This is a genomic window from Sulfitobacter sp. 1A15106 (assembly GCF_043556995.1).
GTDB lineage: Bacteria > Pseudomonadota > Alphaproteobacteria > Rhodobacterales > Rhodobacteraceae > Sulfitobacter > Sulfitobacter faviae.
The window spans coordinates 112883-221537 of record NZ_JBIFFM010000005.1 but is presented as its reverse complement, the minus strand read 5'-3'; the positions used below and the strand labels follow the sequence as shown (position 1 = coordinate 221537).

The following is a 108655-nucleotide window of genomic DNA, read 5'->3' as shown; positions in this document are numbered from 1 at the left end:
TTTATGAGGTCGACGGCATCATGCATTACTGCGTGGCCAATATGCCCGGCGCGGTGGCGCGCACCTCGACCATCGCGCTTGGCAACGCCACCATGCCCTTCATGCTGGCACTGGCCGACAAGGGCTGGAAACAGGCCTGCGCGGATGACCCGCACCTCAAGGCCGGGCTGAACGTCCACGCGGGCAAGCTGACCTATGCCGCCGTGGGCGAAGCGCTTGGGCTCGACAGCATCACCGCGGATCAGGCCATCGCGAGCTAAACGTCAGCGGCCAAACAAAAGGCCCGCCAGATTGGCGGGCCTTTCCATTCCAAAAGCAGCGCTCAGCGCGTCTTCAAAGCGTCCCGAATTTCCAGCAATACATCGAGCTGCGATGGGCCGGTCTTGACCTCTGGCGCCACCTCATCCGGCTTTTCCGCAGCCGCCTTCACCCGGTTCACCATCTTCACCAAGATGAAGACCACGAAGGCGATGATGAAAAAGTTGATCACGGCCATCAGGAACGAGCCATAGGCAAAGACCGACGCCCCCGCCTCCCGCGCCTGCTCTAACGAAGCCGTCGCGGGCACATCGCCCGACAGCACGGCATAGTTATTGGTGAAATCCACCCCGCCGGTGAAAAGCCCGATGATCGGGTTGATCAGGTCCGCCACCAGTGACGACACGATCGCCGTGAAGGCCGCGCCGATGATGATACCAACGGCCATGTCCATGACATTGCCCTTGGCGATGAAATCCTTGAATTCTTGAATCACAGTTCTGTCCCTATTCTAAGGCGCGCCGATAACCCCGCCATCACGGTCGATAGTGCGGACTGGCACATAGAACGGTCAATAAAGTTTTACGATAAATCGCGCGTTTTACGGCCCGCGCCCGTTCAATCCCGAAAACAGACCCGCAAAAGCGCGCCCTCGGGGCTGAAATCGGTCGTCAGACGCCCGTTCAACTGCTCGGCTGCCGTGGCCATCAACATCCGCCCCAGCCCCGTGCTATCGGCCCCCGAGACGGCACCGGCATGGCCGCAGCCATTGTCGCGGCACTCCAAAAGCCAGCCCTCGGCCCCCTCCTGCCGCCGTAGGGAGATTTTGATCTCCCCCGCCCGGTCCCCGGCGAAGGCGTGTTTGATCGAATTGGCCACGAATTCGCTCACGATCATGCCGAGGGCTGAGGCCTGCACGGCCTGCAACTCGCCCGGCTCAGCCGCGCAAAAGATGGTAACGTGGTCCGGCGCGCTGGCAGCGAGGAGCTTATTCAGCTGTTCGAGGTAGGAGGTGGTTTGCACCTTGCTTCGGCCACCCTGCCCCATCAACTCGCTGTGCAGCGATGCCACCGCGCCGAAACGACGCTCGACAAGGGCAAGCACATCCTTGGCGTCGGGGTCTTGCACCTTGCGCGTCGCCATGCGCAGCAATGAGGCGATGGTCTGGAACGAGTTCTTCACCCGGTGGTCCATCTCGGCGCGCAGCGCCGCTTCGATGCGGATCTTCTTGCGCAATTCCAACTGCATCATCACATGGCGCGACAGGGTTTGCAGCGCTTGGCGCTGGAAATCGTTCAAGGTCCGCGGCTTGGTATCTAGCACGCAAAGCGTGCCAATCGGCTGGCCGTTCGGCGCGACAAGATTGGCACCGGCATAGAATTTCACCCGAGGGTCGCCAACATAGAGCGGATTGTCCGAGGTGCGCGGATCCGCCCCCATATCCGCAATCTCGGTATAGCCCTCGTCGAGAATGGCATGAGAGCAGACCGATTGATCAAGGGCCGTCTCATGCGGCTCGAACCCGACGCGCGCCTTGAACCATTGGCGCTTTTCATCCACCAGACTGATCAGAGAGACGGGCGTTTCGCAGATTTTGGACGCAAGCTCGACAATATCGTCGAAATCCGCTTCGGCTTCGGTATCAAGAACATCATAGGAATAGAGCGTCTCTAGACGCTCGTCCTGCTCTGCGGGCGTGTCGGCTAAAATGGACCTTCTCCTTCCAAAGTTAACCCGCCGCGCGACTATGGCACGACAGCGGGGGTCGGATATGGCCTGCCTTTCGGGGGGCAGATCACGGCTGATGAACCTCCAGCTAGTGAAGGTTTAGTCCGCAAAGCAGCGGCGTCCAGCATACTACCGAATCGATTCGCGCTTAAACCCTTGATAGATGTTCAATCTTAACGCGGCTAGCCCCGCTGCCGCGTCACCCCGGCAGCGTACCGGCCAAGACATAGCGCAGAATCTCCACCACCTGCGCAGGCTCGGAGGCCACGGCGAGCGCCGCCGCGTCGACCTCTTTCAGCGCATGGGCGTGGTCGGGGCCGTGCAAGATGATCAGCGATTTACCAAGCGCTGCGGCATAGCCCGCATCGAAGGCCGCGTTCCACTGCTTGTACTGGTCACCGAAACGCACCACGACGACATCCGCCTCGGCAATCGCCTTGCGGGTGCGGATCGCGTTGATCTGTGCGCCCTTACGGTCATGCCAGAACTTGTCGTCCTCCGCGCCGAGGATCGCCACGCCGCAATCGTCGCTGGCGGCGTGGTCGGTGACGGGTGCGGTAAAGGTCACGTCGAGACCCTTGGCCCCTTCGGTGATCTGTTCGCGCCAATCGGTGTGAATTTCACCGGAGAGGTAGACTTTCATCGTTTCCGTCCTTCCTTGGTTCAGCCGCGCAGCACGCCGCCGGTGGCCTTGGTCACCTTTTCGACCACCTTAGCACCCACGGCTTCGATGTCTGCATCCTTCAGCGTCTTGTCGCTGGGTTGCAGGCGCACGGTGATGGCGAGGGATTTCTTGCCTTCGCCAAGGCTGCCGCCGATGAACTCGTCGAAAACGCGGACATCTTCGATCAGGGTCTTGTCGGCGCCCTTAGCGGCATTGACCAGCGCCAGCGCCTCGACATCGGCATCGACGACAAAAGCGAAGTCACGCTCGACCGCCTGCAGGTCGCTGATCTGCAATGCTGGGCGCGTGGCGCCGGATTTGCGCGGCAGCGGGACTTCGGCGGGGTAGAGGGTGAAGGCCATCGCCGGGCCTTTCACGTCCATCGCGGCCAGAACGCGCGGATGCACCTCGCCGAAGACACCGAGCACCTTCTTGGGGCCGAGGCAGATCTTGCCGTGACGGCCCGGGTGCCACCATTCATCAGCCCCGCGCATGATCTGCACCTTGGCGGGCGCGCCGATGGCGGCCAGCACCGCCTCGGCATCGGCCTTCACGTCATAGACATCCACCGCACGCGCGGCGCCATGCACGTCGCGTGGGCCGGTGCGGCCAACCAGAAGGCCGGAAACCATGACCTGCTCTTCACCCGGCTCCCCGCCGGAGAAGGCGGGGCCAACCTCGAACAGCGCCATGTCGGCAAAGCCGCGCGCCTGATTGCGCGCCGCGGCCTGCAAGAGGCCCGGCAGCAGGTCGGGCCGCATGTGGCTCATGTCCGATGAAATCGGGTTCTCCAGCCGCGTCGCATCGGTGCCGCCCCCAAAGAGCGCCGCCGAGGCTTGATCGATGAAGCTGTAGCTCACGCATTCGTTGTAGCCGAGCGCCGCCGCCGTGCGCCGGGCGGTCACCACGCGGCGCTGCATGGGAGAGAGCACCGGGCGCGGCACGCCCGTGGTCAGGCGCGGCAGGGGCTTGCCTTCGAGCTGCGTCAGCGAGGCGATACGCGCGACTTCCTCGACCAGATCGGCCTCGCCCTGCACGTCCGGGCGCCAGCTTGGCACCTGCGCCATGTCGCCGTCGAGCTGGAAGCCGAGCGCGGTCAGCGTCTCACGCTGGTCACTCTCAGGGATCGTCATGCCGACGAGCGACTGCACCCGCGCGGTATCGAGCTTGTAGGCGCGCGACGGGTCCGGCACCTGCCCCGCGACCACGACCTCGGAGGCCTCACCGCCCGCGTGATCGAGGATCATCCGCGTGGCATGCTCAAGCCCCTCGGGGGTGAAGGCCGGGTCGACGCCGCGCTCGAACCGGTAGCGCGCGTCCGAATTGATCTTCAGCGCGCGGCCCGCATAGGCGATCTGAACCGGGTCCCAATAGGCGCTCTCGACAAAGACGTTCACGGTCTCCTCGGTCACGCCGGTCGCCTCGCCGCCCATGATGCCCGCGATGCTTTCCACGCCGCTGTCGTCGGAGATGGCCATCTGGCCCTCTTGCAGGGTGTAGGTCTTCTCGTCGAGCGCCGCGATCTCCTCGCCGCCCTTGGCGCGGTGCACGCGCAGGTTGCCCGCGACCTTGTCGGCGTCGAAGACATGCAGCGGGCGGTTGCGGTCGAAGGTGAAGAAGTTGGTCACGTCGACGAGGAACGAGATCGGGCGCAGCCCGATGGCGCGGAGCCGGTCCTGCAGCCACTGCGGGCTGGGGCCGTTCTTCACGCCTTTAATCAAGCGGCCATAGAACACCGGGCAGCCGTCCAGCGTGTCGTCATCAATGCTGACGCTGATCGGCGAGGCAAAGCTGCCCTCGACCGCATCGCAATCGCGCGGCTTCAGCTTGCCCAGACCCCGCGCGGCGAGGTCGCGTGCGATGCCGCGCACGCCGAGCGCGTCAGGCCGGTTCGGAGTGATGGCAATCTCGATCACCGGGTCGACCTTCGCCGGGTCATTCTCGGCCAGCCAGTCGATGAAACGGTCACCGGGCTTGCCCGAGGGCAATTCGATGATGCCGTCGTGCTCTTCGCTCAACTCCATCTCGCGTTCGGAGGCCATCATGCCGAAGCTCTCGACACCGCGAATTTTGCCGACGCCGATGGTCGTGTCGATCCCCGGCACATAGACGCCCGGCTTGGCCACGACGACGGTGATCCCCGCCCGGGCGTTCGGCGCGCCGCAGATGATCTGCATGACGCCTTCGTCGGTTTCGACCTGACAGACGTTCAGCCGGTCGGCATCGGGGTGTTTTTCCGCCGATTGCACATAGCCGAGGGTAAAGTCAGCAAGCTTCGCCGCCGGGTTCTCGACGCCTTCGACTTCGAGGCCGAGGTCGGTCAGGGCATAGGTGATCTCATCAATCGACGCCGTGGTGTCGAGATGGTCCTTGAGCCAGGAGAGGGTGAATTTCATGCTATGCGTCCTCGCTTTCGAAGCTGACCTCTATCGTCAACAATGGCCGTTTTTCTTTTGATTCCGCTGAAAATGAAAAAATCACCAAAGCAATCACGGCAAAAACGGCGAGGGCAATAGAAAAAATCTTTGCCTGAAACCCGTACTCTTTAGCCACCAAGTCCAACATCAAGCGGTGTTGCATTTTCTGCGCCATATACCATTCTGGTCGAGGTTCTCTCTTGCGGTTTTCCTTCTCGAGTTTGAGGTAGTGTGACTGCCCTAGGTGCCCAACTCCGTCGAGACCCGCAAACAGGGGACCAACTAAGAAACCAATGATTGCGGCAAAGGCGAATGACAACCATGGATCGTAGTCTCTTACGTCTCCCGCAATTGACCACATCCCTCCTAATAAGAGGAATACGACCCCCATGGCTACAGCATTTTTAGCTTCAATCTTTTTCAGCACACCTAACAAGATTTTATGCGAACCCGGGCTAAGAATTGGCCTTGAAGACCGTATGGGCAGCCGACCGTGCATGAAATTATCGCCATGATCAGTCGGGTTCATGTTTTGCATCAGTGCATAATCATCAAGCCGATCCTTAAGTGCGCGAAATCCGTCTTTTTTGGCCTTGTTCTTTCCATAAATTATTCGGCCCTGTACAATTGCAGCTGAACATCCGGCACCTGCCAAGACGGTCAAACCCAACTGAACTGCTGGAGGCCAACCCAAGAAAATTTCGCAGATACTCACCGCGACAACCCACCATGCAAATTCGGCTGATCCAAGCTCGCAAACCCATAATGCCGCAGCCAGCGCAGGTCTGAATCAAAAAACGCCCGCAGATCCGGAATCCCGTATTTCAACATCGCGATCCGGTCGATCCCCATGCCGAAGGCAAAGCCCTGCCACTCATTCGGGTCGATCCCGCCCGCGGCGAGCACCTTGGGGTGCACCATGCCGGAGCCCAGCACCTCCATCCAGCCGTCGCCCTCGCCAATGCGCAACTGGCCGTCGACCCAGGAACACTGGATGTCGACCTCAGCCGAAGGCTCGGTGAAGGGGAAGTGCGAGGCGCGGAAGCGGGTCTTGATGCCGTCGATCTCAAAGAAGGCCGAGAAGAACTCTTCCAGCACCCATTTCAGGTTCGCCATCGACAGATCCTTGTCGATCGCCAGCCCTTCGACCTGATGGAACATCGGCGTGTGGGTCTGGTCGTAGTCCGCACGATACACACCGCCGGGGCAGATGATGCGCAGGGGCGCGCCTTCGGCCTCCATCGTGCGGATCTGCACCGGGGAAGTATGGGTGCGCAGCACATGGGGGGCGCGTTCGTCCCCCTCAGCCCGGTGCATATAGAAGGTGTCCATCTCGGCCCGCGCGGGGTGGTGGCCGGGGATGTTCAGCGCGTCGAAGTTGTACCAATCGGTGTCGATGCGCGGGCCTTCGGCGACCGAGAAACCCATCTCGGCAAAGATCGCGGTCAGCTCCTCGGTGACCTGGCTCACCGGGTGGATGCTGCCTTGACGCTGGTGCCGCACGGGCAGGGTCACGTCGAGCCATTCGCTGCGCAGGCGCTCGTCCAGCGCGGCATCGGCAAGGCCGGCCTTCTTGGCGGCGAGGGCCGAGTTGATCTCATCCTTCAGCGCGTTCAGCGCGGGGCCAGCGACCTGCCGCTCTTCGGGGGTCATCTTGCCAAGCTCGCGCATTTTCAGCGCCACTTCGCCCTTTTTGCCCACGGCGGCCAGCCGGATGTCTTCCAGCGCGGATTCGTCGCCAGCATTGGCGATTTGGCTCAGGTACTTTTGCTTCAGATCGTCCATGACAGGCCCTTGGAATAATACCCCGTCCTGCTAGCCCTCTCGCCCCTCGAATGCAAGCCGTAGGGGTTGTGGCGCCATGGGGGAACCACCACCTCTGCAAAGCGTTAGGCCGCATCCCCTCGGCGCGCCCTGCTTCAGCGGCGCGCCCAACCTCCCCCGAAAGGAGAGACCTATGAAAATTCTGATGGTTCTGACATCGCATGACGAATTGGGCGACACCGGCAACAAGACCGGCTTCTGGCTCGAGGAATTCGCCGCACCCTATTACGTCTTCAAGGACGCGGGCGCCGATGTGACCCTCGCCTCGCCCAAAGGCGGGCAGCCGCCGCTTGACCCCAACAGCGACAGCGAAGACGCGCAGACCGACGCCACCCGCCGGTTCAAAGACGACGCTGCCGCGCAGCAGGCGCTGGCCTCGACCAGAGTGCTGGGCGATGTGGACGCCGATGGTTTCGATGCGATCTTCTACCCCGGCGGCCATGGCCCCCTGTGGGATCTGGCCAATGACGCCGACAGCAAACGCCTGATCGAAACCTTCTGGGCCACGGGCCGCCCCGTTGGCGCTGTCTGCCACGCGCCCGCCGTGTTCAAGGACACCCAAGCCGACGGCAAGCCGCTGGTTTCCGGCAAGCGCGTCACCGGTTTTACCAACACCGAGGAAGAGGGCGTTGGCCTGACCGATGTGGTGCCCTTCTTGGTCGAAGACATGCTGAAGGAAAACGGCGGCGACTACAGCAAGGGCGGCGATTGGGCGTCCTATGTGCTGGTCGACGGCAAGCTGGTCACCGGCCAGAACCCCGCCTCTTCCGAGGAAGCGGCGAAAGAGATGCTGGCGCTTTTGAAGTGACGGCAGGTGGGGGGCGCAAGACCGCGCCCCCTCTCCCCATGGGAGGAACCGCCACAGGCCGCGCCGTGTTTTGCCAGTGAAAGGAACCTCCGACATGGCAGATTATGACCGCAGCACCGGCGCCCCATGGAGCGCCGAAGACCTCAAACAGCTTCGCATTCTTGCGGCAGAGGGCACGGCGACCAGCGTGATCGCGGTGCAACTGAACCGCAGCGAAGAGGCGATTGCGCATCGCGCGGCACAGGACGGGATCAATCTATCCGCCGCCAGCCACAATCCCTATGACCCCGACACCCTAAACCGATAGCAGAGCGCGGCCATTTTTCTTGTGCTTTGCGACCAATCGCTTTTGCACGGGCCCCGCTGGGATCTGATGCGCGGGGGTGCCGAAGCCGTCGCTCTCAACCAAGGCGGGGAAGAGCGTCGCGAACTCCTTGCGCTGCGCCTGACCGAGGGTTTTCACCGTTTCGGCATTCAGCAAGAAACTCTCGCTCGGCGCGCCTTCTGCATAGACGATCTGGTGCTTTTCAAAGACCAAGTGGAAATACTCCACCTGTGAGACGCCCTCATCCACATGCACCCCCGGCAGTTCGGTCAACCGGATCGCGGCGACGAGCACCGCCATCGCGCCGCAGATCCGCTTGACGATGCCTGAACGCGCGACCATGCGATGCTGCCTTGAGACCATGAGGTCACGCTTGGGCAGCCCCGCGCCCAAGGCTCCGGCACTGATCCGAATGGGGTAGAGCTTGGGGTTCTTCGCCAACTCCCCCGCCCCGACCGAACGGCGCAGCGCCGCGACGAGTTCCTGATAGCCGTGGCCTTGGGTCAGCACACGCACGCCGGGGGCCAAAGCCTCGACCGGGAGATCGCCCGCTTCGGTGGTGATCAGCGTGCCGCGCGCGAAACAGGCCACACCGGTCGAGACCAGATCGCCCTCTTCGCGCATCGTGTCGATGTCGGATTTCCACGCCAAATTGCCCAGTAACCCGCCCTCGGGCAGGTCTGAGAAATCGACGGTCATGGTGGTGAAAAGATCCCCCGCAGCCGGGCTGCCCGCCAGATTGACAATGCCGGAATAGGTCACCTCAAGATCACCGGCCAAATCCCGCGAGCCGGACTCCACGCGAAAGGGAAACCCCTCAAGCGAAGTGGGGGTCGAGCCGCCATTGGGATCGTCGTCCGGCGTGGTGGTGGTGTCGAAGACGGAACTGGCGGGCTGGAGGTCAATCTCCATCGTGGCGAGCGGTTTGGTCGTCTCCAGATGGTGCCAGTCATAGCCAAAGGACATCTGCGTATCCTCGCCCACCGCCGCGCCATTCGTATAGGGATCCGTCGCATGCCACGTCAGCGTCTCGACCGAGCCATCGGCATAGGTCAGCGTGATCCGCGCGCCCTCAAGATCGACGCCGCGCGAACTGGTATCGTCGCGAATGCCGTAGACCGTCTCATGCGGGTCTTCGTCCAACCTATTGACTACAATTCCGGGCATAAACGTCCCCACCTTTTACAAATAACTTGCCGACGAACAGCGCCAATTGCTGCGACACCGGTGCAGATAGGCTGCACAGTGACCTGTCGTTGGGGCAGATTGTCCATGGGGGGTGAGGAGCAGGCAAGGCCGTGGCAAGGGATTATCGGGGCAAGATTGTGGCAAGGCCCGCACGACGGCCCGAAACGCAGATCCCCCAAACGCAAAAAGCCCCGCCATCCGGCAGGGCTTTCGCAAATTCAAAGCAATCTTGGCTTAGGCCGCCAGCGCGTCCTGCGCTTGCTTGACGATCGCACCGAAGGCTTCGGGCTCGTGCACGGCCAGATCGGCCAGAACCTTGCGGTCCACTTCGATGCCGGCCAGCGTCAGACCGTTGATGAAGCGGCTGTATGTCAGCGCTTCGTCGTGGCTGCGCACGGCGGCGTTGATCCGCTGGATCCACAGCGCGCGGAAGTTGCGCTTGCGGTTCTTGCGGTCACGCGTTGCATATTGGTTGGCCTTGTCGACCGCCTGCGTGGCGACCTTGAAGACGTTCTTGCGCCGACCATAGTAGCCTTTCGCGGCTTTGATGATCTTCTTGTGACGCGCGTGGGTGACTGTACCACCTTTAACTCGGGACATCTCGGCTCTCCTTAATCAGCGGGCGTAGGGCATGAAGCCCTTGACGATCTTTGCATCGGCTTCCGACAGTGTTGTCGTGCCGCGTGCGTTACGGATGAACTTGTTGGTCCGCTTGATCATGCCGTGCTGTTTGCCGGCTTGGCTGGCGATGACCTTGCCGGTCGCCGAGACCTTGAAGCGTTTCTTGGCGCTCGATTTCGTCTTCATCTTGGGCATTTCCGTCTCCGTCTTTTGAGTTCGGTATAAACACGACTCGGCATGCCACTTGAGGCCGGTCGTGCAGGCTAAGATGCGCCGTATAGGCGCGGTCGGTCAGGGATGCAAGAGGTTTCGCGCAGCCCCTCAGGGCAAGAAGTCCGCCGCGACCGAGACGAAGACCTCCGGCAGGTTCTCAAAGGAATAGCGCCCCGGGTTTTCGCGCAGCGCAAAGACGATCAGCCCGCCCGCGATCAAGATCGTGATGGCCGAGGCGCGCGGCGACCGACGGTCGGTCACCGCGGACAGGATCGAGGGGATCGACAGCACCGCCAGAACGATGCCCACCACCATTGCCAAGTCAGAGTCCACGCAACATCCCCCTATCCAGGGAAAGGCTACTCTGGATCGGAGGCGTAAATCAAACGTTCGTCACAGGGCGCGACGCGCAGAATATTGGTGCTGCCCGGCACGTTGAAGGGCACACCGGCGGTGACGACGATATGATCCTCCGGCCCGGCATACCCCTCTGACAAGGCGGCCCGCGCGGCGCTCAGCACGGCCAGTTTAAACCGGTCATGCCCATCGGTGATGATGCAATTCGTGCCCCAGCTCAGCGCCAGACGGCGCGCGGTGTTGACCAGCGGCGACAGGGCGATGATCGGCACGCGGGGTCGTTCACGGGCGGTCAGCAGGGCGGTGGTGCCCGATTGGGTAAAGCAGCAGATCGCCTTGATGTCCGTCGTCTCGGCAATCTCACGCGCGGCGGCGACGATGCCATCAGCCACGGTGGTGCGATCCGCCGTGCGCGAGGATTCGATGATCTGCGTATAGGTCGCATCGGCTTCGACCTCTTGGGCCACGTTGTCCATCGTCGCCACGGCCTGTAGCGGGTAATCCCCGGCGGCGGATTCGGCGCTCAGCATCACGGCGTCGGCACCCTCATAGATCGCGGTGGCCACGTCCGAGACTTCGGCGCGGGTCGGCATCGGGCTTTCGATCATCGATTCGAGCATCTGTGTCGCCACGATCACCGGCTTGGCCGCCGCGCGGCATTTGCGCACCAGACGTTTCTGGATCGGCGGCACATTCTGCACCGGCAGTTCCACGCCCAGATCACCCCGCGCCACCATGATGCCGTCGCTGACATCCAAGATCGCTTCGAACCGCTCCACCGCCGCAGGCTTCTCGATCTTCGACAGCACCGCCGCCCGGCCTCTGACCAGATCGCGCGCCTCGGTCACATCCTCGGGCCGCTGGACAAAGCTGAGGGCGAGCCAGTCGACCCCCAATTCACAGACGAACTCCAGATCGGCGCGGTCTTTCTCGGAAAGCGCGGCCAGCGGCAGCAGCACATCGGGCACGTTCACGCCCTTGCGGTTTGAGATGACACCGCCCGTCACCACTTCGCAATCGGCGAAATCCGGGCCGCAGTCGCGCACCTTGAGGCGGATTTTGCCATCATTGACCAACAGGCTCGCGCCGGGCTCCAGGGCTGCGAAAATCTCAGGATGGGGCAGGCAGACGCGGGTCGCATCGCCCGGCGTTTCATCAAGGTCGAGCCGGAAAGACGCCCCCTCTTCCAAGGTTGGCCCATCGCCCTCGAACACGCCGACCCGCAGTTTCGGCCCCTGAAGGTCCGCCAGAATGCCGATCGCGCCGCCGGTCTCTTTCTCAATATCGCGGATGATCCGGTGTTTTTCCCGGATCTCTTCGTGGCTTCCGTGGCTCATGTTCAGGCGGAAAACATCCGCCCCGGCGTTGTGCAATGCCGCGATCACCTCTCGGGTTTCGGAGGCTGGCCCAAGCGTGGCCACGATCTTTACATTGCGCAAACGTCTCATATCTGTTCCTTCGTGTCCTATGTCCCCAGAGCGAATGTTAACGATAACATTGCCTATCCAGTGGCCTAGCGCCCCCATGAGTGCCTGTCAAAGGTTTCATCAGAATGACGGTCCATCGCGGTCCCGTCCAGTGATATGAGAAGGAAGCTGTCATGCCCAGCCAACAAGAGATCGAACTGCAAGCCGCCGCCTTTCGCCGGTTGCAGAAACACCTGATGGAAGATCGGACGGATGTGCAGAACATCGACATGATGAACCTCGCCGGTTTTTGCCGCAACTGCCTGTCGCGCTGGTATCAAGAGGCCGCCAACGAACGCGGGATCGAGATGGGCAAGGACGAGGCGCGCGAGTTGTTCTACGGGATGACGATGGACGAATGGAAAGCCAACTATCAGACCGATGCGAACGACAGCCAGAAAGAGGCATTCAAAACGGCCTTTGAAGAGAATGTCGGAAAGGGTTGAGCAACCCGCTTGAATGAAGCCACAAAGCGGGCGCGCATCCCTGAGCACCCGCCTTTGCCTTGGCCAAGCGCGCTGAAAGCGCTTCGCCTAGAACTGATAGAGTACAAGCCAATCCGCCTTGAGCGCAGGCCGCGCGGCCCCTTCGATCTCTACCGTTGCGGCAAAGCGGGTCATCAGGTCACCCCGCCCCCGCCTTTGCGCATCGGCCAGCCTGAACCTTCCCCGAATCCGCTTGCCGGAATGCACAGGTGCCACGAAGCGCACGCTGTCGAACCCGTAGTTGATCGACGCCTTCGCTCCCGCCACCACCGGCAGCGCACCGTAAGCCATGCCCGACATCATCGACAGGGTGAGCATCCCATGGGCCACGGTGCCGCCGAAATCCGTCTTGGCCGCGCGGAGCGGGTCGACATGGATGAACTGGTGGTCCTCGGTCACATCGGCAAAAGCGTCGATCCGCGCCTGATCCATCATGAACCACGGCGAGACGCCCAACTCACGGCCCACGGCGGCTTCCATCTCTGCCCGGTCAATCTCTCTGCGCATCGCGGCCTCCTCTTTGCGCCAGTCTAGCCGCGCGGGCGCTCGCTGCGAAAGCCCTTGCACCCGGCGGGACATCTCTCATGCTGGGGCCAAACAGAGCGGAGCCGCCATGAACACCCCCATCCTCGCCCTTATCACCGTCGCCATCGCCGGGGCCGCCGTGGCCCTGCAAACCCCGATCAATGCCGCCTTGGGGCGCAACATCGGCAGCGGCGTCGCTGCGGCGGCGGTGTCCTTTGGCATCGGCTTTGCGATCCTGTTGGGGGTCTTGCTGCTGCGGGGCGAGTTGAGCGCCCTGCCCCGCGCGGCCTCGGCCTCGCCCGTTTTGCTGCTGGGCGGGGTGTTGGGGGCCTTCTACGTCTGGTCGGTGCTTTGGGCGATCCCGACGCTGGGGGCGCTGACAGTGATCTCGGCGCTGATCCTCGGCCAGTTGAGCGCGGCGCTGGTGATCGATGCCACGGGGCTTTTGGGGTTGTCGGTGCAGGCCATCACCCCCACCCGCATCGCCGCCGCCGCGCTGGTGGCGGCGGGGCTGGTTTTATCGCGGTTCTAAACCTCAGATCGCGGTTTTGCGCATCTCTTCGAGATAGATTTCACGCAAACGGGGTGCGAGCTTGCCCGGCGCGCCGCCGCCGATCTTGGCCCCGTCGATCTCAATGACCGGGGTGACAAAGGCGCTGGCCGAGGTCACGAACGCCTCATCCGCCTGCTGCGCCTCTTCAATGGTGAAATTGCGCTCTTCCACCTGCATCTGCGCTTCGCGGGCCAGTTCCAGCACCGCCTTGCGGGTGATGCCATGCAGAATGTCGTTCGAGGTCTCGCGCGTCACGATCTTACCGTCCTTGACGATATAAGCGTTGTTCGACGTGCCTTCGGTCACGAAACCGTCTTCGACCATCCAAGCGTCTTCGACACCGGCTTTCTTGGCCATCATCTTGCCCATCGACGGGTAGAGCAGCTGCACCGTTTTGATATCGCGGCGGCCCCAACGGATGTCTTCGATGCTGATCACGCGGATGCCGTCACGGGCGGCGGGGTTGTCGGCCAACCCCGGCTTGGATTGGGTGAACAACACCAGCGAGGGCGCGGTGGTCTCGGGGTCGGGGAAGGCGAAATCACGGTCGCCATCCGACCCGCGCGTGACCTGAAGATAGATCAACCCGTCTTTGATATCGTTGAGACGCACCAACTCGCGGTGGATTTCCAGCAGTTCTTCGGTCGTCGCAGGCGCGCGCATGTCAAGCTCGTTCATCGAGCGGGTCAGACGCTCGGCATGGCCGTCAAAGGCGATGAGCTTGCCATCCAGCACGCTGGTCACCTCATAGACCCCATCGGCCATCAGGAAACCCCGGTCAAAGATCGAGATCTTGGCCTGATCCTCGGGCAGGTATTCGCCGTTTACATAGACAGTTCGCATGGTCACCCCCAGAGCGCTGCGGCGGGGGGATGCACGCCCGCGCCGTCGAATTTCAAAGCATTGTCGCGGTCTTCGGCCAGAAGCAGCGGGCCGTCAAGGTCCACCACCTTCGCGCCTTGGGCGACCAGCGTCGCGGGTGCCATCGCCAGCGACGAGCCAACCATGCAGCCCACCATGACCTCGAACCCCTCGGCCCGCGCTGCATCGCGCAGCGCCAGCGCCTCGGTCAGCCCGCCGGTCTTGTCGAGTTTGATATTTACCACATCGTATTTGCCCTTGAGGCCCGGCAGGCTGGCGCGGTCATGGCAGCTTTCATCCGCGCAGACGGGCACGGGGCGGTCCATCCCCAAAAGCGCGTCGTCTTCGCCAGCGGGCAGAGGCTGTTCGACCAGCGCCACCCCAAGACGGAGCAGATGCGGGGCGAGGTCGGCATAGACCTCAGCCGACCAGCCCTCATTGGCGTCGATGATGATCGTGGCATCGGGCGCCCCGGCGCGCACCGCTTCGAGCCGCGGCATGTCATCGGGCGTGCCGAGCTTGATCTTCAGCAGTGGCCGGTAGCTGTGTTTCGCCGCCTGCGCGCGCATTGCCTCGGGTTCGTCCAGCGAAAGGGTATAGGCCGTGATCTCTGGCCCCGGCGCGGTCAGCCCGGCCAACTCCCACACCCGCTTGCCGGCGCGTTTGGCCTCTAGATCCCATAGCGCGCAGTCGACCGCGTTGCGTGCAGCCCCCGCAGGCAGCAGATCATAGAGCGCTTGGCGGGTGATATTACCCGGCAGGCCGTTGATCTCAGCCGTGACCGATTCGAGGGTCTCGTCATAGCGCGCGTAGGGCACGCATTCGCCCCAGCCGGTCACGCCGCCTTCGGTCACGCGGACGGTCAGCACCTTGGCTTCGGTCCGCGAGCCGCGGCTGATGGTAAAGACCTGCGCCAGTTTGAACGTATCTGCGGTAACGTCGATCTGCATGGTCACAGCGCCGCCAGCGCATCGGCCAGTCGCGCCGCCCCTTGGCGGAAAGGATCAACCGCAGGCAGGCCAAGACGCTCCTCAACCTCGGCCAGATAGGCATCCGCCTCGGCCTCGGACATATGGTAGGTGTTGACCGAGATACCGACGACTTTGCAGTCTGGGTTCGGCACCTGCGCCAGCGTCAGCGCCATGTCGCGCACCGCTTCGAGACTGGGCAGGCTGTATTCCGGCAGGCCGCGCATATGGGTCCGGGTCGGCTCATGGCACAGGATCAGCGCGTCGGGCTGGCCGCCGTGGATCAGCGCCATGGTCACCCCGGAATAAGAGACGTGGAACAGGCTGCCCTGCCCTTCGATGATGTCCCAATGGTCATCGTCATTGGCGGGGGTGAGATATTCCACCGACCCGGCCATGAAATCGGCGATCACGGCATCCAGCGGCACGCCTTCGCCGGTGATCAGGATGCCGGTCTGGCCGGTGGCGCGGAAGGTGCTTTTCATGCCCTTTTCGCGCATCGCCTCGTCCAGCGCGAGGGCGGTGTACATTTTCCCGACCGAGCAATCGGTGCCGACGGCCAGAACCCGCTTGCCGCTGCGCTTCTTGCCGTCGGCGATGGGGTATTCGACGCTGGGCACGCGCACGTCATGCAATGTGGTGCCGTTGGCCTCGGCAGCCGCCACCAGATCGGCTTCGTTGCGCAGCAGGTTGTGCAGGCCCGAGGCGATGTCGAAGCCCATGTTCAGCGCCTCAATCAGCACCTCTTTCCATGCCGCGCTGATTTTACCGCCACGGTTGGCGACACCGATGACCAATGTCTCGGCCCCCGCCTCACGCGCTTCGGCCAGCGTCATGTCTTGCAGACCGAGATCGGCCTTGCAGCCCTCCATGCGGAACTGGCCGACCGCGTTGTCGGGCCGCCAATCCTTGATGCCTTGGGCGACCTTGGCGGACAGAGAGTCAGGCGCGTCGCCCAGAAAGAGCAGATAGGGGGTTTTGATCATGGCAAGCCTCCGGCATTGAATTTGTCCGCATATTGCGCGCGAGAATACGCAAGTGCGTGGCGTTGTCGACGCGTCTGCATGCAAATGCGCAGCATTTCCCGCAAATTACCGCTGGCTGCGCAAAATTCGTGCGCGCCTTTCGTCGAAGGGCGGGCCTTTCGAAATGCTGCAACTGCGAAAACCTCCTTGCGATTGGCGACGCAATTTCATACCAGAATGAAGACACGCGATGAAACAATATTACCCATAGGTGCCCCATGAGCTTCCGCATTCAGCCTGCCGCCCCTGCCCGCCCGAACCGCTGCCAATTGTTCGGCCCCGGCTCCCGCCCGGCGATCTTTGAAAAGATGGCAGCGTCGGATGCCGATGTGATCAACCTCGACCTTGAAGACAGCGTGGCACCTTCGGACAAGGACAGCGCGCGCGCCAATATCATCAAGGCGATTTCCGAGATCGACTGGGGCAACAAGTCGCTTTCGGTGCGGATCAACGGGCTGGACACGCCCTATTGGTATCGTGACGTGGTGGAGCTGCTTGAGCAGGCCGGGCCGCGCCTTGATCAGATCATGATTCCGAAGGTCGGCTGTGCGGCGGATGTCTATGCCGTCGATGCGCTGGTGACGGCGGTGGAGACCGCCAAGGGGCGCGAGAAAAAGATCAGCTTTGAAGTCATTATCGAATCCGCTGCCGGCATTGCCCATGTGGAAGAGATCGCGGCCTCCTCCCCGCGCTTGCAGGCCATGTCGCTGGGGGCGGCCGATTTCGCGGCCTCCATGGGCATGCAAACCACCGGGATCGGCGGCACGCAGGAAAACTACTACATGCAGCGCGGCGAGCAGAAGCATTGGTCGGACCCGTGGCACTGGGCGCAGGCCGCCATCGTCGCCGCCTGCCGCACCCATGGCGTGCTCCCCGTCGACGGGCCTTTTGGCGATTTCTCGGACGACGAGGGTTTTCGCGCACAGGCGCGCCGCTCGGCCACGCTGGGCATGGTCGGCAAATGGGCGATCCACCCCAAGCAGGTGGCGCTAAGCAACGAGGTGTTCACCCCGTCGGAAGAGGCTGTGGCCGAGGCGCGCGAAATCCTCGCGGCGATGGAAGAGGCCAAGGCCAAGGGCGAAGGGGCCACCGTTTATAAGGGGCGTTTGGTGGACATCGCCAGCATCAAACAGGCGGAGGTGATCGTGCGCCAGTCCGAGATGATCGCCGGGGGCTGAGCGCTTTTGGCAAGCCGCCGGGGGCCCTGCCCCCGGACCCCCGAGGGTATTTGAAAAAGGATGAAGAGGGAGGGGCGTGGGCTTGCCTGCCTTGCAAACCCGCGTTGCAAACCGGCGCGCGGCGCTCCATATACACAGGCAACAAGCCGGAGCATGCAATGACCCAATATCTGGATTTCGAAAAACCCCTGGCCGAGATTGAAGGCAAGGCGGAAGAGCTGCGGGCGTTGGCCCGGTCCAATGAAGAGATGGACATCACCGATGAGGCCCGCGCGCTGGATAAGAAAGCCGCCGGGATGCTCGAAGACCTTTATGGCTCTCTGACGCCTTGGCGGAAATGTCAGGTGGCGCGCCATCCGGAGCGGCCCCATTGCAAGGATTATATCGAGGCGCTGTTCACCGAGTTCACGCCTTTGGCGGGGGATCGGAACTTTGCCGATGATCTGGCCGTCATGGGCGGGCTGGCGCGATTCAACGATACGCCGGTGGTGGTGATTGGCCATGAGAAGGGCAATGACACCAAGAGCCGGATCGAGCGCAATTTCGGCATGGCGCGGCCTGAGGGCTATCGCAAGGCGGTGCGGTTGATGGAACTGGCGGATAAGTTCAACCTGCCGGTGGTTACCATCGTCGACACGCCCGGCGCCTATCCCGGCAAGGGTGCCGAAGAACGCGGCCAGTCCGAGGCGATTGCCCGTTCGACGGAGAAATGCCTGCAGATCGGCGTGCCTTTGGTCAGCGTGATTGTGGGCGAAGGCGGCTCAGGCGGGGCGGTGGCATTCGCTACGGCGAACCGTGTCGCGATGTTGGAGCATTCGGTTTACTCCGTGATCACGCCCGAAGGCTGTGCGTCGATCCTGTGGAAAGACAGCGAGAAGATGCGCGAGGCCGCCGAGCAGATGCGTCTGACAGCCGATGAGCTCAAGACGCTTGGCGTGATCGACCAGATCATCCCTGAGCCGATGGGGGGTGCGCATCGCCATGCCGAAGAATCGATCACGGCCGTGGGCAAGTCGATTGAAGCGATGTTCAAGGAGCTTGACGGCAAGGACGGCAAGACGCTGGTTCAGGAACGCCGGACCAAGTTCCTTGAGATGGGGCGCAAGGGGCTGGCGGCCTAAGCCAGCCGCCGCCGAAAACGCGGATCAGGCGTGATTTGGTCGAAACCGGCGGCGCGGTAGAACCCCTGCGCGCGCCGGTTTTTTGTATCCGTGCCCACAGTGACATAGCTGCATCCTTGGCTCTGGGCGTGGTCCAGCGCCGCCTTGACCAGCGCGCGGCCAATGCCGCGACCGCGGGCCGTGTCGCAGACGAAGAGATGGTGCAGGTCCATCCCTCTTGCGCCGAATTGCAACTGCATCTGCGGGCAGAGCGCGGCATAGCCATGTAGGCCGGTGGCGCCTTCGGCCACCAGAAGGGTCACCCAGGGTGTGGGGCCGAAGCAGTCACGTTCCAGCGCGGCGCGCGTCACGGTGGCGGTGTCGCCGTGGTAGGCGGCCAGCGCGTGGGCCAGATCGAGCACCATCGGCAGGTCGGATTTCGCGGCGGGTCGAATGGGGGGCATGTCGTCTCTTTCTGTGAGGCCACAGGGAGACAGGATAAGCCGCGCTGTGGCGGCTTGTGCATATGGGAATGAGTGCCGCGCCGATCAGGAGCGGGGGTAATAGACAGATGTGAAGCTGGTCTTTTCCATATGCCTTTGATGCGCTGCTGCTCCCCTACTGTCAAGCCATGGGCGGGATCAGCTGGCCAGCATGCGCAGACCTTGTGTCACATCCGAACGCACCGCCAGCCGCAGCCCCGGCTCATCGCCCGCGCGCAGGGCCGCGATGATCAGACGGTGAAAATGCGGCGGCTCGGTCCGGCGCAGGCGGCCATAGAGCGCGCGCATGGTGGGGCCGAGTTGCAGCCAGACCGTTTCTGCCATGGCGAGCATAGCGGGCGCTTGGGCACGCAGGTAGAGCGTGCGGTGGAATTCGAGATTGGTGCGGATGTAGCTGACCGCATCGCGGTGGGCCACGGCCTCGGCAATATTGGTGTTGATCGTCTGCATCCGCTCGATCAGCGCCATATGGGCGCGTGGCAGGGCGCGAGAGGCAAGCTCGACCTCCAAGAGCGCGCGGAGGGCGGCCAATTCCTCGATCCGCTCATTGCTGAGCTCGGGGGTGGAGATGCGTCCGGAGGTCGACATGGTCAGCGCCCCCTCTGCCGCCAGCCGCCGCACCGCTTCGCGGGCCGGGGTCATCGAGACCTCATATTCCTTGCCGATGCCGCGCAGGGTCAGCGCGTGGCCGGGCGGCAAATCGCCATGCATGATCCGCGCGCGCAGGCGGCGGTAGACACGATCATGGGCCAGCGGCGTGGCCTCGACAGGGCGTGGGGTCAGGTTCATGATGCGGTTGTGATCACAAACCAGCCACCCGTCAAGCGCGGCATTTTGCAGCCAAGACGCGATCACCCGTTGTCGCGAGCCTTGCGGCGATTTATCGGAGGTCAAACTGCCTTAAGGAGACGCGCCGTGACCAAACGAAACTTCATCCGTCATGTGGTCTTTTTCTCGGCCAAGGACCCCAAGGACATTCCGACGATCGTGGCGGGGCTTTGGAAACTGGCCGACATTCCGCATTCGACGACTTTCGAGATCTGCGAGAACACCCGTGTTGATGCGCTGTCGGGGGATGTGGATGTGGTCGTCTATGCCGAATTCCCGGATGCCGAGGCGCTGGCCGCCTATAAGGCGCATCCGCTCTACCAGGAATCCATCGATATCGTGCGGCCACTGCGCGATATGCGCGTGCCTGCGGACTTTTAAGGCGCGCTATGGCTGGCCCGCGCGTTCTTTTCGACACTGGCCCGCTGGGGTACGGCACGGCCTTCACCGCGCCGCGGCAGATCATCAGTGCCGATACCCCGGCTGAGGTGCCTGCGGCCTTTGCAGCACTTGAAGCTGCGCAGGAAAGCGGCGCGTGGTTGGCAGGCTATGCAAGTTATGAGTTGGGCTATCTTGGATCGCACAAGCTGCGTGCGTTGATGCCCGCGGCGCGCGGGCTGCCCCTGCTGCGCTTCGGCGTTTTTGATGCGCCTGAGGCTTATGGTTTTGCCGAAGATGCGGGTGATGCCAGCCTGTCGGCGCTCACGTCGGATTGGGATTTCGCGCAGTATCAGGCCGCCTTTGCTGAAGTGCAGGACTTCATCAGCGCGGGGGACATCTATCAGGCCAATCTGACCTTTGGGATGGAGGGGCGCTTTACCGGGACGCCAGAGGCGCTTTATGCCCGGCTGCGCCAGCGGCAAAGCGTGGCCCATGGGGCTTTCGTCGATCTTGGCGGCCCTGTGCTTTTGTCACGCTCGCCGGAGTTGTTTTTCGCGCTCACCGCCGAGGGGCAGCTCACCGCCCGCCCGATGAAGGGCACGGCGCGGCGGGGGCGGGATGCTGCGGAGGACGCGAAGCTGCGGGATGACCTTGCGGCCTCGGAAAAGAACATGGCCGAGAACCTGATGATCGTGGACCTTTTGCGCAACGACATCAGCCGGATCGCCGAGGTGGGCAGTGTCGAGGTGCCGAAACTGTTCGAGATCGAGACCTATGAGACCCTGCATCAGATGACCTCGCGCATCACGGCGCAGGTCTTGCCGGGAAAGCGGTTGACCGACCTTTTTCACGCGCTCTTTCCCTGCGGCTCGATCACCGGGGCCCCCAAGATCCGCGCGATGCAGATCCTGCGCGCTTTGGAGCCGGCCCCGCGCGATGCCTATTGCGGGGCGGTGGGCTGGATCGCCCCCACGGGTGCGATGCAGTTCAACGTGGCGATCCGCACGGCGACCTGTCACCCAGAGGGGCGGCTACGGCTGAACGTGGGCGGCGGCGTGGTGCATGACAGCACGGCCGAGGATGAATATGCCGAAGCGCTGCTGAAGGCGCGTTTCGCCACGCTGGCCTAGAATCGATAGCGGTGCAGCCCGCCGCCATGGTCGCGCAGCCATTGGCGCGGCGCCTGATAATCGCCGTAGATCCGCGTAACCTCGGCCCAGAAGGCGGGGGAATGGTTCATCTGCGCCAGATGCGCGACTTCATGGGCGGCGACATAGTCCAGCACCTCGGGCGGGGTCATGATCAGCCGCCAAGAGAACATCAGCGCCCCGTCGCTGGAACATGACCCCCAGCGGGAGCGCGTATCGCGCAGGGTGATGCGGGCATAGGGCTTGCCCAGGAGCGCGGCATAATCGTCGCAAGCCCCGGCGAGGCGGTCGCGCGCCACCTCGCGCAGGTGTGCGGCCAGACGTTTGCCCAGGCTCTCCTCTGGGCCGGGCACGAGGATCTCTTCGGGGCCGATCCGCACACCCCTCCCCTGCCCCCCGCGCACCCGCAGCAGCTTGCCGCCCACCGGAAGCTCTGCCCCCGGGGCCACGATCACATCCTCGCCCCGCGCGGCGAGGTGTTGGCGAATCCAGTCTTGCTTGCTTTCGGCAAAGGCCAGCGCCTCACGCTCCGCCAGCCGTTTCGGCATCGTCAGGGTCACCCGCCCGTCCAGTTGCGAGATGCGCAGTGAGATGCGCCGCGCGCGCGCCGAACGGCGAAGGATCAGCGGAATCGGCGGGTTGCCGGGCAGCACAGGGTCTTTCATTACCGGAGCAACGTCCCTAGATAGAGGCCAAAGCCTTTGACAGTGCCCCCCTCATATGGCACTTGGCCGGAATCATCTACACGCAACAGCAATATTATAAAGGGGTGTTTCATGCCCAACGAAGAATGGGGAACCAAGCGCCTGTGCCCCACTACGGGCAAGCGCTTCTATGACCTCAACAAGAATCCGATCATCAGCCCCTACACGGGCGAAGAGGTCGAGTCCGACAATTCCAAGTCGCGCATGATCGCGGCGGATGCCGAGGATGCGGTCACAGCCAAAGCCAAGAAGGGCGACAAGGCCGACGACGAATCGCTGGTCGATGACGATGACGCGGTCGACGTGGATCTGGATGACGATATCCTTGATGACGACGACGATGATGACGATACAGTTCCGCTCGACGATCTGGCCGATGTGGCCTCGGACGACGAGGATTAATTAATCGGCGGCGGGGTCAATTTTCCGCTTGATCCCGCCTCCGCCAGCGCCTAGACAGCGCCACAGAACGACCCGGATCACACGATCACGATCCACGATGGGGCCTTAGCTCAGCTGGGAGAGCGCCTGCATGGCATGCAGGAGGTCAGCGGTTCGATCCCGCTAGGCTCCACCAAGCCTTTTGCAAAGCAAAAGGCGTCGCGCGGCAGTCGCTTCGAAGAAGCGATGAGAGCGCTAGACCAGCCTACTCAAAATCGGACAATGCTAGCGATTAGCCGAAATCGATGCGTCGCGATCGTTTCCTGAGGGTCATCGTCCTCCCGGTCGCACCAAAGGTGCGCCCCAATACGACGGCACGCCTCTGGCGTGACGGGCGTGCAAGCGATGGCCCGGCGCCTGCGACTTGTTTCCGGGCCGGTGGCAATCCCGAAGCCATTAAAAAATCGCCCGCCGGATCAGGTTCAACCCCGCCACCATCAAGACCACCAAAGTCATCTTGCGAAACAGCACCGGATCAACACGGTCCATCACCTTGCTGCCCAGCCAAACGCCCAGCATCACCGGCAGAATCAACAGCGCCGAGAAGGGCCAGGTCTGCGCGTTCAGAACGCCCGACCCGATATGCGCGACGAGAAGCGCCACCGCGCCCAGCCCGTAGATCACCCCTTGGATCCGCATCTGATCATGTTTCGCGGTCCCGAGCGCGGTGAGATAGGCCACCGTGGGCGGCCCCCAGATGCCGGAAATCCCCCCAACGGCCCCGGCAAATCCGCCCACCAGCGCCTCGACCTTCGTCGACCGCTGGGCCAGGTGAAACTGATGTTTCGACAGTTGCAGCAGCGCAAACAGCACCACCGGCACGCCGATCATCAGCAGCATCACCGTTGCCGGCACCAGCCGCACCATCTGGGCGGAGAGCACCAGCATCACGCCGCCGCAGAGCAGAAACACCCAAAACAGCTTGATCGACCGCAGCGCGGCCTGCGGCCCCTGCCGCAACGCTTGAAAGGCATTGGCCAGCACCGTGGGCAGAATCAGCCCCGCCAAGGCCAGATCGGGCGCCATGAATGTCGTGAGGCCGGAAATCAGCACCAGTGGCAGGGCGAAGCCCACCACGCCTTTGACGAAGCCACCGCAAAGACCGATTGCAAGTGCAGCATAAAATTCGAACGGGGTGAGAAAGGGGAAAATACTGTTCATACCGTTACATAGCACCCTCCTCCGGGGCCGCACGCCAAAAATGATCGCGCAATATTAGAACAAAATGCCGCAGCGAAACGTATCTTTGTTGTGCTGCGACTGCGAAAGGTCTATGCCTGTCCCAAGCAAGAAAGGACAGCCCATGGCACATGACGGTCAGGACATGACGATGCATCGCGTAATTCTCGACGATCTGATCGGGCAGACCGGCGCGGCCCTGCCGCCGCTCGACCAACTGCTCGAAACCGCCACCGCCGCGGTCCGCGCGCAGGTGAGCGACGGCGGTCGCGTCTCGGCCAAGCTGATCGAGGCCAATCAGACCGCCGCCCACGGGCTTGCTTGGCTCGCCACCTATGTCCAAGCCCTGCGTCAGATGCAGCTTTGGGCCGAGCGGCTGCAAAGCGAGGGGCGCTTTGGCGAGGTGGAGCAACTGCTGCACCAGATCGCCTTTGGCGAATACCTCTGCCAAATCCGCGGCGGCATCCAGATGAACCAAGGGGAGATGCTGCGCCTGCAAGATCTCGGGCTGAGCGCCGAGGATGAGGCCGCGCTCGACAATCCTGCGATCACCAGCCTGACCCGCGCGGGCAACACCCAAGCAGCGCGCAGCCGTCTGGTCGAACTGATGCAGGAACGCAGCGCCGATGTGACCTTTGGCGTCAGCGGACTGGACGAAGAGCTTGAGATGATCCGCGGTCAGTTCCGCCGCTACGCGGTGGAAAAGGTCGAGCCGCACGCCCATGACTGGCACCTCAAGGATGAGCTGATCCCGATGGAGGTGATCGAGGAACTGGCCGAGATGGGCGTTTTCGGCCTGACCATCCCCGAAGAATACGGCGGTCTGGGCCTGACCAAAGCGTCGATGTGCGTGGTCAGCGAAGAGCTGTCGCGCGGCTACATCGGGGTCGGCTCGCTCGGCACCCGCTCGGAAATTGCCGCCGAACTGATTCTCTGCGGCGGCACCGAGGCGCAGAAAGAGAAATGGCTGCCCCGCATCGCCAGCGCCGAGACCCTGCCGACGGCGGTCTTTACCGAGCCGAACACCGGCTCAGACCTTGGCAGTCTGCGCACCCGCGCGGTCAAGGACGGGGATGATTACAAGGTGACCGGCAACAAGACATGGATCACCCATGCCGCGCGCACCCATGTGATGACCCTGCTGGCGCGCACCGATCCCGAAACCAGCGATCACCGTGGGTTGTCGATGTTCCTCGCCGAGAAAACGCCCGGCGATGATGCCACCCCCTTCCCCACCCCCGGCATGACTGGCGGTGAGATCGAGGTGCTGGGCTATCGTGGGATGAAGGAATATGAGCTTGGCTTCGACGGTTTCGAGGTGAAGGGCGAGAACCTTCTCGGCGGCGAAGAGGGGCGCGGCTTTAAACAGCTGATGGAGACCTTCGAGAGCGCCCGCATCCAGACTGCCGCCCGCGCCATCGGCGTGGCGCAATCGGCGCTCGATATCTCGATGCAATACGCGCAGGACCGTAAGCAATTCGGCAAATCACTGATCAACTTCCCCCGCGTCTCAGGCAAGCTGGCAATGATGGCGGTGGAGCTGATGGTGGCCCGGCAGCTGACTTACTACAGCGCCTTCGAGAAGGACGCCGGGCGCCGCTGCGATGTGGAGGCGGGCATGGCCAAACTGCTGGGCGCACGGGTCGCATGGGCGGCGGCAGACAACGGTTTGCAGATCCACGGCGGCAACGGCTTCGCACTGGAGTATAAGATCAGCCGCGTCCTCTGCGATGCGCGGATTCTCAACATCTTCGAAGGGGCTGCCGAGATTCAGGCGCAGGTTATTGCCCGCCGCCTTCTGGGCTGATCTGCCGGGGTTGCAAGCGCTGCCGATGTCAGGGACATAGGCGGCGCTTCACTCCAAAGGACAGCCCATGCGCAGCTTTCTGATCCTCGCCGCCCTCAGCGCCCTGCCGCAATGCCAAGGCGATGAAACCGTCCGTGCCTATGGCGCGGGCGACAAGACATGGCATCTGGTGGAGTTGGACGGCAAGCCCTTCGACGCCCGCGCGACCCTGACCTTCCCAGAGACCGGCAAGATCGCCGGGCAGGCCCCCTGCAACGCCTATAGCGCCGCGATGACGGTGCCCTACCCGTGGTTCGACACAGGCCATATCGCCGCCACTCGCCGCGCCTGCCCCGACCTTGCGAGCGAGACGGCGTTTCTGGACGCGCTGACCGAGGTGACCATCTCGGACGTGCTGGGCGACACGATGATCCTGTCGGATGACAGCGGCGAACGTCTGGTTTTCAAAGCCGCCGACTAAAGGCATCGACAAAGCGCGCGCGGGCTTCCGGCAGGGGTTTGCCGCCCAAGTCCCGCGCCAGATGCACGGTCAGGAAATGCCCCGTCGTCCGCAGTCCTTGCGCCACCTCAGCATCACTTCCCGCCCCGCCGCGCAGCACGGGCGGCAGGGGCAAAAGCCGATCCGCCCAGTCCCCCGCCCCCTTGGCCGAGACCGCACGCCCAGTCTTGGGGGAGACATAGATCAGCCCCTCGGTCGCCCCCGTCACCGCGCAGGCGTCGAGGTCGAGCGCATAGCCCATTTCCTCCAAAAGGCGCAGTTCCCATTTGAGGTAGGCCAGCGGCCAGACATCGCCCTGCCCCAGCATATCGAGCAGCGCCTCGGTGCGCCGATAAAGCGCTGGATGCGGCTCGCGTTCGGGCAGACAGAAGGCCAGAAGCGCGGTGACCGCATTCAGCCCAGCCAGCGCCAGACGGTCCTGCATGGCCACGGCGGCGCGGCTGCGCAGCGGCTCGACGGTGAAAGCGCCGATATGGTCTTCAAGCCGCGCGCGCCATGCCACGTCAAGCTGCGCACCGGGCTGCAGGCTGGGCGCGATCTTGCGGCTGGTGCCGCCGCGAACGATGCCGGCGTGGCGGCCTTGGGCGGGGGTGAAGACCTCAATGATGGCGGAGGTCTCGCCATGTCGCCGCGCGCTCAACAGGATGCCCTGATCGCGCCATTCCATCAGGCCAGCCCCGGCTCGTCCAGAAGGTGCCGCCCGGCGCGGTCCTCGACCTCGATCACCCAGAGGTCGGGATCGAAGCTGCGCTGGCGCGAGACGGTGGCATCGACCTCCCCCTCGTCGCCCGCGGCCAGTTCGACCCACTTACGCGCGCCGCTCATCAGATCGAAGGAACGCTGGAACAGCACCGCGCGGCCATCGAGGGTGGAGAGTTTCACCAGAACCGCGCCGCCGGTGTCATCGCCATGGGCCACGACGAAGGCCGGGATGTCCTGCAGGCGCAGCCGGGCAAGATAGGCATCGACCCAGAAGCGCGCGGTCAGGCGGGCCATGGCAGGCCTCTGGCGTCAGTCGTTGCCATCTTTGAAATCCAGGCCCATCTCGGAATAGCGCTCGGCCTCTTCCAGCCAGTTGGCGCGGACTTTCACCTGCAAAAACAGATGCACCTTGCGGCCAAGGAACTCTTCGAGTTCCTCGCGCGCGGCCTTGCCCACGGCCTTGATCGTCTCACCGCGGTTGCCCAGCACGATGCCCTTGTGGCCGTCGCGAACGACATAGACCAACTGGTCAATCCGGGCCGAGCCGTCCTTGCGCTCTTCCCAGTTCTCGGTCTCGACGGTGAGCTGGTAGGGCAGTTCCTGATGCAGGCGCAGGGTCAGTTTCTCGCGCGTGATCTCGGCGGCGATGTTGCGCATCGGCAGGTCGGCGATCTGGTCCTCGGGGTAGAGCCACGGGCCCTCCGGCACCTCGCCCGCCAGCCACTCGCGCAATGTGTCGGTGCCGTGGCCGCGCTCGGCGGAGATCATGAAGGTTTCAGAAAAATCAAAGGCCGCGTTCATCTTCTCGGCCAGCCCCAGCAGCACCGGCGCCTCGACGCGGTCGATCTTGTTGATCGCCAGCGCCACGCGGCGGCCCTTGGCGATGTTGCCAAGCTCTTCGAGGATGCGTTCCACACCCTCGGTCACGCCCCGGTGCGCTTCGATCAGCAGCACAATCACATCGGCATCCGCCGCCCCGCCCCAAGCGGCGGCGACCATGGCGCGGTCCAGACGGCGGCGCGGCTGGAACAGGCCGGGGGTATCGACGAAGACCAATTGCGCATCGCCCTCCATCGCCACGCCGCGGATGCGGGCGCGGGTGGTCTGGACCTTATGTGTCACGATCGAGACCTTGGCCCCGACCATGCGGTTCAGCAGGGTGGATTTGCCCGCGTTGGGCTCTCCGATCAGGGCGACGAATCCGGCACGGGTGGTCATGTGTTGCTCTCCAATTGCCGCAGCAGCGTGCTGGCGGCGGCCTGTTCGGCGGCGCGTTTCGACGGCGCGGTGGCGGCGGCCTCGGCCCCGTTGTCCAGCCGCGCGGTAATGGTAAAGACGGGCGCGTGATCCGGGCCGCTGCGCCCGGTCTGCACATAGCGCGGCGGGTTCAGCCCCCGCGCCTGCGCCCATTCCTGCAAAGCGGTCTTGGCGTCGCGGGCGTCTTCCTTGACGGTTTTGAGGCGGTCGCCCCAAAGCCGCAGCACGAGGTCTTTGGCGGCGTCAAAACCACCGTCCAGATAGACCGCGGCGATCACCGCCTCGATCGCATCGCCCAAAAGCGCCTGCTTGCGCCGCCCGCCCGAGATCATCTCGGACCGACCGAGCTTAAGCACCTTGCCCAGATCAATCTCACGCGCCACATCGGCGCAGGTTTCCTTGCGCACCAATGCGTTGAAGCGCGGGGCCAACTGGCCTTCGCTGGCGCCGGGATCAAGCGCCAGCAGCGCTTCGGCCATGACAAGGCCCAGCACCCGGTCGCCCAGAAACTCCAGCCGCTGGTTGTCGTCGCGGTTGGCCGAGGACATGGAGGCATGGGTCACCGCGCGCACCAGCAGCTCCGGCTTGGCAAAGTGATGGCCAATCCGCGTCTCGAAGGCTTTGAGGTCTCCGCTCAGTTTCATCTGACAGCTTCGAAGAAGCGGTCGCCGCGCCATGTCCAAAAGAACAGCATCGAACGGCCGGCAGAGCTGAACATGATGCGATCCGCGCGGCCAATGAGGTTTTCAAAGGGCACGAAACCCACGCCCCCGGCGCGCTGCGCCAAGCGGCTGTCGGCAGAGTTGTCGCGGTTGTCGCCCATGAAGAAGTAATGCCCCTCGGGCACGGTATAGACGCCCGTGTTGTCCGACTGCTGATTGGTGATGTTCAGGGTCGGGTAGGACACGCCATTGGGCAGGGTTTCGATTTGGCGGCTTTTCACGCAGGTCGCCCCTTGGCCAACGGGGCCGTTTTCGCAGCGCGGGCGCAGTTGTTGCGGGCCTTGGGGGGCCATGACCTCTTCAAACGTGCCCGCATCTTCGACCTCGACCGGGGTGCCGTTCAGGCTGATGACACCGTTCTTGATCTGCACCTTGTCACCCGGCAGGCCAATCAGGCGCTTGATATAGTCGCGGCCCGAGACAGGATGACGGAAGACGACCACATCGCCGCGCTCAGGCTCGGAGCCGAAAAGACGCTCGTTATCGCCATCGAAGACACCGCAAACATCCTTGGCGTCAACCTCGATCCCGACACCGGGCAGCATCAGGCTGGGGCAGGACGCATAGGAATAGCCGTAGGCCATCTTGTTCACGAAGAGGAAATCACCGATCAGCAGCGTCTCTTTCATGGAGCCAGAGGGGATCCAGAAGGGCTGGAAGAACAGGGTCCGAAAGACACCGGCGATCAGCAGCGCCCAAAAGATTGTCTTGATGGTTTCGACAAAGGCGTTGCCGGTTTTTTCCTTAGCGGCCATGCGGCGCTCCTGACATATCGGTTTGGGGTTACATGCGGGGCCGTGCGGGCCAAGTCAAGTGACGCGGGGCCGGATCGGCCTGCCCCGCGTGCATATGACGCGAAACGGCGGGCTGCGCCAGTCTAAGAGGCCGGATCGGCAAGAGGGCGCGCTTCAATCACCACGAAAGCCTGCGCCCAAGGGTGATCGTCGGTCAGGGTGACATGGATGATCGCCTCATGCCCCGGCGGGGTCATCGCGGCGAGACGGTCCGCGGCCCAGCCCGTCACCTCCATCACCGGCTGACCGCTGCGCAGATTGCTCACCGCCATGTCGCGCCAAGCGATGCCCATGCGCAGCCCGGTGCCAAGCGCCTTTGAACATGCCTCTTTCGCGGCCCAGCGTTTGGCATAGGTGCCCGCCACGTCATGGCGGCGCTCGGCCTTGCGTTGTTCGACCTCGGTGAACACCCGATTGCGAAACCGGTCGCCGAAACGGTCGAGCGTGCCTTGGATACGCTCGATATTTGCCAGATCAGTGCCGATGCCGAGGATCATTGGGTGCCATTCTTGCCGCGTGACGGGGCCGATGGCCCTTTGCCCTCAATAGATCACGCGGCGGGAGCGAGGAAAAGCGGCAATCCGACCCGAAAACGCCGCCCCGGGGGAACGGGACGGCGTTGAATTTGCTACAAGGCGCGGCGCTTAGGCTGCGGCGTGGCGGGCCTTCTCGGCTTTCGCCTCGTCGATGGCGCGCTGAACGGCGGCGCGCTGTTCGGTCAGGAATTCATAGCCGGGACGGCCAGCAGTGGCTTTGATCGCATCGTCGTAGTTTTCGACCAATGCGGATTCGCCGTTGATGATCTCGTCATAAACAGCTTCGTTGTCGCCGGTCACGGCGTCGCGCAGTTTCACCCAACCGCGGTGTGCCGATGCGGCGGCAGAGCCTTCTTCGGATACATCCACGCCGTCGACCCCAAGCTGGCGGTGCAGTTCTGTGTGGAACTTCTCACGCTCCGCGATGCGCTGGTCGAAGAAGCCGACAAAAGCCGCTTCGTCCGAGACCTGCTTGCGGGATTCACGATAGCCGTCGCGGCTGTCGATCAGGCGGGTGTGCAGTTTCTTCAGCGTGTCGATATGGTCGCTCATTGGTGCCTCCGTAGGTTTGTTAACCAGTCTGGCGGCCCAACGCGGCCAAGGCCGCTTTAGGTCCAGAGGGAGGCACCCTTTGAGAGATTTTCCGCCACCGGCGGGCGGCAGGTTCAGCCCTCGCGGGCCTCATCCATCAGGCGGCGCATCTCGGCAATCGCGGGTTCCAACCCGAGGAAGATCGCCTCTCCAATCAGGAAGTGCCCGATGTTAAGTTCCCGCACCTCAGGGAAAGCGGCGATCGGGGTGACGGTGTCATAGGTCAGCCCGTGGCCCGCGTGCACCTCAAGCCCGAGAGAGTCGGCGAAACGCGACATCTCGCGCAGCTTGTTGAGTTCGACATCCGCCTCATCCCAACGGCCCTCGGCGAAGGCATCGCAATAGGCACCGGTGTGCAATTCGATCACCTCTGCGCCGATGCGGTTGGCGGCTTCGATCTGCGCGCGCTCGGCTGCGATGAAGATCGACACCCGGCTGCCCGCCTCGCGCAGGGGCGCGATAAAATGGGCCAGCTTGTTCTCTTCCCGCGCGACTTCCAGCCCGCCCTCGGTGGTCCGCTCTTCACGCTTTTCGGGCACGATGCAGACCGCGTGGGGCTTGTGGCGCAGGGCGATCTTTTGCATCTCATCCGTCGCGGCCATCTCAAAGTTGAGCGGGACCGACAGCACCTCCATCAACCCTTCGATATCGGCGTCAGAGATATGCCGCCGGTCTTCGCGTAGATGCGCGGTGATGCCATCGGCGCCAGCCTTTTCCGCGATCTTGGCCGCGCGCAGCGGGTCGGGATAGGCGCCGCCCCGCGCGTTGCGCACGGTCGCCACATGGTCAATGTTCACGCCCAATCTCAGCTTTGGTTGATCCACCATCTCGATTCCCCTTGCATCACTTGCCCGACCATAGGTCGGAAATTTCGCCAACCCCATAGGGAGAAGCGGTTTTTCCCGAAAATTGATGGCGCGAAAAGATCAGTCTGCGTGGCGCTTGGCGTCGGCCTTTTGCGCCGCCTTATGTTTGAGCGCCTCGAACTTGGCTTTGATCATGCCGCGCCGCCGCTTTTGATAGGCGCGCAGCACCGGGACCGAGATGTAATAGGCGATAGAGGCGCAGATCATCCCAGGCAGGATGCCCCCGATCAGATAGGGGTAGAAGACCTGATGGAAGAACACCGTCAGCCCGGTCCAATCCATCTGGGTATCGGTAAAGATCGCGACGAAATTCTCTTTCAGATCGCGCCCGGCGTCGAGGAACTTACCCCCGAAAGAGCGGTGCGCCGTCGGTGCCACGGGCGCGCCGAGGATCCAATGCCCAGTTTGCAGAGCCGCGATGCCGATGGGCACATAGGTCAGCGGATTGCCAAAGAACGTCGCCATCAGCGCAGCAAGGATATTGGCCCGCATCACCCGCCCGATCAGCGCGGCGACGATGAAGTGCAGGCCATAGAAGGGCGTAAAGGTGGTAAAGACCCCGGCCCAGATGCCGCGCGCGATACGCTCGGGGCTGTCGGGCAGCCGCCGCATGCGGTGTTTGACATAGTGAAACGCACGCGTCCAACCACCGCGCGGCCACAGAAACTCGGCCAGCGCGCGCAGGGTCGGTTTCGGATCGCGGCGTTTGAAAATCAAGTCTCAGGTCCAGTATCGGCGTTTCGTCTGCGCAGGGTCAGGTGGTCTTTTCGACGGTCTTTCCCATGCTCATATTGCGGTGCCTGCTGACATCGGCGACCTCACTCTCGGCTTCGAGCGTGGACATCAGCGAATGCAGGTGACTCACGTCTCGGAGATCCACATAGACCACCAGCCGGTAAAAGTCAGGCTTGCGCTCCACAAACTCCAGATCCGAAATATTGGCCGAGGCTTCGCCGATCAAGGTGCAGACCCGCCCCAGAACGCCCGCGCCATTGCCGATGGTGATGTCCAGCGCGCAGGTATAGACCGCTGGGTGGCTGCCGTCATGCCAACGCAGATCGAGCCAACGTTCGGGTTGGTCCTCATATTCCGAGAGGCGGTCGCAGTCGATCGCATGGACAGTCACGCCCTTGCCCCGGAAGGTGATGCCAACGATCCGCTCACCGGGCAGCGGGGTGCAGCAAGGCGCGCGGTCAAAGCTCTGCCCCGGCTCTAGCCCCACGACCGCGCGGCGCACGTCGATCTGTTCGCCCTTTTGCGGGGCAAGATCGGGATAGACGCATTCCACCACTTCGCGGCCCGTGAGCTCCGAACTGCCAAGCCGGGCGAGCACCTCATCAGGGCCATTCAGCCGCATGTTCTTGGCCACGGTATGCAGCACCTTGTCGGTGGCCTTCTTACCGACCTGCGCAAAGGCCGAGCGGGCCAATTCGCGGCCCAGTTTGATAAAGCGCTCGCGGTCGACCTCACGCAGGGAGCGCCGGATCGCCGACTTGGCCTTGCCCGTGGTGGCAATGTCGAGCCACGTCACCTGCGGCGTCTGGCCCTGCGCGGTGGTGATCTCAATCGACTGGCCGTTTTTGATCCGGGTCCACAGCGGCACCCGCATCCCGTCGACCTTGGCCCCCACACAGGCGTTGCCGATACGGGTGTGGATCGCATAGGCGAAATCAATCGGCGTGGCGCCGCGCGGCAGTTTTACCACATCGCCTTTGGGCGTGAAGCAGAAGACCTGATCGGCGTACATTTCAAGCTTCACCGCTTCGAGGAAATCCTCGTGATCGGTCTCGGCGTCAAACTGCTCGGTCAGCTGGCTGATCCACTTGGCGGGATCGACGGCAAAGGGGTTCCGGCTGCGCACACCGTCGCGGTAGGACCAATGCGCCGCGACGCCGGTCTCGGCCACGTCATGCATCTGGCGGGTGCGGATCTGCACCTCCACCCGTTTGCCATCACGGCCCGAGACGGTTGTGTGGATCGACCGATAACCGTTGGTCTTGGGCTGGCTGATGTAATCCTTGAACCGCCCCGGCACCGCGCGCCAGCGGCGATGGATCGCCCCGAGGGTGCGGTAGCAGTCTTCCTCAGAAGCGGTAATCACGCGAAAACCGTAGATGTCGGACAGGCGAGAGAAGCTCTGCTCCTTCTCCTCCATCTTGCGCCAGATCGAATAGGGTTTCTTGGCCCGGCCAAAGACCTCGGCTTCGATATCGGCCTTTTCCAACTCTACCCGCATATCGCCGGTGATGCGCTGGATCACATCGCCGGTGTCACGTTGCAGGGTGATAAAGCGGCGAATGATCGAGGCGCGCGCCTCGGGGTTGAGCACCCGAAAGGCGAGGTCTTCAAGCTCTTCGCGCATCCACTGCATGCCCATGCGGCCCGCCAGCGGCGCGTAGATGTCCATCGTCTCCCGCGCCTTTTTGATCTGCTTGTCCGGGCGCATGGATTTGATCGTGCGCATGTTGTGCAGACGGTCGGCGAGCTTGACGAGGATGACGCGCAAGTCCTTGGACATCGCCATGAAAAGCTTGCGGAAATTCTCAGCCTGTTTGGTCTCGGTCGAGTTTAGCTGAAGGTTGGTCAGCTTGGTGACGCCATCGACCAATTCCGCCACCTCGCCGCCAAAGAGGCTTTGCACCTCGGCATAAGACGCTTTGGTGTCTTCGATCGTGTCGTGCAGAAGGGCAGTGATGATCGTCGCATCGTCAAGCTGCTGTTCCGTGAGGATCGCAGCGACAGCGACGGGATGGGTGAAATAGGGCTCACCGGAATGGCGAAACTGCCCCTCATGCATCCGCGCCCCATAGTCGAAAGCGGCGCGGATCAGGGGTTCGTTGGTACGCGGATTATAGCCTTGAACGAGAGCGATCAGGTCGTCGGCAGTGATGTCGGCGCTGTTCATGCCATCTGCCTCATAGCCCCGGCCGGGGCGCGGGGGTTAGCCCTGCCCCTGTGCGGCCATCAACTGGCGCAGCAACATTTCTTCGGACATGCTGTCTTCTTCGGGCTTGTCCTCTTCGGCACCCATCAAAAGCGCCATGGCGTCTTCTTCGGGCTCATCGACTTCGATCTGGCTCTGGTTGCTTTCGATCAGACGCTCGCGCAGATCATCGGCCGACTGTGTCTCTTCGGCGATTTCACGCAAGGACACGACGGGGTTCTTGTCGTTGTCACGGTCAACGGTCAACTGCGATCCGGCAGAGATCTCGCGGGCACGATGTGCGGCCAGCATGACGAGTTCGAAACGGTTCGGAACCTTATCCACACAATCTTCGACGGTGACGCGGGCCATGAAGCCTCCAATATCTCATTTGCTGCCAGAAGTGCCGTATTTAAGCCGCCTCGGGCAGATTTACAAGCCGTTATTGCAGCCGCCGCACCTCGGCACGATCCCGCTCAGGCAGGGCTTCGAGCAGGGCGCGCACGGGCTTTCCAAGCAGCGGGTGCACCCAATTGGGGGCCACATCGGCCAGCGGCACCAAGACGAAGGCGCGGTCCTGTAGCCGGGGATGCGGCAGGATCAATTGATCCGGCGTGCGGCCAATCTGTGCCTCCAAGGGCAACTCGCGCCATATATTGTGGGTCTGGCGGTCTGGTAATACGATATCATCACAGGCCAAAAGATCCAAATCCAAGGTCCGCTGCCCCCAGCGTTGCACCCGCTCACGGTCCATCTGCGCCTCGATCCGATGCAAGACGCCAAGCGCGGTCTGCGGATCCCACGGCGCTTCGAGCCAGGCGGCGGCATTCACATAGTCTGGCCCCGCCCCTGCGGGAAAGGCCGGAGTGTGATAGAATGCACTCGTGGCGCGAATCACCGCGCCGGACGTCTGCAATAGCTTTAAAGCCGATTTTAGCGTTTCCTGAGGTTTACCCACAGAAGATGCAAGGTTACCGCCGAGCGCAACCAGAAGACTATACTTTCGTATAGGGTCTCTACTGCTTAATTCCATACCCTCGGGGTCTTGCGACATCGTTAAAAAGCCTTAGTTATGCACCCTGATGTGGGGGCATCGCCAGAGGTCACGGATTTATTAATCCGCGGCGATTACAGTTCAAACCGGGAATACGGCGAAGCCTGCCGAAAGGATAGTTTAATGTTCTACAAAGATGAGCGGTTGGCGCTTTTTATAGATGGCTCCAACCTCTACGCCGCGGCAAAGACGCTGGGCTTCGACATCGACTACAAGCTGCTGCGGCAAGAGTTCATGCGCCGCGGCAAGCTGCTGCGCGCCTTCTACTATACCGCGCTTTTAGAAAACGATGAATATTCGCCGATCCGCCCGCTTGTCGACTGGTTGAACTACAACGGCTTTTCCATGGTCACCAAACCGGCCAAGGAATACACCGACAGCATGGGCCGCCGCAAAGTCAAAGGCGACATGGACATCGAGCTGGCCGTCGATGCGATGGAACTGGCCCCGCGTGTCGATCATATCGTGATCTTCTCTGGTGATGGTGATTTCCGCCCGCTGGTGGAAAGCCTGCAACGCCAAGGCGTGCGCGTCTCCGTCGTCTCCACGATCCGCAGCCAGCCGCCGATGATCTCGGATGACCTGCGCCGCCAAGCCGACAACTTTATCGAGCTTGACGACCTGCGTGATGTGATCGGCCGCCCGCCGCGCGACCCCGCACCGCAGGACTGAACGACATAGACCCATTTCGCGCAGAACCATGCCGCCCCGTGCGGCAGCGGTCTTATTGTGCGCAGTGTCTGGGTGATGGGCGAACGAATACCAGGCCAGCGACTGTGGCGTCACTGGCCTGTGAAATTTCTAAAATACCCCAGGGAAGATACAATACAGCACATGAACCCATGCGTTCCCCTTGATCCCACACTACCTGCTCCCGTAGAAGTAGACGATCCCCCGAAAAAGGGGGGTAAAAGTGAGGGAAGATGCTGTTCGATGCCGCTGTACGTTTGGAAAAGCTGCAAGATGTTAGCGCGCTTTGGGATGGGATCGTAAAGACATTTCGACAGACCGGCTTTACCCACGCCATCCACATCAGCGTGGGTGCGGATTTCAAAGACGCTCAGTTTCTGTCGACCATACCCGACCTTTACGATGACCTCCCGCCCGAGGATGACCCATTCCTGCACCACTCGTGCAACAGTTATGATGTGCTGACGATCGGCCAAGCCTTCGTACACCTCTACCCCGATGTCACCCCGTCCGAGCATTCGCTGATCGCCCGCGCGGGGCGCGAAGGTCTGCATGCTGCCTTTGCCGTGCCCATGCGGCTGAAGGGCTCCGAACGCTTTGGCGGCTTCATCGTCGGTAACGGGATGGAGGCCGAAGAGTTCGAGCGCGCCTTCAGCGACATTGCCGAGGATCTGCGCCTCTTTTGCCTGCTGATGCACCGCCGGATCGAAGACCTGACCGGCACCGCGCCCCTGCCCCTGCCCGAGAATCCTTCGGCTTTCGACAAACTCAGCCCGCGCGAAGCCGAAGTGGTGAACCTGCTGGCCCATGGCTACACCCGGCAGCAGACCGCGCACCGCTGCAACCTCTCTATCCACACCGTGTCGGACTATGCGAAATCTGGCTACCGCAAGCTCGGCATCCGCAACCGGGCGCAGGCCGCCGCGCTGGTGCACGCCACGGCGGGCGAGCCTGCGCCCAAGTCGGACTGACGGGCTGGACGAAGCGGGCCCAAGCCCTTACCTCTGCGCCAACCGTCCGGAGATTTCGCCATGACCAAACCGCCTCTTACCCTCTACCTCGCCGCGCCGCGCGGATTCTGTGCGGGCGTGGACCGGGCGATCAAGATCGTCGAAATGGCGATCGAGAAATGGGGCGCGCCGGTCTATGTGCGCCATGAGATCGTGCACAATAAATTCGTCGTCGACGGGCTGCGCGACAAGGGCGCGGTCTTTGTCGAGGAACTCAGCGAATGCCCCGACGACCGCCCGGTGATCTTTTCCGCCCATGGCGTGCCGAAATCCGTGCCCTCGGCGGCCCAGGCGCGCAACATGATCTATGTCGACGCGACCTGCCCGCTGGTCTCCAAAGTGCATATCGAGGCGCAGCGTCACGCGGATGCGGGCCTTCAGATCATCATGATCGGCCACGCGGGCCATCCCGAAACAATCGGCACCATGGGCCAACTGCCCGAGGGCGATGTGCTGCTCGTAGAAACGCCCGACGATGTGGCCCAGGTCACCGTGCGCGATGACGCGCGTTTGGCCTATGTCACGCAAACCACGCTCAGCGTTGACGACACCGCCGATATCGTGGCCGCCCTACAGGCGCGTTTCCCCGCCATCATCGGCCCGCATAAAGAAGACATCTGCTATGCCACGACCAACCGTCAGGAAGCGGTCAAAGCCATGGCGCCGAAATGCGACGCGATGCTGGTGGTGGGGGCGCCGAATTCCTCGAACTCCAAACGGTTGGTCGAAGTCGGCGCCCGCGCGGGATGCGCCTATGCGCAACTGGTGCAGCGCGCGGATGACATCGATTGGCGCGCGCTGGAGGGCATCGGCAGCATCGGCATCACGGCGGGCGCATCGGCCCCCGAAGTGCTCATCAATGAGGTGATCGACGCCTTCAAAGCGCGCTACGACGTGACCACCGATCTGGTCGAGACCGCGCAGGAGAACGTGGAATTCAAGGTGCCGCGTGTTCTGCGCCAACCCGCCTGATTGACCGCCGCGCGCCAGCCGCCTAAACCGCGCTGGAAACTGCCGGAGATACCCATGCCTGACCTCTACGCCTATACTGACGGTGCCTGTTCGGGCAACCCCGGCCCCGGCGGCTGGGGCGTGCTGATGCGCGCGATGGAGGGCGACCAGATCGTCAAGGAGCGCGAGTTGAAGGGCGGCGAGGCGCAGACCACCAACAACCGCATGGAGTTGATGGCCGCAATCTCGGCCCTGGAATCGCTCAGCCGCCCGACCGAGATCACGCTGGTGACTGATAGCAACTACGTCAAAAACGGCATCACCGGTTGGATCTTCGGCTGGAAAAAGAACGGTTGGAAGAACGCGGCCAAGAAGCCGGTCAAGAATGCCGAGCTTTGGCAACGGCTGGACGCCGCGAATGCGCGGCACAATGTGACGTGGAAATGGGTCAAGGGCCACGCCGGCCACCCCGAGAACGAGCGCGCCGATGAACTGGCCCGCGCGGGCATGGCCCCCTTCAAACCGGGCAGCAAGAAGTGACTCTGCTCGCCCTGCTGGACTATGCCGCCGTGCTGGTCTTTGCCATCACCGGCGCGCTTGTTGCCAGCCGGGCGCAGCTTGATATCGTGGGCTTTGCCTTTATCGCCTGCCTGACCGCCGTGGGCGGCGGCACGATCCGTGACCTCCTGCTCGACCGCAACCCGATCTTCTGGATCGAGACCCCCAGCATGTTGGGCGTGGCCATCCTGGCCGCTTTGGTGGTGTTTTTCACAGCCCACCTGCTGGAAAGCCGCTTTCGCACTCTGATCTGGCTCGACAGTCTGGCGCTTGCCGTCGCGGTCGCGGCAGGGGTTGGTGTGGCGATGGCGCAAGAGCAATCCGCGCCGATCATCATCGTCATGGGCATGATCACCGGCTGTATGGGCGGGCTGATGCGCGATGTGGTGGTGGGGCAGTTGCCGCTGGTGCTGACCCAAGGCGAGCTTTACGCTACCGCGGCGCTCTCCGGTGCCGCCGTTGCCGTGCTGCTGGCGCCCTATTTCGATGGCACGCTCTACCCGCTGCTGGCCTGCGCTGCGACGACTTGGGTGCTGCGCGCCGGGTCGCTTTATTTTGGCTGGCACCTGCCGGTCTACAAAAGCACCCCGCCCAAAAGCTGAACCTCGGCCTCAGCTAAGACGCGCGCCCACTGCGATCTGCGCACCGCGTTGAAACACATCCGCCTCCTGCACGCCCTTGCCCGCGCGCTGTAGCCGCGTCAGCCGCACCGCCCCCTCGCCACAGGCAATGCGCAGCGCGACCGACAGCACCTCACCCGGCGCGCCGGTGCCCTCGTCCAGCACCGAGCCGAGGACTTTCACGCGCTGGCCGTCAATCTCGAACCATGCCCCCGGAAAGGGCGAAAGCCCGCGGATCAGCCGGTCCACCTCGACCGCCGGGCGGGTCCAGTCGATCCGCGCTTCGGCCTTGTCGATCTTGGCGGCATAGGTGACGCCCTCTTCGGGCTGGGTCTGCGGCGTCAGATCGGTCAGTTGCGACAGCGCCTTGTTGATCGCAACCGCGCCCATGGCGCTCAACCGGTCATGCAACTGTGCCGTGGTCTCATCGCTGCCGATCTTGGTCTCTTCGCACAGCAGCACCGGACCGGTATCCAGCCCCGCTTCCATCTGCATGATGCACACGCCGGTCTTATCGTCGCCCGCCATGATTGCACGGTGAATAGGCGCCGCCCCGCGCCAGCGCGGCAGCAGGCTGGCGTGGATGTTCAAACAGCCCTGTTTCGGCGCGTCGAGAATGGGCTGCGGCAGGATCAGACCGTAGGCCACGACCACCGCCGCATCGGCCTCAAGCGCGGCGAATTCTTCCTGCGGCTCAGGATGTTTGAGCGATACCGGATGGCGCACCAGCAGACCAAGCGCTTCGGCGCGTTGCTGCACCGGGCTGGGGCGGGGCTTCTTGCCGCGCCCGGCGGGGCGGGGCGGCTGGCAATAGACCGCGCAGATCTCATGCCCGCCCTGCACCAGCGCATCAAGGATCGGCACCGAGAAATCGGGCGTGCCCATGAAGATCAGTCGCATCTGTTCACTCCTGCCGGACAGCGCCTTGGAGAGCGCCGTCAGCCGTTCTGTTTGCGTGCCTTGCGCAACAGCATGTCGCGCTTGGTTTTGCTGAGGTTGTCGAAATACATCTTGCCTGCCAGATGGTCGATCTGGTGCTGCACGCTCACCGCTTCCAGCCCGACGAAATCACGTTCCACCTCGGCTCCCGTCTCGTCAAGGAACCGTACCTTCACCCCACGCGGGCGGCGGATCACGGCGCTGAAACCGGGCAGATTGGGGCTGGCTTCCTCGTAAGGATGCAACACGGCAGAGGCATCGACGATCACCGGGTTCGCCAGCCGGATGCGTTTGTTGCGCGCTTCCGAGGCATCGACCACCGCCACCTGCAACATCACCCCGATCTGCGGCGCGGCAAGGCCGACGCCGGGCATGGCATCCATCGTCTCGATCATGTCATCCCAAAGCGTGCGGATTTCATCCGTCACCGCATCGATGGGTTCGGCGGGGCTGCGCAGGCGTTTGTCGGGCCATGGAACATAGCGGCGTAGGGTCATTGTACGTTGAACTCCGCAATCTTGGCCGCGCGGGTCTCCGCGTCGAGGTGGTCGAAGGTCACCACACCGTCAAGGTGGTCCATCTCATGCTGCGCGATCAGCGCAGCGGCGCCTTCCATGCTCTGCACATAGCGGCCCCCGTTCAGACCGGTCCAGACCATCTGCACCTGCGCAGGGCGCGAAATGTCGGTGCTGATGCCGGGGATGCTGAGGCAGCCTTCCGTATTGGTCACCCGTTCTTCGCCGATCTCTTGAAACATCGGGTTGATGCAGACCAGCGGGTCGGACTTATTCTCTTTCCAGCCCGCATCCATCACGAAGATGCGCAGCATCGCGCCCACCTGTGGCCCGGCAAGGCCACGCCCCGGTGCGGCATACATCGTTTCCAGCATATCGTCGGCAAGGCGTTCGATCTCGGGCGTGATCTCTTCGACCGGGGCGCAGATCTCGGCCAGTCGCGGGTCGGGCCAGCGGAGAACCTCCAGCACGCTCATCCGCGCGCCAGCTCGCGCTTGAGCTTGACCATCTTGCGGGTGATCATCTGGCGCTTCAACGGCTTGAGGTAGTCGATGAAAAGCTTGCCGTCGAGGTGGTCGATCTCATGCTGAACGCAGGTCGCCCAAAGCCCGTCAAAGGCCTCCTGCTGCTCGTTTCCGTCGCGGTCGAGCCAGCGCACCTCAACCTCCGCCGGGCGGGTCACCTCGGCATATTGGTCGGGGATGCTGAGACACCCTTCTTCATAGGTGTTGAGCCCATCCGAAGAAGCCACGATCTCAGGATTGAACATCAGCAAGGGCCGGGGCGCTTCGCCCTCTTCCTTGACGCAATCCAGCACGATCACCCGGCTCAACACGCCGATCTGCGGCGCGGCAAGGCCGATGCCCGGCGCATCATACATGGTGGTCAACATATCATCGCCCAGCACGCGCAGCTCGTCGCTGAGATCGGCGACGGGGGCTGCGGCTTTCTTGAGCCGTGGATCGGGGTGCAAAAGGATCGGGCGTTTCATCCCGCTCATTTAGGCCATGCCCGTGCATCGCGCAACCGGGGGCTTGCAGCGCCTGCGGCAGCCGTTAGCTTGGCCGCAATATCAGGAGAGACCAGCATGAGCTTTGACGACATCATCGACCGGCGCGGCACCCATTGTGCGAAATGGGACAAGATGGAAGCGATCTATGGCGTGCCTGCGGATACCGGCATCGCCATGTGGGTGGCCGACATGGATTTCCGGCCCCCGCAGGTGGTGCAGGACGCGCTTCAGGCCCAAATTGATCACGGGGTGCACGGGTATTTCGGCGATGACAGCAAATACCTTGCCGCGATCCAATGGTGGATGGAAAACCGCCACGGCTGGAAAATCGACGCCGAGGCGATCTTTACCACGCATGGTTTGGTGAACGGCACCGCTATGTGTGTCGATGCCTTCACCCAGCCCGGCGATGGGGTGGTGCTGTTCACCCCGGTCTATCACGCCTTTGCCCGCGTGATTAACGCCGCCGAGCGTCGGGTGGTGGAATGCCCGCTGACCAATGCCTCGGGGCGCTACGAGATGGATTTCGACGCCTATGACGCCCTGATGACCGGGAATGAGAAGATGGTGATCCTCTGCTCGCCGCATAACCCCGGCGGGCGGGTCTGGAGCCGTGAGGAACTGCAGAGCGTGGCCGACTTCGCCAAGCGGCACGATCTGGTGCTGGTCTCGGATGAGATCCACCATGATCTGGTGATGCCGGGGCACAAGCATATCCCCATGGCACATATCGACGGGATTGAAGACCGTCTGGTGATGATGACCGCCACGACCAAGACGTTCAACATCGCGGGCGGCCATACCGGGAACGTCATCATTCACGACCCCAAACTGCGCGAGCGCTTTGCCCGGCGCATGGCGGCCTTGGGCGTTTCGGCCAACTCCTTCGGACTGATCATGGCGACCGCCGCCTATTCGCCCGAAGGGGCCGCTTGGGTGGATGAGTTGACCGCCTATCTCGACGGGAACCGAAAGCTTTTCGACGAGGCGGTGAACGCGATCCCGGGGCTAAGCTCGATGCCACTGGAATCGACCTATCTGGCTTGGGTGGACTTTTCGGGCACCGGCATGGAGCCTGCAGAGTTTCAGGACCGTGTCGAGAAGAGCGCCGCTATCGCCGCCAACCACGGCGCCACCTTTGGCACGGGGGGCGAAAGCTTCATGCGCTTCAACCTCGCCACCCCGCGCGCACGGGTCGAGGAAGCCTGCGAGCGGCTCACCAAAGCCTTCAGTGATTTGCAGTAACGAAACGGCGCGGCGGGGCAGCCCCGCCGTGCCGCCCTTTCAAGCGCGGCCGTCTTCGATCAGACCCAGCGGCGCATCGGCGGGGCGTTCGAAGTCAAGCGGCGGACGGTCCGCCACGGCGGTGGCGCGTTTGAACTCATAGCGCATCTCGCCCGCTTCTTCCTCGCTCGCCACGATCAGACATTGGAACAGATGCAGGCTGCCGTCATAGAGATCGACCAGCCCGCGCAGCTTCGGCGCATCCTCCGCATCGACGGAGAAACCGGTCTTCCACATGCGCAGTACGCGGTAGACATCACCGCCCGCCTCAAGCCGCAGGCGCGCGCCCTTGCGCAGGCTTGCCATACGCGCGGCATCCAGCCCCGCCTGTATTTCTTTCGACAGAAATTCTTCCATGCGCAATCCCCCCGCTGATGCCTCTAAGCTGGCGGAAAGCGTAGAAAATTCAAGTTAAGAATTGGTGACGTTTGGGCAGTCTGCATCAGCGCAGAGCGGCTGCGCACCTATGAAGATGGGCGGTCCCCGCGCCCTGCCCTAGATATACCCTCAAACGCGGAAAGGAGAACAAGATGGGCCTATTGGTCGATGGTAAATGGCAAGACAAATGGTATGACACCAAATCCTCGGGCGGCAAGTTTGAGCGCAGCGAGGCCAAGTTTCGCAACTGGGTGACCGCCGACGGCAGCGCCGGACCAAGCGGCGAAGGCGGGTTCAAGGCAGAATCGGGGCGCTATCACCTCTACGTCAGCTATGCCTGCCCATGGGCGCATCGCGCGCTGATCTTCCGCCAGTTGAAGGGGCTTGAGGATCACATCGGTGTCTCTGTCGTGCATCCCGATATGCTGGGCGAGGGTTGGACCTTTGACACGGATTTCCCCGGTGCCACGGGCGACACGCTTTTCGGCCTGCCCTATGCCCGCGACATCTACACCCGTGCCAATCCCAATTTCACAGGCCGCGTGACCGTGCCGATCCTCTGGGACAAAGAGCGCGAGACCATCGTCAGCAATGAGAGCGCCGAAATCATCCGCATGTTCAACAGCGCCTTCGACGCGATCACCGGCAACAGTGATGACTATTACCCCGCGCAGCTGCACGACCGCATCGAAAAGGTGAACGCCCGCGTCTATGACACGGTGAACAACGGCGTTTACAAAGCCGGTTTCGCCACCACGCAGAAGGCCTATGACGCTGCCGTGCATCCGCTCTTCGACTCGCTGGACTGGATCGAAGATATCCTGTCGCAGAACCGCTACCTCGCGGGCGACCGGATGACCGAGGCCGACTGGCGGCTTTTCACCACGTTGGTGCGCTTCGACAAGGTTTATCACCTGCACTTCAAATGTAACCGCCACCGGATCGTCGATTACCCGAACATCTGGGCCTATACGCGCGAACTCTATCAGGTGCCGGGCGTGGCCGAGACGGTGAACTTCGACCATATCGTGCGGCATTATCACTACAGCCATGACATGATTAACCCGCACCGCATCATCCCGATCAATCCGGTGCTGGACTTCGACGCGCCGCACGGGCGCGGCTGACCTCCCCTCCCCCTGCCCCGTGGAAGGCGCTTGATCGCGCAGCGCTTTTGCGCTTTCACCGCAGCGACGACGGCAGGGGGATGATCATGCAAAAGCCAGACCAGCGCGACCACGGCGGCGGTGTCGATGCGGCAGCGGCGCGTTTCGGCGGAGAGCGCTCGGATTGGATCGACCTTTCCACTGGGATCAACCCCGCGCCCTACCCAATACCTGCCCTGCCTGCGGGCGCATGGGCTGCCCTCCCCGACGCCGCGGCGCAAGACGCGCTGCTGGCCGCCGCCCGCGGCTTTTGGCAAGTGCCAGAAGGGGCCGCGATCCTCGCCGTGCCGGGGGCCTCCTCGGCCATCGCGCGGATCCCGGCGCTGGCCTCGAAAGGCCGCGTGCGCATCCCCGGGCCGACCTACAATGAACATGCCGCCAGCTTCGCCGAGAACGGCTGGCAAGTGGTCGAGACGGGCGAGGCCGAAGCCGCCGTTCACGTCCATCCCAACAACCCCGACGGGCGCCTGTGGCCCATGGCAGAGACGACAGCCCCGCTCAGCATCATTGATGAGAGCTTTTGCGACATCACGCCCGACGCCACCCTGATGGTGCAGGCCACGGTGCCCGGCACGCTGATCCTCAAGAGCTTTGGCAAATTCTGGGGGCTGGCCGGGCTGCGGCTGGGGTTCGTGATCGGCGATCCGGCCTTGGTCGCGCGGCTTGAACAGATGCTTGGGCCATGGCCGGTCAGTGGCCCCGCGCTGCATATCGGCGCAGCGGCGCTGCGGGATGAAACATGGGCCGAGGCCACGCGGGCGCGGCTGGGGGCCGAGGTCGCGCGTCTCGATGGGCTGATGACCACAGCAGGCGCAGAGATCGTCGGCGGCACCCCGCTTTTCCGGCTCTATGAGGTCGAAGACGCGCAGGCTTGGCAAACCCGCCTCGCCCAGCACCAGATCTGGAGCCGCATCTTCCCCTACAATCCGCGCTGGCTGCGCCTTGGCCTGCCGCCCTCGATAGGTTGGGCGCGGTTGGAGCAGGCGCTGGCATGAGCACGGCGGCGATCCTCGCGCTGGCCATGCTGCTGGACGCCGCGCTTGGAGAGCCGGATTGGCTCTGGCGTCGCCTGCCGCATCCGGCAGTTCTGATGGGGCGGCTGATCGGTTGGGGGGATCGTCGGTTGAACCACAGCCAAGCCCGCCGCGCCAAGGGGGTGGCACTGCTGCTGGCGCTGATGATTGGGGCCGCGCTGCTCGGCTGGGGGCTCAGCCTGTTTGGCCCCCTCATCGAGATCATCCTCGCCGCCATCCTGCTGGCGCAACGTTCCCTCGTTGAGCACCTGCGCGCCGTGGCAGATGGCCTGCGCCAGTCCCTGCCCGCAGGGCGCCGCGCCGTGGCGATGATCGTCAGCCGCGACACCGCCGCGATGCCCGCAGACGCCGTCGCCCGCTCTGCCATCGAAAGCGGGGCGGAGAACCTTAGCGACGGGATCATCGCCCCTGCCTTTTGGTTCCTGCTGGGCGGGCTGCCGGGGCTGCTGGTCTATAAAATCGTCAATACTGCCGACAGTATGATCGGCTACCGCACCCCGCGCTATGCCGATTTCGGCTGGGCCCCGGCGCGAATGGATGACCTTCTGAACCTCGCCCCCGCACGGCTGACCGCACTGCTCATCGCCCTGCCCGGCGGGGTGCTGCACCTCTGGCGCGAGATCAAGGCCGACGCGGCGCTGCACCGTTCGCCCAACGCCGGTTGGCCGGAAGCCGCCATGGCGCGGGCCATAGGTGTGGCCCTCGCCGGTCCGCGCAGTTATGATGGGCAGGTGCAGCAGTTTCCTTGGGTGCATGGCGCGGGGGCGCGCGTCATCGGACCTTTGGAGATCGATGCGGCCATCACCCGCCTCTGGCAGGCATGGTTGGTGATGTGGGCAATCGCCCTAGTTTTGGCCTGTCTGTGACAAAGAGGTATCCATGCGCCCCACGTTTCTCGCCGCCGCACTCGCGGCGCTCACCCTTCCCGCCAGCGCCTATGCGCAAGCCAAATGCGGCGGAGATTTCTCCAGTTTCATCGCCGATGCCAAGGCCGAGGCCGTGGCGAACGGCGCCGATCCCGCCAAGGCCGAGCGTTTCTTTGCCGGCCTGCGCCAAGACCCCGCCGTGCTGCGCGCCGATCAGGCCCAAGGGGTGTTTCAAAAGCCCTTCATCGAATTCTCGCGCCGCCTGATCTCGGAAAACCGGATCAACCGAGGCCGCGCCATGGCCGAGAAATACGACGCCATCTTTGACCGGATCGAGGCGGAATACGGCGTCAGCCGTGGGGTGCTTTTGGCCTTCTGGGCGTTCGAGACGGATTACGGCGCAATCCAAGGCGACTTCAACACCGCCAACGCGCTGGCGACCCTTTCCCATGACTGCCGCCGCCCCGAACTGTTCCGCCCACAGCTTTTCGCGGCGCTAGAGCTTTTCGAGCGCGGTGAGTTCGACCCGGCCACCACCACCGGTGCTTGGGCCGGTGAGATCGGCATGGTGCAAATGCTGCCGCGCGACATCCTAGAGAACGGGGTAGATGGCGACGGCGACGGCGCGGTCTCGCTCAAGACCTCCGCCCCCGATGCGCTCTTGTCCGGCGCCAAGATGTTGCAAAGCCTCGGCTGGCGCGCGGACGAGCCTTGGTTGGCCGAGGTCACCCTGCCGCAGGATTTCGACTGGTCGCAAACCGGGCTGGAGACCACGAAACCCGTCAGCGAATGGCAGGCGATGGGTGTCTCCCCCCGCAACGGGCCGCTGGCCGAGGGGCTAACCGCCTCCGTCCTGCTGCCACAAGGGCGCGGCGGGCCTGCTTTCATCGCCTATCCGAACTTCCGCGTTTATTTCGAGTGGAACCAGAGCTTTACCTACGTGATGACCGCTGCCTATTTTGCCACCCGGCTGGAAGGCGCGCAGGTTTATGATGCGGGCAACCCGGCCCCCGGCCTTGGCGGCGAGGCGATGAAGACGCTTCAACGCAAACTGCAAGCCAAGGGCTATGACGTGGGCGATGTGGATGGCATCCTCGGCTCCGGCACCCGAGCCGCCGTACGCGCGGAACAGGCCCGTCTTGGCATGCCCGTCGATGGCTGGCCCACGCCTGAGTTGCTGAACAAACTGTAAGGAGAAGACAGATGGCCCTTAAGAAAACCGCCGCGCAAATGGTCGCCGAGGCCCGCGCCCGGATCGAAGAGATCGACAGCACTGAGGCCATCGCCATGCTGGAGGACGAAAACGTGCAATTCGTCGACCTGCGTGACCCCCGCGAACGCGAACGCACCGGGTTCATCCCCGGTGCCTTCCACTGCCCGCGCGGCATGTTGGAGTTCTGGGTCGACCCCGAGAGCCCCTATTTCAAAGAGGTCTTTGCCCAAGACAAGAAGTTCGTCTTTCACTGCGCCTCTGGCTGGCGCTCGGCCATCTCGGTCGCGACGCTGCAAGACATGGGCTTTGACGCGGCCCATCTCAAGGACGGCTTCGGCGGCTGGGAAAAAGCGGGCGGCCCGATCGAGAGGTCTTGATGCACAGGCTTTGATCTGGCCTCTCCCACGTAAAGCTGCCACAAGTTTTGCAACGTCAGAGGAGAGACAGAATGACCGAGATCAAACGCCACCACACCAACACCCGCATGAGCCAAATCGTCGAGCATGGTGATGTGATCTACCTTGCCGGTCAGGTCGGCACGGCGGGGGCGAATGTGGCCCAGCAGACCCAAGATTGCCTTGATAAGGTCGACGCCCTTCTGGCCGAGGTTGGCAGCGACAAGACCCGCATCCTGCAATCGACCATCTGGCTGGCCGACATGGCCGATTTCGAAGCCATGAACGCCGTTTGGGACGCATGGGTGCCCGAGGGCCAAGCCCCCGCCCGCGCCTGCGGCGAATCCAAACTGGCCACGCCGGAATATCTGGTCGAGGTGCTGGTGATCGCCGCCAAGGCCTGAGCCATTCCCCCGCGCCCTGTCACGGGGCGCGGGGCTTTGCCGGACCCCCAGATGACCCCCTGCACCCTCACCGCCCTGTCGGACCTCGCCCAGCTCCGCGTCGATACGATCATCGACGTGCGCGCGCCAATGGAGTTTGCCGAGGATCATCTGCCCGGTGCCATTAACCTACCCGTGCTGTCGGACGCGGAGCGCGCCGAGGTGGGCACGATCTACAAGCAGGTCAGCCCCTTTGACGCGCGCAAGATCGGCGGGGCGCTGGTGGCGCAGAACACCGCGCGACATTTGCAAACGGCACTGGCGGATAAAGACGGTAGCTGGCAGCCGCTGGTCTATTGCTGGCGCGGCGGGCAGCGGTCGGGGGCCTTTTCGACGATCCTCGATCAGGTCGGCTGGCGCGTGCAACTTCTGCGCGGCGGTTATCGCAGCTACCGGCGGCTCGTGGTCGCGGCGCTCTACGACACGCCCCTGCCGCATCGGCTGATGCTGATCGAAGGCGGCACCGGCACCGCCAAGACACGGCTGCTGCACCATCTGGCCAAGACAGGCGCGCAGGTGCTTGACCTCGAAGGGCTGGCCCAACATCGCGGATCGCTCTTCGGCGCGGTGGACGGCGGGCAGCCGCATCAAAAGATGTTCGAATCGCGGCTCGCCCAAGCGCTATTGCCGCTCGACCCCGCGCAGGTGACATGGGTCGAAGCCGAGAGCAGCAAGATCGGCGACATCACCCTTCCACCTGCGCTTTGGGCCGCGATGCGCGACGCCGCGCGGGTTGAGATCGCCGCCCCCTTGGCCGCGCGGGCGGATTTTCTGTGCCGGGCCTATGATGACCTGACCACCGACCCCGCCATGCTGGAAAACCGCATCGACAGGCTGCGGCCCTATCATAGCGGAGAGACGATCACCCAGTGGCAGGCCCAAGCCCGCGCGGGCGATTGGGCCAGCCTCGCCGAAGGGCTGATCGGCCAGCATTACGATCCGCGCTATGCCAAGGCCGCCAGCCGCAACCCTGCCCCGCGCGCCCGGCTGACGCTCGACCGGCTTGATGACAGCACATTGGCCGAAACCGCCGCAGCCCTGCACAGCCGTTTCACCGCAAACGGATAGAAGGCACCCCCGCCTCAAGCCGCCCGAGGATATGGCCCGCCAAGCCTTCGGCCAATAACCGCGCCTGCGCCGCTTTCGCGGCATCCTCGGGCAGGGCTGCCAGCAGCCCCCCGGCGGTTTGCGGATCGTGGAAAAGCGGTTTCACCGGGCCTGCCGCCGCAATCGGGGCGTCCGCCTGATTGACCGCCAGCAGGGAAGAGGCCACCCCCTGATCCGACAACGTCTGCGCGCCGGGGTAGATCGGCACCGCCTCCGCCCAAAGCTCCGCCGCCAATCCCGAGGCACGGCAAATCGCTTGCAAATGCCCGGCAAGGCCAAAGCCCGTCACATCCGTCATCGCATGGGCCTTGCCCAAAATCTCCGCCTCCCGCGCCTGCGGTGTGGCCATGACGCGGAGCGCTTCGGCCACCACCCGCCCCGGCGCGATCCCTGCCATATGGCCTGCAAGGATCACCCCCGACCCGATGGGCCGGGTCAGCATCAGCAGATCGCCCGGCTGCGCGCCACCGAGGCCGATGGGCCTCGCGTCCCGCGTACCGGTGACCGTAAAGCCGATGGTCAGTTCCGCGCCCATGGTCGTATGGCCGCCCACGATCTGCGCGCCTGCACCCGCCATCACCTCCTGCGCGGCCACCGCGATCTCGCGCAGGGTCCGGGCCTGCAATTCGGGCGACATGCGCGGCAGGATGATCGAACTCAGCGCCACCTGTGGTTTGGCCCCCATGGCCCAGACATCGCCCAAAGCATGCACCGCCGCGATCCGCGCCATCATTGCGGGGTCTTCGACAAAACCGCGCAGGTGATCCGTGCTCATCACCTGAAAGCCGCCACAGGGTTGGCGCAGCACCGCCGCATCATCGCCCGCCCCGGTGAGCACATCGCCCGAGACGGGCGCCTGCACCGCGGCCAAAAGATCGCCCAGCACCGCGCCGCCCACCTTGGCCCCGCATCCACCACAGAGCGGCTTGCCCGCCAGCGCCTCCTGCACGCCCGAGGCCACCGGGCCCGTCAGCGCATCGGTCTTCATCTCGGGCAGGTCATCGAGCCCGTCCATGAACTTCCGGTCGATCCGGTCCTTCCACCGCCACAGCAGCGCACCGCCAAGGGCCAGCCCATTCCGCTCCGCCACGGCGGCTTTCCCGCCGAGTGAGATCAGCTTGAGATAATGCCGCTGCGGTTTGAACGCCCGCCGTGCCCCGCCGCTGAGCGCCGCGCGCAGGTTGTCGTGCAGCACCGGTGCCGCCCGCACTGCAAAGACACCGGCCTTGGAGCGCGGGCTGGCCTCCATATGCGCGCAATCGCCAACGGCGAAGAGCCTGTCATCATTTACAACCCCCAGATCGGCCCCGACGCGGATGAACCCCGCATGCAGCGGCAGATCGGTCTGGGTAAGCCAGCCCTGCGGCACCGCCCCCGCAGCCCCCACGCAAAGCGCCGCAGGGATCGGCGCGCCATCCGCCAAGAGCACCTGCCGGTCGGTGATCTGCGTGACCTTGGCCTCAAGCGCCACGGTCAGCCCAAGCTCTGCCATCTGCCGCCGCACCATCGCCTCGGTCCGGGGGGCCATGCCGGAAAGCTGCGGCCCATGTTCCACCACCGTCACCGCAGGCTGCTCCCCCACGTCGCGCAGGGCAAAGGCCATCGCCATGGCAAGCTCGCAGCCCGCCACACCGCCACCGATCACCGCCACCTCGGGCGGCTGCTCCCCCGCCTTGACCGCCGCGAGAAACTCCCGCCAACGCGCGGCATAGAGATCGAGCGGCTTGGCCCCGACCGCGTGTTCGGCAAATCCCGGCAGGTCCATCTTGGCCGTGATGCCTATGTCGATTGACGCCACCTCATAGGCCACGGCGCCGCGCCCTTCGACCGTGATCTCCCGCGCCGCGCGGTCGATCCCCGTCGCCGCCCCAAGGATCAACCGCGCCCCTGCGTGGCGGCACAGGCGCATCAGGTCGATCTCCAATGCATCGCGGTCGTAATGCCCGGCGATATGGCCGGGCAACATGCCCGTATAAGGTGCGGTGGGGCCGGGATTGATCACCGTCAGCCGCGCGCCGGGCAGCGGGTCCATCCCCCATTTGCGCAGCACCAGCGCATGGGCGTGCCCGCCCCCCACCAGCACCAAATCCCGCGTCAGGGGCAGATCGCTTTGCACCAGATAGCCTCACTCTCTCTTTCCGCTTTGGATCATAGCTACCCCAAGCCGCCCGCCCGCGCCATCGGCCTGACCGAGATGTGAGCGGGCCGGATCAGAGCTAAAATGGCACTTCCCCGCCCATTCAGGCCCGGAAAGCCGCCAAACCGGTAAAAAGGGTGACAATTCGCCACAAAACCCCCATGTACATTCCATCCCCGACCCTCTACCGACGGTCGGATTCCTTTGCCGTGGCTGGTAGCACCCCACGTGCCCGCCCCCCGCACAACGTTCAAGACAGGACAGCCTTCGTGATCCAGACTATTGCCGATGCCCTTGCCCAACAGGGTTATGAAACACTTACCGCCGTACAGGAGGCCGTCACAGACCCTGCGCTGAACGATCAAGACCTTCTGGTTTCGGCCCAAACCGGGTCGGGCAAGACGGTGGGCTTCGGCCTTGCCATCGCGCCGACGCTTCTGGGCGAGGACACGCATTTCGGCCAAGCGGGCGCGCCGCTGGCGCTGATCATCGCGCCGACGCGCGAATTGGCCATGCAGGTCAGCCGCGAGTTGACCTGGCTTTACGGCAAAGCGGGCGCGGTGGTCACCACCTGCGTCGGCGGCATGGACACCCGGACCGAGCGCCGGGCGCTGGACCGGGGCGCGCATATCGTCGTCGCCACGCCGGGGCGTCTGTGTGACCACATCAAGCGCAACAACATCGACCTCGATTCCCTGCGCGCCGTGGTGCTGGACGAGGCTGACGAGATGCTTGACCTCGGCTTCCGCGAGGATCTTGAGTTCATCCTGTCGGAATCCCCCGAGGAACGCCGCACGCTCTTGTTCTCGGCCACCGTGCCCGCAGCCATCGCCAAGCTCGCGCAATCCTACCAGCGCGATGCGCAGCGCATCACCACCGTGGGCGAGACCAAACAGCACAGCGACATCGAGTATCGCGCGCTGAACGTGCATCCGCGCGACACCGAGAACGCGATCATTAACGTGCTGCGCTTCTACGAGGCCAAGAACGCCATCGTCTTTTGCAACACCCGCGCCGCCGTGGCGCGGCTGACGACGCGGTTCACCAACCGCGGCTTTTCGGTCGTGGCGCTTTCGGGTGAGCTCACGCAATCCGAGCGGACCAACGCGCTGCAGGCGCTGCGCGACGGGCGCGCGCGGGTCTGCATCGCGACGGATGTGGCCGCACGCGGCATCGACCTGCCGAACCTCGAACTGGTGATCCACGCCGATCTGCCCAGCAACTCCGACACGCTGCTGCACCGCTCGGGCCGCACGGGCCGCGCCGGGCGCAAGGGGGTCTCGGCCCTGATCGTACCGCCCAAGATGCGCAGCAAGGCAAACCGGCTTCTGGGCTGGGCCAAGCTGAAAGTGGAATGGGCCGCACCGCCCTCCGCCGCCGAGGTCAACGCCGCTGACGAAGCCCGCCTGCTGGCCGATTCCGCATGGGTGGAGCCTGCGCCCGAGGATGCGGCGGAATTCGTCACCTCGCTGGTCGAGAAATTCAGCGCCGAGCAATTGGCCACCGCTTTCGTCAACCTCTACCGCAAGCGCCAGTCCGCCCCGGAAGAGCTGAGCGACCCCGGCGCGCCGGGCGAGGACAAGCCGCGCCGCGACTTTGGCCCATCGGTCTGGTTCTCGGTCTCCACCGGGCGCAAAGACGGGGCCGAGCCGCGCATGTTGCTGCCGATGCTCTGCCGCCGGGGCGACCTGACCAAGGACGACATCGGCGCGATCCGCGTGCAAGACAGCCACAGTTTCGTGGAGGTGGCCGAAGCCTCGGTGCCCGGCCTGCTCGACACGCTCGGCGGCGACATGAAACTGGAAGACGGCGTTGTGCTGACCAAGCTGGACAAGGCCCCGGACCTGCCGCGCGGCCCGAAACCCGGCGGCAAACGTGGCCCGAAACCCGGCGGTTTCAAAGGCGACCGCGGCCCCCGCAAACCGCGCGGCGATTATGACCCGGATGCCGCCCCCGCCCCGCGCAAACCCCGCGCGAAATCCAGCGACGGCCCCGGTGCTGCGTCTTTCGACAAGCCGAAATACGACAAGCCCAAGTTCGACAAACCCCGCGCCCCCAAGGGCGAACGCCCGCCGAAATCGCATAAGACCGAGCGTAGCCCGATGAAGCCCGGCGCGACGCCCAAGCCCAAATCGGGCGGCGACACGAGCGGCAAGCCCAAGGCAAAGGCTGTCTGGAAAAAGGAAAAGCCCGCGGGCGACGCCCCGCGCAAGGGCAAAGGCAAACCGACCACATCGGCCACCACGCCGGGCGGAGAGAAGTCCTATAAACGGGCCTCCGACCCGTCCAAACGCTTCACCCCACCGAATAAGATCGGCAAACAGGGCGGCAAACGCGGCCCGAAATCGAAGTAAGACCAAACGCCGGGGCCTCACCCCGGCGTTTTTGCATCCGGCGCCATTTCCTTAAAGAAATCGCCCCCTCTGGCCTCACCGAAGGGGGCAAACTGGCACTACTGGATCTTGCCTATTCGCGGTGTTCTTGGAACAGTTTACCCCGCCTTTGCGCGGGCTTCATTCGTGGGCTCGCCCACCCGTAAAGAAAGGTTTGCCCCATGGACGGCAATTTCAACGAGAACGACATCTCCCGCGTTGTCGAAGCCGACCGCGCGCATATCTGGCACCACCTGAGCCAGCACAAACCCTATGAAACCACCGACCCGCGCATCATCGTCGAAGGCAAGGGAATCCGGGTCTGGGACCAAAAGGGCAAAGAACACCTTGACGCCGTCTCGGGCGGTGTCTGGACTGTCAACGTTGGCTATGGACGCGAAAGCATCGCCAATGCGGTGCGCGACCAACTGATCAAGCTGAACTATTTCGCCGGTTCCGCAGGCTCGATCCCCGGCTCCCATTTCGCCGAGAAATTGCTCGACAAGATGCCGGGGCTGGACCGCGTCTACTATTGCAACTCCGGCTCCGAGGCGAATGAGAAAGCCTTCAAAATGGTCCGCCAGATCGCGCACAAGCGCTACGGCGGCAAGAAGCACAAGATCCTCTACCGCGACCGCGACTACCATGGCACCACGCTTGGCTGTCTCTCGGCAGGCGGTCAGGACGAGCGCAATGCGCAATACGGCCCCTTCGCACCGGGCTTCGTGCGGGTGCCGCACTGCCTTAAGTATCGCGCCTTCGAGCAGGACGGCGCCCCGCAGGAAAACTACGGCATCTGGGCCGCCGATCAGATCGAAAAGGTGATCCTCGCCGAAGGGCCGGAAACCGTCGGCGCGCTCTGCCTTGAGCCGGTCACGGCAGGCGGCGGCGTCATCACCCCGCCCGAAGGCTATTGGGAGCGCGTGCAGGAGATTTGCCGCAAATACGACATCCTGCTGCACATCGACGAGGTCGTCTGCGGCGTGGGCCGCACCGGCACATGGTTCGGCTATCAGCACTACGGCATCCAGCCCGACATGGTGACCATGGCCAAGGGCGTCGCCTCGGGCTATGCCGCCATCGCCTGTCTGGTCACGACCGATGCGGTCTTTGACATGTTCAAGGACGATGCCAGCGATCCGCTGAACTATTTCCGCGACATCTCGACCTTTGGCGGCTGCACCGCAGGGCCGACGGCGGGCATCGAAAACATGAACATCATCGAGCGTGAGAACCTGTTGGAGAACACCACCAAGATGGGCGACTACATGCTCGAACAGCTGCATGGGCTGGCCGACAAGCACAAGGTGATCGGCGACGTGCGCGGCAAGGGGCTGTTTCTGGGGGCCGAACTGGTGACGGACCGCGACAGCCGCGCCCCCGTCGAGGAAAAGCGCATTCAGGCCGTGGTGGGCGATTGCATGGCCCAAGGGGTGATCATCGGCGCCACCAACCGATCCCTGCCCGGCAAGAACAACACGCTGTGTTTCTCGCCCGCGCTGATCGCCACCCGCGATGATATTGATGAGATCATCACAGCAGTCGATGGCGCCTTGGGCCGGGTCTTCACTTCGGCGTAAAACCGCGTCTTGCGGCATGCGACAGGCGGCATCGGTTGACCCGGTGCCGCCTTCGTCTATCTAAACCCCTGTCTTGCCCGAACATGACATCGCACCGAAAGATCGCCGCAGATCGAAACCCGCGGGATTTTTCTGAAAATGTAGCGCCTTCGCGGGAACCTCTTCCAATCCCCCCGCGTTGGCAAATGAGTAAACTGGGAGAAAGACATGAAGAAGTTTCTTATCGCAATTCCGATGATCGCCGGCCTCGCCGCTTGTGACGGCACCACCTCCAACCAAGGTGCTCTGACTGGCGCGGCTCTCGGAGCTGCCACCGGTGCTGCCGTTTCAGGCGGTGACGACAAGGTTCAAGGCGCAATCATCGGCGGTCTCGCTGGTGCGGCAGCTGGCAACTACATCGGCCAGACACAGTCCGGCAAATGCGTTTACCAGAACGCCAACGGCCAGCGCTACGTCGCGGCTTGCCCATAAACGGCTGACATCGCGCGATTTCGCGTTATCGGGGCTTCGACCATCGGTCGGAGCCCTTTTTCGTTTCCGCCTCTCCCCTCACCTTGGCACCGACATGATTTGATCCTAACAGGGATCAAGCGCCCCAAGGGCGCGGGGAGGAACCATGACCACAATAAGCGATATCGCGATCTTGCTGATCGCGGCCTTCGGCGCGGGGGTGTTGAACACCATCGCCGGGGGCGGCACCTTTCTGACCTTTCCGGCGCTGGTCTTTACCGGCATGCCCCCCGTGGCCGCCAATGCGACCAGCGCCGTGGCGGTGTTTCCGGGCTACCTCGCAGGCGCTCTTGGCTTTCGCAACGAGCTTGGCCGCTTCGACCGCCGCGCGCTGCTGCGGCTGTGCCTCATCACACTGGCCGGCGGTGTGGTCGGTTCAGGCTTGCTTCTGATCTCTTCCAACGCGGCCTTTTCCGTCGTCGTGCCTTTCCTACTGCTTGCGGCGACGCTGGCGTTTCTGCTGGGCGACCGCATCCGCGCCTTCGCCGCCGCCCATGCCCGCGCCCTGACGCCCCAAGGCGCGTTCGGCCTCTTTGCGGTCAGTGTCTATGGCGGCTATTTTAACGGGGGTTTGGGCATCGTTCTGCTGGCCCTTTTCGCGCTTTGGGGAATGACCGATCTTCACGGGATGAACGGCCTCAAGACCGGGCTGAGCTTCGTGCTCTCCTCGATTTCCGTGGCGGTCTTTGCCTTGGCCGGTCTGGTTGCATGGCCGCAGGCGCTGCTGATGATGCTGGCGGCCACGGCGGGCGGCTATGCCGGGGCGCCCTTGGCGCGGGCCTTGCCGAAAGAGACCGTGCGCTGGCTGATCGCCGCCATCGGGTTCGGCATGAGCGCGGTGTTTTTCTGGCGGCTCGTGGCGGGCTAACCCACCACCCGCGCCGCGCCGCTTTCGGGATCGAAAAGCACCAAGGGGTAGGTCGCGCTTTCGATCCGGCCCAGCCCCATGTCATCGCGCAACAGCGCAACCGGCCCCGAGATCGCCCGCGCGAGGGCCACCTCCAGCGGCTCCCCCACCGCATGGGTCAGCGTATGCACCGCGCGGCCCATTTCCAGATCAGCCCCCGCCAGCGTGCCATCCGCCAAGGTCAACCGCCCTTCGGCGCGATACACCTCCCGACCGTTGAGGGTGAAGCCCGTGATATCCGACCCAGCCGTCGCCATGGCATCGCTGACAAGGAAAATGCCCGAAGGTTTGGCCGCCAGCGCGTTGCGCATGACAGCGGGATGCACATGGATGCCATCGGCGATCAGACCGGCATGAACCCCATCCCGCGCCAATGCCGCCCCGACCAACCCCGGCGCGCGGTTGCCCATCTGGCTCATCGCGTTGAACAAATGGGTCACGCAGGACGCGCCCGCGTCGAAGGCCGCCATACAGGTCTCGTAATCCGCATCGCTATGGCCGAGCGAGACCACGACCCCCGCCTCGGCCATCGCGGCGATCTGCGCGGTGCTGGTGTTCTCTGGCGCGACGGTGACCATGAGATTCGGCAGACGCGCGGCGGCGCGTAGGATCAGGGCAAGGTCGGCGTCACGCATCGGGCGGATCAGCGCCCCGTCATGCGCCCCCTTGCGGGCAAGCGACAGATGCGGGCCTTCCAGATGCAGCCCGATGATACCCGGCACCCCTTCGGCAATGGCATCGACGACGGCCTCGATGGCCGCTTCGGTCTTGTCGGGCGTGTCGGTGATCAAGGTGGGCAGCAGCGCCGCAACCCCCGTGCCGCGATGCGCCTTGGCCACGCGCCGCAGGGTGGCCACATCGGGGCTGTCGTTGAACATCACCCCGCCGCCGCCATTGACCTGAAGATCGACGAAGCCGGGGCAGAGCACGCCGCCCGCCATAGGCTCTGCCACGATGCCCTGCGGCACCTCTTCGGCGGTGAGGATGCGGCGGCTGCCGTCCTGCATCTGCGCCAGCACCCTGCCGGGGTGCAACCGCTTGCCGTCGTGGATCTGGGCCTCGGTGAAAACCTTCGCGATCTCGCTCATCACAGAACCTCCTCCGCCGCGGCCTTGCAGGCCAGATGAAACGCCCCGTCCAGCGCCGTGCCCCGCGCCGCGATCCGGCCTGCCAAATGGTCTTCCGGCAGGTACGGCGCGTAATGCGGGCCGATCCCGCCGAGCAGACAGAGCGGATCGCCGGGCGCGAAATCCAGTGCCTTCAACGCGCGGGTGTAATAGGCCGCGCCCTCCCGCATCAACGCCTGCGCGTGATGGTCCCCGGCCTCAGCCGCCGCGATGACCTTGGGCGCGAATGCCGCGTAATCCCCCGGCTGCGCCGTCAGGCTGAAGGCCACGAAAGCCTCAGGATCATCTCCGAAATCCGCCAACAAAGCGCGGGTCAGGTCGCTCTGGGGCAACACCCCATCATGACATTGCAACGCCAAATCTAGCGCGCCGCGGCCCAGCCAAGCGCCCGATCCCTGATCCGCCAAGTGAAACCCCCAGCTGCCGACATAGCGAAACGCCGTGCCATCGGTCGCGGCCACGATCGTGCCGGTGCCGATGGCCAAAACCCAGCCCTCCGCGCCTTCGCCAAGCGCGCCGACCACGCAGGCGGGGCGGTCATCCTCCGCGATGATCCGGGCATAGGGCAGCGCCGCGCGCAGCCGCGCTGCGTCCCGCGCGACGTTCATCCCGGCGAGGCCGAGAAAGGCAGTGGCCCCGGCAAGCGCCGCGGCAGGCAGCCCCGCCGAGGCTGCCGCCGCTTCGATCGTGGCGCGGATATTGATCAGGGTCTGATCCGGGTCATTGCCGATATTGGCCCGCCCGCCAGAGGCCCGGCCAAGGATACCATCGCGCTGCGTGCCGATGGCCGCACGGCAACCGGTGCCACCGCCGTCCACGGCGATCAAAAGGGGGGCGGTAATGCTCATGCGATCGTTCTAGGCGAGGGGCCAAGCGAACGGAAGTGCGGGCGCGGCCCCGGGGGATAAATTCGGTCAGTCGTAATGCCAGATTGAACTCCCCCTAAGGCCAGCTTAACCTCGCCCCATGGCCCTGCCCGTCGAAACCTTTTTCCTGCGCCCCGATGCGCAAGGCACCCTGCAACAGCAGATCCAGCAGATGATCGCCCAAGGCATCCTCTCGGGTCGGTTCCAGCGGGGGGAGAAGCTGCCCTCGACCCGCAGATTGGCCGCGCATCTCGGCGTCAGCCGGATCACCGTGACCATCGCCTATACCGAGCTTTTGGCGAATGATTACCTCACCTCGCGCGGGCGGTCTGGCTATTTCGTCTCGGACAACGCGCCCGCCCCGCCCGCTTTCGCCCCCCGGGCCGAGGCGGATGACGCCATCGACTGGACCCGCGCCATCGGGCAGCGGTTCAGCGCCAATGGGCTGGCCGCCAAACCGCAGGATTGGGCCAGCTACCGCTACCCGTTCATCTATGGCCAAGCCGACCCGACGCTCTTTGATCATGCCAACTGGCGGCTTTGCGCCCTGCAAGCCCTTGGCCAGCGCGATTTCACCTCGATGACGACCGATTACTACGATCAGGACGACCCGCAACTGATCGAGTTCATTGCCCGTCATATCCTGCCCCGGCGCGGCGTCTCGGCCCGGCCCGAGCAGATCCTCATCACCCTTGGCGCGCAAAACGCGCTTTGGCTGACCGCGCAGGTACTGCTGACCCAACGCCGCCGCGCCGTGCTCGAAGACCCGTGCTATCCGGCGCTGAGCGGTATTCTCAGCCAGTCCCGTTGCCACATCACGCCCGTGCGGGTGGATCAAGACGGCCTCCCGCCCGAGGCGATCCCCCCCGATACGGATGTGATTTTCGCAACCCCAAGCCACCAATGCCCGACCAACGCCACCATGCCGATGGACCGCCGCCGCGCGCTGCTGTCCCGCGCCCGCGCGCTGGAGGCGCTGATCGTCGAGGACGACTATGAGTTTGAGATGTCCTTTCTCAAACCCGCCTCGCCCGCGCTCAAATCGCTCGATAACGAGGGGCGGGTGATCTATGTCGGCAGCTTTTCCAAATCGCTCTTTCCGGGGCTGCGACTGGGGTATCTGGTAGGGTCCGAACCCTTCATCCGTGAGGCCCGCGCGCTGCGCGCCTCGGTCCTGCGGCACCCGCCGGGGCATATCCAGCGCACCGCCGCCTATTTCCTGTCGCTTGGCCATTACGACGCCCAGATCCGCCGCATGGGGCTGGCGCTGCACGAACGCCGCCGGGTCATGGACGCGGCGCTAGAGACCCATGGTTTGCGCGTGTCGGGCCGGGGGGCCTATGGCGGCTCGTCATTCTGGATGCGCGCGCCGGAGGGTGTGGACACGGCGGAACTGGCCGAAAACCTGCGCGCGCAGGATGTGCTGCTGGAGCCGGGACATGGCTTTTTCGCCGGGGCTGAGAAGGCCACGAATTACTACCGGCTGGCCTATTCTTCGATCCCCGCCGCGCGGATCGAAGAGGGCGTCGGGCTGATCGCGCAAGAGATTGACCGCCTGCGCTGATCTGGCCTTAGGGCTGGCGGAATTCTGGCCCTAACCCCGGCCTGCACCTGCCCGTAATTTGCCGATAGCTTTGCCCCATGCCCAAAGGATCGCGCAATGAAAATGACCACCGAAGAAGCCTTCGTCAAAACCCTTCAGATGCATGGGATCGACACGGCCTTTGGCATTATCGGCTCGGCCATGATGCCGATTTCCGACCTCTTCCCCGCCGCCGGGATCACCTTTTATGACGGCGCGCATGAGTGCAATTCGGGCATGATGGCCGATGGCTACACCCGCGCCTCGGGGCGGATGTCGATGATGGTGGCGCAAAACGGGCCGGGCATCACCAATTTCGTGACGCCGGTGAAAACCGCCTACTGGAACCACACGCCGCTTTTGCTGGTGACCCCGCAGGCGGCGAACAAGACCATCGGTCAGGGCGGCTTTCAGGAGGTCGAGCAGATGGCGCTCTTTCGCGACATGGTCGCCTATCAGGAGGAGGTCCGCGACCCCAGCCGCATCGCCGAGACGCTGAACCGCGTGATCCTTCAGGCCAAGCGCCACTCAGCCCCCGCTCAGATCAACATCCCCCGCGACTTCTGGACACAGGTGATCGACATCGATCTGCCCGCCATCGTCGAATTCGAGCGCCCCTCGGGCGGGGAGACGGCGATTGCCGAGGCGGCGGAACTGCTCTCGAAGGCGAAATTCCCGGTGATCCTGAACGGCGCAGGCGTGGTGATCGGTGGAGCCATCGACGACGCGCGGCAGTTGGCTGAGCGGCTGGATGCCCCGGTCTGCTGCGGCTACCAACACAACGACGCCTTCCCCGGCTCGCATCCGCTCTCGGTCGGGCCACTGGGCTACAACGGGTCCAAGGCGGCAATGGAGTTGATCGCCAAGGCCGACGTGGTGCTGGCGCTTGGCACGCGGCTCAACCCCTTCTCGACCCTGCCGGGCTATGGCATCGACTATTGGCCGCGGGAGGCCAAGATCATTCAGGTCGACATCAACCCCGACCGCATCGGCCTGACCAAACCGGTGAGCGTCGGCATCGTGGGCGATGCGGGCAAGGTGGCGCGCAGCCTTCTCGACCGGCTGAGCGAGAGCGCCGGTGACGCAGGCCGCGAGGAACGCCGCAACCTGATCGCTCAGACCAAGTCGGCATGGGCGCAGGAGCTGACTTCGATGGACCACGAAGACGACGACCCCGGCACTACCTGGAACGAACGCGCGCGCAGCCGCGAGCCGGAAAAGATGTCACCCCGCATGGCGTGGCGCGCGATCCAGAAGGCCCTGCCCACTGAGGCGATCATCAGTTCCGACATCGGCAACAATTGCGCCATCGGCAACGCCTACCCGACGTTCGAGGCGGGGCGCAAATACCTCGCCCCCGGCCTTTTCGGCCCCTGCGGCTACGGTTTCCCGGCGATCTGCGGCGCCAAGATCGCCTGCCCGGACACGCCCGTAGTGGGCTTTGCCGGCGACGGCGCCTTTGGCATTTCCATGAACGAGATGGTGAGCGTGAACCGCGACGACTGGCCCGCCGTGACCATGGTAATCTTCCGCAACTACCAATGGGGCGCGGAGAAGCGGAACACGACGCTTTGGTTCGACGACAATTTCGTCGGCACCGAACTGGCGCAGGAGGTGAGCTACGCCGGGATCGCCAAGGCCTGCGGGGTCGAGGGGGTGCAGGTCTCGTCGATGGAGGAACTGACCGAGGCGTTGGACCGCGCGATCAAGGCCCAGATGAATGACGGCAAGACGACCTTCATTGAGGTGCTGCTCAACCAGGAACTGGGCGAGCCCTTCCGCCGCGACGCGATGAAGAAACCGGTCTCCGTCGCCGGGATCAGCCGGGATGACATGCGCCCGCAACGGGTCTGAGCCATGGGGCTGGTGCTCGTCGTCAATGCGGGATCGTCGTCAATCAAGGCGGCGGTCTTTGACGGCGGGCTGTCCGAAACCCTGCGGATTGAGGCGCAGGGCATCGGCCAGTCCGGCGCCCTGCGGGTAGGAAAAGCTCCGTCGCGGCCGCTTGCCCTGCCCGATCACCGCACCGCCTTCACCGCCATTCTGGCAGGGCTGCGTGACGCGGGGATCGCGACCGCTGACCTCAGCGCCGCCGCGCATCGCGTGGTGCACGGCGGCCCGGATTTGGCCGAGACAACGGAAGTCACCCCCGCCGTGCGCGCCGCCATCGCCGCGGCGCAACCGCTGGCCCCGCTGCACAATCCGCATCACCTTAACGCAATCGACGCCCTTGCAGCGCTGATGCCGGAGTTGCCGCAATTCGCCGCTTTCGACACCGGCTTTCACCGCACCAACCCGGACGTGGCGCGCCGCTACGCGCTGCCCGAGGGGCCCGAGACCGCCGCTCTGCGCCGCTACGGCTTCCACGGGATCAGCTACGAGAGCCTCGCGCGGAATTTCACCGCGCAAACCGGCGCGGACCTGCCCCCGCGCCTCTTGGCGCTGCATCTGGGCAACGGCGCCTCCCTCTGCGCGATCCGCGAGGGCCGCTCGGTCGCCACCACCATGGGATTCTCACCCTTGGGCGGGCTGACCATGGGCACCCGCGCGGGAGAGATCGACGCGGGCGCAGTGTTGCATCTGGTGGGCGATCTCGGACTGGAAGCCGCGCAGAGATTGCTGCACCACGAGAGCGGGTTGCTCGGCCTGTCGGGCCAGACCGCCGACATGCGGCAATTGGCGGAAAGCGACAGCGAAAGCGCCCGCTTTGCCCGCGACCACTTTTGCTACTGGATCACCCGTCAGGCCGGGTCGATGATCGCCGCGATGGGAGGGATCGACGGCATCGCCTTCACCGGCGGGATTGGCGAGAACGATTCCGCAGTAAGGGAAAAGGTTCTTGCAAACCTTCGCTGGGCGGGAAATATTCCTTCATGGGTCATCCCCGCCGCCGAAGAGAAACATATCGCGCGCCAAGCGCTTGCCCTGCTGAAAGCCCCCGCCCCCTCATGACGCATTCCCAGCCGCAGCTCGATCTGTCGCCAAAGGTCTCGGACGAGGTCCGCCGCACGACCTGCTACATGTGCGCCTGCCGCTGCGGCATCAACGTGCATATGAAGAAGGGCAAGGTCGCCTATATCGAGGGCAACCGCGACCACCCGGTGAACCGCGGCGTGCTCTGCGCCAAGGGCTCGGCGGGGATCATGCAGCACAATTCCCCCGCGCGCCTGCGCAACCCGATGAAACGCGTGGGCCCCCGCGGCTCGGGTGAGTTCGAGGACATCAGCTGGGGTGAGGCGCTGCAGATCGCCACCGATTGGCTCGCCCCCTTGCGCCGTGAGGCGCCGGAGAAACTCGCCTTCTTCACCGGGCGCGACCAGTCGCAAAGCTTCACTTCGCTCTGGGCGCAGTCCTTCGGCACGCCGAATTACGCCGCGCACGGCGGCTTCTGCTCGGTCAACATGGCGACGGCGGGCATCTATACCATGGGCGGCGCCTTCTGGGAGTTCGGCCAGCCCGATTGGGACCACACTAAGCTCTTCATGCTTTTCGGGGTGGCCGAGGATCACGACAGCAACCCGATCAAGATGGGACTGGGCAAGCTCAAGGCGCGCGGCGCGCGGGTGATCGGGGTGAACCCCATCCGCACCGGCTACAACGCCATCGCCGACGATTGGGTCGGCATCACGCCCGGGACCGACGGGCTGTTCATCCTGTCGCTGATCCACTGCCTGATGAAGGCCGGTCGCATCGATCTGGACTACCTCGCGCGCTACACTGACGCGCCGGTGCTGCTGAACGGCGACCCGAAGTCGCCCGAATTCGGCCTGCAACTGCGCGACGCGGACGGCAAGGCGCTGGTGATCGACCGCAAGACCCGCAAGCTCACCCCCTTCGACCAACCCGGCGTCCGCCCCGACCTCTCGGCTACCTACCGCGCGGGCGGGATCACACACCGCCCGGTGTTCCACCGGATGGCCGAAGAATACCTCGGAGAGGATTACACCCCCGAGGCCGTGGCGGAACGCTGCGGCATCCCGGCGCCGCGCATCCGCGCCATCGCCGCCGAACTGGCGCGCGTGGCCTTCGACGAGGCCTTCGAGATCGACCAGCCCTGGACCGATTTCCGCGGCGAGCGTCACGAGAAGATGACCGGCCGCCCGGTGTCCTTCCACGCCATGCGCGGCATCTCGGCCCATGCCAACGGCTTCCAGACCTGCCGCGCGCTGCATGTGCTGCAGATCATCCTCGGCACCGTGGAAGTGCCCGGCGGCTTCCGGTTCAAACCGCCCTACCCCAAGCCCGCCACGGCGCATCCCAAACCCCATTGCAAGGCCACGCCGGGCGGGCCGCTCGACGGGCCGCATTTGGGCTTCGTGCAAGGCCCCGACGATCTGGCGCTGTGCCCCGATGGCAGCCCCGCGCGGATCGACAAGGCGTTTACTTGGGAGAACCCGATGTCGGCCCATGGGCTGATGCATATGGTGATCTCAAACGCCCATGCGGGCGATCCCTACAAGATCGACACGCTGTTTCTTTATATGGCCAACATGTCGTGGAACTCCTCCATGAACCCCGGCGGGGTGATGGAGATGCTGACCGACACCGACGAGAACGGCGACTACGTGATCCCGCGCATCATCTATTCCGACGCCTATTCGTCGGAGATGGTGGCCTATGCCGACCTGATCCTGCCCGACACGACCTATCTGGAGCGTCACGATTGCATCTCGCTCCTCGACCGCCCGATCAGCGAGGCCGATGCGGCGGCGGACGCGATCCGCTGGCCGGTGGTTGAGCCGAACCGCGACGTGCGCGGCTTCCAGTCGGTGCTCTGCGATCTCGGCGCGCGGCTGGACCTGCCCAGGTTCGTGAATGAGGACGGCAGTCAGAAATACCGCGACTACGCCGATTACATCACCAACCACGAACGCCGCCCCGGCATCGGCCCGCTGGCCGGTTTTCGCGGAGAAGACGGCACCCAAAGCGGCCGCGGCGCCCCGAACCCCGAGCAGATCGACCGCTACATCGAGAACGGCGGCTTCTCGGCCCATCACATTCCCGCCGAGGCGCAATACTACAAACCGTGGAACACCGCCTATCAGGACTGGGCCGTAGGCATGGGGATTTACGACACGCCCCAACCCTATCTCTTCTCGCTCTACGTGGAGCCGCTGCGCCGCTTCCAACTGGCCGCTGAGGGCCACGGCGACCGCCAGCCCCCCGACCATCTGCGCGAGCGCATCAAGCAGTTCATGACGCCGCTGCCGCATTGGTACGAAAGCGACCCCGAGGGCACGCAGGGCTACGATGTCCACGCCCTCACCCAACGCCCGATGGCGATGTACCATTCATGGGGCAGCCAGAACGCTTGGCTGCGCCAGTTGCACGGGCACAACCCGCTCTACCTGCCCACGGCGATCATGCGGGCCAAGGGTCTGAAGGACGGCGATTGGGCGCGCGTGACCTCGCCCCATGGCGGGATCACCGTGCCATTGATGGAGATGGCCGCGCTGAACCCCCATACCGTTTGGACATGGAACGCCATCGGCAAGCGCAAGGGCGCATGGGCGCTTGACCGCGACGCGCCGGAGGCGACGAAGGGCTTTCTGCTCAACCACCTGATCCACGAGCTTCTCCCGCCCAAAGGCGACGGCCTGCGCTGGTCCAACTCCGACCCGATCACCGGACAGGCCGCGTGGTTCGACCTCAAGGTCCATATCGAAAAGACCGCGCCCCCCGCCGAGGCACAACCGGAGATCCCCCCGCAACGCTCGCCTGTCCCGCCCGCGCCGCGCGACATCGCGTGGAAGGTGGGCAAATGACCCCCTTCGCCCCCCCCGCCGCGAGAACGCCCCTTCAGGACCGCCAGACATGACCACCCTTCCCGACCAAACCGAGCGCAAACTCGGCCTCGTGATCGACCTCGACACCTGCGTCGGCTGTCATGCCTGCGTGATCTCCTGCAAAGGCTGGAACACCGAGAACTACGGCGCACCGCTGTCGGACCAAGACGCCTATGGCGGCGACCCGTCTGGCACCTTCCTCAACCGCGTGCACAGCTACGAGGTCCAGCCCGAGGCGGGTGCGGCGCAACTGGTCCATTTCCCCAAATCCTGCCTGCATTGCGAAGACGCGCCCTGCGTCACCGTCTGTCCGACGGGGGCGAGCTACAAGCGGGTCGAGGACGGCATCGTGCTAGTCAACGAAAGCGACTGCATCGGCTGCGGCCTCTGCGCTTGGGCCTGCCCCTACGGCGCGCGCGAGATGGATCAGGCGGCGGGCGTGATGAAGAAATGCACCCTCTGCGTCGACCGTATCTACAACGAGAACCTGCCCGAAGAAGACCGCCAGCCCGCCTGCGTGCGCACCTGCCCGGCGGGCGCGCGTCATTTCGGCGATCTGGGCGATCCCGACAGCGCGGTGAGCCAATTGGTGGCCGAGCGTGGCGGTGTGGACCTGATGCCCGAAAAGGGCACCAAACCGGTCAACAAATACCTGCCGCCGCGCCCGCGCGACACGCTTGGCCCACCTGAGGGCGAGATCGACGTGCTAGCCCCCTTCCTCGCCCCGATCGACAGCGGCCCCAAGGGGTTCCTCGGCTGGCTCGACCGCACTTTGGAGAAGCTCTGATGCATCCCGCGCCTTCCGTTATTCTGTTCAGCAGCCTGTCGGGCATGGGTTTTGGCCTGCTTGCATGGCTCGGGATCGGCCTGCCTGCGGTGACCGGCTGGGTCGCTTTCGTCTTCTTCGCGCTGGCCTATCTCTTGGCCGTGGGCGGGCTCATCGCTTCGACCTTTCACCTTGGCCATCCAGAGCGCGCGCTCAAAGCCTTCACCCAATGGCGCAGCTCTTGGCTCAGCCGGGAGGCTTGGGCCTCGGTCGCGGCCTTGTTGACCATGGCAGCCTATGGCACGGGGTTGGTGTTTTACGACACGCAGCTCTGGCCCTTGGGGGTGATCGGTGCGGCATTGTCGCTGCTCACGGTGCTGACCACGGCGATGATCTATACCCAGATGAAAACCGTGCCGCGTTGGCACAGCGTTATGACGCCGCTGAATTTCCTGTCGCTCAGCATCGCGGGCGGTGCTTTGCTGGCGGGGCAGGTAACGGCGGCGATGATCCTGCTGGCGCTGGCGGGGGTGGTGCAGATCGCCACATGGTGGCGCGGGGATCGGGCGCTTGCAACCTCGGGCAGCGATATCGCGACGGCGACGCGGCTGGGGGAACATGGCAGCGTCCGCGCCTTCGAGCCGCCCCATACCGGCACCAACTATCTGCTGCGGGAATTCATCTATCAGATCGGGCGCAAACATGCGCTGAAACTGCGGGTGATCGCGATTGCGCTGATGGTCGTGCTGCCGCTGCTGCTGTTGCTCTCGCCCGTGTTTCACCACCTTGCTGCCGGTCTCGCGGTGCTCAGCCATGCGGCAGGGGTGCTGACCGCGCGCTGGCTGTTCTTTGCCCAAGCCGAACATGTGGTCGGCCTCTACTACGGCAAACGCTGAACGCAAAAGAGGGGGTGTCTCCACCCCCTCTTCGTATCGGCCAACCTGTTTACAGTAGGCTTAGTTCATCAAACCCGCATGGCGCAGGGCCGCATCGACCAGTTCCTTGGTCGGGTCGGTCAGCTCCGTGAGCGGCAGACGCACCTCGTCCGAGCAGAGGTCGAGCCGCGACATGGCGTATTTCACGCCGACAAGCCCCGGTTCGGTAAAGATCGCCTTGTGGAGCGGCATCAGACGGTCCTGCAACTCCAGCGCCTTGGCGTAATCGCCTTCAAGACAGGCGGCCTGCATCTGCGCCACAAGGCGCGGCGCGACATTGGCAGTGACCGAGATACAACCGACGCCGCCTTGAGCGTTGAACCCATGCGCCGTGGCATCTTCGCCCGAGAGCTGGCAGAAATCCGGGCCGCAGGTAATGCGCTGATCGCAGACGCGCGCCAGATCGCCGGTGGCGTCCTTGACGCCGACGATGCGCGGCAACTGGGCCAGTTCGCCCATCGTTTCGGGCATCATATCCACAACCGAACGGCCGGGGATATTGTAGATGATGATCGGCAACTCGCAGCAGTCATGCACGGCGGTGAAATGCGCCACCAACCCGCGCTGCGTCGGCTTGTTGTAATAGGGCGTCACCACCAACAGCGCATCCGCGCCGACTTTCTCGGCATGGCGGGCAAGGCGGATGCTTTCGACCGTGTTGTTCGACCCGGCGCCCGCGATGACCGGGATGCGGCCCGCAACGGCTTTGACCACCTCTTCGACGACGGTCTCATGCTCGGCATGGCTCAGCGTCGGGGATTCGCCGGTGGTGCCGACGGGGACAAGCCCGCTCGACCCTTCGCCGATGTGCCATTCGATAAGTTTCTTGAGCGTATCCAGATCCAGCGCGCCGTTGCGAAACGGCGTGACGAGGGCAGGCAGAGAGCCTTTGAACATGTGCACGCTCCTTAAGTGCTGGCCGGTGGAAAACCGGACTGGATGAGGGCTTTTGCGGGCGCTACGGTTTGATAAACGGCGCCCGAGCCATATGTTGCAAGGCTCTAGCCTCGGAGACGTGGGAAATGCAAGCGATGACGCGCCTGATGGCGATCCTCATGAGTGTTTTTGTCCTGACCGTGCCTGCGGAGGCGCAGCGGCCACGGCCTTTGGGCTGGGCGATGGATGCGATGCGCAGCGGCAATTGGGACGCCGCCGCGGCGCTGGCTGCCCGTGACGGTCAAGTCGCCGCCGATGTGATCGAATGGCACCGGCTGCGCGCCGGGCGCGGCACCTATGCCGACACCCGCGATTTCCTGAACCGCAGACCCGACTGGCCCGGTGAGGCGTATCTGCGCAGGCAGAGCGAAGCGGCGGTCATCAAACAGGGTGAGAGCGAGATACTGGATTTCTTCTCGGCCATGGCCCCGCAGACCCCACGCGGCGTGCTGGCCCATGCCGAGGCGCTGATCAACAGCGGCCAGCGCGGTGAGGCCGAGGCGAACCTCGTTCTGGCGTGGCGCACCATGCCGATGAACGCCAGCAGTCAGGCCCTTTTCACCGAGGCCCACGGGAGCCTTCTGGCCCCACATCACGCGGCCCGGCTGGAAGAGATGCTCTGGCAGCGCGAACATTCCGAAGCGCGGCAGATGTTTGATCTGGTCTCAAGCCCCGACAGGGCGCTGGCGGAAACCCGCATCGCCCTGCAAAAGCTGGAAAGCGACGTGAACGCCAAGATCGACGCACTCCCCGCCTCCAAATCCGATGCGCCGGGGCTGGCGCATGACCGCTTTGAATGGCGTATCCGCAACGGGCTGCGCGAGGATGCCAAGGATTTGATGCTGGCGCGCTCAACCTCGGCTGTGGCCCTCGGCCAGCCCCCCAAATGGGCCAACCGCCGCCGGGCCTTGGCGCGGGATGAAATGCGCAATGGCGATGCGCAGAGGGCCTACCGGCTGGCGTCGCAGCATTTTCTGACCGATGGCTCGAACTATGCCGATCTCGAATGGCTTTCAGGCTATATCGCGCTGCAGTTCTTGGACGATCCCACCACCGCTTTGGGCCATTTCCAGAACCACGACAACGCCGTGGAATCCCCCATCAGCCAAGGCCGAGCGGGCTATTGGCAGGGCCGCGCGTTGGAGGCGATGGGCGATGCGGAAGGCGCGGCGAAAGCCTATGCCATGGGGGCGGAATACCAAACCTCCTTCTACGGGCTGCTGGCCGCCGAACGGGGCGGCATCCCCTTTGACGAAAAGCTCGCAGGTGCAGCACCTGAGCAAGACTGGCGCAGCTCTCCGCTGGCCCGTGCGCCCCTGTTTGAGGCCGGGTTGCTGCTGCAAGCCTCGGGCGAGCTGTCCACCGCCGAGCGGTTCTGGACCCATTTGGCCGAACAACTCGTCCCCGAAGACATCGCCCTGCTGGGGCAAGCCGCGATCGACGTGGGCCAGCCGCATATCGCGGTGATGATCGGCAAACGCGCCGCGAAGCGGGGGCTGGAGGTGCCCGCCCCCTATTACGCGCTGCACAGTCTGGTGGAGAAAGACCTGCCGATGGCGACCGAGATGACCCTCGCCATCGCGCGGCGTGAAAGCGAATTCGACCCGAACGTGCAAAGTGGCGTCGGCGCGCGGGGTTTGATGCAGATCATGCCCGCCACAGCGCGGGACGTGGCGCGCGATCTGGGCATCTCAGGCCAACACACGACGGACCGCCTGACCGCCGACCCCGATTATAACGCGCGGCTTGGCGCGACCTATCTGTCGCAGATGGCGGGGCTTTTCGACGGCAATGTCTCCATGATGTCGGCGGCCTATAACGCGGGCCCTAGCCGCCCGCGGCGCTGGATGGCGACCTATGGCGACCCGCGCAAAGGCGAGATCGACATCGTCGATTGGATCGAGATGATTCCCTTTCGAGAAACGCAGAACTACGTCATGCGGGTGACCGAAAGCCTGCCTGTCTATCGCGCCCGTCTGGGAAAAGACCCGCTGCCGATCCCCTTTAGCGCAGAGTTAACCGGATCGACGTTGAAGCCGTTCGCGCCATAGGGTGAACAGCCCCGCCGCCACGATCATGCCAGCGCCCAGCACCACGCTGGGGCGCAGTACCTCGTTAAAGACCGACAGGCCGATGATCACGGTAAAGATCAACTGCGTATAGGCGAAGGGCTGCACCGCGCTGGCCTCGGCGACTTCGTAGCAACGGATCAGCAGCCAATGGCCCGTGACCCCGGTGATGCACAGCGTGCCCATCAACAACCAGTTGCCCGGCGTCATCGGCTCCCAAAACCAGATGCCCACCGCCGTCATGACCGCCGCACCGGTCACGCCCGTCCAGAAGAAACTTGTCGCCGTCGTGTCGCGCCGCGCGACATAGCGGGTCAGCAGGCCATAGACCGCGAACATCGCCGCCCCTGCCAGCGGGATCGCGGCGGCAGGGTCCACCACGCGAAGCCCGGGTTGCAAGATCACCAGCACCCCGACAAAGCCCACACCAATCGCGGCCCACCGCCGCCAGCCGACTTTCTCACCCAAGATCGGACCGGAGAGCGCCGCCACCAGCAGCGGGTAGCAGGTAAAGACCGCATGGCTTTCCACCAGCCCCAGAATGGTAAAACCCAGCACCATCGTACAGATCTGGGTCGACAGCAGCACGCCGCGCAGGATTTGCACCGCAGGCTGCGTGGTCGCGGCGGCTTTGCGGATGCCGCCCGCCTTGCGCAGGGCCAGCGCGATGACGAAAGCGGCAAAGAACCAATAGCGGATCATTACCACCATCAGCACATTGTAATTTTCGGCCAGATGGCGCGACAGCCCGTCTTGGACGGCAAAGACCATCGTCGTGGCGATCATCAGCATGATGCCGAGCGGGATATTGTTGGACTGGCTCATGCGGGCATCCGCGCGCGGGTCATATGGCGTTTGCGGCCATAGCCGGGGATGCGGGCAACCTCGAAACCGCCCGCGGCAAGCGCACGGCGCACGAAGCCCGCGGCGGTATAGGTCGCAGCACTGCCGCCCGGTGCGGTATGGCGTGCCACCTCGGCCATCAGATCATCGCCCCAAAGCTCGGGATTCTTGGCCGGTGAAAACCCATCGAGGAACCAAGCATCGGCCTGCCCCTGCCATGCGGGCAGGGTTTCGCGCGCGTCCCCAATGATGATCTCGGCCCGCAAGCCGGGCAGTTCCAACACGCCACCCGCGGGCAGTTCCAACACGCCACCCGCGCCATCCCACGCCGCTGTCAGCGCATCGCGCCGCCCGTCGAGCGCGGGAAAGGCCGCATGGGCCTGCGCCATATCCTCGGGGTGCATCGGGTAGGCTTCGAAACTGGTGAAATGCAGCGGCCCGTCATGGCCCGCCCGCATCCAAGCATCCCAAGCAAGCAACAGGTTCAACCCGGTGCCAAAACCAAGTTCAGCGATGTGAAAGCCGGGGCGGAACCTCTCGGGCAGGTCATTGCCCGCCAGAAAGACATAGGCCGTCTCAGCCGCGCCGTCCTCTAGGCTGAAGTAGGGGTCATCGAACTGGGTCGAGACGGGCACTTGGCCCGCGCGCCACGTAATCTGGGCATTCTGGTCTGGCACGGCACGTCCTGCTAGAGGGGAAGAAGTCGCGCAGACACTGCGCAAGCTGGCGGGGAATGGCAATGGTGGATGTAACCGTAAGAGGGGCCGGGATTTTTGGCCTGTCGGTGGCTTGGGCCTGCGTCCGGCGCGGGGCGGTGGTCCGTGTGGTCGATCCGGCAGGACCGGCGGCGGGGGCTTCGGGCGGGATCGTGGGCGCGCTGGCGCCGCATGTGCCGGAAAATTGGAACGCCAAGAAAGCCTTTCAGCTTGAGAGCCTGCTCAGCGCCGAAGCCTTCTGGGCCGAGGTCGAGGCTGCGGGCGGTCGCGCGCCCGGCTATATCCGCAGCGGGCGCTTGCAGCCGGTGGCGGATGAGGCGGCCCTCGCGCTGGCGCGGCAACGGCAGGACACGGCAGCCGAACTTTGGCAAGGCCGCGCCCGGTGGGAATTGATCCGCGCCGAGAGCAGCGATTGGGCCCCGCAGAGTCCCACCGGCTGGCTGATCCGCGACACGCTAAGCGCCCTCGTCCACCCGCGCCACGCCTGTGCCGCCCTCGTCGCGGCGCTGGCGGCCAAAGGCGTTGAGATCGTGGCCGAGGCGCCCGAGGAGGGTCTGACCCTCTGGGCCACGGGTGTCGCGGGGCTAGAGGCGCTGAATGCGGGCCATCCGCGTTTGGTTGGCGCGGGCATCAAAGGGCAGGCCGCGCTCTTGCGGCTGGACCGGGGCGGCGCGGCGCAGCTTTTTGCCGATGGGGTCCATGTGATCCCGCATCTGGATGGCACGGTGGCTGTGGGCGGCACCACTGAGCGAGAATATGACAGCCCTGACGGCACCGATGCGCAGCTCGATGCGGTGATCGCCAAGGCCCGCGCGGCGGTGGCCGCATTGCAAGACGCGCCGGTTGTCGAACGCTGGGCCGGGCTGCGCCCGCGCAGCCGCAGCCGCGCGCCGATGCTGGGCCCGTGGCCGGGCAGACCGGGGCATTACATCGCCAACGGCGGCTTTAAAATCGGCTTCGGCATGGCCCCGAAAGTGGCAGAGGTCATGGCCGATCTTCTGCTCGAAGGGCGCGATGCCATCCCCGAGGGTTTCAGGGTCGAGGACAACCTCTAGGCCAAAAAAACCCCGGCCACTGGCCGGGGTTCTCTGTCACTTTCAACCTGCGGTTTAGCGCGCGTTGGGCAGGATCACGATCTCGACCCGGCGGTTCTGCGCTTTGCCAGCGGCGCTCAGGTTGCTTGCCACAGGCTGGCTTTCGCCACGGCCGAATGTCTGCAAACGCTGCTGCGGCACGCCGTTGGACAGAAGGATGTTGCCCACGGCCTGCGCGCGACGCTCGGAAAGCTGCTGGTTATAGGCCGCTTCGCCATCGCTGTCGGTGTGGCCCACGACTTGCAGGGTGGAGTTCTGATAGATGTTCACATTCTGCGCCAGCGCGGCCAGATCGTCACGCAGGGCGGGCGATACGCTGGTGCTGTCGGTCGCAAATAGGATGTCTTGCGGCAGGGTCACGATCAGACGGTCGCCGGTGTTGGTGATCACCACGCGGCTGTCCATCGCGGCGCGCAACTCGGCCTCTTGCTTATCGAGCGAATAGCCGACGCCCGCGCCGATCGTGCCGCCGATCAAAGCGCCTTTCAGCGCGCCTTTGCCGTCACCTTCGGAAATTGCACCGGCAAGGGCCCCGACGCCCGCACCGATCAAAGCGCCATTTTTGGTCCGCTGGTTGGGATCGCCATTGCCGGTCTGCATCGGCTGCGTACAGGCACCCAGTGTCATCGCGCCAGCCAGAGCGGCGGCCAAAGTCATCTTCGAAGAAATCATGTCTACTGCCTTCATGTTTGCGGCCCCGTTCGGGCGGGGCATCTTGACGTGAACGCAATATAGGCACGCAAAGTTCCCAAAAACATTACATATAACCGCTATTCGGCAGAAACCCGCCCAGAGGGGGTTGTTTGCGCCTCTGCCCGTGCCGCCTCGAAGGCGAGCATTGCGCGTTTCACCGGCAGCCCCCAGTGGTAGCCGCCCAAGCCCCCGCTTTTGCGCAGCGCCCGGTGACAGGGGATCAGCCAACTCACCGGATTGCGCCCTACTGCCGTGCCTACGGCACGCACGGCGCGGGGGCTGCCGATGCGCTGTGCGATTTCGGAATAGGTGGTCACCTGCCCTGAGGGGATGCTCAGCAGCGCCTCCCAGACCTTGATCTGAAAGGGCGCACCGATGAGGTAGAGCGGCGCCTTCGCCTCGGGCTCCTTCCGTCTCCCAAAGGCCGCGTCGACCCATGCCTGCAACCGCGCGGGGGCCTCCACGAAATCGGCGAGCGGCCAGCGGCCACAAAGATCCGCCATCGCCGCATCCTCCCCCACTTCCGACGACAGCGCGAGCCCGCAGATGCCCTTATCGGTGCCCATCACCAGTGTCGGGCCAAAGGGGCTGTCAAACCAACCCCAGTAGATCGTCAGCTCCGCGCCCTTGCGGGCAAACTCACCGGGGCTCATCGCCTCCCAGCGCAGGAAAAGGTCATGCAACCGCCCGCTGCCCGACAGCCCCAATTCATGCGCCGCCGCCAGCGTGGTGAAACGGTCGCGCAGCATGACTTTGGCCTGATCCAGCATCAGATACTGCTGGTATCGCTTCGGCGAGACCCCCACCCAGCGTGAGAACAGCCGCTGGAAATGCGCGGCGGACATGCCCATCTCGCCCGCGATCCAATCGAGTTGCTTGGGGTCTTCGGCCTCGTCAATCAGGGCGATGGCGCGGCGCATCACCTGATAGTGGTACCCCTGATCTTCGGGCGCGGGAGAGAGCTGTGCGATCTGTGTCATGCCACCAGATTAGCCGCGCCCCTGCCCCCGTGCGACCCGTTTCTTGCGCCATCGCACCCCACGCCCCGCCCCCGCTTGCCCTGCCGCGCCATTCATCGCATACCCTGAGCCATGGCCCGCCAACTTGATTATCATACCATCCGCGAGATCTTCGCCCGCTTCCAACAGGCAGAGCCTGAGCCCGAGGGCGAGTTGGAGCATGTGAATGTCTATACGCTCGTCGTGGCCGTGGCGCTGAGCGCGCAATCGACCGATGCGGGCGTCAACAAAGCCACGCGCGAGTTGTTCAAGATCGCGGACACGCCGCAAAAGATGCTCGATCTCGGGCTTGAGGGGGTGATCGACCATATCAAGACCATCGGCCTCTACCGTCAGAAGGCCAAGAACGTCATCAAGCTGAGCCAAATCCTTGTAGACGATTACGACGGCGAGGTGCCCAATTCCCGCGCCGCGCTGCAATCGCTGCCGGGGGTGGGGCGCAAGACCGCGAATGTGGTGCTCAATATGTGGTGGGGCCAGCCTGCGCAGGCGGTGGACACGCATATCTTCCGCGTCGGCAACCGCACTGGCATCGCACCGGGCAAGACGGTCGACGCGGTAGAGCGCGCCATCGAAGACAACATTCCCGCCGATTTCCAGCGCCATGCCCATCACTGGCTTATCCTGCATGGCCGCTATCACTGCAAAGCCCGCAAACCCCTGTGCCGCACCTGCATCATCCGTGACCTGTGCCAATACGAGGACAAGACAGAATGACCCAATACGAAGTGGTTGGCATCGGCAACGCCGTCGTCGACGTGATCTCCCATGCCGATGACAATTTCCTTGCCGACAACGGCATCGAGAAAGGCATCATGCAGTTGATCGAGCGTGACCGCGCCGAAGACCTCTATGCCGCGATGCAAGACCGGGTGCAGACGCCGGGCGGCTCGGTCGCCAATACCGTGGCGGGCGCGGGCGCGCTGGGCCTCAAGACCGCCTTTATCGGGCGGGTGCGCGATGATGAGCTGGGCCAGTTCTATGCCAAGGCGATGACCGATATCGGCATCGATTTCGTCAACGCCCCCGTGGCGGAGGGCGAGAACCCGACCTCGCGTTGCATGATCTTCGTCACCCCCGATGGGGAACGGTCACTGAACACCTACCTCGGCATCTCGACCGGGCTGACCTCGGCCGATGTGCCGCAGGCGGTGACGGAGAAGGCCAAGCTGATGTTCCTCGAAGGCTACCTCTTCGACCACGAGGCGGGCAAAACCGCCTTTCGCGAGGCCGCGCGGGCCGCGACGGCGGGCGGCGGCATGGCGGGCATCGCCATCTCCGACCCCTTCTGCGTGGAGCGCCACCGCGACGACTTCCTCGCGCTGATCGAAAACGATCTGGGCTATGTCATCGGTAATGAGGCCGAGATTCGCGCCCTTTGGGAAACCGACGACACCGAAGCCGCCCTGGCCAAGACCGCCGAGATTTGCCCGCTGGTGGTCTGCACCCGGTCGGGCGACGGTGTCACGCTGGTGCGGGGCGAGGAACGGGTCGACGTGCCGGTCGAAAAGGTCGTGCCGGTGGATGCCACGGGCGCGGGTGACCAATTCGCGGCGGGCTTCCTCTATGGCCTTGCCACGGGCCGCGATCTTGAGACCTGTGGCCGCATGGGCAACATCTGCGCGGGCGAAGTGATCCGCCACATCGGCCCCCGCCCCCAGACTGACATCATGGCCCTGTTCAAGGCCGAAGGGCTGGTCTGACCATGATCGAGAGCGGTTTTCACGATGTCCCGCCCGGCAAACTCGCCGTGGTGGTGACCCATCTTGAGATGGACGCCAAACCCAGCCTGCGGGAGGTGCCCCTGCCTGATGGTGTCACCTTTCGAAAGGTCACGCCGACGCCCGACTGGTTTCGCGATATTTTCCGGCGCGTCGGGATGGATTGGCTCTGGTACGGGCGGCTCAAATTGGATGACACGGCCCTCTGCGCGCTGCTGCAAGACCCGGCGCGGGACTTCTATACGCTGACCCGCGATGGCAAGGACGAGGCGCTGCTTGAGTTGAACTTCCCCGAAGACGGCAGCTGCGAGCTGGCCTATTTCGGGCTGACCTCTGCGCTGATCGGCAGCGGTTCGGGGCGGTATCTGATGAACCAAGCGATCACGCTGGCATGGGAAAAGCCGATCACCCGACTGCACCTGCATACCTGCACCAACGACAGCCCACAGGCGCTTGGCTTTTATGTGCGGTCAGGTTTCATCCCAGTGCGCCGCCAGGTTGAGATCGACGACGACCCGCGTCTCACAGGGCTGCTGCCCCGCGATGCCGCACCGCAAGTGCCGCTTATCAAGGCATAAGACTGCCGCCGGATCACCGAACCGGCGTGCACTCCGCCCCTTGGAAACAGGCGATCACCTTATCCACCATGGCAGGCTTCGGAGAGCCGAAAAGATCGCCCCCGCAGGGGTTGCTTTCCAGCGCATAGGCCCCATCCGGTTTGCGTTCGAGGAAGGCCAGAACATCCCCCTCTTCGGCGGAGCCGCACCAAGGGCCGAAACACTGAACGTTGAGCGTCAAGGGCTGGTCAAAGGGCACGTCAAAGCCCCCTTCGGATAGCGCCTTGCCGCTGATCTGCGCCCGGATCGGCGTCTCTTCGGGCGGGTTGATCCCGATGGTGCCACCCTTTGGCAGGGCGCTGGCGTCAAAGGTCAGACGCCCCTGCACCACGACATAGTTTTCCTCGGCCGTGGCCGCGCGTTGATAAGTCGCCTCGACCGAATGGGGCAGGCAACTGAGCGCAAGCGCGGGCAGCGGGGCCAAAGTGGCGAGGGCGCAGGCGATGATCCGTGTCATAACTTCTCCTCAAACTCTTCAAGAGCCGCTGCATAGACCGCACGTTTGAACGGCACGATATTCGCGACCAGTTGATCTGCGGGCATCCAGCGCCATTCCGAGAATTCAGGCTCAGCCGTCTGGATGTTGACCTGATCGTCCTGCCCCAGAAAACGCATGAGGAACCACTTCTGTTCCTGCCCCCGGTAGCGGCCCTTCCAGATGTTGGGCACCAGTTCATGGGGCAGATCATAGGGCAGCCAGCTTGTCGTCTCGGCTTCGATCCGCACCAGATTGCTGGGAATGCCAGTCTCTTCCTCTAGCTCACGCAGGGCCGCATCGCGCGCGGCCTCGCCCTTGTCGACCCCGCCTTGGGGCATCTGCCAAGCGTCCTGATCCCGGTCGCGCCGCTGGCCGACAAAGACCTCCCCCTCGGCATTCACCAGCATCACGCCGACGCAAGAGCGGTAGGGCAGTTTGGCAATCTCTTCGGGGGTCATGGGGGCAGGTCTCCTGAATGGCGTTCATGAGGGAGTTAGCACGACCAAGGCGCGGCTCAAAGCGGTCACATTGCGGCTATGACGTTTCGGCAGCGGCATCGTTGACGCGGCGTTTCGCGTGACTTGCCCTGCCGTTTCCGATGGTGTCACAGTGACCCAGCCCACCCAGAAAGGTAAAGCCATGTCCGACTACCCCCACCTGCTTGCCCCGCTCGACCTTGGTTTCACCACGCTGAAGAACCGGCTGTTGATGGGCTCGATGCATACCGGGTTGGAGGAGACGGGCGATTGGAACCGCGTGGCGGAGTTCTATGCGGCACGGGCGCGGGGCGATGTGGGGCTGATGGTCACGGGCGGCATCGGGCCGAACCGCGAAGGCGCGGTGGCCCATGGCGCGGCGATGATGGTCAGCCAGAAGGACGTGGACAACCACAGCATCATCACCCAGCGGGTGCATGAGGCGGGCGGCAAAATCGCCATGCAGATCCTCCACGCGGGCCGCTATGCCTTCACACCTGAATGCGTGGCCCCGAGCGCAGTGAAATCCCCGATCTCGATGTTCGCGCCCAAGGAGTTGGACGAGGAAGGCATCGAGAAACAGATCAGCGACATCGCCGCCTGCGCCCTGCGCGCCCGCGAGGCGGGCTATGACGGGGTCGAGATCATGGGCTCCGAGGGGTATTTCCTGAACCAGTTCCTCGTCACCCACACCAACAAGCGCGAGGACCGCTGGGGCGGCTCCTACGAGAACCGCATGCGCCTGCCGCTGGAAGTCGTGCGCCGGGTGCGCGAAACGGTGGGCGAGGATTTCATCCTGATCTACCGCCTGTCGATGATCGACCTCGTGCCCAACGGCTCGACCTTCGAAGAGGTCGTGCAACTGGCGCAAGAGGTCGAGAAGGCCGGCGCCAATATCATTAACACCGGCATCGGCTGGCACGAGGCGCGCATCCCCACGATCGCCACCTCGGTGCCGCGCGCGGCCTTTGCATGGGTCACGAAAAAGTTGATGGGCAAGGTGGGCATCCCGCTGATCACTTCGAACCGGATCAACACGCCGCAAGTGGCCGAAGAAGTGCTGGCGGAGGGCTGCGCCGACATGGTCAGCCTCGCGCGGCCGATGCTGGCCGATGCCGATTTCCTCGCCAAGGCGAAGGCCGGTCAGGCCAAGCGCATCGCCCCCTGTATCGCCTGCAACCAAGCCTGCCTCGACCATACCTTCGGCGGCAAGATCTCCACCTGCCTCGTGAACCCGCGGGCCTGTTACGAGACGGAATTGCGGATCGAACCCGCCGCAAACCCGAAAACAATTGCCGTTGTCGGCGCCGGGCCTGCCGGTCTCTCGGCTGCCATCACGGCGGCGGAGCGGGGCCACAAGGTGACGCTCATGGACCGCGCGTCCGAGATCGGCGGGCAACTCAACCTCGCCAAACAGGTAGCCGGCAAGGAGGAGTTCTGGGGCCTTGTCGACTGGTACCGCACCATGCTGGACGTGCACGGCGTGACCGTGCAGCTTGAGACCGAAGCCACGAGCGAGGCGCTCTCAGACTTCGACGAGGTCGTCATCGCCACCGGCGTCGTGCCGCGCGACCCGCAGATTCCCGGCCAGAACCGCGACAACGTGGTCAGCTACATCGACGTGCTGAACGGCACTGCGAAGGTCGGCCAGCGCGTTGCGGTGATCGGCGCAGGCGGGATTGGCTTCGACGTGTCTGAACATCTGGTGCATGATGGCGAGAGCAGCACGATGAACCTGCCCGAGTGGATGCGCGAATGGGGCGTCACAGACCCGGGCGCGCATCGCAGCGGCCTTGCCCCCGAAGGGCCGCAACCGCCAGCACCTGCGCGCCAGATCACCATGCTGCAACGCAAAACCAGCAAGCCCGGCAAGGGTCTGGGCAAGACCACGGGTTGGATTCACCGCGCCTCGCTCACCATGCGCGACGTGAAGATGATCGCGGGTGTGAACTACGAACAGATCGACGATGCGGGCCTGCATATCTCCTTTGGCGAGGCGCGCGAGAACCCCACGCTGATCGAGGCCGACACCATCGTGCTCTGCGCCGGGCAATTGTCCGAGCGCAGCCTCGCCGATGCACTGGAGGCGCGGGGGCAGACCTGCCACGTGATCGGCGGCGCGGATGTGGCGGCGGAACTGGACGCGAAACGCGCCATCAACCAAGGCACACGTCTGGCCGCCGGGCTGTAAGCGACGGGCGGGCGCTTGGCCCCCTTGCGCCCCGCCCTAGATCGCCGCAGGATTGCCAAAACGATCCAAGGTCTCCATGCCCCTCTGCGTCTTCGACATCTATGAGGACGGCACCGCGCAGGTGCCTTCCGATGACAACCTCACTGGGCCGGGGCGCTACCGCTGGTGGCACTACGACATGGCCGATCCGGCGCTGGCGCCGTGGCTGGCCGAACACCTGCCCGAGATCCCGGCGGGTGCGTTGCTACAGCCCGAAACCCGCCCGCGCTGTGACGAATATGACGACGGGCTGATCCTCAACCTGCGGGGCATCAACCTCAACGAAGGTCAACAGGCCGACCAGATGGTCTCGGTCCGGATGTGGGTGACGGATGCGGTGGTGATCACCGTGCGGATGCGCCGGGTCTTTGCCATAGATGAGCTGCGCGCGCTGGCCGCCGAGAACAACGCGCCGCCCCGGCCTTCGGCCTTTGTCGAGGCGCTGGTCTCTCGCCTGACCGCCCGGGTGCAGGTCGAAGTGGCGCGGCTGGCGGATCGGACGGCCTTCTACGAGACCGATCTAGAGGACCACAGCACCCCGCCGCCGAAGGAACTGCCGGTGACCCGCCGCAGCGCAATCCGGCTGGAACGCTACCTCGCCCCGCAGCGCCATGCGCTGGAGCGGTTGGCGACACTGGACCTGCCGCTGGTGCCGGACGTGGACGCGATGAAGCTGCGCGAACTGGCCAACCGGACCGCCATCGTGGTCGAGGAATTGGACGCGCTACAGGAACGCATCGTCACGGTGCAGGACGAACACGACAACCAGGTCGCGCAGCGACAGGCGCGGCACAGCTACATGCTGTCCATCGCCGCCGCGGTCTTTCTGCCGCTGGGGTTCCTGACGGGGCTTTTCGGCGTGAACGTGGGTGGGATGCCGGGCGTGGACGATCCGCATGCCTTCGCGATCCTTTGCCTTGCCATGGTCGGCCTCGCAGCCATCATGCTGGCCGTGCTGAAATGGCTGCGCTGGCTGTGACAGGCGGGGAAACGGATTGTTCTGCCGTTTCCATGCCATGAACGATCCCCGCAAAGACCACGGGACTGTCTTGCCTGCGCCCCGATCCTGCCCGAATTGACGCCCATACCTGACCGCAACAAGATCAATGCGAAGGGACAGGCAATGGACCGCCTTACGGAAATGGAAGCGTTTGCCACTGTGGTGGATCAAGGCGGCTTTACCGATGCTGCCAAGAAGATGGGGATCTCGAAATCCGCCGTTTCAAAGCATGTCTCCTCGCTCGAGGCGCGCTTGGGCGCGCGGCTGCTGAACCGCACCACCCGCCGCGTCTCGCCCACCGAGATTGGCCTTGCTTACTACGACCGCGCCCGCCGCGTGCTGAACGACGCAGGCGAGGCCGATGCCTTGGTCACTTCGATGCAATCGGCGCCCTCGGGGCTGCTGCGAATTTCGGTCGCGACGGATTTCGGCGTCAATCATTTGTCCCCCGCGCTGTCGGAGTTCTTGCAGGACTTTCCCGATATCACCGTGAACATGGTGCTGAACAACCGCTACGTTGAGTTGATCTCGGAAGGTTTCGACATGGCCGTGCGGATCGGGGAGCTGGAAGACAGCACCCTGCGCGCGCGCAAATTGACCGAGACCACCAAGCGCATGATCGCCAGCCCGAAGTATTTCGAGCAATACGGGCGGCCGGAAAAGATCGACGATCTGAACAATCACAAGCTGCTGCACTATTCGAACCAGTCTTCGGGCAACGTGTGGAAACTGACCGCGCCCTCGGGCGAGAAGCGGCAGGTGCGCACCGCCGGTTGGCTGTCGGTCAACGACGGGCAGAGTCTCTTGAACGCTGCGATTTCGGGGCTGGGCATCGCCTATCTGCCAAGCTTCCTCTACGCCGAGGCGATGGAGAAAGGTCTGGTCGAGGACGCGATCCCCGATCTGCCGCTGGAGACGCAGGGCATCTATGCCGTTTATCCGCCGGGCCGCTTCACCCAGCCCAAGGTGCGGGCGTTTATCGACTTTCTTGTGCATGAGTTTGCCGAGAAGGGGCCGGCGGACTGGTAAGGGTCGCGAGAGCCACCCAGCCGGAACGAGTGGCGGTCGCCGGGCCATCGCCTGCCCGCCCCCCGGGTAGGCGATTGGGCGAGGCTGGGTACGACCTTGCGAACGCACACAATGGTTGAGCCATAAAGTGGCAACGCCATACCGCCTGATCGCCGACCCGCGGGCAGGCGATGGCCCTTCCACAAGACCACCTTTCCTCTCCCCCACCAGCACGCTATCTCTCCCGCCATGAGCAACATGCGCGAAACCTATGCCCGGCTTGTCGCCGAGGGCAAACTACAGGCCGACCCGGCCCAAGAAACCGTCATGGCCGAGTTCGACCGCATCCGCGATGCGCTGGCCAACCCGCCGAAAAAGAGCTTTTTCCGCAAAGCCCCAGAGCCGCCCAAGGGCCTGTACCTTTGGGGCGGTGTCGGGCGCGGTAAATCCATGCTGATGGACATGCTCGTGGCGCATCTGCCCGACGTGCCTGCGCGCCGCGTGCATTTCCACGCCTTCATGCAGGAAATCCACAACGCCATGCATGAGGTCCGCAAGACCGGCGTGGATGACGCCATTGCGCCCGTGGCCCGGGACGTGGCGGAAAGCGTCCGCCTACTGGCCTTCGACGAGATGCAGATCACCGACATCACCGACGCGATGATCGTAGGCCGCCTGTTCGAAGCACTCTTCGCCGCGGGCGTCGTGGTGGTCACCACCTCGAACCGCCTGCCCGATGACCTCTACAAAAACGGCATCAACCGCGAGGTTTTCGTGCCCTTCATCGACCTCATCAAAGAGCGGATGGTGGTCCATGAATTGGCCAGCCCGACCGACTACCGCCAAGACCGGCTGGCAGGGTCACAGGTCTATTTCACCCCCGTCAACGCCGAAAGCCGGGCCGCGATGGACGCGGTCTGGGACGATCTTGCAGGGGCCGAGGGCGAACCGCTGACCCTACACGTCAAGGGCCGCGAAGTGACCATACCGCAATATCACAACGGCATGGCCCGCGCCGGTTTTCACGCGCTCTGCGGCCAGCCCTTGGGCGCGGCGGATTACCTCGCGCTGGCGCAGGCCGTGCGGGTGCTGCTGCTGGACAACATCCCCACCCTTGGCCGGTCGAACTTTAACGAGGCCAAGCGTTTCGTCACCCTGATTGACGCGCTTTACGAGGCAAAGGTGCGGCTGATCTGTTCCGCCGCCGCCGCGCCGGAAATGCTCTACCTCGAAGGTGAAGGCACCTTTGAATTCGAGCGTACAGCCTCCCGCCTGCGGGAGATGCAGGGGGAAGACTGGGGGCGCTGACCGCCCCCGGCCAACCATTCAGGAATCACTGAGCGGCTGCATATGCAGGTCATTCCCCTGCAGGAAAGGGTGGTAAGGCCGTTCGACCTCATAAAGCCACCACAGGCCGCCCGCGATAATTGCGAGACCTACGGCCATGAAGATAAATTGAAATTTCCGTGCATCGTCCTGATCGTGACGCGCGGACCGGCTGAAATTGCGCATGGGGACACCTCGGTCAAATTCGAAAGGGGAGACTTCCGCGGACCAAGATACACCACATCTGCACCTCGCAGCAGCGGTACACCCAAATATGGTTAATCAGACGTTTTCACGCAACACGCTACCGGCAAGGTAGAGCGAGCCGCAGATCAGCACACGCGCATGGGGTTCGCGGGCGATGATCGCCTTAAGCGCCGCGGTGACGGTCTCGGCCTCTGCGGTCTCGAACCCCACATCGCGCGCCACCTTTGCTGTCGCCTCGGCAGGCAGGGTCGCCGCCTCGCCGGGGATCGACACGGCGGTGAGGCTTGCCGCCTCTGCCGCCAGCGGGCGCAGATATCCGGCGATATCCTTGGTATTCAACATGCCGCAAATCAGATGCGTCGGGCGTTTCGGCAGGGTCGCCAACGTGGCCGCCAATGCCGCCCCCGCCGCCGGGTTATGGCCGCCGTCGAGCCACAACTCGCCCTCCGGCGCCATACGGGCAAGCGGCCCATCTGACAGCCGCTGCATCCGTGCGGGCCACTGCGCCTGCGTCACGGCAGCCTCACAGGCCTCTGCATCGACGCCAAGCTGACGCAGCGCGGCCAGCGCGGCCCCGGCGTTCATCATCTGGTGGTCGCCGGGCAGATTGGGACGCGGCAGGTCAAGCAGGCCGCGCTCGTCCTGATAGACCATACGCCCGGCTTCGGGCCCGACATGCCACTGCTGCCCATAGGCCAAAAGCGGCGCGCCGAGTTTCGCGGCGCGGTCTTCGATCACCTCAAGCGCGGGCTCTTCCTGCTTGCCGACCACGCAAGGGACAAGCCGCTTGATGATACCCGCCTTTTCCCCTGCAATCTCGGCCAGTGTTTCGCCCAGATACTGCTGGTGATCGACCGACACCGGGGTGATCACGGTCAAGGCGGGATCGACCACATTCGTCGCATCGAGCCGTCCGCCAAGCCCCACCTCAAGCAGCGTGTAATCGGCAGGCACCCGCGAAAAGGCGAGGATCGCGGCGCAGGTCGTGATCTCGAAATAGGTGATCTCTTCGCTGCCATTGGCAGCATGGCATTCGTCCAGCACGGCGGCGAGGTCGGGCTCCGAGATCAACTCACCCGCGACCCGGATACGCTCGTGAAACCGCGCCAGATGCGGCGAGGTATAGGCGTGCACCGTCTTTCCCGCCGCCTCCAGGCCTGCGCGGATCATCGCTTGGGTCGAGCCTTTGCCATTGGTGCCCGCAATATGGATCACCGGCGGCAGGTCGTTCTGCGGATTGCCCAAAGCATCGAGCAGCCGCCACATCCGGTCGAGCGTCAGATCAATGATCTTGGGATGCAGCGCCATCATCCGTTCAAGGATGACGTCGGATGAAGGCGTGCTCATTTTTTCTCTGGCGTATCGGCGGGCAGGTCCGCCGCGGCCTGAACGGCGGCAGCGGCCTCGGCCACCTCGGCCTCTTCCGGCGCGGGCAGGTCACCGCGCACGGCAGGCGGCAGGCCCATCAGCATACGGGTGATGGTGATCAGCTCATCACGCATTTCGGTGCGTTTGGTCACCCGGTCAAGCATCCCGTGGTCGAGCAAATATTCCGCGCGCTGGAAGCCTTCGGGCAGTTTCTCGCGGATGGTCTGTTCGATCACGCGCGGCCCGGCAAAACAGATCAGCGCGTTCGGCTCGGCGATCTGCACATCGCCTAGCATAGCGTAGGACGCGGTGACGCCCCCGGTGGTGGGATGGGTCAGCACGACAATGTAAGGAAGCCCCGCCTCTTTCAGCATTTGCACGGCGACGGTGGTGCGCGGCATCTGCATCAGGCTGAGGATACCCTCCTGCATGCGCGCGCCACCGGCGGCGGAGAACAGCACCAGCGGGCGCTTCAGCTTCACGGCTTCCTCGGCGGCGGCAATGATCGCATTGCCGACATACATGCCCATCGACCCACCCATGAAGGAAAAGTCCTGCGCGCAGGCGACGATCGGCGTGCGGCCGATATCGCCGGTCACGACCAGCATCGCCTCATGCTCACCCGTCTGCTTTTGCGCGGCCTTCATCCGGTCGGGATAGCGCTTCTGGTCTTTGAAATGCAGCGGGTCGGGTGTGGGCGCCGGAACCTTCACCTCGGTAAAGATGCCACCGTCGAACAGCGCTTTGAAGCGCGCGCGAGGGCTGATGTGCATGTGATGGCCGCAGTTGGTACAGACGTTCAGATTGTCCGCCAATTCGCGGTGAAACAGCATGGTGCCGCATTCGTTGCACTTGGTCCACAGGTTGTCCGGCGTCTCGCGGCGCGAGAAGATCGAGTTGATTCGCGGGCGGACGTAGTTCGTGATCCAGTTCATTGGCAGGCCTCTGCTGTGGTTCCGTCCCAGATAATCCCCGCATGGGGAAATTGCAATCAGCGGCGTATCGCCAGCCGCGCCGCCAGCCATGAGACCAGCATCAAGGCGAAGTCCACCGGCAACCATGAGCGCAACGCCGCCGCGTCATCCATCGAAAAGGGCGTGAGATAAAGCGCCAGCCCCGAAAGATCATCCGGCAGAGAGACAATGAGAATGGCCGAGACGTTGTTCCACAGATGCACCGCGATGGCCGGCCCAAGCGAGCCGGAGCGCGCGGTGAGGTCCGCCATCAGGATGCCGAAAAACCCAGCCCAAAGCGTCACCATTAGCGCGTTCTCCCCCGCCTCGGCAGGCAGGTAATGGCCCGCTGCGAACAGCGCCGACGGCAGCACCATCCAGATCAGCGGCGCGTTGAACCGCGCCGCGAGTTGCTGCTGCACATAGCCGCGAAAGACGATCTCTTCGGCGCTGACCTGCACCAGCACGGCCAGCAGCGACAGCGGCAAAAGCAGCAACCAGCGGCTTAGGGGCAGGTTCGGCGTCAACTCACCGCCCATGCTCCACGGCGGCAATACCGCAAGCGCAACGCCCAGCAGCAACATCGCCCCGGAAACCGCGCGAAAACTGGGCCAGAGCCGCCCCGGCAGGCCAAAAAGGCTCCCCGCGCTGCGCCGGTGCACGATCCGCACGGTCACGGCGACGGCCATCGCCATGGTGCCAAAGCTGAACAGCAGCAGATACATCGCCTGCGGCGTGGCCCCTTTCAGAAGATCGCCATGCAGCGACGGGGCCGCCGATCTCGCCAGCCCATAGACAGTCTGAAAGTAAAGCTCGTTCAGCGCGACATAGGCCACCACGGCCACGAACAGCCCCAAGAAAAACCGCCACAGTGCCGAGGTGTTGCGCGCGGGCGCGACAAAGGCCGCGTGGGTGCTATAGTCGGGCCGCCAGTTCATCAGCGGCGCCGTTCAAATCGGGGGTGGTGCTTGCAGAGCATATGCCGGGCCTTCACGCTTGCGGACGGGCCGAACAGACCGCGCCAGAAGGTCAGAACCTATGCCCTAACACGCTGCAACACAACAGTTCCCCCGCCTCATACGCGCCAAAGCCTTGCAGCATAGCCGCCGCCCGACTATTCCATTCAAGACGTTTCAAGGAGCCCACCGATGTCCACCACGCCCCGCTTCGACAAATCCCGGCTGCCCAGCCGCCATGTGACCGAAGGCCCGGCCCGCGCGCCGCACCGGTCCTACTACTATGCCATGGGCATGACCGAGGAAGAGATTCACCAGCCGCTGGTGGGCGTCGCCACCTGCTGGAACGAAGCTGCCCCCTGCAACATCGCGCTGAACCGTCAGGCGCAGGCGGTGAAGGTTGGCGTGCATTCCGAACAGGGCACCCCGCGCGAGTTCACCACCATCACCGTCACCGATGGCATCGCCATGGGACACGAGGGCATGCGCTCTTCGCTGGCCTCGCGTGAGGCGATTGCCGACACGGTGGAACTGACCATGCGCGGTCATTGCTATGACGCGATTGTCGGTCTGGCGGGCTGCGACAAGTCGCTGCCGGGGATGATGATGGCGATGCTGCGGCTGAACGTGCCGTCGGTCTTCCTCTACGGCGGGTCGATCCTGCCGGGCAAGGCGCCTGCGGGCGCCGATGTGCCGGAAGATTTCGCCACCCGCGACCTGACCGTGCAGGACATGTTCGAGGCCGTGGGCCGCTTCCAGAACGGCTCCATGTCGCAGGCAGCACTCGACGTGCTCGAGCGCGTCGCCTGCCCCTCTGCCGGGGCCTGCGGCGGCCAGTTCACCGCCAACACCATGGCCTGCGTCTCCGAAGCCATCGGCCTCGCGCTGCCGAACTCCTCGGGCATGCCCGCGCCCTACGAAAGCCGCGACGCCTATGCCGAAGCCTCGGGCGCTGCGGTGATGAACCTGATCGAGAAGAACATCCGCGCCCGCGACATCTGCACCCGCGAAGCCTTCGAGAACGCCGCGCGCATCGTCGCCTGCACCGGCGGGTCGACCAACGCGGGCCTGCACCTGCCGGCGATGGCCCATGAGGCCGGGATCGAATTCTACCTCGAAGACGTCTGCGAGATTTTCCGCGACACACCTTACTTCGTCGATATGAAGCCGGGCGGTCAGTACGTCGCTAAGGACCTCTACGACGCGGGCGGCGTGCCGGTGGTGATGAAGGAGCTGCGCAAGGCGGGGCTTTTGCACACCGACTGCCTGACCGCCACGGGCCGTTCTATCGGCGAAGAGTTGGACCGCATCGACCGCGAGGCCGACGGCAAGGTGATCCACTCGGTCGCCAATCCGATCAGCAAGACCGGCGGTGTCGTGGGCCTGAAAGGCAACCTCGCCCCTGAAGGCGCCATCGTGAAGATCGCGGGCATGGCCGAGGAAGACATCGTCTTCACCGGCCCGGCGCTGGTGTTCGAATGCGAACAGGACGCCTTCGAGGCGGTGCAGAACCGCGCCTATAAGGAAGGCGATGTCTTCGTGATCCGCAACGAAGGCCCCGCAGGCGGCCCCGGCATGCGCGAGATGCTGGCGACCACGGCGGCGCTCTCGGGTCAAGGCATGGGCAAGAAGGTGGCGCTGATCACCGACGGGCGCTTCTCCGGCGCGACCCGCGGTTTCTGCGTTGGCCACGTCGGCCCCGAAGCGGCGCATGGCGGCCCCATCGCACTGCTGAAGAACGGCGACATGATCACCCTCGACGCGGTCAAGGGCAGCATCACCGTGGATCTGTCGGACGAGGAACTGGCCGAGCGCCGCAAGGCTTGGGCTGGCCCGCGTGCCACCAACTACGAAAGCGGCGCGCTTTGGAAATACGCCAAGCTCGTCGGCCCCACCTACCTTGGCGCGGTAACACATCCCGGCGCCAAGGCGGAGACCCATGATTACATGGACCTCTAAAAGCCCGCTTGCGGCGCTTGCGATGCTCACCCTGTCCGCCTGCGAAGGCGGTCAGGGTTTTTCCTTTGGCGGCAGCCCCGCCACGCCTGAGAAACCGCTGCTGCAAACCGTTTTGGCCGGGGGCGCGGTGCAGGTTGTGCCGCCGCAAGGCTATTGCATTGACCCCAAAAGCCTCAAACGTCGCTTTGCGCTGATGGCGCGTTGCGATGCGCTTGGCCTGCCTGATGTGGTCAGCGCCGCGCCGCGCGGCATTCTCACCCTCGCGCTGATCGAAGCCGAGGCCGACGCGCCCCTGCCCACGCCGCAACAGGTTGCCGAGGCGGCAGGGCTAAGCCAGTTGCAAGAGGCCGGTCGCATCGAAGGGGCATCAATCTTTGTGGCCCAAGGGCCGGTGCCCGCCGAGGGCATGTCCCCCCGCCATTGGCGCGGCACGGCGCGGATCGGCGGCCATGTCGCCAGCGTCACCCTCTATGGCGCGCCGCAAAGCCGCGCCATTTCCGAAGAGGGCCGCGCGCTGGTGGCAGAGCTGATCCAGCAAAGCCGTAGCAAAAGCGCAACGCCCGCCGCCCCCGGCAGCTGACCGGCCTTTGTTTCCAAATCGGCAACACTGCCCGGGGCCGGAAACAATCACGGGGGCTATTCATTTGAACGAAATCCCCGCCTTGCATAGACTGCGAGCAAACGAGAGGCGCAGGTCCATGGTCAACTTCCGCAGCGATTATCTTGAGGGCAAGCTCTTTGCCCGCGCGCTGCAACGCTGGGCGGTTGCGGCCCGCAAAGCGGCCACGGCTGACCTTGCCACCCTGCGCCGCCAACGCAGCCGCGCCCGGCTGCTGCGGGCCGAACTGAACCGGCTGATCCATCGCGCCGAAGACCGCCTTGCCCTGCCTGCCATCGGGGCCAGCGGCTTCCCGAAACCACATAACGCCGATTGGGCATGGCGGCCCGAGTTGTGGCGCGGCCCGCTTGCCACGCCGGGGCTGTCCTCGGTCGCGACGAAATCCAAACTGGGCGAAGAGGTGACCCTGTTCCACGATTGCGCGCAGTCGGAACTGACTCTGCGCCAATTGCGCAACCTGCGCGAAGCCGACCTGGCCCCCTTTGGCCTACAACTCGACGTGTTCAAATTCGACGGGTCATTCCTGTCGCTGGTTGTTGATCTGCCGCCCGAGGCCATCACCGGATTGAAACGCCGCCATGTCATCCGCATGGATACGATCGTGCAATTGGAACACCCGCTGGAGATCTTTGCCCGTCTCAACATCCGCCACGGTCCGAACACCGAACAGATCGTCCGCGAAATGCCCGTGGGTCAGGAAAGCATCAGCGTCGAATTCGATCTGGCCTATAGCAAGCTCAACGAAAAGCGGATCGAGGCGGCATGGATCGACCTGATCTTTGAAGGGCCGGAGATGAACCAAGTCGTGCTGCGCGACCTCACTTTTTCCCGCTCCCCCCGCGCCCAGATCTAGGACCCCGTGATGAGCCGATATGACCTGACCAAAACCGTGCTGCGCCAAGGCGTCTGGCAGGGCGTGCTGACCGCCAAAGAGGGTGCAGACACGCCGCAGATCAGCGTGACCCATGAGGGCAAGGAGGTGACGGATATCACGTTAGAGGCCGAAGGGTCCGAAGGGCGCTGGCATATCTCCTTCCCGGTCCCGGCAGAGGCGATTGCCGATGGGGTCCAGACCCTTGTCATCACCGAAAAGGCCAGCGGGGCGCTCTTGGGTCATGTGACCCTGATCGCGGATGAAGCGCTCGGCGATGACATACGGGCCGAGATGGACCTGCTGCGCGCCGAACTCGACATGCTGAAACGCGCCTTTCGGCGGCACTGCCGCGAGACGGAATGAGCGAAACGCCCTCCCGCAGGACCGCGCCCAACAAAAAGCCCCGCTGCCTCCAGCGGGGCTTTGTGCATCTATGTAAAAGAGATCACTCGTTCGGACCCAGAGCCGACAGACCTTTGAGGATGTCGATGGCATAGGCCAGTTGGTAATCCTCTTCGCGCAGCTCTGCCGCTTTGCGGGCCTTTTCGCGGTCGTCTTCGATCTGTTTGATCTGATCGTCGGTCAGGCTGTCGTTGTTCAACCGGCCCCGCAGATCGGCTTCGGAGCGGAGGGGGCGTGCCGACAATGCGTCGTCGTCTTCCTCGGGCTCTGGCGTGACCGGAGGTTGGGCCACGACGATATCGGGCGATACGCCAAGCGCTTGGATCGACCGGCCCGAGGGCGTGTAGTAACGCGCCGTGGTCAGGCGCATGGCCCCGTCCCCGCGCAGCGGCATCACGGTCTGGACCGAGCCTTTGCCAAAGCTCTTGGTGCCGATGACGATGGCGCGGCGGTGGTCCTGCAAAGCGCCCGCGACAATCTCGGAAGCCGAGGCCGAACCGCCGTTGATTAGCACGACGATCGGCTTGCCCATCGCCAGATCACCCGGCGTGGCGTTCACCCGGTCGCCGTCTTCGATGTCGCGGCCCCGGGTACTGACGATCTCGCCTTCCTCAAGAAAGGCATCCGACACGGCAATCGCCTGATTGAGCAGGCCACCGGGGTTGTTGCGCATGTCGATGACGATACCGTTGATATTCTCGATACCGCCCGCGTCTTCGATCTGCTGCTCCAACCCTTCCTTCATCTTCGGATAGGTCTGTTCGTTAAAGGTGGTCAGGCGCAGCACGGCGGTATCGCCCACGGTGCGGGCGCGCACGGCGGTCAATTGGATCGTGTCACGCACGATGGAGACGTCGAAGGGCTCAGGCTCCCCTTCGCGCACCACGGTGATCAAAATCTCAGACCCCACCGGCCCGCGCATCATCTCAACCGCGTCGTCGAGACCGAGGCCCAGCAGGCTTTCGCCATCGACATGGGTGATGAAATCTCCCGCTTCGATCCCCGCTTCGGCGGCGGGCGTGCCATCGATGGGCGAGACGACTTTGACGAAACCTTCTTCTTGGGTGACCTCAATTCCAAGCCCACCGAATTCGCCGCGCGTCTGCTCGCGCATTTTCTCGGCGTCTTTCGGCGACAGGTAGGACGAATGCGGATCAAGCGAGGTCAGCATACCGTTGATGGCAGCTTCGATCAGGTCACCGGGATCAACATCTTCGACATATTGGGCGCGGATGCGTTCGAAAATATCGCCAAAGAGATCGAGTTGTTCGTAAACATTGGTCGTCTTCTCGGCCTCTTGCGCCAGCAGCGGTCCGGCGATCTGAGTGGTGGCGACCACCCCCGCCACCGTGCCTGCAACGGCTGCCATCACGAATTTCTTCATCTGCTATCCATCCTTGTCGGTGCGGAACCAGTCTGCCGGATCCTGAGGTGTGTTGTCTTGCCTGACTTCTATATAGAGCGTTTCCGTCCGGTCAGTGCCAGTGGCTTCACCATTTGGTGACATCTGAGATGTTGTGCCGCTTTCCGGCCCGCCCATCAACCCGATGGGGGTGCCACCGGCAATCACCTGCCCGGCTTGGCCGTAAACCACATCCAGCCCCGCCAGCACGAAAAGCGTGTCGACCTGCGGCTCAAGGATCACGACATTGCCCAGATCAAGCAGCGGCCCGACATAGCGGATCGTCGCCGCCGAGGGGCTGGTCACGATGGCGCGCGGGCGGGTGGCAAGGATCATGCCGGGCCGCGTTACGCCCGCCGAATCCGTCTCGCCAGCCTTGCGGATCACCAGCCCCTGTGCGGGCAAGGGCAGATCGCCCACCTGCCCGTCAAGGTTCACCGGCGCAGGTTCAACCGCGCCGGTGGTGATCTCGGACAGGCCGCTGGCAAAGCCGTCCAGCGTCTCGGTCGAGGCGATGAGGATCGCGGTGCGCACCGGGTCTTCGGTAAAGCGCATCGGCAGATCGGGGCGGTTGGCCATAGCCTGATTGAGCGCGGTGCGCGCGGCCTGAAGCTCGGTCAACCCGTCTTGCAGGCGCTGCGCCGCGTCGGTTTGGAGCGCGCGTAAGGTCTTGATGTCCTCATAGTCCTGCCGCAGCGCATCGGCGCGGGCGTTGAGCGCAGGCGTCAATTCAGCCAGCAACATGCCCGCGCGGGCGGTGCCCATCGGGCCATCGGGGTGCAGAAGCACCACGGGCGAGGGATCGCCGCCGATGCTTTGCAAGACGCCCAAGAACTGCGCCACCTCGCCCTCGCGCGCCTGAAGCTTGCGGCTGAGCTGCGCCTCGTTGATCGCGGCCTGCCGCAGCCCGGCCCGCATCGCCGCCAGCCCCGCCTCAAACGCCTGAATCGTCTCGGTCAGCGCCTTGACCCGGTCGCGCGCGCCATCGGCTTGGTCCAGCCGCGCCGATGCCGCCTCCAAGGCGGTTGCGGCCGCGCGTGCCTCCGCGGCGGCCTCATCGGCCTGCGCCTGTGCCATCAGGGGCAGACAGGCAAAAAGGACAGCCGCGGCAAGATGTTTCATGAAAGCAGGCTTTTCCCGGTCATTTCTTCGGGCTGCGGCAGGCCCATCAGATCGAGCACCGTAGGTGCCAGATCGGCCAGCCGCCCATCGCGCAGCGCCGCCCCTTCGGGCGCGCCCACCGCCACCACCGGCACGGGGTTGAGCGTATGGGCCGTATGCGCGCCGCCGGTCTCGGGGTCGATCATCATCTCGCAATTGCCGTGATCCGCGGTGACGATCATCGCGCCGCCTGCGGCCTCCAGCGCCTTGAGCACCCGGCCAAGGCCCGCATCCACCGCTTCACAAGCCGCAATCGCGGCCTCCAGATCGCCGGTATGGCCGACCATATCGGGATTGGCGTAGTTCACCACGATCAGGTCATAGCCCGCCTCGATCGCCTGCACGAATTGATCCGTCACCTCGGCGGAGGACATCTCGGGTTGCATGTCATAGGTCGCCACATTGGGGGATTTGGGCATGTTGCGGTCCTCCCCCGTGGCCGGAGTCTCAACCCCGCCATTGAGGAAAAAGGTCACATGGGGATATTTCTCGGTCTCGGCCAGCCGGAACTGCCGCAGGCCCTGCTGCGCCACCCAATCGCCCAGTGTGTTCTTGATGTCCGGCTTGGGGTACATCGTGGTCATATAGGCGATGTGGTCCTTGGAATATTCCGCCATGCCCATCAGCGCCGCCCAATCGGGGCGCTGGCCGGTGTCATAGGCGTCAAAGCCCGGATCGCCCAAGGCCGCCATGATTTCCCGCGCGCGGTCGGCGCGGAAGTTGAGGCAGAAGAACCCGTCGCCGGATGCCGCCCCCGCGTAGCCCTCGATCACGCTGGCGGTGATGAATTCATCCGTCTCGCCCCGCCCATAGGCCGCCTCAACCGCCGCGCGGGGATCGGAGTACCCCTCCCCTTCGCCATGCAGGATCGCCGCCGAAGCCTTGCCGACCCGGTCCCAACGGTTGTCGCGGTCCATCGCGAAATAGCGCCCCGTCACGGTGACGACCTTCACGGCCTCGGGCAGCGCCGCCTCTAGCGTCTCGAAATAGCCAAGGGCTGAGGACGGCGCCACGTCGCGCCCATCGGTCACCGCATGGATCACCACCGGCAGCCCCGCCGCATCCAGCGCGCGGGCGGCGGCGATCATATGGCTGAGATGGCCATGCACCCCCCCGTCCGAGACGACACCCATCAGATGCGCCGTGCCGCCGGTTTCCTTGAGCTTGGCGATAAAACCCCGCAGCCGCTCATTCTCGGCAAAGCTGCCCTCTTCGATGGCCAGATCGATCTGCCCCAGATCCATCGCCACCACCCGGCCCGCGCCGATATTGGTGTGGCCGACCTCGGAATTGCCCATCTGCCCGCGCGGCAGGCCCACGTCGGGGCCATGGGTGATCAACTGCGCCTTTGGTCCTGCTTGCATGATCCGGTCGAAATTCGGCGTCTTGGCCAGCAGGGGCGCGTTGCCCTCAGGCACCTCGCTGAGGCCCCAACCGTCAAGGATGCACAATACGACAGGTTTGGGGGCGCTCATCAGACTGTTGCTCCGGCTTGGTGGCTATTCAGCGCCTTTTACCCCTTGTGGGCTGGCACTTGAACCACTTTGTGCACAAGCCCCCCATTCCCGCGCAGAGCCCTTGCCCCGCGCGGCTGCTTTGGTCATAACGAGTGGCAACTTTCGCCTGAGCCGAGGACCAACTCCATGACCCTGCAAGCGCCCGAAACCCGCATCGTGAACACTTGGCGCGTGGCCTGCGACGGCAGCGAAGGCGCGCTTGGCCACCCGCGCGTCTGGCTGCAAATTCCCCAGGATCGCGGCTGGGTCGAATGCGGCTATTGCGACTGCAAATTCGTCCATGCGGATTTCGAAGGCAAAGTCTGAGCCTTCCCGGCCCCCATCTGAACAACTGAACCGACGGCACGAACCTGCCCGCGCGGCGCATTGGCGTCTGGCCGTGGGCCATGCTTCGTGGCAAAAGGGTCGCCAACCCAGCGGAGCATTCCTATGACATTCGGCAAAGGCCACCACCTGCATCTGATCGACGGCTCTGCCTTCATCTTTCGCGCCTATCACGCCCTGCCGCCGCTGACGCGCAAATCCGACGGCCTGCCGATTGGCGCCGTGGCGGGCTTCTGCAACATGCTGCACCGCTATGTAGAGGGCAACACCGGCCCCAACGCGCCCACCCATGTCGCCGTGATCTTCGACAAGGGCAGCCACACCTTCCGCAACGACATGTACGACCAGTACAAGGCCAACCGCGATGCGATGCCCGAAGACCTGCGCCCGCAGATCCCGCTGACCCGCACCGCGACCGAAGCCTTCAACATCGCCTGCAAAGAGCTTGAGGGCTATGAGGCCGATGACATCATCGCCACCCTCGCCGTGCAGGCCCGCGCCGCCGGAGGGCGTTGCACCATCATCAGCTCCGACAAGGATCTGATGCAGCTTGTGGGCGACGGGGTGGAAATGCTCGACGCGATGAAGAACAAGACCATCGACCGCGATGGGGTGTTCGAGAAGTTCGGCGTCTATCCCGAACGCGTGGTCGACGTGCAAGCGCTGGCGGGCGATTCGGTCGACAACGTGCCCGGCGCGCCCGGCATCGGGATTAAGACGGCAGCGCTTTTGATCAATGAATACGGCGATCTGGATGCGCTGCTTGAACGGGCGGGCGAGATCAAACAGCCCAAGCGCCGCCAGACCCTGATCGACCATGCCGAGCAAATCCGCCTGAGCCGCAATCTTGTCCTGCTGGACGAGAACACGCCGCTCGACTTCACCATCGACGATCTCGAAGTGCGCGACCCCGATGCGGACCGCCTGCTGGGTTTCCTGTCCGAGATGGAGTTCCGCACCCTGTCGAAACGCGTGGCCGAGGTGCTGGGCCGCGAGGCCCCGGCCATCCCCGAAGCGCCCGCCCCCGCCGTGGCCGATGCGCCGCAGGTGGCCGAGGTGGCCTTTGACCACAGCCAGTATGAACAGGTCGGCGACGCCGAAGCGCTGCGCGTCTGGCTCAATCGGATTTACGAGCGAGGCTATGTCGCGGTGGACACCGAGACCACCGGCCTCAATGAGATGACCGCGGAACTGGTCGGCGTTTCGCTGGCCGTAGAGCCCGGGCAGGCCTGCTACATCCCGCTGACCCACAAAGCCAGCCGCGACGACGACCTCTTTGGCGGAGAGGGGCTGGCCCCCGGTCAGATGCCGGTCGAAGAGGCGCTGCAACTGTTGACCCCGATGCTTGAGGATCCCGCGATCCTCAAGATCGGGCAGAACATGAAATACGACAGCAAGATTTTCGCCCAACTGGGCATCGCGGTCGCGCCCATCGACGACACCATGCTGATGTCCTACGCGATGCACGCGGGCCTACATGGGCATGGGATGGACACGCTTTCCGAGCGCTACCTCGGTCACACACCGATGCCGATCAAACCGCTTTTGGGCAGCGGCAAGTCCGCCGTGACCTTCGACAAGGTGCCGCTGGCCGATGCCGTTGCCTATGCCGCTGAGGATGCCGATGTCACCCTGCGCCTATGGCAGCTCTTCAAGCCACAGTTGCACCGCGCCGAGGTCACCAAGGTCTACGAAACGCTGGAGCGCCCGCTGGTGCCGGTCTTGGCGCAGATGGAGCGGGCGGGCATCGAGGTCGACCGCGATACGCTGAGCCGCATGTCCAACGCCTTTGCCCAGAAAATGGCCGGGCTGGAGGCGGATATTCACGAGTTGGCGGGCGAGAGCTTCAACGTCGGCTCCCCCGCCCAGCTTGGCGAAATCCTCTTTGGCAAAATGGGGCTGCCGGGCGGCAAGAAGGGCAAGACCGGGAAATACTCTACCGGCGCGGATGTGCTGGAAGACTTGGCGACCGAACATGACCTCGCCCGCCGGGTGCTGGACTGGCGGCAGCTGTCCAAGCTGAAATCGACTTATACTGATGCGCTGCAAGACCATGTGAACGCCGAGACGGGCCGCGTGCACACCTGCTATTCCATCGCCGGGGCGGCGACCGGGCGGCTCGCCTCGACCGATCCGAACTTGCAGAACATCCCGATCCGTTCCGAGGAAGGCCGCCGCATCCGCGAGGCTTTTGTCGCCCCCGAGGGCAAGGTGCTGGTGGCGCTGGACTACAGCCAGATCGAGCTGCGGATTCTGGCGCATATCGCCCAGATCGACGCGCTCAAGGAAGCCTTCCACCGTGGCGACGACATCCACGCCATGACGGCGTCCGAGATGTTTGACGTGCCGATGGATCAGATGACGCCTGAGATTCGCCGCAACGCCAAGGCGATCAACTTCGGCGTGATCTACGGCATCTCCGGCTTCGGCCTTGCCCGCAACCTGCGCATTCCGCGGGCCGAGGCGCAGGGCTTCATCGACCGCTATTTCGAGCGTTTCCCCGGCATCCGGACCTACATGGACGACACCAAGGCCTTTGCGAAAGAGCATGGCTATGTGCAGACGCTGTTTGGCCGCAAGATCAACACGCCCAACATCGGCGCCAAGGGACCGCAGGCGGGCTTCGCCGCCCGGGCCGCGATCAACGCGCCGATCCAAGGCACCGCTGCCGACGTGATCCGCCGCGCCATGGTGCGGATGCCCGAGGCGATCGCCGATCTGCCCGCGACCATGCTGTTGCAGGTGCACGATGAACTGCTGTTCGAGGTGGAAAAGGGTGCCGAAGACGCGCTGATCGCCGCCGCGCGTGAGGTGATGGAGAATGCCAATGATCCGGTGGTGAAGCTTGACGTGAAGCTGATCGTCGACGCCGGTGTGGGTGCCAATTGGGCGGAGGCGCATTGATGGAAGACGCGGCCCTTCCCGCAGACCTCGCCCAAGCGCTGGAAGAGACCGGCGCGCAGGCCGGTTGGGACAGCTACAGCGACGCGCTGCGCGCCGATGCACTGGCGTGGATCGACGCGGCAAGGACCCCGACGGCACGGTCAAAGCGGGTGGATGACGTGGCGCGCTTTGCCGGCAAGGGGCTGCCGCCGACGCCGTTTCAATGAGGTTGACCCCCAGCCCGGAATCAAGCCGCAGGCGCCGGGCCATCGCCTGCCCGCCCCCCGGGTAGGCGATTTGGTGAGGCTGGGCGTGAGCTTACGGACACACATCATGGTTGAACCATAAAGTGGCATGAGGCCATGTCAGATCGCCCACCCGCGGTCAGGCGATGGCCCTTTGAACACTCCTCCCCCATGCGCTAGATCATCTAGCATGACCCCAATCCTCTACTCCTTCCGCCGCTGCCCCTACGCCATGCGCGCGCGTCTCGCCCTCGCGGCCGCGCAAACCCCCGTCCACCTGCGCGAAGTCGTCCTGCGCGACAAACCGCAAGCCTTCCTTGACGCCTCGCCCACCGCCACCGTGCCCTGCCTCGTCACCGAAACCGGCCCCATCGACGAAAGCCTCGACATCATGAAATGGGCGCTGGTCCAGAACGATCCCGACGGCTGGCGCGACATGCCGTCCGAAGGCCACGACTGGATCACCTGCGCCGACGGCCCGTTCAAAGACGCGCTGGACCGCACCAAATACGCCACCCGCTACCCCGAGGCGGACCCCGAAGAGCAGCGCGCCGAGGCGGCAACCTTCCTCCATGACCTCGACGCGCAACTGGGGGACTGGATCTTTGACCGTCCCACGCTGGCGGATTACGCGATCCTGCCCTTCGTGCGGCAGTTCGCCTTTATCGACCGCGCTTGGTTCGACGCGCAGGACTGGCCCGCGCTGCGCGGCTGGCTCGACCGTTTCCTCGCGTCGCCCCGCTTTGAAAGCGTGATGGATAAATACCCCCAGTGGCAGCCCAGAGATGCGCCGGTGTCATTCCCCTAAGGCGGACACCCACCCCAAGGACTGCTCTGTCGGGCCGCCCGGAATATACTCCCCGCTGACAAAACCGTCATAGCCCGCCCGCAGCGCGGCAAAGAGCCCGTCGAAATCGACATCACCGCTGCCCGGCGCGCCGCGCTCTGGCGTGTCACCTAGCTGCACATGGCGGATCAGGGGGCGATATTCCTCGAAAACAGCCACGGCATCGCCATGGATCATCTGCGCGTGGAAACTGTCGAATTGCAGCGCAACATTCGGCGCATCTACCGCCGCCAGCAGCTCCGCCGCCTGCGCGTAGTCGCTCAGGAAATACCCCGGTTTGGCCTGCGGGCAGAGCGGTTCGATCATCAGCGTGACCCCCGGCGGCGCCTCCGCTGCGGCATGGCGCAGGTTCGCCACAAAAGCCTTTGCCGCCACTGGCCCCTTGCCCTCCCCGGCCATGACATGCACCATCTGGGGCCGCAGCGCCTCCACATAGCGCCAGACCCGGCGCATATCATGGGCGAAACGCGCCTCCCCTCCCGGCAGGGCGACGAAACCGGGCAGACCGCCCGTATAATTCGGCGGCGGCGCGTTGATCAGGGCGAGCGTTAAGCCATTGCGCAGCAAGGCGCGCTGCGTCTCTTTCGCGGGCATGTCATAGGGGAACAAGACCTCGACCGCGCCAAACCCCGCCTCCGCCGCCGCATCGAACCGGTCCAGATAGGGCAGTTCGGACCAAAGCAGCGACAGATTGGCGGCAGGGGTGATCGGCATTCGGGTCTTTCGGTGAACTTACGGCAGGTCTTCCGATGGGATGATGCCAAAGAATTCCCCACCCGACCAGACACCAAACCAGCCATCGCGGTGCTGGCCCAGATCGACCAGACGGTAAAAGCTCTTGCGGTCGATCAGCGCCTCAAGATTGCGGCGCACCAGCACATAGGGCGCAGGCTCGCCCGTCTCTTCATCGCGGACCACGCGGATCGGATGGGCTGCCCCTGCCTCGGCCACGTTGCCCAGATTGGTCAAAAACCGCAACTGCTGCGCCGCGCCTGCGCCCTTAGCCTCGAAATCCACGGCGACGAATGGTGCATCTTCGACGGTGATGCCCACCTTCTCCACCGGGGTTTTGAGGAAATAGTCATCCCCTTCGCGCCAGAGAATCGATGCGAACAATTTGACCATTTCGATCCGGCCAATGGGCGTGCCTTGATAGAACCACGTCCCGTCGCGTTTGATCTGCATGTCCAGATCGCCGCAAAATTCCGGGTTCCACTTCTCAAGCGGCGGGGTTCCGCGCGCTTTTGCGGCCTTGGCGGCTTCGATCAAACTGTCTGCCGTGGGTGTCACGGTATTTTGTCCGCTCATTGGTTTTGCCATTCCCTTTGGTCGCGATACACTTACACCTGAAAGATATAACTCCGGGGAAAGAAATGTCATGGCCGAAGCGGATGATCTGATCGCGCAAATCGAAGCGCTGACCGAAAAGCTCGCCGCGGCGAAACAGTCGATCACCGGGCGGTTCGTCGGGCAAGAGCAGGTCGTTGACCTTGCGCTGACGGCGCTGCTCTGCGGTGGGCACGGCCTGCTGATCGGCCTGCCGGGCTTGGGCAAGACGCGGCTGGTTGAGACATTGAGCACGGTCATGGGCCTGCACGGCAACCGCGTGCAATTCACCCCCGATCTGATGCCCGCTGACATCTTGGGCTCCGAAGTGCTCGACACCGCGCCTGATGGCAGCCGCGCCTTTCGCTTTGTCGAAGGGCCGATCTTTTGCCAGCTTCTGATGGCCGATGAGATCAACCGCGCCAGCCCGCGCACGCAATCCGCCCTGTTGCAGGCGATGCAAGAGAAGACCGTGACCGTCGCGGGGCAAGACCGCGCGCTTGGCCAGCCCTTCCATGTGCTGGCCACGCAAAACCCGATCGAACAAGAAGGCACCTACCCCCTGCCCGAAGCGCAGCTTGACCGTTTCCTCGTACAGATCGACGTGGCCTACCCCGACCGCGCGACAGAGCGGGACATTCTGCTGGCCACCACCGGCGTCGAAGAGGGCACCGTGCGCCCGGTCTTCACCACCGAAGATCTGCTCTCTGCCCAGACCCTGCTGCGGCGGATGCCGGTGGGCGACAGCGTGGTGGAACTGATCCTCGACCTTGTCCGCGCTTTCCGCCCCGATGAGCCTGAGGCCACACAGCCCGTGCGCGACAGCGTCGCTTGGGGCCCCGGCCCCCGTGCCGCGCAGGCGCTGATGCTGACCGTGCGCGCCCGTGCGCTGCTGGAAGGGCGGTTGGCCCCCTCCGCCGAAGATGTGCTCGCCATGGCCCGCCCGGTGCTGAGCCACCGGATGGCGCTGAACTTTGCCGCGCGCGCAAGGGGCGAAAGCCTGCAAGGGCTGATTGACGCCACCGCCGGTCAATTGATCGGGAAAAAGGCCGCCGCGTGACCCATAGCCCCCTGTCCCTCAGAGCCAGCGCCGAGTACGAAGCGGCCCGGCTGCCCGCCCTGCTGGCGCGGGCCGAGCATCTGGCCGGTGCCGTGTTGCCCGGCGCCCATGGCCGCCGCCGCGCGGGGACGGGAGATGATTTCTGGCAATACCGCCCGGCACAGAGCGGCGACAGCCGCCGCATGGTCGACCACCGCCGTTCGGCCCGTGGCGATCAGGAGTTCGTGCGCGAGCGCGAGTGGCAGATTGCGCAGTCCGTCATGCTTTGGGTCGATCAGGGGGCCTCGATGCGCTTTGCCTCGGACAAGGCGCTGCCTGACAAGGCCGACCGCGCCCGCCTTTTGGGCCTTGCGCTGGCGATCCTGCTGTTGCGCGGGGGGGAGCGTGTGGGCCTGACCGGTACCGCCCTGCCCCCACGGCGCGGCAATCCGCAGGTGCTGCGACTGGCCGAATTGCTCTGCCAAGACGATGGCCAAGACTACGCCCCGCCCGAACATCGCGGCATGATCCCCCATGCGCGGGCGGTCTTCATCTCGGACTTCATGGGCGATCTCGACCCGGTACAGACCGCGCTGACCAAGGCCGCCGACCGTGGCGTGCGCGGCGTGCTCTATCACCTGCTAGACCCGGCGGAGGAGGCTTTCCCCTTCGCGGGTCGAACCATTTTCGAAAGCGTCGGCGGCAGTCTGCGGCATGAGACGCTCAAAGCGAATGACCTGCGCGACCGCTACCTCGATCGGCTGGCGGCGCGCAAAGACGCCTTGCAGCAACTCTGCGCCCGTACCGGCTGGCGCTATGGGCTGCACCACACCGATGCCACGGCGCAGTCGGCACTGCTCTGGCTCTATGGCGCGTTGGACGCGCGGCAGGGGAGTGCTCCATGAGCGTTTTCGGCGGCATCGGTTTCACCGCGCCTTGGCTGCTGCTGGCCCTGCTGGCGCTGCCGATCCTTTGGCTGATCCTGCGGGCCGTGCCGCCCGCGCCGGTTCGCCGCCGTTTTCCCGGTGTGGCACTGCTTCTGGGGTTGGCGGATGGCGACAGCACCAGCGACCGCACCCCGTGGTGGCTGCTTTTGCTGCGGATGCTGGCCGTGGCCGCGATCATCATCGGCCTCGCCGGGCCGGTGATGAACCCGCAGGCCGAGGCGGAAGAGGGCAGCGGCCCCTTGTTGATCCTGCTCGACGGCTCATGGGCCGGGGCCAGCGGCTGGGACCGGCAGATGGCCGCCGTTGACGCGCAACTCACCCGCGCCGGGCGGGCCGAGCGGACGGTGGGCATCCTCAGCCTCACCGACCCGCAGGTGCCGACCTTCCAATCCGCCGATGCGTGGCGCAGCCGTCTGGCCGGGTTCACCCCCGCGCCGTGGCAACCGGCCCCGGCAGAGCTGACCCGCGCGACCGAGATCATGGCGGCCCTGCCCGCCTTCGACACCCTGTGGTTCAGCGACGGGTTGGACTATCCGGGCCGCGATGATCTGCTTGCCGCGCTGCACTCCAAAGGCGCGGTCGAGGTGCATCAATCCGCGGGCAATGTCATCGGCATCGCGCCCGCAGTCTACCAAGATGGCGCGATCGACCTGACCCTGCGCCGCGCCGCGCCCGGACCGGAACGCCCGGCGGTGGTGCAGGCCCATGGCCGCGATCCGGCGGGCAACGCCCGCGTGCTCGCCACCGCCAATGCGACGTTCGAGGCGGGCGCGACCGAGGCCAGCACCTCCCTCTCGCTGCCTGCCGAAATGCGCGCGCGGCTCACCTCTTTCGACATCGCAGGCCAGCGCTCCGCCGGGGCGCGCAGCTTGGTCGATGACGGGCTGCGCCGCCGCGAAGTCGCGCTGATCCGCGGGCGCGGGGCGCAGGAGGGGCTGCAACTGCTCTCGCCGCTGCATTACATCGAACAGGCGCTGGCCCCGAGTGCTGATCTGATCGACGGCACCCTGACCGAGGTGCTGCCCGCGAACCCCGATGTGATCGTGCTGGCGGATGTGGCCACCCTCGCCCCTGCTGAGGCCGAGCCGCTGCAAGAGTGGATCGACGCGGGCGGCATGCTCATCCGTTTCGCCGGGCCGCGCGTGGCGGCAAGCGATGTCAGCCGTATCGACGAAGACCCGCTGATGCCCGTGCGCCTGCGCGCCGGGGGCCGCAGTGTCGGCGGCGCGATGTCTTGGGGGGAGCCCAAGGCGCTGGCCCCATTCCGCAACGGGTCGCCATTCTTCGGGCTGACGGTGCCCGATGACGTGACCGTTTCGGCCCAAGTCGTGGCCCAACCCGACCCGACGTTGGCTGACCGCGTGATCGCCGCGCTCAGCGATGGCACCCCGCTGGTTACGCGCAAAGCGGTGGGTCAGGGGCAGATCGTGCTGTTCCACGTCACCGCCACGGCGGAATGGTCCACCCTGCCTCTGTCGGGTCTTTTCGTGCAGATGATGGAACGGCTGGCCGTGTCATCGGGTGCCAGCGCCCCCGAGGCCGAGAGCCTTGAGGGCACCACATGGACGCCCCTGCGGGTGATGGACGGTTTCGGCATCCTGTCGGACGCGGGCAACCTGCCCGGGGTTGTGGGGCCTGACCTGATCTCGGCCCCCGCAGGCCCCGCCCTACCGCCCGGCATTTACGGCGCCGAAGACCGGCGTCTTGCGCGCAATGTGCTGACCGCTGAGACCGCCCTCACCCCCGCCACATGGCCCGCCGATGTGCCGCTGCGCGGCCTTGCCCTGCCGCCAGAACAGCCACTCGCCGGGGCGCTTCTGAGCCTCGCCATCCTCTTGCTCGTGGCCGATGTGCTGGCCTCCCTCGCCCTTTCGGGGCTGCTGCTGCGCCGCTCCACCGGCAGCTTGGCGCTGGCCTTGGGGCTGGCTATCGCCCCGCAAATGGGCGACGCGCAAGAGAATGACCCCGAAAGCTTTGCCATACGCTCGGCCTCTGAGGTGACGCTGGCCCATGTGCTGACCGGCAACAGCGACGTTGACGAGATCGCCCGCGCCGGGCTGATCGGCCTGTCGGACACGCTCTATTTCCGCACCACAGTGGAGCCCGACCTGCCCACCGGCGTCGACCTTGAGCAGGACGAACTGGCCTTCTTTCCGATCCTCTATTGGCCGGTGACCCCCGACCAACCGCAGCCCTCGTCCGAGGCTTATGGCAAGCTGAACGACTACCTCCGCTCGGGCGGGCTGATCCTGTTCGATACGCGGGACGCGGATATCGCCAGCTACGGTGCCGCCAGCCCGAATGGGCGCAAGTTGCAGGAACTGGCCGCGCCGCTCGACATCCCACCGCTTGAGCCGCTGCCCGGCGACCATGTGCTGACACGCACCTTCTATCTGCTGCAAGACTACCCCGGCCGCTACAGCAGCCGCGATGTCTGGGTTGAGGCTGCGCCGCCCGATGCCGAACGGATCGAGGGGATGCCCTTTCGCAACCTCAATGACGGGGTGACGCCGGTGGTGATCGGGGGCAACGACTGGGCCGCCGCTTGGGCTGTGCGCCGCGATGGCGCGCCGCTTTTGCCCATCGGGCGCGGCTTTGCCGGAGAGCGGCAGCGTGAACTGGCCTACCGCTTTGGCGTGAACCTTGTCATGCATGTGCTGACCGGCAACTACAAATCCGATCAGGTCCATGTGCCTGCGCTGCTGGATAGGTTGGGCCAATGACCGGAACCGTGCTTTTCGACCCGCTGATCCCATTGCCGCTGCTGATTGGCCTTGCGGTGCTGGCCGCGCTCGGCCTGCTGCTGGCGCTGGGGCGCGGCCTGTCGGGCTGGGCCCTGCGGGGCTTGGCGGCAGCAGTCGTTCTGGCCGCGCTCGCCGGGCCGTCCTACCAGACCGAAGACCGCGCGCCGCTGTCGGATATCGTGTTGCTCTTGGAAGACGAAAGCGCCAGCCAACGGCTTTCCGACCGTGCCGCGCAGACCGACGCGGCGGCAGAGGCGCTCTCTGCCCGCATCGCCGCCCGCCCCAATACCGAACTGCGCCGGATCACCGTCCCCGATGGGGCCGAGGATGCCGGCACCCGGCTGATGACCACGCTGGCCGATGCGCTGGCCGAAGAGCCACGCGCGCGGATCGCGGGCATTCTGGCGCTCAGCGATGGCCGGGTGCATGACGCCGATCTGCCGCTCGACCTGCCCGCGCCGCTGCATCTGCTGCAGACCGGCCGGGCCGAGGATTGGGACCGCCGCCTGACCGTGCGCAACGCCCCGGCTTTTGCCATCATCGGAGAGCCGGTGACCCTGACCCTGCGCATCGACGATCTGGGCGCCGCGCCCGAGGGCGGCGGGCTGACCCAGCTTGATATCTCTGTCGACGGGGAAGAACCGCAGAGTTTCAACGTGCCGATTGACCAAGACCTCGAACTGCCCGTGGCCCTGCCCCACGGCGGGCGCAACGTGATCCGCTTTTCCCTGCCCGAAGCCGAGGGGGAGTTGACCGACCGCAACAATGCGGCGCTGATCCAGATGAACGGCGTGCGCGACCGGCTCAGCGTGCTCTTGGTCTCAGGCGAGCCGCATCCCGGCGGGCGGACCTGGCGCAACCTGCTGAAGTCCGACAGCGCGGTCGATCTGGTGCATTTCACCATTCTGCGCCCGCCCGACAAACAGGATGGGGTGCCGGTGAACGAGCTGTCGCTTATCGCCTTTCCGACGCGCGAATTGTTCATGGACAAGATTGACGACTTTGACCTGATCATCTTTGACCGCTACCAGCGGCGTGGCATCCTACCTGCGCTCTACCTCGACAACGTGGCGCAATATGTGCGCAAGGGCGGTGCGGTGCTGGTCGCCGCCGGGCCGGACTTTGCCAGTGCCGACAGCCTCTACCGGTCGCCGCTCGGCACGGTGCTGCCCGCCACCCCCACGGCGCGGGTGCTGGAGGAAGCCTTCCCCCCCGTTGTGACCGACATCGGCCAGCGCCATCCCGTCACCTCAGACTTGCCCGGCAAGGGCGACTGGGGCCGCTGGCTGCGTCAGATCGACGTGACCGCTGACAGCGGCGACGTGGTGATGACCGGCGCGGACGACCGCCCGCTTCTGGTGCTGGACCGCGTGGATGAGGGGCGCGTGGCGCTGCTCGCCTCTGACCACGCATGGCTGTGGAACCGCGGCTATGAGGGCGGCGGCCCGCAGTTGGAATTGCTGCGTCGTCTGGCCCATTGGATGATGAAAGAACCCGAGCTTGAGGAAGAGACGCTGATGGCCTCTGCCCAAGGCCGGACCATGCGCATCACCCGCCGCACCTTGGACGAGACCGTGCCCCCCGTCACGATCACCGCCCCCGATGGCAGCACGACTGAACTGCCCCTCACCCCCGCCGGGCCGGGCCGGTTCGAAGCGGAATATACCGGCGAAGAGATCGGCCTCTACCGGCTGGAGAACGGCGAAGAGGTCACCGTCATCGGCCTCGGCCCCGCCGCCCCGCGCGAGTTTGTCGAGACCATCGCCAGCGATGCGGCCCTGCGCCCGGCAATCGACAGCCTGCGCGGTGGGGTGGCACGGGTGGAGGATGGGCTCCCCCGTCTGCGCGACGTGCGCCTTGGCCGCCCTGCCGCCGGGCGCGGCTGGCTGGGGCTGACCCCGCGCGGCGCTTACGAGACGCGCGATGTGCGACAAACGCCGCTGCTGCCGGGGTGGCTGGTGCTCTTGCTTTCGGCGCTCTTCATCACCGCCGCATGGCTGCGCGAGGGCCGCCGCTAAAGCGCCCGCAGCAGCAAGCCGCCCGCCAGCGTCACCACGACCAGCCCCGCCGTCAGCTCGGCCACCGCTGCGGCTTGGGCCAGCCTCGGCGATCCGGCCAGCCCGCCCAAGACCCCGGCGCGCAGCCCCGTTGCGGCCAATCCGGTGGCGATGGTGATCAAGCCGGTGCCGAGCGCCATGGCAAAGGCCCCCAAGATGCCGACCCCGCCGATCCCCATATGCCAAGTGATCACCAACACGAAAAGCGCGCCGGTGCAGGGCCGTATGGCGATCCCGCCGATCAAAAGCAGCGCGTCGCGCAGCCTGCCCGCGCGCTGAACCTGCGCCAGACTGGGCCCATGGGCATGGCCGCAATGGCTGCATACTTCACCGGAATGCGCCGATCTGTCC

The 108655-nt window shown here is 64.4% G+C and carries 112 protein-coding genes and 1 tRNA gene (2 of these 113 cut by a window edge); 57 read left to right on the top strand and 56 right to left on the bottom strand.

Annotated elements, in window-relative coordinates:
* A protein-coding gene (ald, locus tag ACGYKA_RS09980; protein ID WP_394412214.1) for an alanine dehydrogenase crosses the window boundary here: on the top strand, positions 1-260 show its 3' portion. The gene continues 859 nt to the left of window position 1, outside the view; the window shows 260 of its 1119 coding nt (coding positions 860-1119); its start codon lies off the left edge, out of view; its stop codon occupies positions 258-260.
* A 62-nt stretch (positions 261-322) separates the two neighbouring features.
* On the opposite strand, the gene mscL is transcribed toward ald, so the two are convergent.
* The 6 genes from mscL to pheS all read right to left on the bottom strand — a co-directional run bounded on the left by mscL (position 323) and on the right by pheS (position 6852).
* Positions 323-754: a large conductance mechanosensitive channel protein MscL gene (mscL, locus tag ACGYKA_RS09975; RefSeq protein WP_209216569.1), complete on the bottom strand. Its 432-nt coding sequence runs from the start codon at positions 752-754 to the stop codon at positions 323-325.
* A gap of 122 nt (positions 755-876) precedes the next feature.
* Positions 877-1872: a histidine kinase dimerization/phosphoacceptor domain -containing protein gene (locus ACGYKA_RS09970; RefSeq protein ID WP_276154395.1), complete on the bottom strand. Its 996-nt coding sequence runs from the start codon at positions 1870-1872 to the stop codon at positions 877-879.
* A gap of 313 nt (positions 1873-2185) precedes the next feature.
* Entirely contained in the window at positions 2186-2629 is a 444-nt protein-coding gene (locus tag ACGYKA_RS09965) for a YtoQ family protein (protein ID WP_394412211.1), read from the bottom strand.
* Positions 2630-2649: 20 nt separating this feature from the next.
* Positions 2650-5046, bottom strand: coding sequence for a phenylalanine--tRNA ligase subunit beta (gene pheT, locus ACGYKA_RS09960; RefSeq protein ID WP_394412208.1), 2397 nt, complete (start codon positions 5044-5046; stop codon positions 2650-2652).
* Between the two features lies 1 nt (position 5047).
* Entirely contained in the window at positions 5048-5737 is a 690-nt protein-coding gene (locus tag ACGYKA_RS09955) for a hypothetical protein (protein WP_271688380.1), read from the bottom strand.
* A 41-nt stretch (positions 5738-5778) separates the two neighbouring features.
* The gene (gene pheS, locus ACGYKA_RS09950; RefSeq protein WP_394417339.1) at positions 5779-6852 is read right to left on the bottom strand and encodes a phenylalanine--tRNA ligase subunit alpha; all 1074 of its coding nucleotides are present in this window, start codon (positions 6850-6852) and stop codon (positions 5779-5781) included.
* A 172-nt stretch (positions 6853-7024) separates the two neighbouring features.
* Here pheS and ACGYKA_RS09945 point away from each other — a divergent pair, with 172 nt between their 5' ends.
* Complete coding sequence (locus ACGYKA_RS09945; RefSeq protein ID WP_394412203.1) at positions 7025-7699, top strand: type 1 glutamine amidotransferase domain-containing protein; 675 nt, start codon at positions 7025-7027, stop codon at positions 7697-7699.
* A gap of 94 nt (positions 7700-7793) precedes the next feature.
* Positions 7794-8006 carry a hypothetical protein gene (locus ACGYKA_RS09940; RefSeq protein WP_394412200.1) on the top strand — a complete coding sequence of 71 codons (213 nt, stop codon included), beginning with the start codon at positions 7794-7796 and terminating at the stop codon, positions 8004-8006.
* Here the strand turns inward: ACGYKA_RS09940 and ACGYKA_RS09935 are convergent.
* From ACGYKA_RS09935 to pyk, 5 genes are all read right to left on the bottom strand, one after another.
* Positions 7995-9191: a Hint domain-containing protein gene (locus tag ACGYKA_RS09935; protein ID WP_394412197.1), complete on the bottom strand. Its 1197-nt coding sequence runs from the start codon at positions 9189-9191 to the stop codon at positions 7995-7997. The two genes, ACGYKA_RS09940 and ACGYKA_RS09935, sit on opposite strands and share 12 nt — an antisense overlap.
* Before the next feature lie 255 nt (positions 9192-9446).
* On the bottom strand, positions 9447-9812 hold the full coding sequence (gene rplT, locus ACGYKA_RS09930) for a 50S ribosomal protein L20 (protein WP_067264504.1): 366 nt from the start codon (positions 9810-9812) through the stop codon (positions 9447-9449).
* Positions 9813-9827: 15 nt separating this feature from the next.
* Positions 9828-10028: a 50S ribosomal protein L35 gene (gene rpmI / locus ACGYKA_RS09925; protein WP_067264506.1), complete on the bottom strand. Its 201-nt coding sequence runs from the start codon at positions 10026-10028 to the stop codon at positions 9828-9830.
* Positions 10029-10154: 126 nt separating this feature from the next.
* On the bottom strand, positions 10155-10379 hold the full coding sequence (locus tag ACGYKA_RS09920; RefSeq protein ID WP_067264509.1) for a hypothetical protein: 225 nt from the start codon (positions 10377-10379) through the stop codon (positions 10155-10157).
* A gap of 26 nt (positions 10380-10405) precedes the next feature.
* The gene (pyk, locus tag ACGYKA_RS09915; protein WP_271692464.1) at positions 10406-11851 is read right to left on the bottom strand and encodes a pyruvate kinase; all 1446 of its coding nucleotides are present in this window, start codon (positions 11849-11851) and stop codon (positions 10406-10408) included.
* Between the two features lie 152 nt (positions 11852-12003).
* Here pyk and ACGYKA_RS09910 point away from each other — a divergent pair, with 152 nt between their 5' ends.
* Entirely contained in the window at positions 12004-12315 is a 312-nt protein-coding gene (locus tag ACGYKA_RS09910) for a DUF1244 domain-containing protein (protein ID WP_067264526.1), read from the top strand.
* An 87-nt stretch (positions 12316-12402) separates the two neighbouring features.
* Here ACGYKA_RS09910 and ACGYKA_RS09905 read toward each other — a convergent pair whose 3' ends face one another.
* Positions 12403-12861, bottom strand: a complete 459-nt coding sequence (locus ACGYKA_RS09905; protein ID WP_394412194.1) for a MaoC family dehydratase — start codon at positions 12859-12861, stop codon at positions 12403-12405.
* A 106-nt stretch (positions 12862-12967) separates the two neighbouring features.
* Here ACGYKA_RS09905 and ACGYKA_RS09900 point away from each other — a divergent pair, with 106 nt between their 5' ends.
* Entirely contained in the window at positions 12968-13411 is a 444-nt protein-coding gene (locus tag ACGYKA_RS09900; RefSeq protein WP_394412191.1) for a DMT family transporter, read from the top strand.
* 3 nt (positions 13412-13414) lie between these two features.
* Here the strand turns inward: ACGYKA_RS09900 and ACGYKA_RS09895 are convergent, their stop codons facing one another.
* Genes ACGYKA_RS09895 through dgcN form a run of 3 tightly spaced genes read right to left on the bottom strand, consistent with a single transcriptional unit; the run spans position 13415 to position 16247 of the window.
* A complete protein-coding gene (locus ACGYKA_RS09895) occupies positions 13415-14275 on the bottom strand; it encodes a D-amino-acid transaminase (protein WP_394412188.1) in 861 nt (286 codons plus the stop codon).
* A gap of 2 nt (positions 14276-14277) precedes the next feature.
* Positions 14278-15243, bottom strand: coding sequence for an N-acetyl-D-Glu racemase DgcA (gene dgcA / locus ACGYKA_RS09890; protein WP_394412185.1), 966 nt, complete (start codon positions 15241-15243; stop codon positions 14278-14280).
* A gap of 2 nt (positions 15244-15245) precedes the next feature.
* Positions 15246-16247 carry an N-acetyltransferase DgcN gene (gene dgcN / locus ACGYKA_RS09885; RefSeq protein ID WP_067264538.1) on the bottom strand — a complete coding sequence of 334 codons (1002 nt, stop codon included), beginning with the start codon at positions 16245-16247 and terminating at the stop codon, positions 15246-15248.
* Positions 16248-16504: 257 nt separating this feature from the next.
* Here dgcN and ACGYKA_RS09880 point away from each other — a divergent pair, with 257 nt between their 5' ends.
* Together ACGYKA_RS09880 and ACGYKA_RS09875 are read left to right on the top strand one after the other, a co-directional pair.
* Positions 16505-17464, top strand: coding sequence for an L-malyl-CoA/beta-methylmalyl-CoA lyase (locus ACGYKA_RS09880; RefSeq protein ID WP_394412182.1), 960 nt, complete (start codon positions 16505-16507; stop codon positions 17462-17464).
* Between the two features lie 158 nt (positions 17465-17622).
* Positions 17623-18585 carry an acetyl-CoA carboxylase carboxyltransferase subunit alpha gene (locus tag ACGYKA_RS09875; RefSeq protein WP_271688391.1) on the top strand — a complete coding sequence of 321 codons (963 nt, stop codon included), beginning with the start codon at positions 17623-17625 and terminating at the stop codon, positions 18583-18585.
* Here the strand turns inward: ACGYKA_RS09875 and ACGYKA_RS09870 are convergent.
* Entirely contained in the window at positions 18582-19028 is a 447-nt protein-coding gene (locus tag ACGYKA_RS09870; RefSeq protein ID WP_271688392.1) for a GNAT family N-acetyltransferase, read from the bottom strand. The two genes, ACGYKA_RS09875 and ACGYKA_RS09870, sit on opposite strands and share 4 nt — an antisense overlap.
* 177 nt (positions 19029-19205) lie before the next feature.
* Positions 19206-19856, bottom strand: coding sequence for a GntR family transcriptional regulator (locus ACGYKA_RS09865; RefSeq protein ID WP_067264652.1), 651 nt, complete (start codon positions 19854-19856; stop codon positions 19206-19208).
* Positions 19857-19982: 126 nt separating this feature from the next.
* Between ACGYKA_RS09865 and ACGYKA_RS09860 the strand changes: the two genes are divergently transcribed.
* Together ACGYKA_RS09860 and ACGYKA_RS09855 are read left to right on the top strand one after the other, a co-directional pair.
* Positions 19983-20276 carry a Dabb family protein gene (locus ACGYKA_RS09860; RefSeq protein ID WP_271688393.1) on the top strand — a complete coding sequence of 98 codons (294 nt, stop codon included), beginning with the start codon at positions 19983-19985 and terminating at the stop codon, positions 20274-20276.
* An 8-nt stretch (positions 20277-20284) separates the two neighbouring features.
* Positions 20285-21406, top strand: coding sequence for an aminodeoxychorismate synthase component I (locus ACGYKA_RS09855; RefSeq protein WP_271688394.1), 1122 nt, complete (start codon positions 20285-20287; stop codon positions 21404-21406).
* Here ACGYKA_RS09855 and ACGYKA_RS09850 read toward each other — a convergent pair.
* A complete protein-coding gene (locus ACGYKA_RS09850) occupies positions 21403-22089 on the bottom strand; it encodes a M48 family metallopeptidase (RefSeq protein WP_067264558.1) in 687 nt (228 codons plus the stop codon). The genes ACGYKA_RS09855 and ACGYKA_RS09850 overlap by 4 nt on opposite strands.
* A 111-nt stretch (positions 22090-22200) precedes the next feature.
* On the opposite strand from ACGYKA_RS09850, the gene ACGYKA_RS09845 reads away from it, so the two are divergent.
* Together ACGYKA_RS09845 and ACGYKA_RS09840 are read left to right on the top strand one after the other, a co-directional pair.
* Positions 22201-22530: a TIGR02300 family protein gene (locus tag ACGYKA_RS09845; protein ID WP_394412176.1), complete on the top strand. Its 330-nt coding sequence runs from the start codon at positions 22201-22203 to the stop codon at positions 22528-22530.
* 99 nt (positions 22531-22629) lie between these two features.
* A tRNA-Ala gene (locus ACGYKA_RS09840) sits at positions 22630-22705 on the top strand.
* 260 nt (positions 22706-22965) lie between these two features.
* Here ACGYKA_RS09840 and ACGYKA_RS09835 read toward each other — a convergent pair.
* Entirely contained in the window at positions 22966-23730 is a 765-nt protein-coding gene (locus ACGYKA_RS09835; protein WP_271688395.1) for a sulfite exporter TauE/SafE family protein, read from the bottom strand.
* 142 nt (positions 23731-23872) lie between these two features.
* Here ACGYKA_RS09835 and ACGYKA_RS09830 point away from each other — a divergent pair, with 142 nt between their 5' ends.
* Both ACGYKA_RS09830 and ACGYKA_RS09825 read left to right on the top strand, forming a co-directional pair.
* Positions 23873-25555, top strand: coding sequence for an acyl-CoA dehydrogenase family protein (locus tag ACGYKA_RS09830; RefSeq protein WP_394412173.1), 1683 nt, complete (start codon positions 23873-23875; stop codon positions 25553-25555).
* 67 nt (positions 25556-25622) lie between these two features.
* On the top strand, positions 25623-26015 hold the full coding sequence (locus tag ACGYKA_RS09825; RefSeq protein ID WP_394412170.1) for an META domain-containing protein: 393 nt from the start codon (positions 25623-25625) through the stop codon (positions 26013-26015).
* Here the strand turns inward: ACGYKA_RS09825 and recO are convergent.
* From recO to folK, 12 genes are all read right to left on the bottom strand, one after another.
* Positions 25999-26721, bottom strand: coding sequence for a DNA repair protein RecO (recO, locus tag ACGYKA_RS09820; RefSeq protein ID WP_209216609.1), 723 nt, complete (start codon positions 26719-26721; stop codon positions 25999-26001). The two genes, ACGYKA_RS09825 and recO, sit on opposite strands and share 17 nt — an antisense overlap.
* Positions 26721-27050, bottom strand: a complete 330-nt coding sequence (locus ACGYKA_RS09815; RefSeq protein ID WP_394412167.1) for a DUF1491 family protein — start codon at positions 27048-27050, stop codon at positions 26721-26723. The genes recO and ACGYKA_RS09815 overlap by 1 nt, the downstream gene beginning before the upstream one ends.
* A gap of 15 nt (positions 27051-27065) precedes the next feature.
* On the bottom strand, positions 27066-27974 hold the full coding sequence (era, locus tag ACGYKA_RS09810) for a GTPase Era (protein ID WP_394412164.1): 909 nt from the start codon (positions 27972-27974) through the stop codon (positions 27066-27068).
* The gene (gene rnc / locus ACGYKA_RS09805; protein ID WP_067264583.1) at positions 27971-28657 is read right to left on the bottom strand and encodes a ribonuclease III; all 687 of its coding nucleotides are present in this window, start codon (positions 28655-28657) and stop codon (positions 27971-27973) included. Before rnc ends, era begins: the two co-directional genes overlap by 4 nt.
* Positions 28654-29490, bottom strand: coding sequence for a signal peptidase I (gene lepB / locus ACGYKA_RS09800; RefSeq protein ID WP_168612648.1), 837 nt, complete (start codon positions 29488-29490; stop codon positions 28654-28656). The genes rnc and lepB overlap by 4 nt, the downstream gene beginning before the upstream one ends.
* Before the next feature lie 122 nt (positions 29491-29612).
* Complete coding sequence (gene acpS, locus ACGYKA_RS09795) at positions 29613-30026, bottom strand: holo-ACP synthase (RefSeq protein ID WP_394412161.1); 414 nt, start codon at positions 30024-30026, stop codon at positions 29613-29615.
* 147 nt (positions 30027-30173) lie between these two features.
* Positions 30174-30617 carry a PA2169 family four-helix-bundle protein gene (locus tag ACGYKA_RS09790; RefSeq protein WP_394412158.1) on the bottom strand — a complete coding sequence of 148 codons (444 nt, stop codon included), beginning with the start codon at positions 30615-30617 and terminating at the stop codon, positions 30174-30176.
* 113 nt (positions 30618-30730) lie between these two features.
* Complete coding sequence (locus ACGYKA_RS09785; protein WP_394412155.1) at positions 30731-31483, bottom strand: pyridoxine 5'-phosphate synthase; 753 nt, start codon at positions 31481-31483, stop codon at positions 30731-30733.
* 99 nt (positions 31484-31582) lie between these two features.
* Positions 31583-32239 carry a DUF2062 domain-containing protein gene (locus ACGYKA_RS09780; protein ID WP_067264597.1) on the bottom strand — a complete coding sequence of 219 codons (657 nt, stop codon included), beginning with the start codon at positions 32237-32239 and terminating at the stop codon, positions 31583-31585.
* 37 nt (positions 32240-32276) lie between these two features.
* Positions 32277-34427, bottom strand: coding sequence for a bifunctional (p)ppGpp synthetase/guanosine-3',5'-bis(diphosphate) 3'-pyrophosphohydrolase (locus ACGYKA_RS09775; RefSeq protein ID WP_067264600.1), 2151 nt, complete (start codon positions 34425-34427; stop codon positions 32277-32279).
* 36 nt (positions 34428-34463) lie between these two features.
* A complete protein-coding gene (rpoZ, locus tag ACGYKA_RS09770; RefSeq protein WP_067264606.1) occupies positions 34464-34817 on the bottom strand; it encodes a DNA-directed RNA polymerase subunit omega in 354 nt (117 codons plus the stop codon).
* A 70-nt stretch (positions 34818-34887) separates the two neighbouring features.
* Entirely contained in the window at positions 34888-35478 is a 591-nt protein-coding gene (folK, locus tag ACGYKA_RS09765; protein WP_394412372.1) for a 2-amino-4-hydroxy-6-hydroxymethyldihydropteridine diphosphokinase, read from the bottom strand.
* A gap of 144 nt (positions 35479-35622) precedes the next feature.
* Here folK and ACGYKA_RS09760 point away from each other — a divergent pair, with 144 nt between their 5' ends.
* The 5 genes from ACGYKA_RS09760 (at position 35623) to ACGYKA_RS09740 (ending at position 39310) form a co-directional block, all read left to right on the top strand.
* Positions 35623-36171 (top strand): NYN domain-containing protein, encoded by a 549-nt coding sequence (locus ACGYKA_RS09760; protein WP_209216621.1) that lies wholly within the window; start codon positions 35623-35625, stop codon positions 36169-36171.
* A gap of 251 nt (positions 36172-36422) precedes the next feature.
* On the top strand, positions 36423-37160 hold the full coding sequence (locus ACGYKA_RS09755; protein ID WP_394412152.1) for a LuxR C-terminal-related transcriptional regulator: 738 nt from the start codon (positions 36423-36425) through the stop codon (positions 37158-37160).
* 60 nt (positions 37161-37220) lie between these two features.
* Positions 37221-38171 carry a 4-hydroxy-3-methylbut-2-enyl diphosphate reductase gene (ispH, locus tag ACGYKA_RS09750; RefSeq protein ID WP_394412149.1) on the top strand — a complete coding sequence of 317 codons (951 nt, stop codon included), beginning with the start codon at positions 37221-37223 and terminating at the stop codon, positions 38169-38171.
* 54 nt (positions 38172-38225) lie between these two features.
* Positions 38226-38690: a ribonuclease HI gene (gene rnhA, locus ACGYKA_RS09745; protein WP_394412146.1), complete on the top strand. Its 465-nt coding sequence runs from the start codon at positions 38226-38228 to the stop codon at positions 38688-38690.
* Positions 38687-39310, top strand: a complete 624-nt coding sequence (locus tag ACGYKA_RS09740; protein WP_394412143.1) for a trimeric intracellular cation channel family protein — start codon at positions 38687-38689, stop codon at positions 39308-39310. Before rnhA ends, ACGYKA_RS09740 begins: the two co-directional genes overlap by 4 nt.
* Positions 39311-39319: 9 nt before the next feature.
* On the opposite strand, the gene fmt is transcribed toward ACGYKA_RS09740, so the two are convergent.
* From fmt to def (ACGYKA_RS09720), 4 genes are read right to left on the bottom strand one after another with little or no spacing between them, the layout of a single operon-like run.
* On the bottom strand, positions 39320-40228 hold the full coding sequence (gene fmt, locus ACGYKA_RS09735; protein WP_394412140.1) for a methionyl-tRNA formyltransferase: 909 nt from the start codon (positions 40226-40228) through the stop codon (positions 39320-39322).
* A gap of 38 nt (positions 40229-40266) precedes the next feature.
* Positions 40267-40764 carry a peptide deformylase gene (gene def / locus ACGYKA_RS09730; RefSeq protein WP_168612657.1) on the bottom strand — a complete coding sequence of 166 codons (498 nt, stop codon included), beginning with the start codon at positions 40762-40764 and terminating at the stop codon, positions 40267-40269.
* Entirely contained in the window at positions 40761-41258 is a 498-nt protein-coding gene (def, locus tag ACGYKA_RS09725) for a peptide deformylase (protein WP_394412138.1), read from the bottom strand. The genes def (ACGYKA_RS09730) and def (ACGYKA_RS09725) overlap by 4 nt, the downstream gene beginning before the upstream one ends.
* A complete protein-coding gene (gene def, locus ACGYKA_RS09720) occupies positions 41255-41773 on the bottom strand; it encodes a peptide deformylase (protein WP_394412135.1) in 519 nt (172 codons plus the stop codon). Before def (ACGYKA_RS09720) ends, def (ACGYKA_RS09725) begins: the two co-directional genes overlap by 4 nt.
* A 96-nt stretch (positions 41774-41869) precedes the next feature.
* On the opposite strand from def (ACGYKA_RS09720), the gene ACGYKA_RS09715 reads away from it, so the two are divergent.
* Positions 41870-43039, top strand: a complete 1170-nt coding sequence (locus tag ACGYKA_RS09715; protein WP_394412132.1) for a MalY/PatB family protein — start codon at positions 41870-41872, stop codon at positions 43037-43039.
* Positions 43040-43078: 39 nt separating this feature from the next.
* Here ACGYKA_RS09715 and ACGYKA_RS09710 read toward each other — a convergent pair whose 3' ends face one another.
* Entirely contained in the window at positions 43079-43435 is a 357-nt protein-coding gene (locus tag ACGYKA_RS09710; protein ID WP_394412130.1) for a hypothetical protein, read from the bottom strand.
* Positions 43436-43608: 173 nt separating this feature from the next.
* Here ACGYKA_RS09710 and ACGYKA_RS09705 point away from each other — a divergent pair, with 173 nt between their 5' ends.
* From ACGYKA_RS09705 to mnmH, 7 genes are all read left to right on the top strand, one after another.
* On the top strand, positions 43609-44583 hold the full coding sequence (locus tag ACGYKA_RS09705) for a glutathione S-transferase family protein (protein ID WP_394412127.1): 975 nt from the start codon (positions 43609-43611) through the stop codon (positions 44581-44583).
* Positions 44584-44663: 80 nt separating this feature from the next.
* Positions 44664-45617 carry a threonine-phosphate decarboxylase CobD gene (cobD, locus tag ACGYKA_RS09700; protein ID WP_394412124.1) on the top strand — a complete coding sequence of 318 codons (954 nt, stop codon included), beginning with the start codon at positions 44664-44666 and terminating at the stop codon, positions 45615-45617.
* Entirely contained in the window at positions 45614-46522 is a 909-nt protein-coding gene (gene cbiB / locus ACGYKA_RS09695; RefSeq protein WP_394412121.1) for an adenosylcobinamide-phosphate synthase CbiB, read from the top strand. The genes cobD and cbiB overlap by 4 nt, the downstream gene beginning before the upstream one ends.
* A 13-nt stretch (positions 46523-46535) precedes the next feature.
* Entirely contained in the window at positions 46536-47714 is a 1179-nt protein-coding gene (locus ACGYKA_RS09690) for a lytic murein transglycosylase (protein WP_394417348.1), read from the top strand.
* A gap of 11 nt (positions 47715-47725) precedes the next feature.
* Positions 47726-48112 (top strand): rhodanese-like domain-containing protein, encoded by a 387-nt coding sequence (locus ACGYKA_RS09685; protein WP_067265622.1) that lies wholly within the window; start codon positions 47726-47728, stop codon positions 48110-48112.
* Positions 48113-48183: 71 nt separating this feature from the next.
* A complete protein-coding gene (locus tag ACGYKA_RS09680; protein WP_394412115.1) occupies positions 48184-48534 on the top strand; it encodes a RidA family protein in 351 nt (116 codons plus the stop codon).
* A 51-nt stretch (positions 48535-48585) separates the two neighbouring features.
* The gene (gene mnmH, locus ACGYKA_RS09675) at positions 48586-49641 is read left to right on the top strand and encodes a tRNA 2-selenouridine(34) synthase MnmH (RefSeq protein WP_394412113.1); all 1056 of its coding nucleotides are present in this window, start codon (positions 48586-48588) and stop codon (positions 49639-49641) included.
* Here mnmH and selD read toward each other — a convergent pair.
* Entirely contained in the window at positions 49625-51796 is a 2172-nt protein-coding gene (gene selD / locus ACGYKA_RS09670) for a selenide, water dikinase SelD (RefSeq protein WP_394438688.1), read from the bottom strand. The two genes, mnmH and selD, sit on opposite strands and share 17 nt — an antisense overlap.
* A gap of 290 nt (positions 51797-52086) precedes the next feature.
* On the opposite strand from selD, the gene ACGYKA_RS09665 reads away from it, so the two are divergent.
* The 4 genes from ACGYKA_RS09665 (at position 52087) to ACGYKA_RS09650 (ending at position 57147) form a co-directional block, all read left to right on the top strand.
* Entirely contained in the window at positions 52087-54171 is a 2085-nt protein-coding gene (locus ACGYKA_RS09665; protein ID WP_394412107.1) for a DEAD/DEAH box helicase, read from the top strand.
* A gap of 200 nt (positions 54172-54371) precedes the next feature.
* Positions 54372-55769: an aspartate aminotransferase family protein gene (locus ACGYKA_RS09660; protein WP_394412104.1), complete on the top strand. Its 1398-nt coding sequence runs from the start codon at positions 54372-54374 to the stop codon at positions 55767-55769.
* A 207-nt stretch (positions 55770-55976) separates the two neighbouring features.
* Complete coding sequence (locus ACGYKA_RS09655) at positions 55977-56240, top strand: glycine zipper 2TM domain-containing protein (RefSeq protein ID WP_209216644.1); 264 nt, start codon at positions 55977-55979, stop codon at positions 56238-56240.
* Between the two features lie 145 nt (positions 56241-56385).
* Positions 56386-57147 (top strand): sulfite exporter TauE/SafE family protein, encoded by a 762-nt coding sequence (locus ACGYKA_RS09650; protein WP_394438683.1) that lies wholly within the window; start codon positions 56386-56388, stop codon positions 57145-57147.
* Here ACGYKA_RS09650 and nagA read toward each other — a convergent pair.
* The gene (nagA, locus tag ACGYKA_RS09645; RefSeq protein ID WP_394412098.1) at positions 57144-58274 is read right to left on the bottom strand and encodes an N-acetylglucosamine-6-phosphate deacetylase; all 1131 of its coding nucleotides are present in this window, start codon (positions 58272-58274) and stop codon (positions 57144-57146) included. The two genes, ACGYKA_RS09650 and nagA, sit on opposite strands and share 4 nt — an antisense overlap.
* Positions 58274-59161, bottom strand: coding sequence for a BadF/BadG/BcrA/BcrD ATPase family protein (locus tag ACGYKA_RS09640; RefSeq protein WP_394412096.1), 888 nt, complete (start codon positions 59159-59161; stop codon positions 58274-58276). Before ACGYKA_RS09640 ends, nagA begins: the two co-directional genes overlap by 1 nt.
* A 118-nt stretch (positions 59162-59279) precedes the next feature.
* Here ACGYKA_RS09640 and ACGYKA_RS09635 point away from each other — a divergent pair, with 118 nt between their 5' ends.
* The 6 genes from ACGYKA_RS09635 (at position 59280) to ACGYKA_RS09610 (ending at position 68209) form a co-directional block, all read left to right on the top strand.
* Positions 59280-60743: a PLP-dependent aminotransferase family protein gene (locus ACGYKA_RS09635; RefSeq protein ID WP_394412093.1), complete on the top strand. Its 1464-nt coding sequence runs from the start codon at positions 59280-59282 to the stop codon at positions 60741-60743.
* 96 nt (positions 60744-60839) lie between these two features.
* Entirely contained in the window at positions 60840-62615 is a 1776-nt protein-coding gene (xsc, locus tag ACGYKA_RS09630; protein ID WP_394412090.1) for a sulfoacetaldehyde acetyltransferase, read from the top strand.
* Between the two features lie 3 nt (positions 62616-62618).
* A complete protein-coding gene (locus ACGYKA_RS09625) occupies positions 62619-63713 on the top strand; it encodes an acetate/propionate family kinase (RefSeq protein ID WP_394412087.1) in 1095 nt (364 codons plus the stop codon).
* Positions 63710-66526 (top strand): molybdopterin oxidoreductase family protein, encoded by a 2817-nt coding sequence (locus tag ACGYKA_RS09620; protein ID WP_394412084.1) that lies wholly within the window; start codon positions 63710-63712, stop codon positions 66524-66526. The genes ACGYKA_RS09625 and ACGYKA_RS09620 overlap by 4 nt, the downstream gene beginning before the upstream one ends.
* 49 nt (positions 66527-66575) lie before the next feature.
* Positions 66576-67334: a 4Fe-4S dicluster domain-containing protein gene (locus ACGYKA_RS09615; protein WP_394412081.1), complete on the top strand. Its 759-nt coding sequence runs from the start codon at positions 66576-66578 to the stop codon at positions 67332-67334.
* Complete coding sequence (locus tag ACGYKA_RS09610) at positions 67334-68209, top strand: dimethyl sulfoxide reductase anchor subunit family protein (protein ID WP_394417354.1); 876 nt, start codon at positions 67334-67336, stop codon at positions 68207-68209. Before ACGYKA_RS09615 ends, ACGYKA_RS09610 begins: the two co-directional genes overlap by 1 nt.
* A gap of 60 nt (positions 68210-68269) precedes the next feature.
* Here ACGYKA_RS09610 and dapA read toward each other — a convergent pair whose 3' ends face one another.
* Positions 68270-69145, bottom strand: a complete 876-nt coding sequence (gene dapA, locus ACGYKA_RS09605) for a 4-hydroxy-tetrahydrodipicolinate synthase (protein ID WP_067265665.1) — start codon at positions 69143-69145, stop codon at positions 68270-68272.
* Positions 69146-69270: 125 nt separating this feature from the next.
* Between dapA and ACGYKA_RS09600 the strand changes: the two genes are divergently transcribed.
* Complete coding sequence (locus ACGYKA_RS09600; protein ID WP_394412075.1) at positions 69271-71235, top strand: lytic transglycosylase domain-containing protein; 1965 nt, start codon at positions 69271-69273, stop codon at positions 71233-71235.
* Here ACGYKA_RS09600 and ACGYKA_RS09595 read toward each other — a convergent pair.
* Positions 71200-72078 (bottom strand): DMT family transporter, encoded by an 879-nt coding sequence (locus ACGYKA_RS09595; protein ID WP_394412072.1) that lies wholly within the window; start codon positions 72076-72078, stop codon positions 71200-71202. The two genes, ACGYKA_RS09600 and ACGYKA_RS09595, sit on opposite strands and share 36 nt — an antisense overlap.
* Positions 72075-72773 (bottom strand): tRNA (5-methylaminomethyl-2-thiouridine)(34)-methyltransferase MnmD, encoded by a 699-nt coding sequence (gene mnmD / locus ACGYKA_RS09590; protein WP_394412069.1) that lies wholly within the window; start codon positions 72771-72773, stop codon positions 72075-72077. Before mnmD ends, ACGYKA_RS09595 begins: the two co-directional genes overlap by 4 nt.
* Before the next feature lie 56 nt (positions 72774-72829).
* On the opposite strand from mnmD, the gene ACGYKA_RS09585 reads away from it, so the two are divergent.
* Positions 72830-73867, top strand: a complete 1038-nt coding sequence (locus ACGYKA_RS09585) for an NAD(P)/FAD-dependent oxidoreductase (protein ID WP_394412066.1) — start codon at positions 72830-72832, stop codon at positions 73865-73867.
* 54 nt (positions 73868-73921) lie between these two features.
* Here the strand turns inward: ACGYKA_RS09585 and ACGYKA_RS09580 are convergent, their stop codons facing one another.
* The gene (locus ACGYKA_RS09580; protein WP_394412063.1) at positions 73922-74578 is read right to left on the bottom strand and encodes an OmpA family protein; all 657 of its coding nucleotides are present in this window, start codon (positions 74576-74578) and stop codon (positions 73922-73924) included.
* 98 nt (positions 74579-74676) lie between these two features.
* Complete coding sequence (locus ACGYKA_RS09575) at positions 74677-75579, bottom strand: methylated-DNA--[protein]-cysteine S-methyltransferase (RefSeq protein WP_394412060.1); 903 nt, start codon at positions 75577-75579, stop codon at positions 74677-74679.
* A 111-nt stretch (positions 75580-75690) separates the two neighbouring features.
* Between ACGYKA_RS09575 and nth the strand changes: the two genes are divergently transcribed.
* From nth to ACGYKA_RS09560, 3 genes are read left to right on the top strand one after another with little or no spacing between them, the layout of a single operon-like run.
* Positions 75691-76335, top strand: coding sequence for an endonuclease III (gene nth / locus ACGYKA_RS09570; RefSeq protein ID WP_394412058.1), 645 nt, complete (start codon positions 75691-75693; stop codon positions 76333-76335).
* Positions 76332-77321 (top strand): adenosine kinase, encoded by a 990-nt coding sequence (locus ACGYKA_RS09565; RefSeq protein ID WP_394412055.1) that lies wholly within the window; start codon positions 76332-76334, stop codon positions 77319-77321. Before nth ends, ACGYKA_RS09565 begins: the two co-directional genes overlap by 4 nt.
* 2 nt (positions 77322-77323) lie before the next feature.
* Positions 77324-77917 carry a GNAT family N-acetyltransferase gene (locus ACGYKA_RS09560; protein ID WP_394412053.1) on the top strand — a complete coding sequence of 198 codons (594 nt, stop codon included), beginning with the start codon at positions 77324-77326 and terminating at the stop codon, positions 77915-77917.
* A gap of 13 nt (positions 77918-77930) precedes the next feature.
* On the opposite strand, the gene ACGYKA_RS09555 is transcribed toward ACGYKA_RS09560, so the two are convergent.
* Together ACGYKA_RS09555 and ACGYKA_RS09550 are read right to left on the bottom strand one after the other, a co-directional pair.
* Positions 77931-78413, bottom strand: coding sequence for a hypothetical protein (locus ACGYKA_RS09555; protein WP_271688447.1), 483 nt, complete (start codon positions 78411-78413; stop codon positions 77931-77933).
* Positions 78410-78892: an RNA pyrophosphohydrolase gene (locus ACGYKA_RS09550; RefSeq protein WP_394412050.1), complete on the bottom strand. Its 483-nt coding sequence runs from the start codon at positions 78890-78892 to the stop codon at positions 78410-78412. The genes ACGYKA_RS09555 and ACGYKA_RS09550 overlap by 4 nt, the downstream gene beginning before the upstream one ends.
* A 181-nt stretch (positions 78893-79073) precedes the next feature.
* On the opposite strand from ACGYKA_RS09550, the gene ACGYKA_RS09545 reads away from it, so the two are divergent.
* From ACGYKA_RS09545 to zapE, 4 genes are all read left to right on the top strand, one after another.
* A complete protein-coding gene (locus ACGYKA_RS09545) occupies positions 79074-81101 on the top strand; it encodes an FAD-dependent oxidoreductase (RefSeq protein WP_394412047.1) in 2028 nt (675 codons plus the stop codon).
* Positions 81102-81177: 76 nt separating this feature from the next.
* On the top strand, positions 81178-82119 hold the full coding sequence (locus ACGYKA_RS09540) for a zinc transporter ZntB (protein WP_394412044.1): 942 nt from the start codon (positions 81178-81180) through the stop codon (positions 82117-82119).
* 144 nt (positions 82120-82263) lie between these two features.
* Entirely contained in the window at positions 82264-83169 is a 906-nt protein-coding gene (locus ACGYKA_RS09535) for a LysR family transcriptional regulator (protein WP_067261147.1), read from the top strand.
* 228 nt (positions 83170-83397) lie between these two features.
* Positions 83398-84456, top strand: coding sequence for a cell division protein ZapE (gene zapE, locus ACGYKA_RS09530; RefSeq protein WP_394412041.1), 1059 nt, complete (start codon positions 83398-83400; stop codon positions 84454-84456).
* 18 nt (positions 84457-84474) lie between these two features.
* Here zapE and ACGYKA_RS09525 read toward each other — a convergent pair whose 3' ends face one another.
* The 4 genes from ACGYKA_RS09525 to ACGYKA_RS09510 all read right to left on the bottom strand — a co-directional run bounded on the left by ACGYKA_RS09525 (position 84475) and on the right by ACGYKA_RS09510 (position 87940).
* Positions 84475-84660, bottom strand: a complete 186-nt coding sequence (locus ACGYKA_RS09525) for a hypothetical protein (protein ID WP_394412039.1) — start codon at positions 84658-84660, stop codon at positions 84475-84477.
* A 96-nt stretch (positions 84661-84756) separates the two neighbouring features.
* Positions 84757-86028 (bottom strand): bifunctional folylpolyglutamate synthase/dihydrofolate synthase, encoded by a 1272-nt coding sequence (locus ACGYKA_RS09520; protein ID WP_394412036.1) that lies wholly within the window; start codon positions 86026-86028, stop codon positions 84757-84759.
* Positions 86025-86984, bottom strand: a complete 960-nt coding sequence (gene accD / locus ACGYKA_RS09515; protein WP_394412034.1) for an acetyl-CoA carboxylase, carboxyltransferase subunit beta — start codon at positions 86982-86984, stop codon at positions 86025-86027. Before accD ends, ACGYKA_RS09520 begins: the two co-directional genes overlap by 4 nt.
* Positions 86985-87040: 56 nt before the next feature.
* Positions 87041-87940 carry a CPBP family intramembrane glutamic endopeptidase gene (locus ACGYKA_RS09510; protein ID WP_394412031.1) on the bottom strand — a complete coding sequence of 300 codons (900 nt, stop codon included), beginning with the start codon at positions 87938-87940 and terminating at the stop codon, positions 87041-87043.
* A gap of 210 nt (positions 87941-88150) precedes the next feature.
* Here ACGYKA_RS09510 and ilvD point away from each other — a divergent pair, with 210 nt between their 5' ends.
* The 4 genes from ilvD (at position 88151) to ACGYKA_RS09490 (ending at position 91773) form a co-directional block, all read left to right on the top strand.
* Positions 88151-89917 carry a dihydroxy-acid dehydratase gene (ilvD, locus tag ACGYKA_RS09505; protein ID WP_394412029.1) on the top strand — a complete coding sequence of 589 codons (1767 nt, stop codon included), beginning with the start codon at positions 88151-88153 and terminating at the stop codon, positions 89915-89917.
* Positions 89898-90497: a hypothetical protein gene (locus ACGYKA_RS09500; protein WP_394412026.1), complete on the top strand. Its 600-nt coding sequence runs from the start codon at positions 89898-89900 to the stop codon at positions 90495-90497. The genes ilvD and ACGYKA_RS09500 overlap by 20 nt, the downstream gene beginning before the upstream one ends.
* Before the next feature lie 118 nt (positions 90498-90615).
* Positions 90616-91389 (top strand): DUF6478 family protein, encoded by a 774-nt coding sequence (locus ACGYKA_RS09495; RefSeq protein ID WP_394412023.1) that lies wholly within the window; start codon positions 90616-90618, stop codon positions 91387-91389.
* A gap of 9 nt (positions 91390-91398) precedes the next feature.
* The gene (locus ACGYKA_RS09490) at positions 91399-91773 is read left to right on the top strand and encodes a hypothetical protein (RefSeq protein ID WP_271688458.1); all 375 of its coding nucleotides are present in this window, start codon (positions 91399-91401) and stop codon (positions 91771-91773) included.
* Between the two features lie 82 nt (positions 91774-91855).
* Here ACGYKA_RS09490 and ACGYKA_RS09485 read toward each other — a convergent pair whose 3' ends face one another.
* The 3 genes from ACGYKA_RS09485 to gpmI are packed head-to-tail and all read right to left on the bottom strand — an operon-like array spanning position 91856 to position 95850.
* Positions 91856-93196: a S41 family peptidase gene (locus tag ACGYKA_RS09485; RefSeq protein WP_394412020.1), complete on the bottom strand. Its 1341-nt coding sequence runs from the start codon at positions 93194-93196 to the stop codon at positions 91856-91858.
* A gap of 3 nt (positions 93197-93199) precedes the next feature.
* On the bottom strand, positions 93200-94336 hold the full coding sequence (locus ACGYKA_RS09480) for a murein hydrolase activator EnvC family protein (RefSeq protein ID WP_394438663.1): 1137 nt from the start codon (positions 94334-94336) through the stop codon (positions 93200-93202).
* Positions 94333-95850, bottom strand: a complete 1518-nt coding sequence (gpmI, locus tag ACGYKA_RS09475) for a 2,3-bisphosphoglycerate-independent phosphoglycerate mutase (RefSeq protein WP_394412017.1) — start codon at positions 95848-95850, stop codon at positions 94333-94335. Before gpmI ends, ACGYKA_RS09480 begins: the two co-directional genes overlap by 4 nt.
* A gap of 168 nt (positions 95851-96018) precedes the next feature.
* Between gpmI and ACGYKA_RS09470 the strand changes: the two genes are divergently transcribed.
* The 4 genes from ACGYKA_RS09470 to ACGYKA_RS09455 all read left to right on the top strand — a co-directional run bounded on the left by ACGYKA_RS09470 (position 96019) and on the right by ACGYKA_RS09455 (position 100152).
* Positions 96019-96198, top strand: coding sequence for a zinc-finger domain-containing protein (locus tag ACGYKA_RS09470; RefSeq protein ID WP_067263007.1), 180 nt, complete (start codon positions 96019-96021; stop codon positions 96196-96198).
* A 123-nt stretch (positions 96199-96321) separates the two neighbouring features.
* Positions 96322-99120, top strand: coding sequence for a DNA polymerase I (gene polA / locus ACGYKA_RS09465; RefSeq protein WP_394412014.1), 2799 nt, complete (start codon positions 96322-96324; stop codon positions 99118-99120).
* Positions 99120-99326, top strand: coding sequence for a YdeI/OmpD-associated family protein (locus ACGYKA_RS09460; RefSeq protein ID WP_394412011.1), 207 nt, complete (start codon positions 99120-99122; stop codon positions 99324-99326). The genes polA and ACGYKA_RS09460 overlap by 1 nt, the downstream gene beginning before the upstream one ends.
* A gap of 208 nt (positions 99327-99534) precedes the next feature.
* Positions 99535-100152 carry a glutathione S-transferase gene (locus tag ACGYKA_RS09455; protein ID WP_394412008.1) on the top strand — a complete coding sequence of 206 codons (618 nt, stop codon included), beginning with the start codon at positions 99535-99537 and terminating at the stop codon, positions 100150-100152.
* On the opposite strand, the gene ACGYKA_RS09450 is transcribed toward ACGYKA_RS09455, so the two are convergent.
* Complete coding sequence (locus tag ACGYKA_RS09450; RefSeq protein WP_394412005.1) at positions 100141-100905, bottom strand: hydroxypyruvate isomerase family protein; 765 nt, start codon at positions 100903-100905, stop codon at positions 100141-100143. The genes ACGYKA_RS09455 and ACGYKA_RS09450 overlap by 12 nt on opposite strands.
* A gap of 18 nt (positions 100906-100923) precedes the next feature.
* Entirely contained in the window at positions 100924-101499 is a 576-nt protein-coding gene (locus tag ACGYKA_RS09445) for a DUF1285 domain-containing protein (RefSeq protein WP_394412002.1), read from the bottom strand.
* Positions 101500-101569: 70 nt separating this feature from the next.
* Between ACGYKA_RS09445 and ACGYKA_RS09440 the strand changes: the two genes are divergently transcribed.
* The 4 genes from ACGYKA_RS09440 to ACGYKA_RS09425 are packed head-to-tail and all read left to right on the top strand — an operon-like array spanning position 101570 to position 108265.
* Complete coding sequence (locus tag ACGYKA_RS09440) at positions 101570-102577, top strand: MoxR family ATPase (RefSeq protein WP_322328795.1); 1008 nt, start codon at positions 101570-101572, stop codon at positions 102575-102577.
* Positions 102574-103461, top strand: coding sequence for a DUF58 domain-containing protein (locus ACGYKA_RS09435; protein WP_394411999.1), 888 nt, complete (start codon positions 102574-102576; stop codon positions 103459-103461). Before ACGYKA_RS09440 ends, ACGYKA_RS09435 begins: the two co-directional genes overlap by 4 nt.
* Entirely contained in the window at positions 103458-106226 is a 2769-nt protein-coding gene (locus tag ACGYKA_RS09430; RefSeq protein WP_394411996.1) for a DUF4159 domain-containing protein, read from the top strand. Before ACGYKA_RS09435 ends, ACGYKA_RS09430 begins: the two co-directional genes overlap by 4 nt.
* Entirely contained in the window at positions 106223-108265 is a 2043-nt protein-coding gene (locus ACGYKA_RS09425) for a hypothetical protein (protein ID WP_394411993.1), read from the top strand. Before ACGYKA_RS09430 ends, ACGYKA_RS09425 begins: the two co-directional genes overlap by 4 nt.
* On the opposite strand, the gene ACGYKA_RS09420 is transcribed toward ACGYKA_RS09425, so the two are convergent.
* On the bottom strand, positions 108262-108655 hold the final stretch of the coding sequence (locus tag ACGYKA_RS09420; protein WP_394410956.1) for a nickel/cobalt transporter. It continues 488 nt past the right edge of the window; 394 of the gene's 882 nt are visible here — the last part of the coding sequence; its start codon lies off the right edge, out of view; the stop codon is at positions 108262-108264. The two genes, ACGYKA_RS09425 and ACGYKA_RS09420, sit on opposite strands and share 4 nt — an antisense overlap.

Excerpts from the sequence above, each read along its gene's own strand:
- ACGYKA_RS09545 (WP_394412047.1), top strand. The coding sequence starts at position 79,074 with ATGTCCGACTACCCCCACCTGCTTGCCCCGCTCGACCTTGGTTTCACC.
- rnhA (WP_394412146.1), top strand. The coding sequence starts at position 38,226 with ATGCCTGACCTCTACGCCTATACTGACGGTGCCTGTTCGGGCAACCCC.
- pheS (WP_394417339.1), bottom strand. The coding sequence starts at position 6,852 with ATGGACGATCTGAAGCAAAAGTACCTGAGCCAAATCGCCAATGCTGGC.
- ACGYKA_RS09610 (WP_394417354.1), top strand. The coding sequence starts at position 67,334 with ATGCATCCCGCGCCTTCCGTTATTCTGTTCAGCAGCCTGTCGGGCATG.
- ACGYKA_RS09790 (WP_394412158.1), bottom strand. The coding sequence starts at position 30,617 with ATGAGCGACCATATCGACACGCTGAAGAAACTGCACACCCGCCTGATC.
- def (WP_394412138.1), bottom strand. The coding sequence starts at position 41,258 with ATGAGCGTGCTGGAGGTTCTCCGCTGGCCCGACCCGCGACTGGCCGAG.
- gpmI (WP_394412017.1), bottom strand. The coding sequence starts at position 95,850 with ATGAGCGCCCCCAAACCTGTCGTATTGTGCATCCTTGACGGTTGGGGC.
- dapA (WP_067265665.1), bottom strand. The coding sequence starts at position 69,145 with ATGTTCAAAGGCTCTCTGCCTGCCCTCGTCACGCCGTTTCGCAACGGC.
- cbiB (WP_394412121.1), top strand. The coding sequence starts at position 45,614 with ATGAGCACGGCGGCGATCCTCGCGCTGGCCATGCTGCTGGACGCCGCG.
- ACGYKA_RS09425 (WP_394411993.1), top strand. The coding sequence starts at position 106,223 with ATGACCGGAACCGTGCTTTTCGACCCGCTGATCCCATTGCCGCTGCTG.
- ACGYKA_RS09910 (WP_067264526.1), top strand. The coding sequence starts at position 12,004 with ATGCCCAGCCAACAAGAGATCGAACTGCAAGCCGCCGCCTTTCGCCGG.
- mnmH (WP_394412113.1), top strand. The coding sequence starts at position 48,586 with ATGACCCCCTGCACCCTCACCGCCCTGTCGGACCTCGCCCAGCTCCGC.
- ACGYKA_RS09430 (WP_394411996.1), top strand. The coding sequence starts at position 103,458 with ATGAGCGTTTTCGGCGGCATCGGTTTCACCGCGCCTTGGCTGCTGCTG.
- ACGYKA_RS09450 (WP_394412005.1), bottom strand. The coding sequence starts at position 100,905 with ATGCCGATCACCCCTGCCGCCAATCTGTCGCTGCTTTGGTCCGAACTG.
- ACGYKA_RS09625 (WP_394412087.1), top strand. The coding sequence starts at position 62,619 with ATGGGGCTGGTGCTCGTCGTCAATGCGGGATCGTCGTCAATCAAGGCG.
- folK (WP_394412372.1), bottom strand. The coding sequence starts at position 35,478 with ATGGAATTAAGCAGTAGAGACCCTATACGAAAGTATAGTCTTCTGGTT.
- ACGYKA_RS09615 (WP_394412081.1), top strand. The coding sequence starts at position 66,576 with ATGACCACCCTTCCCGACCAAACCGAGCGCAAACTCGGCCTCGTGATC.
- ispH (WP_394412149.1), top strand. The coding sequence starts at position 37,221 with ATGACCAAACCGCCTCTTACCCTCTACCTCGCCGCGCCGCGCGGATTC.
- ACGYKA_RS09565 (WP_394412055.1), top strand. The coding sequence starts at position 76,332 with ATGACCCAATACGAAGTGGTTGGCATCGGCAACGCCGTCGTCGACGTG.
- ACGYKA_RS09455 (WP_394412008.1), top strand. The coding sequence starts at position 99,535 with ATGACCCCAATCCTCTACTCCTTCCGCCGCTGCCCCTACGCCATGCGC.
- ACGYKA_RS09825 (WP_394412170.1), top strand. The coding sequence starts at position 25,623 with ATGCGCAGCTTTCTGATCCTCGCCGCCCTCAGCGCCCTGCCGCAATGC.
- fmt (WP_394412140.1), bottom strand. The coding sequence starts at position 40,228 with ATGCGACTGATCTTCATGGGCACGCCCGATTTCTCGGTGCCGATCCTT.
- ACGYKA_RS09755 (WP_394412152.1), top strand. The coding sequence starts at position 36,423 with ATGCTGTTCGATGCCGCTGTACGTTTGGAAAAGCTGCAAGATGTTAGC.
- ACGYKA_RS09595 (WP_394412072.1), bottom strand. The coding sequence starts at position 72,078 with ATGAGCCAGTCCAACAATATCCCGCTCGGCATCATGCTGATGATCGCC.
- ACGYKA_RS09835 (WP_271688395.1), bottom strand. The coding sequence starts at position 23,730 with ATGAACAGTATTTTCCCCTTTCTCACCCCGTTCGAATTTTATGCTGCA.
- ACGYKA_RS09830 (WP_394412173.1), top strand. The coding sequence starts at position 23,873 with ATGGCACATGACGGTCAGGACATGACGATGCATCGCGTAATTCTCGAC.
- zapE (WP_394412041.1), top strand. The coding sequence starts at position 83,398 with ATGAGCAACATGCGCGAAACCTATGCCCGGCTTGTCGCCGAGGGCAAA.
- ACGYKA_RS09485 (WP_394412020.1), bottom strand. The coding sequence starts at position 93,196 with ATGAAGAAATTCGTGATGGCAGCCGTTGCAGGCACGGTGGCGGGGGTG.
- ACGYKA_RS09490 (WP_271688458.1), top strand. The coding sequence starts at position 91,399 with ATGAGCCGATATGACCTGACCAAAACCGTGCTGCGCCAAGGCGTCTGG.
- lepB (WP_168612648.1), bottom strand. The coding sequence starts at position 29,490 with ATGGCCGCTAAGGAAAAAACCGGCAACGCCTTTGTCGAAACCATCAAG.
- ACGYKA_RS09540 (WP_394412044.1), top strand. The coding sequence starts at position 81,178 with ATGCCCCTCTGCGTCTTCGACATCTATGAGGACGGCACCGCGCAGGTG.
- ACGYKA_RS09850 (WP_067264558.1), bottom strand. The coding sequence starts at position 22,089 with ATGAAAGACCCTGTGCTGCCCGGCAACCCGCCGATTCCGCTGATCCTT.
- ilvD (WP_394412029.1), top strand. The coding sequence starts at position 88,151 with ATGTCCACCACGCCCCGCTTCGACAAATCCCGGCTGCCCAGCCGCCAT.
- ACGYKA_RS09560 (WP_394412053.1), top strand. The coding sequence starts at position 77,324 with ATGATCGAGAGCGGTTTTCACGATGTCCCGCCCGGCAAACTCGCCGTG.
- rpoZ (WP_067264606.1), bottom strand. The coding sequence starts at position 34,817 with ATGGCCCGCGTCACCGTCGAAGATTGTGTGGATAAGGTTCCGAACCGT.
- ACGYKA_RS09520 (WP_394412036.1), bottom strand. The coding sequence starts at position 86,028 with ATGAGCACGCCTTCATCCGACGTCATCCTTGAACGGATGATGGCGCTG.
- ACGYKA_RS09945 (WP_394412203.1), top strand. The coding sequence starts at position 7,025 with ATGAAAATTCTGATGGTTCTGACATCGCATGACGAATTGGGCGACACC.
- ACGYKA_RS09460 (WP_394412011.1), top strand. The coding sequence starts at position 99,120 with ATGGAAGACGCGGCCCTTCCCGCAGACCTCGCCCAAGCGCTGGAAGAG.
- dgcN (WP_067264538.1), bottom strand. The coding sequence starts at position 16,247 with ATGATCAAAACCCCCTATCTGCTCTTTCTGGGCGACGCGCCTGACTCT.
- ACGYKA_RS09600 (WP_394412075.1), top strand. The coding sequence starts at position 69,271 with ATGCAAGCGATGACGCGCCTGATGGCGATCCTCATGAGTGTTTTTGTC.
- ACGYKA_RS09905 (WP_394412194.1), bottom strand. The coding sequence starts at position 12,861 with ATGCGCAGAGAGATTGACCGGGCAGAGATGGAAGCCGCCGTGGGCCGT.
- rnc (WP_067264583.1), bottom strand. The coding sequence starts at position 28,657 with ATGAAACTGAGCGGAGACCTCAAAGCCTTCGAGACGCGGATTGGCCAT.
- ACGYKA_RS09880 (WP_394412182.1), top strand. The coding sequence starts at position 16,505 with ATGAGCTTCCGCATTCAGCCTGCCGCCCCTGCCCGCCCGAACCGCTGC.
- polA (WP_394412014.1), top strand. The coding sequence starts at position 96,322 with ATGACATTCGGCAAAGGCCACCACCTGCATCTGATCGACGGCTCTGCC.
- cobD (WP_394412124.1), top strand. The coding sequence starts at position 44,664 with ATGATCATGCAAAAGCCAGACCAGCGCGACCACGGCGGCGGTGTCGAT.
- ACGYKA_RS09900 (WP_394412191.1), top strand. The coding sequence starts at position 12,968 with ATGAACACCCCCATCCTCGCCCTTATCACCGTCGCCATCGCCGGGGCC.
- rplT (WP_067264504.1), bottom strand. The coding sequence starts at position 9,812 with ATGTCCCGAGTTAAAGGTGGTACAGTCACCCACGCGCGTCACAAGAAG.
- ACGYKA_RS09470 (WP_067263007.1), top strand. The coding sequence starts at position 96,019 with ATGACCCTGCAAGCGCCCGAAACCCGCATCGTGAACACTTGGCGCGTG.
- ACGYKA_RS09655 (WP_209216644.1), top strand. The coding sequence starts at position 55,977 with ATGAAGAAGTTTCTTATCGCAATTCCGATGATCGCCGGCCTCGCCGCT.
- recO (WP_209216609.1), bottom strand. The coding sequence starts at position 26,721 with ATGGAATGGCGCGATCAGGGCATCCTGTTGAGCGCGCGGCGACATGGC.
- ACGYKA_RS09440 (WP_322328795.1), top strand. The coding sequence starts at position 101,570 with ATGGCCGAAGCGGATGATCTGATCGCGCAAATCGAAGCGCTGACCGAA.
- pheT (WP_394412208.1), bottom strand. The coding sequence starts at position 5,046 with ATGAAATTCACCCTCTCCTGGCTCAAGGACCATCTCGACACCACGGCG.
- ACGYKA_RS09620 (WP_394412084.1), top strand. The coding sequence starts at position 63,710 with ATGACGCATTCCCAGCCGCAGCTCGATCTGTCGCCAAAGGTCTCGGAC.
- ACGYKA_RS09815 (WP_394412167.1), bottom strand. The coding sequence starts at position 27,050 with ATGGCCCGCCTGACCGCGCGCTTCTGGGTCGATGCCTATCTTGCCCGG.
- ACGYKA_RS09715 (WP_394412132.1), top strand. The coding sequence starts at position 41,870 with ATGAGCTTTGACGACATCATCGACCGGCGCGGCACCCATTGTGCGAAA.
- ACGYKA_RS09555 (WP_271688447.1), bottom strand. The coding sequence starts at position 78,413 with ATGACACGGATCATCGCCTGCGCCCTCGCCACTTTGGCCCCGCTGCCC.
- ACGYKA_RS09865 (WP_067264652.1), bottom strand. The coding sequence starts at position 19,856 with ATGAACCTGACCCCACGCCCTGTCGAGGCCACGCCGCTGGCCCATGAT.
- rpmI (WP_067264506.1), bottom strand. The coding sequence starts at position 10,028 with ATGCCCAAGATGAAGACGAAATCGAGCGCCAAGAAACGCTTCAAGGTC.
- ACGYKA_RS09495 (WP_394412023.1), top strand. The coding sequence starts at position 90,616 with ATGGTCAACTTCCGCAGCGATTATCTTGAGGGCAAGCTCTTTGCCCGC.
- ACGYKA_RS09875 (WP_271688391.1), top strand. The coding sequence starts at position 17,623 with ATGACCCAATATCTGGATTTCGAAAAACCCCTGGCCGAGATTGAAGGC.
- era (WP_394412164.1), bottom strand. The coding sequence starts at position 27,974 with ATGACCACCCGTGCCGGATTCGTCGCCCTGATCGGAGAGCCCAACGCG.
- ACGYKA_RS09775 (WP_067264600.1), bottom strand. The coding sequence starts at position 34,427 with ATGAACAGCGCCGACATCACTGCCGACGACCTGATCGCTCTCGTTCAA.
- ACGYKA_RS09535 (WP_067261147.1), top strand. The coding sequence starts at position 82,264 with ATGGACCGCCTTACGGAAATGGAAGCGTTTGCCACTGTGGTGGATCAA.
- ACGYKA_RS09845 (WP_394412176.1), top strand. The coding sequence starts at position 22,201 with ATGCCCAACGAAGAATGGGGAACCAAGCGCCTGTGCCCCACTACGGGC.
- ACGYKA_RS09480 (WP_394438663.1), bottom strand. The coding sequence starts at position 94,336 with ATGAAACATCTTGCCGCGGCTGTCCTTTTTGCCTGTCTGCCCCTGATG.
- nagA (WP_394412098.1), bottom strand. The coding sequence starts at position 58,274 with ATGAGCGAGATCGCGAAGGTTTTCACCGAGGCCCAGATCCACGACGGC.
- ACGYKA_RS09640 (WP_394412096.1), bottom strand. The coding sequence starts at position 59,161 with ATGAGCATTACCGCCCCCCTTTTGATCGCCGTGGACGGCGGTGGCACC.
- ACGYKA_RS09855 (WP_271688394.1), top strand. The coding sequence starts at position 20,285 with ATGGCTGGCCCGCGCGTTCTTTTCGACACTGGCCCGCTGGGGTACGGC.
- ACGYKA_RS09785 (WP_394412155.1), bottom strand. The coding sequence starts at position 31,483 with ATGGTGGATCAACCAAAGCTGAGATTGGGCGTGAACATTGACCATGTG.
- ACGYKA_RS09935 (WP_394412197.1), bottom strand. The coding sequence starts at position 9,191 with ATGCCCGGAATTGTAGTCAATAGGTTGGACGAAGACCCGCATGAGACG.
- pyk (WP_271692464.1), bottom strand. The coding sequence starts at position 11,851 with ATGAGACGTTTGCGCAATGTAAAGATCGTGGCCACGCTTGGGCCAGCC.
- ACGYKA_RS09550 (WP_394412050.1), bottom strand. The coding sequence starts at position 78,892 with ATGACCCCCGAAGAGATTGCCAAACTGCCCTACCGCTCTTGCGTCGGC.
- def (WP_168612657.1), bottom strand. The coding sequence starts at position 40,764 with ATGACCCTACGCCGCTATGTTCCATGGCCCGACAAACGCCTGCGCAGC.
- ACGYKA_RS09660 (WP_394412104.1), top strand. The coding sequence starts at position 54,372 with ATGGACGGCAATTTCAACGAGAACGACATCTCCCGCGTTGTCGAAGCC.
- ACGYKA_RS09940 (WP_394412200.1), top strand. The coding sequence starts at position 7,794 with ATGGCAGATTATGACCGCAGCACCGGCGCCCCATGGAGCGCCGAAGAC.
- ACGYKA_RS09895 (WP_394412188.1), bottom strand. The coding sequence starts at position 14,275 with ATGCGAACTGTCTATGTAAACGGCGAATACCTGCCCGAGGATCAGGCC.
- ACGYKA_RS09575 (WP_394412060.1), bottom strand. The coding sequence starts at position 75,579 with ATGACACAGATCGCACAGCTCTCTCCCGCGCCCGAAGATCAGGGGTAC.
- xsc (WP_394412090.1), top strand. The coding sequence starts at position 60,840 with ATGAAAATGACCACCGAAGAAGCCTTCGTCAAAACCCTTCAGATGCAT.
- ACGYKA_RS09690 (WP_394417348.1), top strand. The coding sequence starts at position 46,536 with ATGCGCCCCACGTTTCTCGCCGCCGCACTCGCGGCGCTCACCCTTCCC.
- ACGYKA_RS09580 (WP_394412063.1), bottom strand. The coding sequence starts at position 74,578 with ATGATTTCTTCGAAGATGACTTTGGCCGCCGCTCTGGCTGGCGCGATG.
- ACGYKA_RS09680 (WP_394412115.1), top strand. The coding sequence starts at position 48,184 with ATGACCGAGATCAAACGCCACCACACCAACACCCGCATGAGCCAAATC.
- ACGYKA_RS09870 (WP_271688392.1), bottom strand. The coding sequence starts at position 19,028 with ATGCCCCCCATTCGACCCGCCGCGAAATCCGACCTGCCGATGGTGCTC.
- ACGYKA_RS09510 (WP_394412031.1), bottom strand. The coding sequence starts at position 87,940 with ATGAACTGGCGGCCCGACTATAGCACCCACGCGGCCTTTGTCGCGCCC.
- acpS (WP_394412161.1), bottom strand. The coding sequence starts at position 30,026 with ATGATCCTCGGCATCGGCACTGATCTGGCAAATATCGAGCGTATCCAA.
- ACGYKA_RS09965 (WP_394412211.1), bottom strand. The coding sequence starts at position 2,629 with ATGAAAGTCTACCTCTCCGGTGAAATTCACACCGATTGGCGCGAACAG.
- ACGYKA_RS09585 (WP_394412066.1), top strand. The coding sequence starts at position 72,830 with ATGGCAATGGTGGATGTAACCGTAAGAGGGGCCGGGATTTTTGGCCTG.
- accD (WP_394412034.1), bottom strand. The coding sequence starts at position 86,984 with ATGAACTGGATCACGAACTACGTCCGCCCGCGAATCAACTCGATCTTC.
- ACGYKA_RS09500 (WP_394412026.1), top strand. The coding sequence starts at position 89,898 with ATGATTACATGGACCTCTAAAAGCCCGCTTGCGGCGCTTGCGATGCTC.
- def (WP_394412135.1), bottom strand. The coding sequence starts at position 41,773 with ATGAAACGCCCGATCCTTTTGCACCCCGATCCACGGCTCAAGAAAGCC.
- nth (WP_394412058.1), top strand. The coding sequence starts at position 75,691 with ATGGCCCGCCAACTTGATTATCATACCATCCGCGAGATCTTCGCCCGC.
- ACGYKA_RS09650 (WP_394438683.1), top strand. The coding sequence starts at position 56,386 with ATGACCACAATAAGCGATATCGCGATCTTGCTGATCGCGGCCTTCGGC.
- ACGYKA_RS09705 (WP_394412127.1), top strand. The coding sequence starts at position 43,609 with ATGGGCCTATTGGTCGATGGTAAATGGCAAGACAAATGGTATGACACC.
- ACGYKA_RS09525 (WP_394412039.1), bottom strand. The coding sequence starts at position 84,660 with ATGCGCAATTTCAGCCGGTCCGCGCGTCACGATCAGGACGATGCACGG.
- ACGYKA_RS09635 (WP_394412093.1), top strand. The coding sequence starts at position 59,280 with ATGGCCCTGCCCGTCGAAACCTTTTTCCTGCGCCCCGATGCGCAAGGC.
- ACGYKA_RS09685 (WP_067265622.1), top strand. The coding sequence starts at position 47,726 with ATGGCCCTTAAGAAAACCGCCGCGCAAATGGTCGCCGAGGCCCGCGCC.
- ACGYKA_RS09445 (WP_394412002.1), bottom strand. The coding sequence starts at position 101,499 with ATGAGCGGACAAAATACCGTGACACCCACGGCAGACAGTTTGATCGAA.
- ACGYKA_RS09760 (WP_209216621.1), top strand. The coding sequence starts at position 35,623 with ATGTTCTACAAAGATGAGCGGTTGGCGCTTTTTATAGATGGCTCCAAC.
- ACGYKA_RS09710 (WP_394412130.1), bottom strand. The coding sequence starts at position 43,435 with ATGGAAGAATTTCTGTCGAAAGAAATACAGGCGGGGCTGGATGCCGCG.
- dgcA (WP_394412185.1), bottom strand. The coding sequence starts at position 15,243 with ATGCAGATCGACGTTACCGCAGATACGTTCAAACTGGCGCAGGTCTTT.